This window comes from Plebeiibacterium sediminum, from assembly GCF_026013605.1.
Classification (GTDB): Bacteria; Bacteroidota; Bacteroidia; order Bacteroidales; family Marinilabiliaceae; genus Saccharicrinis; species Saccharicrinis sediminus.
This window is the reverse complement of record NZ_JAPDPJ010000005.1, coordinates 1-115,343: the sequence shown is the minus strand read 5'-3', so window position 1 is coordinate 115,343 and position 115,343 is coordinate 1. Positions and strand designations below refer to the sequence as shown.

Sequence of the window (115,343 nt, the reverse complement as noted above, 5' to 3'; positions counted from 1 at the left end):
ACATTAGTTTCCAATGATTTTAAAGGAATAGAAGATTTTATATCTACTTTACAGATTGAACACTTTTTAGTTCCTAATATACAGATAGATGATAACCGATCTGAATTAGAAAAAGATAATTTACTTAAAAACATGGCTCTTACCAAAGGCATTGTTTTAGCCGGACAAAAAGTAATTTCAAAAGGTGATATCATTGACAATCAAGCAGTAAAAAAACTACTTTCGTACAAAAAGGAATATGAATCAAGAGTTGGAACATTATCTCAATATAATATCATCTTTGCCGGCCATTTATTAATTACATTTTTATTTTTAACAGGATTATACCTGTTCTTATATTTTTACAGAAGAGATGTTTATCAGAACCTGAAGTACATAACATTCTTATTAGTAATATTAACTACTGTTATAGTACTGACTTACATTTCTTATCAGATACCTGATATTCCAATCTGGGTAATTCCTGTAACCATTTTACCGTTGATAGTTAGAACTTTTATTGATTCCAGGTTAGGTTTCTTTATTTATGTTACTGCTATTATATTGGCTTCATTCTTTAGTCATAACAGTTTTGAGTTTATCTTTTTACAAATACCCGCTGGAATTACGGCTATATTTAGCTTATATAAAATGGTAAGAAGAGCTCAAATTGTAAGATCGGCTATATTCATACTACTTACCTATTCGCTATTTTATACCGGATTGACTTTATTGCAGGAAGGTGGAATCGCTGATATTAATTATGAATATTTCTTATATTTTACAATTAATGCATTTTTATTATTTATTGTATACCCATTAATTTACATTTTCGAAAAATTATTTGGTTTCATTTCGGATGTAACATTAGTGGAACTTTCTGATACAAACCATCCGCTTTTAAGAATATTAGCTGAAAATGCTCCAGGAACCTTCCAACATTCTATTCAGGTTGGAAATATTGCACAGGAAGCAGCCTATAAAATTGGCGCAAATCCATTATTAGTAAGGGCCGGAGCCATGTATCATGACATTGGAAAAACAGCAACTCCTTTATATTTTACAGAAAATCAAACTTCAGGAGTAAACCCTCATCACGAAATGGATTTTGAGGACAGTGCAAAACTTGTTATCAGTCATATTGAAGGAGGAATTAAAATTGCCAGAAAATATAACTTACCTGAGAAAATTATAGATTTTATTGCAACACATCAGGGTACTACGAAAGCTAAATATTTTTACAATTCATATATCAATGAGCATCCGGATAAACAACCTAATGAGCAAAACTTCACCTATCCGGGTCCAACACCGTTTACAAAAGAAACTGCTATACTTATGATGGCTGATTCAATTGAAGCAGCATCCAGAAGTTTAAGCGAATATTCTGATAAAACAATAGATAAGTTAGTTGAGAATATTATTAACACCCAAATTAAAGAAGGTCAATTCTATAATGCGCCAATAACATTTAAGGAAATAACTGAAATTAAGGAGGTATTTAAGGCAAAACTTAAAAATATATATCACGCCAGAGTTGCTTATCCTAAAATTAATAAGAACAAGAAATAATTTGATTGTTATTACCTTTTAAATAGCGAGGAAATAAAAAATGGATGAGTTAATTAGCTCATCCATTTTTTTGTTATGTAGTATTTTGATTTTAAACTGACGCTTTAAAAAGTTTCGTAACCATCATCTTTTTCGTTATCCAACCCTAAGTCTATTATTTTATTTTGACTTTTTGTAGATACCTTAGGTGTTACCACCTTAGTTTGCATTGGCTTAGCTGTAGGTTTTGAAGAAACTGTTTTTTTAACTGTTTCCTTCACCATATGATCATCCAGTTTAAAAACTGATATTGAATTATTTAACATCAACGAAAGCTCTTCCAATTCTTTGGATGCAGAATTAATCTGCTCTGAGTTTACTGCATTTCTTTGTGTAATTTGGTTTAATTGCTGAAGAGCATTATTAATTTGCTCTACACCTGCCACCTGCTCCAAAGAAGCTGAAGTAATCTCCTGAACCAAACTAGCTGTCTTTTCAATTTCCGGAGTAATCTCCACTAAGTTTTTCGATGCTTCTCCAGAGCTTGCTATCGTCTGTTGTGAAACCGAATTAATTTCGGTAGCTGCTTGCTGACTGCGTTCTGCTAACTTACGTACCTCAGCTGCAACAACTGCAAAGCCTCTTCCTTCTGAGCCGGCCCTGGCTGCTTCAACAGCAGCATTTAAAGCTAAAATATTGGTTTGAAAAGCAATATCTCCAATAATTGAAATCTTTTCTGTAATATCTTCCAACGACTTTTGAGCCAACTCTGAACTCTGATTACTTATCTTAATACCTTCTGCAGCTTTTTTGGCAATTTTTTCTGTCTCCTTAGAGTTGTCTGTATTTTGTTGAATATTTGCGTACATCTCCTCCATTGACGAAGATACTTCCTCAGCCGAAGATGCTTGTTCACTGGCACCCTCACTCAATTCCATGGATTCCTTATTTAACTTATCACTGGCTGTAACAATTTTCTCAGCACCCATTTTAATCTCATCAACTACAGTTTTAATATTCGCTACCATAGTATCTAAAGCTGCAGAAAGTCGCCCTATCTCATCTTTTCTGTCAATGGCAAATTTTGTTCTTAAATCTCCCTGAGCTACTTTTTCGGCTAACACTGTAGCACTTTCCAATGGACGGCTAATAGAAATTGCCAGGTAATAGGTAAGAATTACACCTAAAATAATTAAGATAAAAATACTAATGATAATCAATTGCTTTTCCTGCGAAACAATGGTTGCACTCTTATCTCCCATCTCCATTAAATAATCTAAACCTAAATCAGAAGATTTTCTGACTTCCCACATCAATTGTTTTCCAACTTCATATCTTTTTAGTTCAGCAAAACGTGCCTTCTTATATATTGGGATGAGCTCTTCTATTGAAGTAGTTAATTCCGATAATGTATTTTTTAGAGCATAAGGATACTGCCCATAAAAAAAGCCAGCATATTCTTCCAATATTTTGCTGACCTTTACACCATCTTTATTATTAACATATTCTGATAATTGGTTATAGATATAATTAGATTGCGCAACCATTTGTTGCACCCCCAAAGAGCCTTTATTTTGTAACCCGATTGCATTAACCTTTTTGAATAAATTATTTATAACGTCTAATTTATTCATTGTTTCTTTCTCTGCATCGATAAACTGAGTACGCTTTGCTTTAAAATCGTTTGTTAAATCTAAAACACCCTGCAAATTTATACCCCTTGAAGATAAATTACTAGTTGAAGAGTCGCCTAACTCTATTAACTTTTCTAAAGCATAAACAAAGCTCTCCACCTGCTTTTCAGCACGGTCATCATAATAAAAATCACTAGACAAATCAACAGCTGTCATCAATCCACTTGTTTCTTCCCAGAATTGATTCATCTTGGAAGATTCGCTAACAGACGGGATATATTTATTTGATAAAAGTTGAATTTCACGCTCCACTCTTAACAAGTTAAAAAGGAACACAAGGGTTGAAACTACGGACAAAAGGATCACAACTCCAAAACCGAAGCCTACCTTATTTCTAATTTTAAGGTCTCTCCACTTCATGGCTTAATTAGTATAAAATAAGTTTAATAATAATATTATGCGTCACTCTAAGGGCTAGTAAAAATATACGTTTTCTGTTAAATTATGTTACACTGATTGTGAAATTAAATTTCAATATTTTATAAAATGTTAAAATCAAGGTTTTTGATGTTCTTTAATTTCTTTTGTTAGATTTGTAGTGTTCAAAAATCCAAAACATATGAAAAAGTATTTACTATTTACTTTATGTATTTCTTTCGTATTTATAACTCTCATTACGACAAGCTGTTCTAAAAAGGAAAAATTAAAAATTGCATTTTTATATCCTTCAAAAACAATTGAACGATTTAAAAAGGAAAGTGATTTTTTTAAAGCCTATGCTGAAAAAAATGGCGTTGAAGTAATTGTTTTAGATTCTGAAGTAGATGAAACGCTTCAAAAAAATCAGGCATCACAAATAATAGAGCAAGGGGTTGATGCAATTGTAATAATTGCCGTTAATGTTAACACCGGAGCTGCAATTGTGCGTGAGGCCAACGACAACAATATACCTGTTTTAGCTTATAACAGAATGATTACCAACTGCGACGTTGACTTCTTTGTTGCTAGTAGTAATGATCAAATTGGTAAAGCAATGGTTGATGCTGTAATTAAAGAAAAACCTCAAGGAAATTTCGTTCTTCTTGGAGGTGATAAATTTGATAAAAACGGACTAGACCTACAAAATTCAATCAATAAATACCTTAAACCACATATTGACAATGGAGATGTAAATGTAGTTTATGAATCATTTATCGAACAATGGAGTGATGTTGTGGCTCATCATGAAATGCAAAAAGTTATTTCTTTGTACGGAACTGATATTGATGCTGTAATATCAGGTTTTGATGGCATGTCTGATGCTGCTATTGATGTTTTGAAAAAATATAATTTAGAAGGAACTGTTGCTGTTACCGGACAAGATGCTGAATTAAGAGGCTGTAGAAATATTGTTGCAGGATACCAAACAATGACACTTTACCACCCATTAAAAGCCCTTGCTGAAAAAGCTGCTGAAATAGCTATCAAATTAGCCCAGGGCAAAAATATTAAAGAATATGTAAACAGCTCTGAATTTAATGGATTTGAAGAAATTCCTACCCATAGGGTAAACTCCATTATTATTACAAAGGATAATATTGATAAGGAGTTGATTGACACGGGTGTTTACACTAAAGATGAAGTATATAACTAATCAATAATAATAAAAAAGGAGTGCAAATGCACTCCTTTTTTTATACTTTTTATTCTTTTCTATTTAACTAAACCACTTCTTTTTAAAAGGGCTTCATTTGTAGGTTCCTGACCTCTAAAAGCCACATATAAATCCATTGGATGTTTTGTTCCTCCTTTGCTTAGAATATTATCTCTGAACGACTTAGCTGTTTCTTTATCAAATATTCCCTTTTCTTTAAATAAGCTAAATGCATCTGCATCCAGTACCTCAGCCCATTTGTATCCATAATATCCTGCTGCATAACCTCCTGCAAAAATATGAGAGAAGGCACTACTAAAACATGAACCTTCTACTGAAGGGAACAGCTCTGTTGGAGCCATTGATTGTTCTTCGAAATCAACAACTGATCCATCAAACTTATCATTTAATGAATGCCATGCCATATCATTCATACCAAAAGATAGCTGACGAACACTTTGGTATCCACTTTGAAAATTAGCTGATGCCATAATTTTATCAACCAATTCATCAGGAATTGTTTCTCCGGTTTTGTAATGTTTACCAACAGACTTTAACCATTCTTTTTCAATTCCCCAATTTTCAAGAATTTGAGAAGGCAACTCTACAAAATCGCGATATACATTTGTTCCGCTTAATGATTTAAATGTTGTTTCGCTTAACATGCCGTGTAACCCATGCCCAAACTCATGCAAAAATGTTCTTACTTCATTATAAGTTAATAAAGATGGTGCATCTTCTGTTGGTCGACTAAAATTACAAACCAACGAAACAAATGGTCTTACATCTACACCTTCTGTTGTTTTATATTGTTCACCATAATTGGTCATCCATGCACCACCTTGCTTACCTGCTCTTGGAAAAAAGTCAACATAAAGGACAGCCAGATATTTATCATTTTCATCAAACACCTCGTAAGCCTTTACTTCAGGATGATAAACCGGAATATCCTTATTCTCCTTAAAAGTAATTCCATATAAAGTGGTTGCCAAATCAAAAACCCCTTTTTCAACTTTCTCTAATTGAAAATAAGGTTTTGTCATTTCTTCAGTAAAAGAAAACTTTTCGGACTTTACCTTCTCTGAATAATATGCAAAATCCCAACGTTGCAGTTCATCTTCTAGTCCATGTGCTAAAGCATAATCCTTCACTTCTTTAACCTCATCTTGGGCAAATGGCAATGAAGCATCTAATAATTCTTGTAAAAAATTATTTACCTTTTCCGGAGTTTGAGCCATTCGCTCTTCAAGAACATATTGGGCATGACTATCAAAACCTAATAACCGGGCTTTTTCCAATCGCAGATTAACAATTGATTTAACGATTTCTTTATTATCGCGCTTATCATTATGATTAGCTCTTGTTGAATGAGCCATAAACATTTCTTTCCTCAACTCACGATTATCAGCATATTTCATAAAAGGAACATAGCTTGGATATTGCAATGTAAATATCCAACCCTCTTTTTCTTCAGCTTTAGCCAATTGGGCAGCGGCATCTTTTATTGCACTTGGTAAACCAGACAAATCTTCCTCATTTGTAACATGAAGTTTAAATGCATTTGTTTCTGCCAATACATTTTCACCAAATTGTAAAGTCAGTTTCGATAACTCAGTGGAAATTACTCTGTATCTTTCTTTCTTTTCTCCAGACAATAGAGCACCTTTTCTTGTAAAAGCTTTATAGGTATCTTCCAACAATTTTGACTGTTCATCGTTTAACGACTCCTCATTTCTATTATTATAAACTGCTTTTACCTTTTCAAACAGAGCTTCACTCAACCATATATCATTAGAGTACTCTGTTAACATAGGAGATACTTCTCTGGCTATGGCCTGAATCTCATCGTTAGTTTCTGCATGATTTATATTAAAAAATATAGAAGATATTGCAGAAAGCTTTTCTCCGGCAAACTCCATTGCCAGTATGGTATTAGCAAAAGTCGCTTTCTCTGAATTATTAATGATTTGTGCAATTTCTTCTTTTGCCTCCTGAAGCGCAGTTTTAAAAGCGGGCATATAATCTTCCACCTTAATATTATTAAATGGTGGAGTATGATGTGGTGTATTAAACGCTGTTAATAATGGATTTTCGTTCATATCTGTATTTTGATTTTTGCAACTTAATATAAATGTTATGCAAAATAAACAACTATAAGCCAGTATTCGTTTCATAATTTATGTTTTTTTTATTTTTTACCCAACAAACAACCTTCCAAAACTACTGATTAGCAAACAATTGATTCATGATAAAAGTTCTGATATAATAGAATAAAATACGTGTTTACTTATACTGAGTTTTCTCATACTAGGGATGGTAATATTGAAACCTTGTTAAGTTATTAAAGTAAAAGGAAGGATAAGTCTGTAAAAACTGGCTTTGACAGATCATCTAGATAATAATATACAATGAAGCTAACATGTCTTTTCATTTAAAATTTCATGGAAGTTTCCGGGGATCAAAGAAAGAAATAACACGCACATGAAAAACTTAAACACCATTAAAACAAGCCTGAGTACGATTTGGATTTTATTTATTGGATTGATTCTTTTTGCTAATCAGCAAACTCATGCACAAAACAATCTGAGTGAGTCAGACCAAAAGAAAGTTGCTGTTGCAGAAAAGAAAATAAATAAAGCTGAGTCCATTGTGAAAAAAGCAGATAAATACACATCTGAAATTGAGGCGCTGAAAAATGATGGTTCTGTTAGAACCAGAAAAATTCAAAAACTAGAAACAAAGGCCAACAAAATCATCATTAAATCTTCATCTTATTATAAAGATGGGTTTGGTAAAAAATATGGAACCTACAGAGGAGCTGTACAGCGAAATATTAAAGAAGGAAACTTAAGTTCTGATTTTGAATCGAGAAAAAATGAAGCTCATAAAACATACAAAGTAGGACGAAAGTGGAGACGAAAATCTGGCAGCCAGGGCAATGTTGATAAAGGTGTTGAGTATTTATTAAAAGCTAATGAGCTTGAAGGTAAAGCTATTGGTTCATTAATTGATATTTTGGCTAATGTCGATAAAAACACTACAATTGAAGAAACCTCTTTAGCTGAAGATACAACCAGCCAGCAACTTGACATTATTGCTACTCCACCTATTGAACCAATCACAGAGGAACCAACTTTAGATTCAGCATTAGTTATGGCTTCAGACTACGAGACCATAACACCAACAGATTCACTACTGCAAGATGTAACATTAGTGCAGGATACATTATCCTCATCTCCTATTATTCAGGATTCTATTCCTAACACAATTACTGAAACAACAGCAGTTTTAGCCGAAGATGTAATTACTGCCATACCCGCTGAACCGGTAATAGAAACCACTGAGGAAGTTGAAGTTACTGAAATACCAAAAGACTTTAACACTTATTTCACCATTCAGTTTTTAGCAGACAAGCAGCCTGTTCCTAAAGAAAAAATAACCTCTATGTATAATGGTCCATTAGAAATTATTAAGCATGAAGCTGATGGATGGTTCAGATATAGTATTGGCAAATTTACTGACATAAGCGAGGCTAAAAAAACACTTCAAACAACAGGTGTTAATGGTTACGTTGTTGCCTACCATAATAATACAAGAATTTCAACCCGTGAAGCCATAGAAATTATGGCTGGAGAATAATGCACTTAAACTCGATAAATAATATAATACACACACAAATGAAAAAAATTGTTATTCTTTTTATTGCAATTATAGCAACGATTAACATGACTGCTCAAATTGATATAGGAAAGATATTTGAAGCAGGTACAGCAGATGCTAAAACGCTAGCACATCCATATCTTCAACCATATGGAGAAATGCTGGGAGTAAACTTAAACTCAGGTTGGTACACTTCGGCTAAAGTTCATAAGGTTTTAGGCTTTGATGTAACACTTACCGGAGCCTATTCAAAAGCACCATCCAGTGCTAAAACTTTTGATGTAAGCAAATTAGACTTACAAAGTTTTGAATTAGCCCCGAACTCAACTTCAGAAGCTCAAACTATTGCAGGTTCTTCTGATAATCTTCCTATTTTAAGACATAAAGATGATCCTATTGGTGTTACAGATTTTGAAATGCCTGATGGTTCCGGAATGGATTATTTAGTTTCTCCAATGGTAACTGTTGGTGTTGGCTTACCGATGGGAATTGAAATTAAAGGTCGTTATTGGCCGGAAACAAAAATTGGAGATGCAGGAAAGGTATCGCTGTGGGGAGCAGGACTACAAAAAGACATAAAAGATTATATCCCTGGAATCAAACATGTTCCGGTATTAAATATGTCTGTGTTAGCTGCATACACAAACTTCTCAGGTTCAGCTTCAATGGAAAATGTTGGAGGATTGATTACTAATGGAGAAGTTAGTATTGATGCAAATGCTTTTACAACAAGGTTATTGATTGGAGCTAATTTACCAGTCATTGCATTTTACACCGGGCTTGGATATGGTCGTTGCTCCAGTGACTTTAACGTAAATGGTGAATTTGGAACAACCTCCACAGGAGAATCTCTTGATCCAATAAATTTAAGTTATAATACTAATGGATTTGACTTTAACGTTGGATTACGCCTAAGACTAGGAGTGATTGGTTTACATGCAGATTACTCTGTTGGTGAATACAGCTCAATTACTGCTGGTTTCGGAATAAATTTCAGATAATACTTAAGTTCAATATTACTCAAAGCCACCACATTCTGGTGGCTTTTTTTATGCTCTTACTTTATCAATATTATAACAAGGTTAACTCTTAAGATAAAATAGGACGCCTAAAAATGGATTTTAACCACTTATTTTACTAATTTTCACATAACTTAATTAATCCGATCAAGTTCAATTTTTAGAGGTAAAACACAACACAAATTATGCTTCATATGAAAGGAGCCTTGAGAAAGTTTTTCTCACCCCCTGTGAATAACTAAATTGGCGATTTCCATATGACCATAGACAAAAAATTACAAACACATGAAATTTTGTAAATGGATAATAACTATAACTGCATTATTATTCTCCTTCAATGCAAAAAGTCAACACATCCCTGATGATATAAAAAACTGGCTTAGTTCCGGTGAATTATCAAAAATCAAAAAGGCTGAAATACGTATTGATCAAGGTGAACAAATTTTATTTGCTCAACAATTAAGAGATGTAGGAGACAGTATTCCTGAAGAAAACAGAAACTATTTGAATCTATCTGAAAATTTATTGATCAACAAAAAAACAAGTAGGTTATTATTGGAAACGAAAGCGTATTTTGAATCCGGATATGAATCAAAACTTGAGATTTATAAAAACTATCTGGATCATTATTTAAAGGTAGATACATTAAATAAATACCCTAAATCGAATTTAATAAACGACTCCATCGATATTTATGTTTCTGATGCCCGATTTTTCAGGGACAAAAGTGAAATAAAAGGCAACCTAATTGCTGCTGCCAATGCCATTCATCAATCAAATAAAAATCTTCAATCGGCAGTTTTATTGTGTGAAAAAGCTCTGGTTTATATTAAAAATGGAGAACAAAATACGGAGTTGTCATTACTGGATCAAGCAGAACCGGAAACAAAACCATTAGTTGTACAAGAAATAACGGTAGTTACTGAAGAGAAAAAGGCGATTCAATCTAAAGAAGAAATTAAACCAGCTATAACACAACAACCGGTACAAAAAGAATCTGCTACAATAATAACTAAGGCTACTGAAGAACCTAAAGAAACAAAACCTTCAACAGCAATAAATAAAGACTCTGATGAAATATATTTTACAGTTCAGATTTTAGCCGATAAAAAACCGGTACCCAATGAGCGTATAAAAAAAGTATATAACGGAAACCTGGAAATCATAGAAAACCAGGGTGATGGTTGGTATCGCTATAGTTTAGGTAAATATAACAACTATACTGCTGCTAAAAAGGCATTGCAAAATGCCAATGTTAAAGGTTATGTTGTTGCATATAAAAACAAAACTCGTATTTCGGTTAGAGAAGCAATAACCTATCTTCAAAAATTAAATCAATAGAAAGATCGCCATGCGCCATAAACTAATACTTACCATATTAATTTCTGTATGCTTTGCACAGATTTATGCTCAAAAAGATGTTGTGGAGTTTCTACAATTTTCTGAACCTGAATACAGAAACCAGCTTATGGAACTTTATCTGGAACCATTAGCTAAAATGCAAAAAGGAAACCTGAATTCCGGATGGTACCACGCTGCAAAAACACATCGCTTTTTAGGCTTTGACTTTTCAATATCCATGGCAATGACTAATATGAGTGAGATTAAAAAAGGGTTTTATATAACAGACTTACCTGATTTTGATAACAATTATACAGTACAGGCCACAAGTACACCTATTACTCCCAATGTATCAGGAGAAACAGATTACTTATCTGTAATAAAAAGTAATTCAACGGGTCAAACAATAACATTACCCAATGGAAGTGGGTTAACAAAAATATCAACTCCAATGCTGTCTGCTGGTATTGGTTTACCATATAATACTGAACTCAGATTAAACTACTTACCTAAATACAAAAACAATGATATTGGAAGTACTACAAAGTATGGAGCCTCAATCAAGCATAGCATTAAAGAATATATCCCCGGGCTAGATGAAATCCCAATACTCTCATTAGCTGTAATGGGCGGATACAGCATCATGCAAAATGATATTGATGTAACTTACCCGGCCAATACTTCAAGTGGTCAACAATTACACGGTAAAGCGTCTGGTTATACAGGACGGATATTGGTTGGAATGGACTTAAGAGTTTTTTCGGCCTATGCCGGAATTGGATATGGAGCCTCAACTGTGGACTATTCCCTGGAGGGAAATTACTATGTTGGCAATACGGCAAATCAAATAGAAGAAACGAATCCCATAACAGTTAGTTATGATTATTCTCAAATAGATATCAACTTTGGTATTAATGCTAAAATAAAGTTTATCGACCTTTTTGCAGATTATTCTTTTGGTGGATACAATACTTTAAATTTTGGTATTGGATATAACTTCAGATAATAAGAATGCAATAAAATGATATAATAAACCTAAAAAGCACCAAATCATGTTGATGCTCTTTAGGTTTTCTTATTTAGGAAGATTACAAACTATTAAAAGTTAATACCTCATCTATATTTTTCCTCACCTTTTCAGGCGCTTTTATTTCCTGTGGATAACCTATCGTTAATAAAGCTATTGGCTCTAATCCTTCTTCATTTTTAATGATTCCATTAATTACTTCAGGATTAAAATGACATACCCAACAAGTTCCTAATCCTAATTCTGTTGCCATTAACGTCATATGATCAATTGCTATGGCTATATCAATATCACAATGGTCCTTTTCATCATACGAACGTTTCCAGGATTCTTCATGATTACCATAAATAATAATTACTCCCGGAATTTTATCAAACCAATCTCTGGAATAGGCTGTTTTTACTTTTTCTAAAACGTCATCCTCATCAACAACTACAAATTTCCATGGCTGACGATTTGCTGCAGAAGGCGCCAAACGACCGGCATTTACAACTTCCTTTAATAATGTTCTGTTAACTTTATTTTCATGATACTTCCTTACCGAGTATCGGCTTCGTATTAGCTCTTTAAAATGCATAATGGATAATTTTGAGTAGGATAAATATATCAAATGTTCTTTGTATTTTTCGCGTCTTAATTGCGTTTTTTAAAATCAAAAAAGAAAAAGCATCATGTTTTTCATTCTTTCTAAGATCCTATCTTTTTTTCTTTCACCTATTTGGTGGATTTCAGTACTCCTCCTCATTTATATTATATTTCCAAAATTTAAAAGACGAAAATGGTTGTTAATATCTTCCTTTTGTATTCTATTGGTCTTTTCAAATCAATATTTGTTTTACCATGTAAGCGGATGGTGGGAAGGAAAACTAAGAAATCCCCAAACTGTTGAACACTATGATGGCATCATACTTTTAGGAGGATTTTCAAATTACCGTACAGATGTGAAAAGAATTCGCTTTACAGAAAGTGCCGACAGAATGTTTCAGGCATTAGAACTGTATAAATTGGGTAAAGCTGACTGGTTTATTTTTACCGGAGGTTCTGCCCGAATTATAGCGAAAGAAAAACACGAAGGAGAGTTTTTAAAAGACTACCTGCAATTAATGGATATCCCTAAAGAACGTTTATTGGTGGAATGGCAATCCAGAAACACTCATGAAAATGCCGTTGAAACATTAAAAATGCTCAAAGAAAAAAACATCGAAGATGGTCATTTTTTATTGGTTACTTCCGGTTTTCATATGAAAAGAGCTTTGGGATGTTTTGCTAAGGAAGGTATACTTGTTGAACCTTATAAAACAGATCCCCTACAAGGAAATTTAAAACCTGATTTGGCAGATGCCATTACACCCTCTGCCGGCGTTTTAGCCATGTGGGAACGCCTGTTCAGAGAATGGATTGGATATGTGGTTTATAAAGCAAAAGGATTTAGTTAATTGCCAATCTTGTGGATGTGTTAATTCGTTGATTTGTCTACACAGATAAGCAAATTAACGAATCAACAATTAAAACCTCTTCATTTTTCTAACCCTTGAAACCATATCGAGCGACTGTAATATTTTAGCTTTAAGATCTTCCGGATAAACAGGATTATCTTTAAAAAAGTAGCCTACAATTTTTAAAGCCTCTGCAGATCCATATCCTCTTAAGGTAACCTGTACCCACGACATTGGGAAAAACAAAGATCCAGTTTCTTTAATTGTTTTAGTTAACTCCAATGCTGCATTTAAATACTTTATGTTATGTTCCTGATGATATGGATGATGAATAAAAGCCATTGCAGTGAGCACCCAGTTCTCTTTTTTACGATTTTCCAGATTACTTAATCCCTCCACAAAAGCATCAATAACAGCATCATCTTTTGAAAATACAGGACTCACAAACTCCATCATGCCTCTCACATCCTCATCTTTTACATCTTCTGCCATTGTTAAAAGAAATGCGTCATCCAATTCTGAATCTTTTAAAGCCAGTTGCATCGCCATAGTACTCAAATCTCTTTCCGACAATTGAACGTCTGCCATTTCCTTTTTTCGAATTACAACCTGACGTAATTTTTTTAAGCCTTGTGGTGTTAAAGCAATATTAGCCCAGGTTTTAATTAACAATCGCCTTATACTTAAATGCTCAACTTTATTCATTTTATTTAATAAAGCCTCCTCCAACTCAGGAGCCATACGTGTTCTTAATTCAGCACCTGAACATCGCCAAAACACAGTAGACAACTGGTCGCAAACCAAACTTAACAGTTGTTCATTGTCAATATCTTCAACCGATTTACAAAGCATGGTTAAGTACTTTTCAGGAGTCACATTTCCATGCAATAAATTTTCATATAAATGCACCAATACACTTCCTGTAATCAGATCATCCTGCCATCGATAAACATTATTTAAAGCATACTCCAGCGATATCGGATCAAATAAAAATAACCCATAGCCACTAGCATCAACAGATGGTAATATAAATTGAGGTTTTTCGTCTGCCACCTTCTGTTTCCTGGTTAATAATTCTAAGTCTTCAGTTTGTAACTGATTATTATTAACTGCCATATACTTTATTCGTTGAGCCCAAACTTTGCTGCTATCAGAATATTCGGGAGTTTGTTTTACAAATAATTGATCATCTTCTTCTACAAATTCAATGATTGGTCTGCCTGGCTCATTCACCCAGTTTTTACTCCATAACTCCAAATCATATTCCGATAATTCTGTGAGTATTTTTATCAAGTCAGCCCATGATGCATTTTTATAACTATAAGTCGCCAGGTATTTTCTTAGGCCTTGCTGCAACATATGATCACCCATCAATTTCTCCAACTGATTCATTACAATAGGTGCTTTATGATATATAATAGTTCCATACATTGAGCTGGCATTTTCTAAATTATCCAGTTTTTGCTCTATTGGATTTGCTGCCTGCGTTCTGTCAACTGAAAACGAGGAAGGAAAATGTGTGGTAAGAAAGGTAAGCTCATGATTTAAGTTCGGGAATTGCTCCTTGACAATCTTATCTGCCATAAAATTGGCAAACACTTCTTTTTGCCATACGCCACTAAACCATTTCATGGTAACCAAATCACCAAACCACATATGCGCTGTTTCGTGGGCAATAAGTTGAGCTCTGTTTAACAGTTCTTCCTGAGTTGGAGTTTCACTTAAAAACAATTTTTCTTGTCGATAATAAACTGCTCCGGGGTGCTCCATACCTGAAAACTGGAAAGATGGAATGCAAACTAAGTCGTACTTATTAAACGGATATTTTATGTGAGTGAAATTTTCGAGCCATTGTAACGAATGAAAAACCTGATCAAAAACCGGAGCTATACTTCGGCTTAATTTAAGCGAATCTTTCTCCTGGTGATACATTGAAATCTCCATACCATTTCTGGTTTCACTAACCTTCTTAAACTCACCAACGGCAAAAGCCCATAAATAGGTACTGATTGGTTTTGACTCGGAATAAGTAATACGTTTGGTTGTTGCTGAAGTTTCTTCCTCTAAATAAGGTTTTCCATTGGTAATGGCTGTCCAGGTCTTAGGCATGTCAATAGCATAAGAAACCTTTGCTTTTAGATCAGGCTGATCAAAACAAGGAATGACAGTGCGAGCTCTGTCAGGAACAAATAACGAATACAAATATTTCTCGTTTCGGTTTAATGCGCCCTCTCCCATCCAAAACTCTATCTCAATATTATTTTCACCTTCCTTTAAATAATTACCCGGAATAACCAGATGCTCGTTTTCTAATGAAAAATAAACTTTCTCGTTGTTTGCTCTTACCATTATAACATGATCCGGATCTGAAACAAAATCAAAAACCAAAGGAGTGGTAATATCTTTTTTAGTGAGATTTACGCTTGCTTTTGCTTTGATTGGGATATTTATAGAATCAGGTATATTCATTTCCAGATGATATGCTATATCTGAAATCTCCTCGAATCTATTTTCAGCTAATTCTTTTGAAACTCCTTTTTCCAATGACTTTTTTTGATCGTGGTTGCAGGATGAAATAAGGAAAGTAATTATTAAAAGTGAAGTGAGTAAGGTCTTCATATTGATTATAAATATTGTGTATGATCTGATGATCAAATATAAACGCTTTGTAATAATTTGACAACAACCAAAGTGTGAAATGTACAAACACTCATATTTTAAGCCCTATAACATTCGGAGTTTAAAATAATATTATCTATCTGATTACTTTTCAATTTTCTCAAAAGAACACTTGTTTTCGTTGGATGCTCAAGATCATAGCCATTTTTATTGTTTATATTCCTTATTTTTGGAGACTTTGAATCTATGTTATGAAATAAAAACAAACTACATATAAAATGAAAACAGAAAAAGAGAAGATGGTTGCAGGAGAACCATATGATGCTTTTTGCAAGGAATTAACGGATATTCGAACACAAGTAAAAAAGACACTTCACAAACTTAATGTTACAGAATATTATACCGACAAATTTCAGGATACGATCAATGAGTTATGTCCTAATTCAGCCAGGAACTTAAATATTGTACCTCCCTTTTATTGCGATTACGGAGAAAATATTCATGCTGAAGATGGCGTATTTATTAATTCTGGTGGTTGTATATTAGACGGCGCCAAGGTATTTATAGGCAAGAAAACATTAATTGCTCCAGGCGTACATATATATACTGCGCAACATCCTGTAAACATAGAAGACAGAAGAACCTGGGAAGACTGCAAAACTGTAACAATTGGGGAAGAATGCTGGATTGGTGGCCACTCTACCATTTGTCCCGGCGTTACCATTGGCGACAGAGCTGTTATTGGTGCCGGATCTGTAGTCACAAAAGATATCCCGGCCGATACATTAGCTGCTGGTAATCCGGCAAAAGTAATCAGAAAAATAAATGAGTAATAACTTTCTTATGGAGCAGGTCATTAAAAAATGACCTGTACATATCAAAATATCAGGGTTCTCCTTAAAATATCAGCAATACACCTTATAAGTTTACCGAAAAAATCTAAATATTGACTTCCTAATAGATAAGATTGGCATTTATATTCAAAATAATAGACTTCACCATAATAAGAATGACACTTTTTATTAAAATATTGGCCTCCACCTTCAATTAAAGCATCCATTCTTTGAAATAATTGCATCACCATTTAAAATTTACCTCTAAACTAAAAAAGTTGATCAGGAGCTTAGCCCAATCCTTTTTTTGAACTTTAATCCATCATTAGAATTATACGGTGAATTGCTGAAAAAAGATGATCTATTAATCAATGGCAAGTTTAATATTAAAACGCAACAGGTATTATGGCATCTAATTTCTCCATTAAGTAAAAAACATTTTCTCCAAGAGCCTCCTTTTGTATTTCTTTTGAAAGTTCTTCTTTATGTGCTGTTCCCCTGGCATTAAAATTAAAATCCCGGTTTTTAACCTGAACCACGCCAAGCGTAAAGCCTAACACAAAAATCAGGATACTAACTGCGCCGAATCTTTTTAACCTTAATTTCCCAAGTAGTAGCAATGCGGTATTAAAAAACACTACTCCACTTACTATCAGAAATACATCATAATTATTCCACCACCAGGTATCACCAAAACCACCAATGTATACTTTTGAAGGCCATAAATAAGCTACTCCTCCCCATCCTCCACCGGGCGTAACCATATCTTCCAGCAGGTGCATATTGTAACCAAAAACAAATGCCAATACAAAAGGAATTGCGGATAATAAAGACGACCTTGATATTTTAAATTTGCTTTTTGCTGCATACAAAATCAATCCCAATAGTAATCCAAAAATTACAGATGCCAATAAAGAGTGAAAAAAGGCATGGTGAGAATACCAAAGCTTAGCCCCAAAGGCTTCATTCCCTGAAATAGATAAATCAAACCACTTTCCAAAAGTTGCGTCAAAACCACTCCATTTTGTAATCACATCTATATCAGGCAAAGCTCCGGCAAAAGCTCCTGTTACCAATAACTTAATTTTATGAGCTAATTTACCATTACTTACATTAGCTACAACTGATGCAGCAGCAACTCCTGATAAAGTATGTGTGAGAATGTCCATAATTTTAAATCTTTATTTTTTCACTAATACTGACTTATAAAAGAATCTTTCTAACAAAAAGCCTATTGCAACACCAATGGTATAACATATCAAATCACTCCATAAAAATCCAAAACCTAATACCAATCCACCTAATCTTGTATTTCTTATTGCATCAATCCAGGTATCATGATAAAGCTGGCTTAATTCAATCCCAAATGAAAATAATATTGCATAAGCAGCAATTGTAACAGATTGCTTTCTCTTAAAAACAACTCCAAACATCCAAAATACCATTAATGCCCACAATACATCTCCCAGATATTCCTTTATCCAGAATGGAAAATAATCAGCAAATTGCCTGGATGCCAATCCTAAGACAATGGTTACTACAGTTATTAAAACATAGTAAATACGATTTCTGTTCATAATGTTATAGATCATCAGATTTTAGACTAAAGATTGATTCCGAAAGAAACATACCTTTTCATTTGATTCTTTTGTTAAAATACTCCTGTAATTCTTTGCCTGTAATTTTATAACTCTCTTTTACTCCTTTTTTAAGAGTTTCAAGGTATTCTGAGCCCGGGGCATTTATTTCTTCTTCTAAAAATCGTTCATTGGTAAAAGTAAATATAGGATATCCACTTTCTTTACCTAAATACATCAATTTTCCATACCAAGCATTATGTAAAAAAACATGACTACCCCGGACTTGAGCTTCATTAAAATCAATCTCAAGATTGCCTTCATAGTCATTCTCCTGTTTCACAACATCAATAAACTGATTATAGCTAATCAGATACATCCGACCAAGAGTAACTTCATTTGCATTTGGTTCATGCTTAATAAAAGCCACACCTCCTTTACCCCAACTGCTATACCCCTTAGCAAAATACAACGCTCTGTTTATGATAATATTTTGTATCGCCCTGGGTGCTGTTTTATCAGAACATCCCGAATGCATTTTCACTGATCCCTTGGGTGTACCACCTTTTATATAACATAAAAACCGATCTTCACATAAATTGGAACCATAGCTGGCATACCACACTAAATCATTGCCTGTATTCTCCATAATTTTAACATCAAAGTACTTTAAGAATATTAACAAATATGCACAAAAGTCCTCATACTTCAGTTCTCAGTCAGCAGTCTTCAGTTAACCCTTGCTCTGGTTCAAGTTTGCAACTTGGACCTTTATAACTAGTATTATAAAATAGACTGGATTTACTGAATTAACAGGATGTTCTTACTATAGCAATAGATCACATGATGCAATCTCACGAAAGATGTGTTCTGGTTCAAGTTTGCAACTTGGACCTTTATAACTGGTATCATAATATAGACAGGATTTACTGAATTAACAGGATATTCTTATTAATGCAATAGGTCACAAGATGCAATCTTACGAAGGATGTACTCTTGTTCAAGTTTGCAACATGGTCCTTTAAAACTAGCATTACAATATAGACAGGATTTACTGAATTAACAGGATGTTCTTACTATAGCAATAGGACACAAGATGCAATTGTATTTAGGTTTCAGTCCTTTATTATTTCCATTTCCAATCTAATTCTTCACGAAAGGGTGCTGATAATTTTACAGTCATCTCTTTTATAAAATTTGAAAAATCAGGGAGATTCATAATTCTATCTTTAGGAATTATCGCATACTGTCCTGAAGAAAATTCTATATAGAAATAATCATTTGTTTCAAATACAGCAGTAACTTCGGATAAGTTTACTTTACTTTCTCCCATAGGACTCTTTTCCATTAAAAAATCTTCCTCAAAACTTAACTCTACAGTTTTATCAAAACGATTAGCCAATGTTTCATCAATATATTTCTCAAAGTGTCTTTTATATCTTCTTCGCATCATAGACGGATGATAAAAATACCAGCCAATGCCAAATAAAATAAACGTCAGGGCAAAAACATCATTTGCATTAATCATTAAGACAATACCTAAAGCCACATAAACAATAGATAATAGCCACCTTGATTTATTACGACTTTTGATTATTCGGGGTGATTTAGAGGCAGCAAACAATTGCATTTGCAAATAATCTTCTCTGGTTAAAGTATATTTAATAGTCATAAAAAAGTTGTTATTTCATTTTTTTTAATATCTGCACACAATTATAACTAATAACCCCTTATCTGTAAAATTTATTATTCTACACATATATAATTTAAGAAAATAAACATTGGCTTTAGAACCCCACTTTACTCTGGTTCAAGTTTGCAACTTGGACCTTTTTATAAAACCTTATGGCTAGTATATAAATTAAAGACAGGATTTACAGAATTAACAGGATGATTTCCTTTAGTAAAACAAAATTTATTAATATAAATCGATCCTGCTAATCTTGTTGATCCTGTCTAAAGCAATAGGTCACAAGATGCAATCTTACGATAGATGTTGACTAAAAACTGAAGACTGTGGACTATACCCTCTCGTATTCTGGTTCAAGTTTGCAACTTGGACCTTTATGCAAAACCTTCTGGCTAGTATATAAATTAAAGACAGGTTTTACTGAATTAACAGGATGGTTTCCTCTAGTAAAACAATATTTATGAATATAAATCGATCCTGTTAATCTCGTTAATCCTGTCTAAAGCAATGGAGTCACAAGATGCAATCTTGAGACAGATGTGGACTGAAAACTGAAGACTGTGGACTGTGGACTGTGGACTATACCATCTCTTATTCTGGTTCAAGTTTGCAACCTGGACCTTTATGTAAAACCTTCTGGCTAGTATATAAATTAAAAACAGGATTTACAGGATGATTTCCTCCAGTAAAACAAGATTTATTAATATAAATCAATCCCGTTAATCTTGTTAATCCTGTCTAAAAATGGAGTCACAAGATGCAATCTTGCGTCAGATGTTGACTAAAAACTGAAGACTGTGGACTATACCCTCTCCCAGTTCTTTGTGAAAATTCTTCGTGTCCGTTGTGGTTACTTTTCAAAGGAAAAAATGCCTTTTTGTCACAAAAACATGACAGCGTATTCATGAAACAAAAGCATCTCGTGTCAATTTTTCACCAATATGCCAATTTTATGGCATGGCACAGCATTTGAAATAAAGGAGAACGTATTCGAAAAAGAAAATATTAAGAACTTAAATAAATTTATAATTAAAATGGGAAAAATAATTGGAATCGACTTAGGTACAACCAACTCCTGTGTTTCAGTAATGGAAGGAAGCGAGCCGGTTGTAATTCCAAATAGCGAAGGTAAAAGAACTACTCCTTCAATTGTTGCGTTTGTTGAAGGTGGCGAAAGAAAAGTAGGTGACCCTGCAAAACGTCAGGCTATCACAAATCCAGCAAAAACGATTTATTCTATCAAACGTTTTATTGGTGATAACTTTGATGAAATTCCAAAAGAAATTTCTCGTGTACCTTACCAAGTAATTAAAGGAGATAACAACACTCCACGTGTAATTATCGACGACAGAAAATATTCTCCACAAGAGATTTCAGCTATGATTCTTCAAAAAATGAAGAAAACAGCTGAAGATTATCTTGGACAAGAAGTAACTGAAGCTGTAATTACAGTGCCTGCTTACTTTAACGACTCTCAGCGTCAGGCTACAAAAGAAGCCGGAGAAATTGCTGGTTTAACAGTTAAACGTATCATCAACGAGCCAACAGCTGCTTCATTAGCTTATGGTTTAGATAAGATGGACAGAGATATGAAAATTGCAGTATTTGACCTTGGTGGTGGTACTTTCGATATTTCTGTACTTGAGCTTGGTGATGGTGTATTTGAAGTAAAATCTACAAATGGTGATACTCACCTTGGTGGAGATGACTTTGATGATGTAATCATTAACTGGTTAGCTGATGAGTTTTTAAAAGACGAAGGTATTGACTTGCGTAAAGATGCGATGGCTCACCAACGTTTGAAAGACGCTGCTGAAAAAGCTAAAATTGAGTTGTCAAGTGGAAATTCTACTGAAATCAACTTACCATATATTATGCCTGTTGATGGTATTCCAAAGCACTTGGTTAAAACTTTAAGCCGTGCTCAGTTTGAGCAATTAGCTGACAGATTAATTCAGGCTACTTTAGAGCCATGTAAAGCAGCTTTAGCTGACGCTGGTATGTCTCCTTCAGATATTGACGAGGTAATTTTAGTAGGTGGATCTACTCGTATTCCTGCTATTCAGGAAATCGTTAAGAAATTCTTCGGAAAAGAGCCTTCTAAAGGAGTTAACCCTGATGAAGTAGTAGCTGTAGGTGCTGCAATTCAAGGTGGTGTATTAACTGGTGAAGTAAAAGATGTATTACTTCTTGATGTAACTCCACTTTCATTAGGTATTGAAACAATGGGTGGTGTAATGACTAAGTTGATTGAATCAAACACAACAATTCCAACTAAAAAGTCAGAAACATTTACAACTGCTGCCGACAATCAACCTTCAGTAGAAATTCATATTCTACAAGGTGAGCGTCCGATGGCAAACCAAAATAAAACAATTGGTCGTTTCCACTTAGATGGAATTCCACCAGCACAACGTGGTGTACCTCAAATTGAAGTATCATTTGATATTGATGCAAACGGTATCCTACACGTAACTGCTAAGGATAAATCTACAGGAAAAGAACAAAGTATCCGTATCGAAGCTTCTTCAGGATTAAGCGATGATGAAATCAAGCGTATGAAAGACGAAGCTGCTGCAAATGCTGAAGCTGACAAGCAAGCTAAAGAGAAAATCGATAAAATGAACGGAGCTGACAGCTTAATTTTCCAAACTGAAAAGCAATTGAAAGAGTTTGGTGATAAATTACCAGCTGACAAAAAGGCACCTATCGAAGCTGCTCTTGAAAAATTAAAAGCTGCTCATAAAGCTGAAGATCTTGCAGGTATTGATGCTGCTACAACTGAGTTAAACACTGTATTCCAGGCTGCATCTCAAGAGATGTATAATGCAAGTCAGGCACAAGGTGGTGCACAACCAGGACCTGATGCTGGTCAACCACAAGGCGAACAAGCAAAAGGTGGTGATGACGAAGTTACAGATGTTGATTTTGAAGAAGTAAAATAATTCAATATATGTAGTTATTATAGAGAGGCTATCCCTGTTGGGATAGCCTTTTCTATTTTATTGTTATATTTAGGCTTCCTTAAAAAATTCACAAAATAAATATAACAATGACTAAAAAGTTACTACAATTAGGTTTCCTGATTTGTATTTCAGGATTACTTCTTACATCAAACATGAGCGCACAACAACAAGAGTTACAACTATGGCCCAAAGGAGCTCCGGGAGCCATAAAAAACAAAGATTACAAAGAATCACCTACTGATGGCAGAGGCAGAGAAAACAGATATATTAAAGTAACCGATCCTACCATAAAAGTTTACCTTCCTGATGCAGATAAAGCTACAGGTGCTGCCATATTAATATGCCCGGGCGGTGGATACACTTGCTTAGCTTATGACCACGAAGGTTTTATATTGGCAGAATGGCTAAAACAACATGGTATTGCAGGTATTCTTTTAAAATATCGTTTGCCAAGTGATCAAATCATGAAACAAAAAGATGTTGGTCCTTTACAAGATGCCCAACAAGCCATGCGAATGATCAGAAACAATGCTAAAGAATGGAACATTGATCCTCATAAAATTGGAGTGATTGGTTTTTCTGCCGGTGGACACTTAGCTTCTACAATCTCTACACAATTTGACCGCGAAGTATATAAAACTAAAGATACTACATCTGCCCGACCTGATTTCTCAGTTCTTGTTTATCCTGTTATCAGTATGAAAGAAGGTGTAACTCATATGGGATCAAGAATTAATTTAATTGGTAAAGCTCCTTCTGAAGAATTGATTAATCAATACTCTAACGAGCAGCAAATTACACCAAACACTCCTATGACTTTTATGATTCACTCTGCTGACGATCATGCTATACCTATTCAAAATAGTTTGGGATATTTTCAGGCTCTGCAAGAAAATAAGGTATCGAGCGAAATTCATATTTTTGAAAAGGGAGGACACGGTTACGGCATGAGGGATGTTAAAGGCACTCAAAAACAATGGCCTTTATTGATGTTGGAATGGCTAAAAATGCATGACATGATATAAGAAGTTGAAAGTATAAAACTGAAAGTAAAAAGATTAACCACCATAAAAACTTCTTTCACATTTGGATATTCCTTCAATTATGCTACCAGGCGTGTCTTCACATTTGGTAATTTGATCTACTCGTAACCCCGTACTAAAATAACATCGTGTATCGGGGTACGAGATACAAGCTGCTTGCAGCAAGGAGGACTTTTTAACACATCCCAGGCATAAATTTCAGACACCTAAATTATTAATTGTAATGAAGATGAATAGTTTAAAAGAAATTATTGTTTTAGTATTGATGATTTTTATGAGTGCATCTTGTTCTAAATCTGACAGTATTGAACATACTGCTCCGGTTTTTAAATCAAGTACACCTGAAAATAATGCTGTAGATGTAAATCCTTCATCTGTAATTGAAATTACTTTTGATGAAGTTATTTCGCTTGCTACCAATCACGGTATTACAATAAATAACGAGGCTGCCTCAGTAGTGGCTGACTTCACAAAATTAATCTTCACTATTGATCTGGAATATGGTACCAATTATTCCATAATTATTCCCAAAGGAGCTGTTATTAATACTTTTAATGTTCCTTTAGAGGAAGCTGTTGAGATATCATTTACAACAGAAGATGCTCCCGTTATTGATGAAAGTGCAATGCTGTTTGTTGCCAATATGGGTGTTGGTTGGAATCTTGGAAACACACTGGATACAAAGAGTGTAGACGAGACAGCCTGGGGGAATCCTAAAGCAACTAAAGAGTTGATTGACGCTGTAAGCAATAAGGGATTTAAAACACTACGTGTTCCTGTTACCTGGCAATACCATATGGGAAGCGCTCCTGATTATACTATAGAGTCAGAATGGCTTGACAGGGTTGAAGAAGTGGTGAATTACGGCTTGGATAATGGAATGTACGTAATTATAAATATTCATCACGATGAAGAGTGGATTGTTCCCACTTATGATCAGGTTGATGTTATAAAAGATCAGCTAAACAAGGTTTGGACTCAAATAGCTACCCGTTTTAAAGATTATGATGAACATCTGATATTTGAGAGTTTAAATGAACCGCGCTTAATAGGCTCTTCTGCAGAATGGACCGGAGGAACAGCAGAAGGCAGAGACTGTATCAATCAATACCACCAGGTTAATGTTGATGCCATTAGGGCAACAGGAGGCAATAATGCTCTACGTTACATTTTAATATCTCCTTATGCGGCATCATCAGCTCAAGTTGCCATAGATGGTTTAGAGTTACCTTCTTCTTCTAATTTGATTGTTTCTGTGCATAATTATTTTCCATATAATTTTGCACTTGCAACCAGCAACTATGTTACTAAATGGGGAACAGAATCTGAAAAACAAGCTATGGATGCGGAACTGGATAGAGTGTACCAAAAGTTTATTACAAACGGAATTGCTGTGGTGATGGGAGAATGGGGTAGTTTGAATCACAATAATACGGAGGATAGAGTACTGCATGCTCAATATTTTGCCAATGGATGTATAAGCAGAGGTATATCTCCGATTTGGTGGGATAATGGTACTGCAGATTATTTTGGTATCATTAGCAGAAATGATTATTCATGGACATTTCCGGAGATAGCAAACACCATAGTTAATGAAACACCAACGGTGGAATAGATGAGAGTTGGCGGGTGTTTTATATACTTCAGAACCTTTTTAGTTTATACTCTGATTCGTTATTACGTAGTGTCTTTTATATAGAAAATGATATATGACAAAAATTAATATGCTGTTTTGCCATTTTATTACTTAACGTCAACATTGGCATAAATAACCGGTTGCTTTAGAAACGCCATTCCTTTCCGCTCATACACAGTTCTTATAAAAAACAAACTTTTCAGGTTACGTTTTACTGCCAACAGAAATTTATTGTGTATTGTAGGTAGTTCTTATTCGTTCAATCTCATTATTAACTTCTTGTTCAGAGATTATAGGTCCCTCTATATTGATTTTTGAAGTAGTCTTTCTCCAATAAGGAAATAACCATGTCATATGTGTCCCAAATATTTCTTTTTCACCATTAGGGAGGATTAAATTGTAATGAACTTTATAAACCATTTGTCCCTTTCTAAAAGTTATTCTCTCTACTCGACATGAAAGTATTTTATAAAACCTCTTTATCATATCTTCTCCACTTTCTGTATATGGTAAGAATTCTACAACACCACCAATTCCTATTCTAGCCTCATTTTCAAATGAAAAATCAATAAATCTTGGTGATTCACCTTTATCTATTTGAAGTATATCATCATCTATTCGAGCAACATTTACGTTATGTTGAACTTTTATTGAATCTGCAATTATGTCTAATAAGTTCTTCATATAAACTTAACTTACGAAAATGTATAAATATCACGATTACTTTTATTTAGGTGTAAACGAATATTATCGTTTGTTTTCCAGGTTATTTATTTTTTTATGTAACATGGTAAATTACCTACAACTTAGAAATATATCCACCCTCAAATATATCCGCCATTAACTCTATTCATAAGGATACTTTAAACATAATCCATAAAGAAACACTTATAACAAAAGCATAAGTTTCTTGTACTTAAATAATTACAATTGCAGCTGCAGTAATCAATCCTGTAATAATTGTGATGCTATACATAAAAAATATGGCAAATAGGCGCCAAAACACAGTAAGCCATTTTTTCTTATACAGCTTATGTGCTCCAATTATTGAGTATATCGGAACTAAAAGAAACAACCATCCATTTATTGCACTTGCTACGCCAGGCAAAAAGTAACTCAATAACATCATTACAATAAATATAATGAACAGAAAAGAGTGCTGATTAATAGCAAAAATCAAATGCCCGAGATAATATTTATAGCTTTTCCTAAAAAACAACCAAAGCATCGCGCCGTATAATGGCATTAATAAAAATAAAAACCAGGATAGGTATTTAAAAAACTGGGGCAAATAATATTCAGGGTGACTATTGATATCTTTAATATGATTCAGTACCTCATTATCTTCTTTATTAGCTTCTTCCATTTCTGGATTTTCAGTTACTAAAGTATCTTCTTGAGCTACGTCAAAATTTTTTGAATTAAATAAGATAAAGTTCTTTTTATTGTTATTTGCCAATTTTACAATTTCACTATCCGACTGTTTATAATTCTTTTCAATAGTTTCCAAGGTAACCGTATTCAGTAGTAAGAAAAAAATAAAACTTATAAACACATACAAACGAAAGGGAGGCATATATCGCACTCGATGTCCTGCGATGAACTCACTGGCCATTTTACCTGGCTTAAATAGCACAGCCAGCAAGGTTTTCCACAAGCGTGTATCAAAGGCAAAAATATTCCCCATTAAATCGTATAAGAGCAAACCAAAAGGTTTTTCGTAATCCTTCACAGATTGGCCACATTGGGGACAAAAATTTCCAACAAAAGTTGTTTCACAGTTTTTACAGTTTATAGTTGAGTCTGGTGCACTAGTATTCATTACCTCATATAATTTGTTAATTTTGCCTGAATATATATAATTTGTTGCATTTTTAAACGATCTGTTCTATAAGATTATGGATTTTAGAGACCGAGTATTTTTAGCTGTTGCAGAAAACTTAAGCTTTTCAAAAGCTGCAGAAGAACTTTTTATTAGTCAGCCTGCCGTTACTAAACACATCAAAGAACTCGAATCTAAATTAAAAAGTACGTTATTTGACAGAAAAGGAAACAGAATATATTTAACAAAAGCCGGAAAGGTAAACTACGAGTATCTTAAAAAGATTAAGCAACAATATGCTGAGCTTGAATTTGAATTGGGCAGATTAAACAACACCTTTAAAGGAAGTTTAAGGATAGGTGCCAGTTCAACCATTTCACAGTATTTGATACCGGAAACACTTGCAGCCTTTTATAAACGATATCCTAAAATTGATTTACACCTGTTAAGTGGCAACTCTCACGAAATTCAACAGAAGCTTTTATCGGAAGAAATTGACATTGCGCTTATTGAAGGATCGTCATCTTTAAAAGAACTTAAATACTCAGAATTTTTAGATGATGAAATTGTTGTGGTTACCGGAAACAACAGCGTATATGCTAAGAAAAGACAAATAGCTATTGCTGATCTGGAGAATATTCCGATGGTATTAAGAGAAAGAGGTTCCGGAACATTAGAAGTAATTAGAAAATCGTTGGGCGAGAATAATATTAATCTGGAGGATTTGAATATTGTGATCCATTTAGGAAGTACCGAAGCCATTAAAAATTTCCTGATCAACTTTGAAGGTGTTGCCTTGGTTTCTGAAAAGTCTATTTCCAAAGAAATTGAACTAAAGCAAATTGTAAAGCTTAGTGTTAATCGGTTAAAGATTGACCGAAAGTTTAGAATTGCATTAAGACAAGGAACTCCAAGTTATACCGCCCAATTATTTATCAACTATCTAAGTAATTATAACTTTTAATTATATATGATAATTTTTTTGTATTTGTTTTAGTTATTGCAACTATATACTTTTGTTCTTGTCATAAAAATGTCACAAGATGCAACTAAGTCAAAAACAAATACAGCTTATATATTTCACAATTATTGGACTATGCTTTACGCCTGTTTTTTCACCGGCTTTGGCATTGGCTTGTGGAATTGTTTTATCCTTAGCCGGAATTAAATATTCAGCTATCAATAAGCAAACATCATTTGTTTTAAAAGCATCCATTGTACTGATGGGTTTTGGCATGAACCTCACTCAGGTAATAGCCACTTCAAAAGAAGGTTTTGTAGAAACGGCAATTTCTGTAATCACAGTAATGACAGCAGGATTTTTGTTAACTAAACTCCTGAAAATAGATTCTAAAATTGGCTTATTAATTTCTGCAGGAACTGCCATTTGCGGAGGAAGCGCAATAGCAGCTATTTCCAATGTATTAAATGCCAAAAGTTATCAGGTATCTTTTTCATTGGTTGTGGTATTTATCCTCAACGCAATTGCACTGGTTATTTTTCCGGTAATTGGTCATTATTTTGATATGAGTCAGGTTACTTTTGGACATTGGGCAGCCATTGCAATACACGACACCAGTTCTGTTGTGGGCGCTGGAGCCAGTTATGGTAAAGAAGCCCTGGAAGTTGCAACAACTGTTAAATTAATCAGAGCCCTTTGGATAATTCCTTTAGCTGTTGTAATTTCATTAACTCAAAAAAACTCAAGTTCAAGAAAAATTAAGATTCCTGTATTTATTGGATTATTTGTGGTAGCCATAGTTGTTGCACATTTTTTACCAGCATGGAACACAACATTTACTCACTTAAACTGGTTAGGTAAAAAAGGAATGATTGCTGCATTATTCCTAATTGGATCAGATATTTCAATAAAAGAAGCCAAAAAGGCAGGAGTAAAAAGTTTTATACATGGTGTTTTACTATGGATGATCATAGGAACCACTTCTTTTCTAACATTAACAATTTTATAATTATGACACTGTTTTGGATAATTTTAATTGTTTCGGTAGCCAGCTTAATTAAAGGTATTTCAGGTTTTGGTTTTGCATTAGTATCATTACCGCCGCTTTTAATTTGGTATTCGCCAGCAGAAATTATCCCGGTGTTAGTCATCTGTAACTTTATTTCATCAACTATAATTATCCTTCAAAAAAAGGATAAAAATTTAGTACCCCCTAAAGTAAAACCTCTGATAGTAACCGGAGCTGTTTTTACTTTATTAGGGGTACTAATTTTAAAAAATGCAAACGAAGAACATCTGATTCATATCATAAGTATGATATTTATAGCACTTACAGGACTTTCCTTCTTTATTTCAAAGTCTCCTGTAAATTATCCGGGGGTTACGTATCCTATTGTTGGTGCGGTTGTTGGTTTACTGACAGGGAGTACATCTGTCAGCGGACCTCCCTTGACTATATTTCTTAACTCAGCAAAAATCAACAATCAGGAGTTTCGCGAAATATTTTCATGGTTTAACATAACAACATCTATTGTTGCCATCATTGGTTATTTCATAGCCGATTTAATTACCATGGAATCACTAAAATTAGTTTTATTGTTTTTCCCTTTAATTTACATTGGCACTTATATTGGTAAAAGGCTTAACAATAAAATACCATCCAATATTTTTAAAAACTCCACACTCGTGTTAACATTAATTTCCTGCGTATTTTTACTATTTAAATAATTAGCTTGTCTTTATTGATTGTTTGTAAGTCTTATTAAATTTGTAGCTGTTAAACTGAATTCGATATAAAAATTCGGATTCTAGTTATTAATCAACAAACAAATTATCAATGAAGATTTCAGCCATTATTATAGGACTCAGTTTAGGTTTAGGAACAATTCATGCCCAGGAAATGGATGTTTTTGGCAATAAAGTTCCATCAAAACAAACAATTACTCCCAACAACGCCACTGATAAAATCAACCAAAAAGATGAACAAGGCAGAAAACAAGGCCACTGGGAGAAAAGGTATAACAATGGAAAACTAGCCTACTCTGTCACTTTTAAAGATGATATTCCTGTTGGGGAAATGAAACGTTTTTACCAAAATGGAAACAAGCAAGTTGTGATTAATTACGACGATAAAGGAGAATACGGTAAAGTTGAAACCTACAATGAAGATGGTAAACTAACTGCAACAGGTACTTATTTCGGAAAGATAAAAGATGGTCTTTGGGAATATTTCTCTAGTGAAGGAAAACTTTTAACTAAAGAAAACTATAACAAAGGCAAAAAAGATGGTATGACCACCTATTTTTTCAGAAATGGAAAAAAAGCTGAGGAAGTTGAATGGAAAGATGATGTTAAAGATGGTATCTGGTATAAATATCACGAATCGGGTAGTATTAAGTTAAAGGCTGCTCATGTAAATGGCCTGATTGAAGGACCGTATATTGTTTATTTTGAGAATGGAAAAATGGAAGTTCAGGGGAAATTTGAGAATGGCAAAGAAGAAGGAACCTGGATCATATTTACTCCTGAAGGAAACATTTCTTATAAAATTAATTATAAGGATGGTAAAACACTTAACGAGGCGGATTTTGACGATAAACAAAAACTTTTATTTCAGGAGTTTGAAAAAAACAAAGGTAAACTTAAAGATCCTGAAGAATTTAAACATGATCCGGACTCATACATAAGAGGTATATAATAGTGCTAATGATACTTAATTGTTGAAACAAAAATATATAAATATCTTATTCTTACTTTGGGCATTCATCATTCCTAATATGAATGCTCAAAAGTATTTTATTGCTTTTACAGACAAAGCAAACAACACCTTTTCCACAAACTCCCCTGAAGCTTTTTTGTCGCAAAGAGCCATGCAAAGGAGAGCAAAGCAAAATATTAATATCACAGAAGAAGACCTTCCTGTTTCCCAATTTTACCTCGACAGTTTAAAGAAGATGAATGTCAATGTTCTTTGGCCATCTAAATGGTTAAACGGAGCCATAATTGAAACTAACAACACAACTTTAATTGATACAATAACCCGGGTTTCATTTATTTCTGACGCCCGTTTAATCTGGAAATCTAACTTAAAAAGCAGTATTTCTAAATTTCAGTCTCAGAATCCGACTGCTTCATTAAAATCTGATGTCACAAATTTGTATGGACAAGCCTACAATCAAACAGTAACTATAAACGGACATCTCTTACATCAGGAGGGATATGAAGGTAAGGGAATGCTCATTGCTGTGATTGATAATGGTTTTGGACATGCAGATGAACTACCTGCCTTTAATCATTTATGGAATAATAATCAGATTAAGGCTTCGGTTGACATTGTTAGTCCCGGAAGTGATGTATTTCATTCAGAATATACACACGGAATGTATGTGCTTTCTGTATTGGGTGGTTATTTAGATGGAGAATTTAAAGGAGCTGCCACGGAGGCCGATTATATTTTGCTAAGAACAGAAGATGACAACAGTGAATATCCGATTGAAGAATATAATTGGGTGATTGCTGCCGAATATGCCGACAGTGCAGGTGTTGATGTAATCAATTCTTCGTTGGGTTATTACGAGTTTAATGATGCTACTTTTAACCACACCTACGAGGATATGGATGGGCAAACAACGATTTGCGTAACCGGGGCAGAAAAAGCATTTTCAAAAGGAATGCTGGTTGTGAACAGTGCCGGAAATGAAGGATCTAACCCATGGAAATATATCATTACGCCTGCTGATGGTAAAAATATTTTATCGGTGGCAGCAATGGTTACTGATAGTACAAAAACTTCTTTTAGCAGTTATGGTCCCTCGTATGATGGAAGAGTTAAACCTGATATTACAGCTTTGGGAGCACAAGCGGCTGTTCAAGGTATCAGTGGGTCCATCATCCATTTAAATGGCACCAGTTTCTCAGCCCCAATTATAGCAGGTTTTGCTACATGTCTTTGGCAAGCCAAACCAAATATCAGTAATAAAGAATTATTGCAAATCATCAAACGCAGCAGTCATCAATATTACACTCCTGATGACAGTTTTGGATATGGTATTGCAAATTTTTACAGAGCACTTGACTTAAGCAGCTCTACAAGTGAATTGCAATCTAAGAACGGATTTAGAGTTACACCCAATCCTTTTTCCAATAAAATCGAGATATCACATCATACTAAAAACTTATTAAACTTAAATATCAGCATCTATGATATAACAGGCAATATCGTTTATCAGGAAAACATTTCTACTACCAATAAACATACAATTAATAATTTGGACAAACTTTGCAGAGGAATGTATGTTTTACAATTAAAAGATGCCAATCAGAAATACAGTTTTAAGATTATAAAAACCAAGTAATGAGCGAAACTTCACTATCCTTATTTGAATTAAACTCCAAAATAAAAAGCACAATCCACGAATCTTTTGCAGATACCTATTGGGTAGTGGCTGAAATTAGTGAAATACGCGAGGTAAGAAATGGACATTGCTATTTAGAGCTGATTGAAAAGGATGAAAAAACAGAACAAATCATAGCCAAATCAAGAGCTAACATCTGGGCCTATACCTATAGAATGCTGAAACCTTATTTTATGCAGGCTACAGGACAACAGCTAACCTCAGGTGTAAAAGTTTTATTAAGAGTAAGTATTGATTTTCAGGAAGTTTACGGATTTAGTCTGAATATTAGAGACATTGATCCCAATTACACTTTGGGAGATATGGCACAAAAAAAACAAGCTATTTTAAACAAGCTTAGTGAAGAAGGTGTCATTGATATGAATAAGGAACTTGAAGTTCCCCTTGTTCCTCAAAAAATTGCCGTAATCTCCTCTCCTACGGCAGCCGGATACGAAGACTTTTGCAACCAACTAAATAATAATCCGCAAGGCTACAAGTTTTACATCAAGTTATTCCCGGCTATCATGCAGGGCGATCAAACAGAAGCCTCTGTAACTGCCGCTTTAGACAGAGTCTATGAATATGAAGATTTATTTGATGTTGTTGTAATTATTCGAGGTGGTGGCTCAACTTCTGATCTGATGTGTTTTGATAATTATTGGATCGCCTATAACATTGCACAGTTTCCAATACCCGTATTTTCAGGAATCGGGCATGAAAGAGATGAAACGGTTGTTGACTTTGTGGCTCATACCCGTTTAAAAACACCAACAGCAGTAGCTGAACATATTCTTGAATTGGTAACTGATTTTGATAACCGATTGGAATTTCTAAAAGACAATGTAGTTTCAAACACCCGTGACATATTGTCTTCATATAAAGCCATGTTCGAGAGATCTTCCATGCGATTTAAACCACTTGTGTCACATTCGCTAACCAAGCAAAAAAGTATGCTGACAAACATGGCGCATCAACTAGAAAACCACTCATCTTCATATATTAATGATAGAATCAATTATCTGAATATTATTTCAGAAAGAGTAAAAACGTCATCATTAAACCGAATCCATAACGAAAAACTTACGGTTGATCAATATCCACAGAAATTAGCATCCGGAGCCAAGTATTTCTTTTCGGACAAAAAAGCACAGTTACAACTATTTGAAAAAACAAACAACCTGTTAAACCCTATCAACATATTAAAAAAAGGTTATTCTATTACCTATTTAAATAATAAGGCTGTAAAGAATTCAACAGCGCTTAAAAAGGGAGACAAAATTACAACTCAATTATTTGATGGCAAGATTGATAGTACAGTTGAATAAGTAAATGGGTGATATTATTTACCTTTATTAACTTTTTCGAAATAATTTTCGACCTTTGCACCAAATTCACAATAAAGAAAATGAGCAAGAATACTCCTAAAAAATTCACTAAGGGGACAAAAAATACAGAACATAAATCATCTGGTAAAGATGTTGTTCCACAAAAAAAAGACGACAACGCTGCCATTAGATTGAATAAATTTATTGCTAATGCAGGTGTTTGTAGTCGTCGTGAAGCTGATAAATTAATTAGCGAGGGACTTATTACTGTAAACGGAGAAGTTGTTTCGGCTGTTGGCACAATGGTAAAAACAACAGACAAAGTTGTTTATGATGGCAAAGATCTGAATCCTGAAAAACTGGTTTATGTATTACTAAATAAACCAAAGGATTGCGTAACTACGTTAAGTGATCCCCATGCTAAAAGAACGGTTATTGATATTGTAAAAAATGCTTGTACGGAAAGAATTTATCCTGTAGGAAGATTGGATAAAATGACAACCGGGGTTCTTCTGTTAACAAATGATGGTGATTTAGCGAAAAAACTAACTCATCCCAGTCATGAGCACAGAAAAATATACCACGCATTTTTAGATAAACCTATTACAAAATCTGATCTGCAAAAGATAGAAACAGGTTTTGAGTTAGAGGATGGTTTTATTAAATCAGATAAATTAAGTTTAGTAAAAGACAATCCTTTGGAAGTGGGTATCGAAATTCATTCCGGGAAAAACAGAATTGTAAGAAGAATCTTCAAGCATCTGGGTTATGAAGTAATTAAACTTGATCGTGTTTATTTTTCAGGTTTAACGAAGAAAGATGTTCCGCGAGGAAAATGGAGATTTTTAACTCAAAAAGAAATCACTTTCCTGAAGGCTGGAATCATGAAATAGATTACAAAACAAAACTTAAACAAAATATTCATATGACATTAATCAAATCCATATCTGGAATCCGTGGAACTATTGGAGGTTTACCAGGAGAAGGCTTAAGTCCTTTGGATGTCGTAAAGTTTACTGCAGCATATGCTGCCTGGGCTAAAGAAAACACAAACAAAGAAAAAATAACTATAGTTGTTGGTCGCGATGCCAGAATCTCCGGACCAATGGTTGATAAAATTGTAGTAGGTACATTAATGGGTTGTGGAGCCAATGTAATCAATTTAGGTTTATCAACTACTCCAACTACAGAGTTGGCTGTTACAATGGAAAATGCTGATGGAGGTATTATTTTAACTGCCAGTCACAATCCTAAACAGTGGAACGCATTAAAACTACTTAATAATAAAGGAGAATTCCTAAGTGGCGATGATGGTAAAAAAATATTAGCTATTGCTGAACAAGAAGCATTTAACTTTGCAGAAGTTGATGCACTTGGTACTGTTGAAGAAAATGATACCTATATCCAAAAACATGTTGACCATGTTTGTAATCTGGAACTAGTAGATGTTGACGCCATCAAAAAAGCCAACTTCAAAGTTGCCATCGACTGTGTGAATTCTGTTGGAGGAACCTACTTGCCTCCTCTTTTAAAGGCGTTGGGTGTTAATAATATTATTGAACTTTATTGCGAACCTAACGGCCAGTTCCCTCACAATCCGGAACCTCTTCCAGAAAACTTAACTGAAATTTCAGCATTGATTAAAGAGCAGAAGGCTGATGTTGGTTTTGTTGTTGACCCTGATGTGGATCGCTTAGCTATTGTTAACGAAGATGGCAGTATGTTTGGTGAAGAGTATACGCTTGTTGCTGTTTCTGATTATATTTTAAGTCAGAAAAAAGGTAATACAGTTTCTAATTTATCATCTACACGTGCATTAAGAGATGTAACTGAAAAATATAATGGCACATACACTGCTGCTGCTGTTGGAGAGGTAAATGTTGTAAACAAAATGAAAGAAACCAATGCTGTTATTGGTGGCGAAGGTAATGGAGGAGTAATCTATCCTGAATCTCACTATGGAAGAGATGCATTGGTTGGTATTGGTTTGTTCTTAACGCACTTAGCTAAATCAGGTAAAACCTGTTCTGAAATGAGAGCCTCATATCCTGAGTATTTCATTTCTAAAAACAAAATTGAATTAACACCTGAATTGGATGTTGATAAAATCCTTGTTGATGTTAAAGAGAAATACAAAAACGAACAAGTGAATGATATTGATGGTGTAAAAATAGATTTTCCGGACAAATGGGTTCACCTAAGAAAATCGAATACAGAACCAATAATCCGCATTTATTCCGAAGCACAAAACGAAGAGAAAGCAGAAGAATTAGCTGAAATGATTATTCAAGACATAAAAACAATAGCAGGTATTTAAGCGATATCCCCATATCAAATTGATATGGGGATTTTTTTTTGACAAAATAATTTACTTAAAACTGCGTTATTCTAGAATAAGGAATCTACGTTTCTATACTCAAAACACTATTTTCCTTATTAACAACCTATTAGTTTTTTAAAATTTTCGAAATAATATTTCGAACCGTATTAATTTAACAACATAGGTTATTATATTTAATGCCGAATTCATTTAGCTAAACTTATACATAATGTTTAAAAGAAAAACCCCAAAAAGGATAGGAATCCTTCTTCTTTTATTTGCTGTTATATTCATTATATACAAAATGGCATTTACAACATCCAATACCGATACCCTAGTTACCACGAATGTTTTACAAGGAGATTTTCAGACCTTAGTATACAGTACCGGACAATTACAAGCCGAAAAATCTGTATCTATTAATGCACCTTCTGAGTTATCTGCACGACTTATTAATATATATGAGATTAAAGTAACTGATCTTATTGAAGAAGGTACCGTTGTTGATTCTGGTGATTATGTTGCCTCTTTAGATCATAGTGCTGTAGAAGAAAAACTAACTGCCGCCCTAAGTGATTTATCAGAAAAACTGGATGCTTATGACGATGCCAGAATAGATACCAACATAAACCTTAGCAACTTAAGAGATGAATTGGTTACTTCACGAATTGATCTGGAAGAAAAACAATTAATATTAAAGCAATCCGTTTACGAATCTCCGGCAGTAATCCGTCAGGCCAACCTTGATGTTGAAAAAGCCCAACGTAAATTAGATCAGGATCTAAGAAATTACGATTTAAAAAAACAACAGAACAATATTACAATGGCCAGAGCCGAAAGTGCTGTAGAAAGAACCCGAACTCAAATTAAAGAAATCAGAGATTTATTTGATGCCATTGATATTAAAGCTCCTGCTCCGGGCATGTTAATCTATGCCTTTGATCGCATGGGTAACAAAATAAAAGTTGGTTCTACAATAACTCGTTGGATGCCCAAAATAGCAGAACTCCCGGATCTTACTTCCATGATATCCAAAACATTTATCAATGAGATTGATATCAGTAAAGTTAAGAAAGGCCAAAAAGTAAAAGTTGGTGTTGATGCTTTCCCTGAAAAAGAATTTGATGGAGAAGTTGTTGAAGTGGCAAACATAGGTCAGGTAATTCCGGGTGGTGACACAAAGGTTTTTGAAGTAACCATTAAAGTTTTTGGTTATGATAAAGATTTGAAACCAGCCATGACAACATCAAATGTTATCAGTTCAACCACCTTAAAAGATGTCATCTATATTCCATTGGAAGCGGTGTTTCATAATGATTCCTTATCTTATATTATAAGAAAAAAAGCACCATCTAAAAGACAAATTATAGAACAGGGTGCAGAAAACGGAAATTATGTTGTAGTTAAACAAGGCCTTTCTGAAGATGAAGAAATTTTAATGCATGAGCCCTACATTGAGGATGAAGATGATATTAAATTTATCGGACTTGACATTTATGAGAGCTTAAAAGACTCCAGCAATATTGCAGAAACCGCAGGTCAACAAGCATCTAACCTAAACTAGGCATGAAAGAACTACAAAGACTTTACAGGCGATATATACATGACGTTATTATCGCAATTGAGGCCATACTTGCTAACACGGTCAAATCACTACTTACCGGTTTAGGAATTATGTTTGGTGTTGCTGCTGTAATTAGTATGCTGGCCATTGGAAAAGGTGCTCAACAGGAGGTTTTAGAGCAAATTAAATTAGTTGGAGTCAACAATATTATCATTACCCCAGTAAAAGATGATGTGGTTTCAGATAGTGAAACATCAGGCGATGAAGATTCGGAAAACAAAGGAAAACGAAAATCCAGAGGATTAACTTTACAGGATGCTCAAGCTATTGCACAAACAATACCTTCAGTAGCTCAGGTTAGTCCTGTTATTTCAATGAACTACTATGCTGTTAATCAAGGTAAGAGTTATCCTATTGTTCTGGAGGGTGTATCTTCTGATTATTTCTCTCTATTAAATGTAACAATTGAAAACGGCAACATTTTTAATCCGGTACAAAATACCAAAGGACTTCCGGTTTGTGTAATTGGACAAAATGTAAAACAGAAATTCTTTAATCAGGAAGACCCGGTTGGGAAATATATCAAAATTGGAGAAAACTGGCTTGAAATAGTTGGAGTTGCTGAAAAAAGAGATTTCACCAGCTCTGCTTCTGATGAGATGGGAATTAGTTCGTCAGACAATAAAGTTTTTATCCCATCAAAAACTCTATTAATGCGATTCAAAGACCGCTCCCGAATTAATCCGGAAGTGCTAGAAAGAATGAGTCGTGGCAGGGGTCGAGGAAATGCAAGTGGTGATCAGGCAGAACAGAAAATTCAAAATCAGCTTGATAAAATTGTGGTTCAGGTTAAAGAAACAGAACAACTCAGTATCACAGCTGATATCATCAAGCGGATGCTTTTAAGAAGGCATTTTGAAATGTACGATTTTCAGGTTACAGTTCCTGAGTTACTGTTAAAGCAACAACAAAAAACAAATGATATTTTCAATATTGTTCTTGGAGCAATTGCAGGCATATCTCTACTTGTTGGTGGTATTGGAATTATGAATATTATGTTGGCATCGGTTTGGGAACGTATTCGTGAAATTGGAACCAGACAAGCTATTGGAGCATCCCGGAAAGATATTATAGTGCAGTTTCTTGCTGAATCAACTTTAATTAGTGTTGTTGGTGGATTAATCGGAATATTTCTGGGGGTTACATTTGCTTACATCATTGAAATAACGGCTGATATCAAAACTATTGTATCGGCATTTTCCGTTATTGTTGCTTTTGGTGTTTCTGCTACTGTTGGTGTCATTTTTGGTTATCTACCTGCAAAAAAAGCCGCAGAACAAGATCCTGTTGAATCATTAAGACACTGATAAAAATACATTTATATAAAAGAATCGAGGTTACAGCTTAGGTCCCTTCTTAAGATCTGAAAACTAAACAAAAAAAGAAATGAAACAATTCATAATACTTACATTTTTATTGTTGAGCATATTTCAAACTCAAGCTCAGGAACAAAAAGATGTACACTTAAAACTAACGCTTGACGAAGCCATTAAAATTGCAGAAACACAATCTATATACCAATTCAGGCAAAAAAACATGTATCTGGCCAAATATTGGAATTACAGAAGTTATAAAGCAGAGAAAAGACCTTCGCTTGTTTTAAATACAAATCCAATTAACTATCAGAGAACCATTACTACCAGATATGAAAATGGAGAAGATGTTCTAACTCCTTATGAAAACTTTACTTCCAGCGGATCTCTTGATCTTACCCAGAACATTACTTTTACCGGAGGATCTATTTCGGCTAGTAGTGACTTTAGACGAATTGAAAATTTGGAAAGTGGTAACCTATCCTACTCTTCTGCTCCCATCTCTATTGGAATAACTCAACCATTAAATGGATACAATGAATTTAAATGGAGATCGCTATCTGCTCCCTTGGAGTTTGAACAAGCTAAAAAAGAATACTTACAAAGTTTGCAAGAACTTTCGCTTAGAACGGTTAATATGTTTTTTGGCTTAGCTGAAGCTGAAATAAATATAAAAATTGCGGAAACAAACCTTTCTAATGCCGATACTTTATATCAAATAGGAAAAGGTCGCTTTGAGATTGGAACTGTAACTCAAGATGAATTGCTCGACCTTGAACTTGGTTATTTAAATGCAAGAATGAGTTTAAGTCAGGCAAAAATTAATCTGGAACAAGCAAAGTCTGCTATCAATTCATTTTTAGGATTAGAAAAAAATATTCATCTGGAATGTATAATACCTTCATCTATTCCATCTTTCAAAGTGGAAGTTGATCAAGCTATTACAAAAGCCTACGATAATAATCCTGACCTTTTGTCGTATGAACAACAACTCATAGAAGCAAACCGTAAAATTGCAGAAGCTCGTGGCAGAAACGGTATTGATGCAAATGTACAGGTAAATCTGGGATACAATAAAAACTCTCAGGAATTTAGTGATGTATATAATGCACCATTTGATAATCAACAGATTGCCCGTCTTTCTTTAAATGTACCGATTATTGACTGGGGATTAAAAAGAGGACAGGTTCAAATGGCCAAATCAGACAAGCAGGTTACCGAAGCTTCTATAAAACAAGCTAAAATCGATTTTGAGCAAAATGTTTTTATGGAGGTAATGAGATTTAATATGCAGGAAGATCAGGTTAAAATAGCTGCAAAAGCTGATACAATTGCACAAAAAGGATATGATGTTACCAAGCAACGTTTTTTAATCGGGAAAGTTGATGTTATCAAACTGAATTCAGCAAGAAACTCGGTTGATGCTGCCAAAAGAAATTATATCCAAAGCATTCAAAATTATTGGCAAAGTTATTATAACATAAGAGAGATTACACTCCACGACTTTAAGGAGAATTCAACACTAATCAAAGAACTGGACTATCTCTTACAGAGATAACTTGCAACTAAATCAAATTTAAATTGAATCTATCATTAAATAATTAGTTTATTTCATACAACACAGTGAACTAATTAGACTTACATGAAAAACACTTAGGTATGAAAAAATTCATCCAGAATAAACCTCTTTTGTATGGTTCCATTATTATTGTTGTTATTGCTCTATCTTGGTTAATTTTTGCCCATGATAACATTGACAATAATGTCATTGCAAAAGTGGAACGAACAAACTTTATACAAGAAGTAATAGCTGAAGGTGAAATTGTTGCCCAGGAATACGAAACGATCAACATTCCTGACATTATGAAAAACAATGAATTAGAAATCTGGTACCTTAAGATTACTGATCTGGTTAGTGAAGGTAAAAAAGTTAAAAAAGGCGATTTCATTGCCAAATTAGATCCTACTGATGTTGAAAGCAGATTAAAAACGGTAAGTGATAATATTGAAGAGTTTTCAAATAATCTTCAAACAGCAAAGCTTGACAGTGCCATTGAATTAAGTCAAAAAAGAGATGCCATTATCAATGCTAAAGACAATTTAGAAGAAAGTAAAATAACCGTTGAACAATCCCAATACGAGTCGAAAGCAACACAGCGCCAGGCTCAAATTAGTTTAAAAAAGGCCAATCTTGACCTTAAAACGGCAGAGAGAAATTACAGTAAAGAGATTCAAAAACACAAAAGTAAAGTAGTTCGTCTTGAGAAAAGACTAGAGCATGAAACAAACATTAAGAATCAACTGGAAGAATTAAAATCTAAATTATATGTAACCTCCCCTTCTGAAGGAATGGTAGTTTATGGGAAAGGCTGGCGTGGACGAAAAATAAAAGTAGATGATGAAGTAGGCAGATGGCAGCCGGTAATTGCTACAATTCCAAATTTAAACACATTAGAATCTCAGGCTGTTGTTAAAGAAATTGATATATCAAAGGTTCAATTAAATCAAGAAGTTAATCTTACAATTGATGCTTTTCCAAAAGAAGTTTTCAAAGGAAAAATTACTAAAATAGCAAATATTGGACAAGCGATTTCCGGCACCCGAATGAATGGTTTCACCATCTTAATTAATATTGAAAATACCAACAAGAAGATCCTTCCTGGAATGACAACCTACAATAAAATAATTGTATCTGACACCGACAGTGCATTAGTTGTTCCCAGAGAAGCTGTATTTGGAAATGATTCTATCAAATACGTTTACAAAAAAAATCTGAACAATATTAAAAAGGTAAATGTTATTATAAGTGGTGAAAATGAAACTCATATGCGAGTTATTGATGGTTTAAAAGAAGGAGATAAAGTATTATTAGAAGAACCTGAAGTTTAAAAAAGGTACGTTTTTACCCCGAAACTATAGTTTTTATAATTAATGTTGTTAAACATCACAGATAATTGAAGAAAAATATCTGTAATTAAAATCAACTTAATATATTTGTGTTTCTTATTTATAAGGATATCACTAAACAAAATATAGAAAAATTTAAAGTAATACAATTATGAAAGTAACTGTAGTAGGAGCAGGAAACGTAGGAGCTACCTGCGCTGACGTTTTAGCTTACCGAGAAGTAGCTAACGAGGTAGTTCTAGTAGACATTAAAGAAGGTGTTGCAGAAGGTAAAGCTTTAGATATTTGGCAAAAAGCACCAATTAACCTTTATGACACTCGCACTATAGGTTCAACAAACGACTATGAAAAAACAGCTGGATCTGACGTAGTTATAATCACTTCAGGTTTACCTCGTAAACCAGGGATGAGCCGTGACGATCTTATTTCAACAAACGCTGGAATTGTAAAAACAGTAACAGAAAGTGTTGTTAAATATTCTCCTGATGCAATCATTGTTATTGTATCAAATCCATTAGACGTAATGACATATCAAGCTCATATCAGTTCTAAATTCCCTCGCTCAAGAGTAATTGGAATGGCTGGTATTCTTGACACTGCTCGTTACAGAGCTTTCTTAGCAGAGGAATTAAATGTTTCTCCAAAAGATATTCAAGCAGTACTTATGGGAGGTCATGGTGATACTATGGTTCCACTTCCTCGTTACACTACTGTTGGAGGTATTCCGGTTACTGAATTAATTGAAGAAGAAAAACTAAACGCTATTATTGAAAGAACTAAATTTGGTGGTGGTGAATTAGTTAAATTAATGGGAACTTCTGCTTGGTATGCTCCAGGGTCAGCTGCTGCTCAAATGGTTGAAGCAATCGTTAAAGATCAAAAAAGAGTATTCCCAGTTTGTATTAAACTAGAAGGAGAATATGGAATTGATGATTGTTATTTAGGCGTTCCTGTTGTTCTTGGTAAAAATGGTGTTGAAAAAGTTATTGAGCTTAAACTTAATGATGAAGAAAAAGCATTATTAGAAACAAGTAGACAACACGTTTTAGAAGTAATGGAAGTACTAAATAAGTAATCTCAATTACTTACAAAATATAGCCCGCTGCGAAAGTAGCGGGTTTTTTTATTTACTTTTTTCCAATTTTTTACGTTATTTTGATAATATATAATCACAACACAACATTTTAAACATGAATACCGTGAAAACAACTATTTTTAGAGCTCTATTTTTAAGTACTATTTTCTTATTCAGCGCAATAACAATTAGTGCACAAAATGAAACCGAAGAAAACAAATCCGGATTGGATGAAGGTACTCTTGAAAGTCAGTTTAATTACATCATTAAAAAGTCTGAATCATACGAGGCTTATCAAGTTGTAAAAAGAACCTGGCTCCATAAAATTAAGGACAATGCGCTTGATTCTGTCAAAGTTCTGAAAGAATCGATTACAAAGCTTGAAACTGAAAGTGAAAATCAAAAAAGCGAAATCAACAGTCTTAAAGCTGACCTAAAAGAAACAAATGAAAAACTGACACTGATTTCAAAACAAAAAGACAGTTTTGCATTCTTAGGTATTTTAATGGGGAAAGGTACTTACAATGTTATTGTTTGGAGTTTGGTTTTTGTTTTTGCTGCAGCATTTGTTATCATGTTTTTGCTGTTTAAACGCAGTCATGCGGTTACTGCAAAAACTAAACAAGATTTAATTGATAAACAGGAAGAGTTTGATGCGCATAGAAAATGGGCGCTGGAAAGAGAACAAACTTTAGCAAGAGATTTAAATAAGTTAAAACAAAAATATAAGGGACTTGATTAAGTCCCTTTTTTATTTCCACTAAACTACCCGTTCATTTTCGAACACTATTTCGTGCTATTTCGTTCATTATAAACTTATCTAAATGCAAGAACCAACAACCTAAAGAACTACATATCTGCTTTTTACAGCTTTCGGCACAGAAAATGAAATCTAGTTATCAGATTAAACAAATAACTGGAGGATAAAGCAATGAAAACACATGTAAATCATCATCACTATTTAAACGTAATTGGAGTATTAATTACTGTCACTGTTCTTTTATTAGCATTTGGAATCTATAAGACCTTACAATTTCAGGAAAAAGAAATGTTTAAGTCTTATGAATATACTTCTGAAGTATCATCTTCAATATATGAAGCAAACAGACACCAATTACCTACATCTGCAGAATTTGCAGAAGATGAAGCTGCCCTTGAAATAGAAGACTGGATGCTAGATTACTCATCCTGGCTAGCAGAACCTGTTACTGCAAATACGACAGTTTCTTACACAGAAGAACCATTAGCTATTGAAGACTGGATGCTTAATACATCTGAATGGTTTACTCCAACAACTACATCAAATATTGTTGCTGCAGAATATGAAGAGGAAGCTCTTGTTATTGAAGATTGGATGCTATCAACAAATGAATGGTTAACTACCAGTACTGCATCCTTATTCTCAGAAGCAGAAACTGAATTAGAATTGCAATCTTGGATGTTATCTGTTGAAAGTTGGGATGTTCCCGTTGTAACTGCTGCACAATGGAACGAACTTAACTCTGTAGTTGAAGAAGAATTACCTATTGAAGACTGGATGGTTCAATGTTGTACCTGGTTAGCACCTGAGCAAATGAACCAGGAGGAACTAAGTAACTTTAGTCAGAATATTATGGAAGAGGAACTAATTATTGAAGCTTGGATGACTGATGTTGACAGTTGGCTTATTGAAGAGAATCCTAATACTACTGAAAAAGAACAGGTTTAAATCTTTATCCATTGCTTATCCAATCTTAATATTTTTAGCATATTAACCTACATAATAATTCCCGCCAAACCATCCAAAGAAGCCATTCTTAAAATTTAGAATGGCTTTTATATTTAATATTAGTCAGAGGAGGTATCTTGCTTATCTCCACTTTTTAATACAAATCGATTATAATACGAAAACAACAATGTAGTTACAGGTAATGCAACAAGCATTCCTAATAAACCTAACAAACTACCCCAGATAGACAGAGATAATAATATAATGGCAGGATGAAGTCCATACACTCGTCCCATAATTTTTGGTACAAGAATCGTTTCCTGAATAATCTGAACAACAGCTAAAACAATTAATGCCATCAAAATCACATGCCAATAACTTTGGTTTGTTTCCATTGCTTTTAACAAGGAGAGCAATGCAACAGGAATTAATCCTGCCACCTGTAAATACGGAACAATATTTAATGCGCCAATAAATAATCCCACAATAATAGCTAATGGTAAACCAATAATCCTAAACCCAATAGCAAGTAAAACACCAACAATTAATGCGATTAATCCTTGTGCTCTGAAATAAATCTGCATACCGGAAGTTAGGTCATTAAACACTTCCATCACTGGCTCTCTAAAGCTTGGAGGAACTAATTTGGGCCAACCTTCTGATATTTGTTTGAAATCAATTAATAAAAAAACTAGATAAACCAATATGATCAACAAACTCATTACGCCAATTAAAAAGCTAACAGAGCCAGAAAAAATATTCCAGGCCTGTCCCAATACTTTCCTCAAGGTAACTGCTACACTCTGCGGACTTAACAAATCTGTAAAATCAGTATGATTAATATAATCATTGGCCCAATCCACTGTTTCTTTTGGAAGAAAACTTGACAATGAAGAGTCCTGTAAATATATTTTCAAAAGTTCCACCATTCTCGACATCTCAGAAATAAACTGAGGAATCAACCAAATGGCGAGAAAATATAAAGTTCCGAAAACAAGTAGTAAACTAACAAAAACAGATAGCCCCCGGCTTTTAAACCTTGCTTTATATTGCAAAAATTCAACTAATGGGTTGATCAGATAAGCAATTAAAACAGCAATTAAAAAAGGAATTAACACACTACTTAATCGCTGTAACAAAAAATAAAACCCAAATAAAAATCCTACGGATAGTAAAATTCTAACAACTCTGTCAAAAGTAAATGGCTTTGATTGAAAATCCATAATTTAAAAATTTGAAGCAAGATAAATAATTAAGCTATTTTTTACTACTGATAAACTATTTTGAAACTTACCTTTGACGATAAATTTCAGATCCTCAAATAACTTTGTGAATCAATGTTAATTTTTGTATTTATTTATAAATATTCTAAGGCTATTTTAGTTGGAAGCTGGAATTTTATTTGTTATTTTACAAGTTGACGGAATACTATTTTATTAGAAAAAACGTTATTGAGCTATAACCATTAACACACAACATTTTAAATGAAGAGAGCACTATTATATCTATTTATAATACTTTTACCTTTATCCTTTTTTTCATGTGAAAGAGAGTTTGAGTATGCTAATGGGCTGCATGGTTTAAGTTTTTCTGTAGATACTTTAATGTTCGATACCATATTTTCTTCTATTGGTTCAGTAACCCGAAATTTTAAAATTTATAATACTTATGATCAGGATTTAATTATTAATTCCATTGAACTAGCCGGAGGTGACATCAGTGAGTTCAGACTAAATATTAACGGATATCCAGAAAACCGAGTTGAAGACATTAAAATAAATGCATTAGACAGTTTATATGTATTTGTAGACATTAATGTACAGCAAAATGAAAATTCTCCATTTGTAGTAAATGACTCAGTAATCATAAATACAGGAGAAAAAACGCAAAGTGTAAAACTTATAGCCTATCCTCAGGATGTTGTTTTATTACAAAAAGAAAAAATCAAAACAACCACCTTTACAGCAGACAAACCATATCTTATATACGATTACTTAGTTGTAGACAGCACCGAAACTCTAACTATAGAACCAGGTGCAAGGCTCCATTTTTACAATGATGCTCAATTAATTGTTTTTGGAAGTATGCAGGTAAATGGAACTATAGAAGAACCTGTAAAGTTTTTGGGCCACCGATTAGAAGATTGGTATGCAGACAAACCTGGTCAATGGGGACAAATTCAGTTTATGCCAGGAAGTTCGGACAATATTATTCGCAATGCTGAAATTAAGAATAGCTCAAACGGCTTATTTGTTGATTCAGTAGGCCTTGGAGGCAAACCTCCTTTAATTATCGAAAACACAACAATTAATCACATCACAAATTTTGGAATCATTGCACAAAATTCAAATATAGTAGTCAGCAATTCTGTTATTGGCGATTGCGGATACCATTCAGTAGCATTGACATTAGGTGGAACTTACAATTTTTATCACTGTACAATTGCAAACTTTTTTAACTGGAGTTACAGAAGTACACCCGCCTTATTTTTAAACAATTATTACACTGATGATAATGGAGAAGAAGTAATTAATCCTTTAATTGAAGCTAACTTTTACAATAGCATCATTTACGGTAGAAATTACACCGAAATTGGTTTTGACTTTATTGAAACAGATGATAGTGATGATCTATTAAACAATGGATTTAATTACTTATTTAAAAATTGCTTGTTGAAATCAGGAGATTTGGATATTAGCGACAACACTAAATTTAAATCAATAACTACTAATGAGGATCCTAATTTTATTGATCCATATGAATTTAATTATCAACTCGATACACTTTCCCCATGTAAAGACATAGGTGCGATTGAAATTGCAAATGATTTCCCTAATGACATTTTAAACAACAGTAGAATTAAAGATTCTGGTCCTGATTTAGGAGCGTACGAAAGAATTGAAAATGAATAAAACCAACCTCTGCCTAATCCTAACACTTATCACCATTTACTCTTCACTTCATAGTCAGCCTAAGTCTGATTCGTCTGCAGAAGAATTGGGTATTTTGTTTTATAATGTTGAAAATTTATTTGACACTTATAACGACACCATTAAACAGGATGAAGAGTTTTTGCCTGATGGACTAAGACACTGGAGCTACGGAAAATACGAAACAAAATTACAACACATATCCCAGGTAATTTACGAATCAGGAAAATTTAATCCTCCCGCTATTATTGGGCTATGTGAAATTGAAAACAATTCTGTTCTTAAAGATTTGATATTTAAAACAGGTTTATCAAACTTATCTTACCACATTATTCATTACGAATCAGATGATCAACGAGGGATTGACTGCGCATTATTATATCGTGCAAATCAATTTATTCCTTTGGAATCAAAAGCGATAAAAATTCATTACGACAAAAACGACAGACCAACAAGAGATATTCTGTATACTTATGGGCTTTACAAAGAAACCATTCCTTTACACTTATTTGTTTGTCACTTCCCTTCTCGCTATGGTGGAATAATGGAAACTAACCTAAAAAGAATACAAGCTGCTCAAACCTTGTCTGATACAATTAATTCCATATTAATTGATGACAAATTGTCAAATATTGTGGTTATGGGAGATTTCAATGACAATCCGATGGATAGTAGCATGAACTATTTAACTGAAACGACAAAACTCATAAACCTGGCCAATTATCCCATATCAATCAATAAATCACAAGGTACATTAAAACATCAGTTTGAATGGAATACTTTTGATCAGTTTTTGATTTCTCCTAATTTAACTGACTCTACCAAACAAATAATTGCTTGTGAGAATCAAAACATTCTTGATTTTGATTTTTTACTGGAAGATGATAAGAAATATACAGGCTCAAAACCATTCAGGACCTATATCGGATATAAATATCATAAAGGATATAGTGACCATTTTCCAATATGGCTTACTTTATATGTAAAAGAATAAAAAAGTTGCTATTTTAAATATTGCTTTACCCATTCATACAACACAACACTACAAGCATGCGAAACATTCATGGATTTTACCTTCCCAATCATTGGTATATGAACAGCCTGATCACATTTCGTAACGACCTCATCTGATAAGCCATAGATTTCATTTCCTAAGATAAAAGCGGTTTTTTCTGGGAAATGAATATCCGTCAGACACTTTGAATTATCAGAGGTCTCAACAGCGATTAATTTATAATCCGAATCAATACATTTCATCCAGGAAGCTTCATCCACAAAACACCAATCTATCTGACCTGTTGCAGCCCCTCCAACTTTTCTGATCTTACTTTCTCTCACCGCTTTTTCATCCCCGACAAAAAGAACTTTTTTGCATCCAAAATTTGAAGCTAACCTTATAATGTGCCCCATATTTTCAGGAGACTTTAATTGATACGCGACTATTATTGGACCTTCACAATGTAGCTGATATTCAGTGGATGTAAATAATGCTCCTGATTTTGTACTTTCATTATTCATGAACCTAATTCTCTGTTCGGATTTTATTTCAAAAAAACTTACTTGTCAGCCTGTAATCCCTTTTCCTTCCCTAGTTTTAGCATTAATTCATAGGCCTGTTCCCTATTATTTTCAATGATTCCATCTAAAATTGCATCCTTTATGGCAGTTTTAATATCTCCAATCTCACGACAAGGTCCGATACCAAATGCTTCCATAATATCTTCTCCTGATACTGGTGGCTGAAAATTTCTAACACGATCCTTTTCTTCTATTTCTTTTAGTTTTGTACGAACAACCCTAAAGTTCTTCATAAAACGTCGTACTTTGTCCTCGTTTTTTGAGGTTATATCTGCCTCACAAAGTGTCATTAATGAATCAATATCATCACCGGCATCAAATAACAACCTTCTTACGGCAGAATCTGACACGATATCTTCAGACAGAACAATAGGTCGCATATGCAGATAAACCATCTTTTGAACGAATTTCATTTTTTCGTTCATCGGAAATTTCATTCGCTTGAAAATACGAGGAATCATTTTTTGACCGATATGATTATGCGCATGAAAAGTCCATCCCAACTTTTCATCGTAGCGTTTGGTTATTGGCTTGGCAATATCATGAAATATTGCGGACCATCTCAACCAAAGGTCATCAGTATTAGGAACAATCCTGTCTAAAACGGCCAAAGTGTGATAGAAATTATCTTTGTGTCTTTTACCACCTTTCTCCTCTACTCCCTTCATATCCTGCAATTCTGGCAGAATAATTTTGAGTAGTCCGGTTATTTCAAGCAACTTAAAACCAATAGAGGGACGCTCTGCCATCATCATTTTATTGAGCTCGTCAACAATCCGCTCACCCGACACAATACTTATTCGATCTTTATTCTTTTTGATGCCTTCAAGTGTTGCATCATCAATTCTGAAGTTAAATCTTGTGGCAAAACGAATTGCTCTCATCATTCTAAGAGGATCATCAGAAAAAGTGATATCCGGATCCAAAGGCGTACGAATAATTCCATTTTTAAGATCTTCCTCACCATTAAAAGGATCAATTAACTGGCCAAATGTTTCTTTATTTAAACTTATCGCAAGCGCATTGATCGTAAAATCTCTTCTATTCTGATCGTCTTCAATAGTACCATCTTCCACAATCGGTTTGCGGGAATCTCGCTGATAAGATTCTTTTCTGGCACCAACAAATTCAACTTCCTCATCGCGAAACTTGAACATGGCTGTACCAAAATTCTTAAATACTGAAACTTTGATATTTCCCAATCTGGCAGCTACTTTTTCTGCTACCTTAATACCACTTCCTCGTACAACAACATCAATATCCTTTGACGGTTCTCCCAATAACAGATCTCTAACAAAGCCTCCTATTACGTATGCTTCTATCCCTTCAAAATCAATTACCTCTCTAATTGCCTTAAAAACAGTTCCGTCGAATATTTTATTTATTTTAATTTCTGCCATATTTATTCTTTAGGCTGACAAAATTACAATATATTTATTGGATTATATAGAAAATATGCCAAATACAAAGTGGCACGACCTTTGATATTGATATATCGACATTTTTACATATATTTGTATATGGATTTAATTTTGAATATTAATTAAAAAATTATAGTCATGTTAGAACACTTAACTAAAGAAACTTTTAAAACAAAAGTATTTGACTTTGAAGCAAACAAAGAATGGAATTTTATTGGTGAGAAACCATGTTTAATTGACTTTTATGCAGACTGGTGTGGACCTTGTAAAGCGGTAGCTCCTGTATTAGAAGAATTATCTAAAGAATACGACGGAAAAATTGATATTTATAAGGTTGATACAGAAGCTGAAAGAGAATTAGCGGGAATGTTTGGCATACAGAGTATTCCTTCGTTATTATTTATCCCAAGCGATGGACAACCACAAATGGCACAAGGTGCATTGCCTAAAGAAACTTTTCACAAGGCATTTAAAGATGTTTTAAAAGTTAGTTTAGACTAAAATATATTTGGTATGAAGAATTTTCTGATTTCAACCGCAATATCATTATTTTTTTTAGCCGGTATTTCCTGTACTAGTGAAGCCAAAGCAAAAGGCAATGATAACGAGAAGAGTGATAGTGGAGTAATTTATTTAAATAAAGATACTTTTAAAGAAAAGGTATTTAATTACGAAACGAATAAGGAATGGAAATATGAAGGCAACGCCCCTGCTATATTAGATTTTTATGCAGATTGGTGTGGACCTTGTAGAATGCTTGCTCCTGTATTAAACGATATACAAAAAGAGTATAATGGCAAAGTACAGATTTTTAAAGTAGATACTGATAAAGAAAAAGAATTAGCAGGAATATTTGGAATCAGAAGTTTACCAACCATTGTTTTCATACCTGTTGATGGTCAGCCTCAAGCTGTAATGGGATTCAGACCTAAAGAAGATATGGAAAAAATTATTCTGGAAGTACTTAAGGTTTCAAAGTAACAATCCAAGACTTATCATATTTATTAAGCTGCATAAAAAGTTTATCTTTATGCAGCTTTTTTTATAATAATGCACTATATCATAATTACACATCCCGTTCCTGTTATAAATGAATCTGAAATTATCAACAATATTTTAGATCATAATTATGCAACCGTTCATATCAGAAAACCTGATTATACAATTGATGAGTTAAGAAATTTCTTAAACACAATTTCTGTTGGTAATCACAGCAAAATAGTTATCCATAACCATTTTGAACTTATTCAGGAGTTTTCTCTTAAAGGAATTCATTTTACCAGGCATAACAAACATCTAATCACAAATTCATATCCTGCGTATATTTTTAAAAGTATTTCAACTCATAGTTTAAATGAAATCAATGATTTACCAAACCTCTTTGATTATTATTTTTTGAGTCCAATTTTTAAAAGTACATCAAAGCCAGGATATGGTGGAGATGCATTTCATTTAAATGACGTAAAATCCTACATTGAAAAACATCCATTAAAGAAGCTTGTTGCCTTAAGTGGCGTGACACAGAATACTATTAAAGATGCAAAAAATACAGGATTTTATGGTGCTGCCATTTTAGGTGACTTTTGGAATTTCTGTAATAAAAACAAGAATTTAGACCTTATTCCTTTATTTTTTCAGCAATTAAATCATGCTATTCAATGAGATTTAATAAACTTGCACAATTTCTCAGCAAAGCTATTATTCATAACAGATAAGAATTATTACATGGAAAAACATATTAGCCGTTTACATTTCGTTACCTACCAAAGCCAAGCTATTAGTATTGAAAAACAAGTAATGGAATATTGCGCAGGTGGTGGAGATTGGGTTCAGCTACGCTTAAAAAACATGGAGAAAGATGAAATCAAATCCATTGCCAGAACTTGTCAATCTATTTGCATTCAACACAATGCAACTTTTATTATTAACGATTATGTTGATATTGCATATGAAATAGGAGCTGATGGTGTTCATTTAGGGCTCAATGATCGATCTATTACTGAGGCCAGAAAAATTCTTGGTCCTGATAAAATAATTGGAGCAACTGCCAATACATTTGAGCACATACAAAAGCACGTATCTGAAGGAGCCGACTATATTGGATTAGGACCTTTGAGATTTACCCAGACAAAAGAAAACCTTAGTCCGGTACTTGGTTTTGAAGGCTATACAACGATTAGTAAAAAATGTAACTCATGTAATATTAATATTCCAATTATTGCAATTGGAGGAATTACACCGGAAGATATTACTCCCTTATTTAACACCGGCATTTATGGATTAGCCCTGTCATCGTATTTAGCTAAAAATGAAAACACGGGACTAGCTACCATTGAGCTTTTAACTAAAATAGGGATGAATCAATCAAAATTATTTGGCAAGAAATAACCTTAATCCTCAATCTCTTTTAAAATATTTTCAACCTCAGTTTCTGTTTTATGCAATTTTTCTTTACACAATTTTAATAGAACAGAAACTCTTTTTACTTTTTCTGAAAGCTCGTCAACATCTAGCTCATCTCCTTCAATCTTTGATAATATTTCTTCAATTTCCTCTATTGCCTCAACGTATCCTATCTTCTTTTTTGTCATCTGACACTTTATATTTTAAAAGTTATAAACTATGTTGGTTTAAATTATTTCACCAAAGGTACTGTAAATTTAAATGTACTCCCTTTCTCCAATCTACTTTCTGCCCATATTGTTCCCCGGTTAATCTCTACAAACTCTTTGCAAAGTACTAAACCTAAACCTGTTCCCTTTTCGTTGAATGTACCTTTTGTAGAAACATTTTTGTCTACATTAAAAATCTTAGCCAGGTTTTCTTTAGTTATACCAACTCCGGTATCAGAAACAGATACTTCAATAAATTGTTTTTTTGTTTTTGCTGTAACTGTAATCACACTACCAACCCTTGAAAATTTTATGGCATTACTTATTAAATTACGAAGTACTGCACTATATAAATCTTTATCTGCCCATCCAACTAAATGGTTATCAATATCAACAGATATAACAATGTCTTTTTCTTCCGCATTAATCTTTAAAATAGAAACGATATTACTTGATACTATTGCTATTTCCAACCGCTCTGGTTTATATTCTGTAGTCCCCAATTGCGTTCTTGACCATTGAAGTAAAGTATCAACCAAAGAAAACAATTTTCGTGTAGAATTATGAATGATACCACTGTATTCCATGATATCTTTATAACTCTTAGATTCGGCATGTAAAGACAACATTTCAGAAAATCCCATTAGCGAATTAAAAGGACTTTTTAAATCATGAGCTATAATTGAAAAGAATTTATCCTTTGTAGCATTCAGCTTTTCTAGTTCACCATTTTTTAATTTTAATTTCTTTTCCACTTTAGCTTTAGCTCTGAACAAGGCAAATAATACAATGGTAAAAACAAGCAACAACACTGTTGTTATTAATAACAAGTATCTTTTATTCTTTTCCTTTAACCAATAATTATTTAAAGAGATATTCTCTTCTTCAAGTTCTTTAATTACTCTTTTATCCTTATCATTCTCTTTTAATCCAGAAAGTTTTCTTAAAGCAAGAAGGGTATCTTCATTTAATATAGAGTCTTTAATATCCACTCCTTTATTCTTATAATAAAATGCGGAGCGATAATCTCCCTGCAATTCATATAATTTTGAAAAAACATGATAACAATCCGCTTTTAATTTCTTTTCATCTAAAGTTGATGCAATTATTAACGCTTTCTGTGCATATGATTTAGCCTGAAATAAATCTCTTGTTTGGATATATACTTGTGACAAAGTCAATAATAAATCTCCTTCTACTGATACATCCGGATGCTTATTTATAAGATCAATAGCCTCATGTAAGGCTATAATTGATTTTGAAAAGTTCTTTTGCTGCGCATAAAACTTACCGAAAGCCCCCTTAGCCATCGCTATTCCTAAAGTATCATTTTTACTTTCAGTAAGAGACTGGTATTTATTTAAATAATCCAAGGCTTCCTCCATCTGAAGCTTTTTCATATAAATCTCACCAATTTTTAAATAGCAATTATCTAAATAAACACACGAATCTGAATAATGACAATTATCTAAAGCCTTAAAGTATAACGTTAGCGCCTGATTAACATCGTTTAATTGATAAAAAATATCTGCAGTATTAACAAGGGAGGCGCAAATACCTTTTTGATCTCCTGCCAGGGCATACTGTTGTTGAGCTAAAATTAGAGACTCTAATGCCTGATCATAATTACCCCTCTTTTTAAGCGTTGTGCCACTATAATAATAAGCATCCGCAATATTAATTGTATCATTATTATCTTTTGCTATTTCCTTAGCTCTTGCGAACAGGTTTAATGCACCTAAATAATTCTTAATATCAACACTCAACAATCCCTGTTCTATAATAAGATCAGATAAATATTTTTTATCCTTTATATTACTAATGTAATCTATACTTTTACTCAAAGATATTTCTGCATCGTTATATTCTCCATTCTTAAATTGAATTTTTGATAATGCATAATACAATTGGCCTTTTTGGGCATCAGTAGTTTTTACCTGATCTAAAATTAAAATGGCTTTATTGATTATACCTGAAGCCATTTTTATATTTCCGGTTTGCCATAATGTTAGTCCTCCTTGAATGTAAACCGAAAATTTTTCCTTTTGACTCCCTTTTAACTCAACTTCTTTCATAAAAGAAAATAAAGATTGCTGGAAGTTCATCTCCTTTGTTAATTCTTGAACTCTGGTTGTTATACTATTTGCTTCTGCAAACGAAAAAGGATTACTTAATGAGATTCTTTTAGCAGTAAGTGTATATGGTAAGCAAATAATAAGTACGAATAAACAAATCAGAGTATAATTATCTCTATTCATTATAGTTTAAATTTTATCTAAGCTGCGTTTAAAGATAAAAAAAGAATAGATATAGAAAATTCTTTCTTGATATGTGATTTGAGTAAACAACAAAATCCTTTGATAAATCACATTTTCCTACCCTTTTGTAATCAGGTAATTCAATACCCTATTTTATTTACCTATATATCAACACCTTAATGTATTTTCTACATCAAATGTAGCAACTAGTCTCTATCCTACATATATGTAGCATATTTATAGCGTGCCAAAACCCTGTGCTAAAAAATAAAAAATTTTATTTCGCTGATATACTGCAACTTAAATACATGACATCCATCATGTTTTTATCCTATATATAATTTTTGGCACATCGTGTGAATTATAGGAAAACAACAAAGACAATTAGTATAACCTATTAAAAAATTTTATTGAGATGAGAAAAGTAGCAATTTACGGAAAAGGTGGTATTGGTAAAAGTACAACTACACAAAACACTGTAGCAGGTTTAGTAGAAATGGGTAAAAACGTAATGGTAGTAGGATGTGACCCTAAAGCGGATTCAACTCGTCTATTATTAGGTGGATTAGCTCAAAAAACAGTTCTTGACACACTTCGTGAAGAAGGTGAAGACGTAGAATTAGATGATGTAGTAAAAAGAGGATACGGTGAAGTTCGTTGTGTTGAGTCAGGTGGTCCAGAGCCAGGTGTTGGATGTGCTGGTCGTGGTATCATTACTTCAATTAACTTACTTGAGCAATTAGGTGCTTGGGATCCAAAATTTGAAACTGACTATACTTTTTACGATGTACTTGGTGATGTTGTATGTGGAGGTTTCGCAATGCCTATTCGTGATGGTAAAGCTGAAGAAATTTACATTGTAGTATCTGGAGAGATGATGGCGATGTATGCTGCAAATAACATCTGTAAAGGTATTCAAAAATATGCTCAATCAGGAACAGTTCGTTTAGGAGGATTAATTTGTAACTCTCGTAAAGTAGAAAACGAGCAAGAAATGATTGAACAATTAGCTGCTAGATTAGGAACTCAAATGATTCACTTTGTACCACGTGACAACATGGTTCAACAAGCTGAGATCAACAGAAAAACTGTTATTGAATTTGCTCCTGAGCATCCTCAAGCTGACGAATATAGAGCATTAGCAAAAGCTATCGATGGAAACGAAATGAAAATTATCCCTAACCCACTTGAAATTGAAGAGTTAGAGAAATTATTAATTGATTTCGGTATCGCAAACTAAGAGAGATCAACTCTTAAAAAATCAAGTTAGAATTCAAAAGACATGATAGCCGAAAGGCTATCATCCTTGCTAATTAAATCTTAAATAATAGGAGACCCAAAAAATGTTAATGATAAAAGCAATCGTTCGTCCAGAAAAATCAAGTGAAGTTCTTAAAGCATTATTCGAAGCAGGTTATGTAGCAGTTACTAAAACTCCAGTTGTTGGTAGAGGTAAGCAAAGGGGTATTAAAATTGGAGATATTACCTACGATGAATTGCCAAAAGAAATGTTAATGATGGTTATTAAGGCTGAAGATAAAGATTTCGCTGTAAACACAATTATGGAAGCAGCTAAAACCGGAAACGGAAACTTCGGTGATGGAAAAATCTTTATTTCTCCAGTAGAAGAGGCTTATACAATCTCTAGAGCAACTAAAGAGCTTTAATAACACATTATTAAGATAAGAGACTTAGATACCAAATTTGCATAATATCATAATAACTGATTCTATATCTAATCTCTCTTATCTAAATCTTAAAATCTGTACGAATATGAAAACAGTATTGGCAATAATAAACATCGATAAGATGAATGAGACCAAGAGAGCCTTACTAGATGCAGGAATTGCTTCAATGACTGCATCAGGAAGAGTTTTCGGAAGAGGAAAAGGTCTTTGGGAAGCAAAAGTTCTTGAAGGTGTAAAAGAAAATTCACCTGAAGCTCTTGAGCTTTTAGGCAAAGAACCTCGTTTACGTCCACAAAGAGTATTAGAAATCGTTGTAAATGATTCATTTGTTCAACCTTGTGTTGACGCAATCATAGATGTAAATCAAGGAGAACCTCACGGATGTGGAAAAATCTTTGTACTACCAATAACTGATGTAATCCAGGTAAGAACTGGTGATTCAGGTAGCAAAGCAGTGGATTAAGATTAAAGGCTTGGTTTAATTTAAAAAAACAAAGACAAATGGTTAAAAAGAAAGATTATACAGCAGGATTACCTGATCCATCAGAGATTATCAGTGAAATCACAAAACAATATCCAGGAAAAATAGCTAAGAAACGTAAAAAGGCAATGGTTTCTAATGTTCCTGAAGAAGATCAAGAGATTCAAGCAAACGTTAGAACTGTACCTGGAATTATTACTCAGCGTGGTTGTACTTACGCTGGATGTAGAGGGGTGGTATTAGGACCTACCCGTGATATCCTACAAATTGTTCACGGACCTATCGGATGTTCATTTTACGCTTGGTTAACTCGTCGTAACCAAACTAAACCAGAAACTGAAACATCTGAAAACTTTATCCCTTATGCATTCTCTACTGATATGCAAGATGAAAACATCGTATTTGGTGGAGAAAAGAAATTAAAGCAAGCAATTAGAGAAGCTTTCGAATTATTTAGTCCAAAAGCTATTGCAGTATTCTCTACTTGTCCTGTAGGTTTGATTGGTGATGATGTTCACGCTGTATCAAGAGAGATGAAAGAAGAACTAGGAATTAACGTTTTCGGTTTCTCTTGTGAAGGATATAGAGGTGTATCTCAATCAGCTGGTCACCACATTGCAAACAACCAAATCTTTAAACACGTGTTAGGAAACACTGACCGTGAAAGAACTGGTAAATTCCAAATTAACTTACTTGGTGAGTATAACATTGGTGGAGATGCTTTCGAATTAGAAAGATTATTTGAAGAAGCTGGTATTGAATTATTATCTACTTTCTCGGGTAACTCTTCTTACGATAGTTTCGAATATGCACACACTGCTGATTTAAACATCGTTATGTGTCACCGTTCTATCAACTACATTGCTGAGATGATGGAATTAAAATATGGTATTCCTTGGATCAAAGGAAACTTTATCGGAGCTGGATCTACAACTAAAACACTTAAGAAAATTGCTGAATTCTTTGATGATGCTGAATTAACTAAGAAAGTTGCAGAAATCTGTGCTCGTGAAGAAGCTAAAGTTGAAGCTGTAAAAGCATCAATTAAACCAAAAGTAGAAGGAAAAACAGCTATGATGTTCGTTGGTGGATCTCGTGCTCACCACTATCAAGATCTTTTTGAAGAGCTTGGAATCAAAGTACTTTCTGCTGGTTACGAGTTTGCTCACCGTGATGATTACGAAGGACGTCACGTAATTCCTAATATCAAAATTGATGCTGATACTCGTAATATTGAAGAATTATCTGTTAGTAAAACAGAAAACGAAGCTCTTTGGAGACAAGATCTTGTTGAGAAAAAAGCTGAGTTAGAGAAAAAAGGATACGAGTTTAGCTCATACGAAGGTATGATGCCTCAAATGGAAAAGAACGCTCTTGTAATTGATGATATTTCTCATTGGGAAACTGAAAAATTAATTGAGTTCTATAAGCCAGATTTATTCTGTGCCGGTATCAAAGAGAAATATGTAGTTCAAAAAGGCGGTGTACCTTTAAAACAGTTACATAGTTATGATTATGGTGGTCCTTATGCAGGATTCGAAGGTGCTATTAACTTCTACAAAGAAATGGAACGTATGTTAGCAACTAATGTTTGGAAATTAGTAGACGCACCATGGAAATCAGAGCCAGAGATTGTAGGTAGCATGACTATTAACGCTTAAATTTAGGAGGATTTTATTATGTTATTACGACATACGACAGAAAAAGAAATAGATAGAAAAGGTTTAACTGTCAACGCAGCAAAAACCTGTCAGCCAGTAGGTGCTATGTACGCTTCATTAGGTATTCACGGATGTTTACCACATAGCCACGGATCACAAGGATGTTGTTCATATCACAGATCAGCATTAACTCGTCACTATAAAGAGCCAGTAATGGCAGCTACATCATCTTTTACTGAAGGTTCTTCTGTATTTGGTGGACAAGCTAACTTACTACAAGCAATTACAACAATCTTTAGTGTTTACGATCCAGAAATTATTGCTGTACACTCAACTTGTTTATCTGAAACAATTGGTGATGACCTTCATCAAATTGTTAAAAAAGCAAGTGATGACGGTAAAGTACCTGAAGGAAAGCACATTATTCAAGCTGCTACTCCATCATACGTAGGTTCTCACGTAACTGGATACAGCAATATGCTTACTGCTATTGTTAAGTATTTCGCAGTAAAAACTGATGAAGTTAAGCGCCAGGTAAATATTCTTTCTGGTTGGGTTGAACCAGCTGACATGCGTGAGTTAAAAAGAATTGCTAAAGTAATGGGAATTAAAACTGTTTTAGCTCCTGATACATCAGATGTTCTTGACACTCCATTAACTGGTAAGTTTGAATTATATCCAAAAGGAGGAACAACTATTCCTGAATTAGTTAGCATGGGCGATAGCATGAAAACTGTTGCTATTGGAGAATGGGCTACTAAAGATGCAGCTGTTGCATTAGATAACCAATGTAAAGTTCCATTTGAATTATGTAACCTTCCAATTGGTCTTAGAGCAACTGACCGTTTTATCTCAGCTCTTGCTAAAGCTGGTGCAGTATCTGTTCCTGCTGAAATCGAAAGAGAAAGAGGTCGTTTAATGGATTTAATTACTGATATGCACCAGTATTTCTATGGAAAAAGAGTTGCATTATATGGTGATCCAGACCAATTATTCCCATTGTGTGAGTTCTTATTAGACATCGATATGGTTCCTGCTTATGTTATTTCTGGTACTCCAGGAAAATCATTCTCTAAGCGTATGGAAGCTATCTTCGGAGATAAGATTGACCAAGTGAAATTTAAAAATGGTGCTCAAGCTGATACATTCCAGTTACACCAATGGATCAAACAAGAAGGTGTTGATTTATTAATTGGTAATACTTACGGAAAATATATCGCTAGAGACGAAAAGATTCCTTTCGTAAGATTCGGTTTCCCAACAATGGACCGTATCGGACACCAATATTTCTCTACAATTGGTTATATGGGAGCAATTAGAATTCTTGAGAAAATACTTGATTCAATCATGCAATATCAAGATGAGACTTCTACTGAAGAGAAATTTGAATTAGTAATGTAATATACTTTAGGATTTTTAGATATGAGATTTTTATTAGGGCATTCATTATATCTCATATCTAAAAACCTACAATGATTTGTGTTTGCCAGAGGTTAAGACTAGCGGGGTGATTTTTCTTCAGAACGCTGAAGAAATTAAATAATAGGTGGTATAAATATTTAAAATTACCCCGCCGGTCTTTGATTAACAAAGATAAGTGATTAAGACAAACAAAACACAAAGTGAAAAAATTAATCACCTTATCTATACTTAAAAGATTTTAGATAAATAAAGAATTCGACAAAGTTTTCTTTTTTATCAATAGGTCTATAGTCTAATGAAATCCAATCTTTCTATTAAAACAGATAATTATGTCAAAATTTATAAAAGATAGAACACCCCAGATTGTTACCATTGGAGAAGACCAACATGAATTAGCCTGCGAAAAAAAATCAGTAGCAGGATCTGTAAGTCAAAGAGCTTGTGTTTTTTGTGGTTCAAGAGTTGTACTCTACCCTATTGCTGATGCATTACACGTTGTTCACGGACCCATTGGCTGTGCCGCCTATACTTGGGATATCAGAGGAGCAATGTCATCAGGCCCACAATTACACCGTTTAAGCTTTTCAACCGACTTACGAGAGAAGGATGTGGTTTTTGGAGGAGAAAAAAAATTATATAGCGCACTAACTGAGCTTATAGAAGCATATAAACCCAAAGCGGTTTTTGTTTTTAGCACATGTATAGTTGGCGTTATTGGTGATGATGTAGAAGCTGTTTGTCGACAGCTGACAAAAGAAACAGGAGTTGAAGTACTTCCTGTAATGAGCGAAGGGTTTAAAGGAACTAAAAAAGATGGCTACAAAGCTGCCTGTGATGCTTTAATGAAATTAGTAGGTACTGACAATGAGTACGTACCACCAAAATACAGCATCAACATATTAGGTGATTTCAACCTGGCAGGAGAACTTTGGATTCTATCTGAATATTATAAAAAAATTGGTGTAGAGATTATTGCATGTTTAACCGGCGATGGACGAGTTCAACAGGTTCGCAGATCTCACAAAGCATCACTTAACGTGGTACAGTGCTCAGGTAGTATGATGCACGTAGCCCGTGAAATGGAAAAAGAATACGGAATACCATATAAAAAAGTATCCTATTTTGGTATTGAGGATATGTCGGATGCACTTTACGAAGTTGCTCAACATTTTAACGATCCTGAGTTAATGGCAAATGCCAGAGCCTTAGTTTCTGAGGAAATCGCAAAACTTATTCCAGCTTTACAGCCTTACCGCGAAAAACTTGAAGGTAAAAAAGCAGCTATCTATGTTGGAGGTGCTTTTAAAGCCATCAGTTTGGTAAAGGCATTAAGATTACTAGGAATGAAAACGGTAGTTGTTGGTTCTCAAACAGGAAATAAAGACGACTACAATTTGTTGAGTAAAATTTGTGACAAAGGTACAGTGATCGTTGATGATTCTAATCCAAACGAATTATCTGACTTTGTTAAAAAAACAGGTGCTGACTTATTTATAGGAGGTGTTAAAGAACGACCTATTGCCTATAAATTAGGTCTTGGATTTTGCGACCACAACCATGAACGCAAAGAGGCTTTAGCAGGATATGTAGGAATGCTAAACTTTGCTAAAGAAGTATATGCTTCTGTTTGCAGTCCGGTGTGGAAGTTTATAAAAAGATAAGTGATTAGAGAAATAAAGATCATAGACAAATACAATTTGTCAATCCTTATTCAAAACAAATCAAAATGTCTCTTATCTATTTTCTAAAAATCTAAAAATCTAAAATAATGGCCGACAAAATACCAGTATTAAAAGAAAGAAAAAACTTTGTTGCAACGAGAAATGCTTGTAAAGTATGTTCCCCGTTGGGCGGAAGTGTAGCATATAAAGGAATTAAAGGTTGTGTACCTGTTATTCACGGAGGACAGGGATGCGCAACTTATATCCGCAGATACTTAATAAGTCACTATAAGGAGCCGGTTGATATTGCCTCTTCAAACTTTAGTGAGGAGTCAACTATTTTTGGAGGAGAAGGCAATCTCAGTCTGGCAATACAAAATGTTATTGCGCAATATAATCCTGAAGTAGTCGGTGTTTGCACCACTTGCTTAAGCGAAACTATTGGCGACGACATAGGGCAAGCTCTAAGAAATTACAAAGCAAAAAATGCTGATGATGCAAGTATTCCAGAGTTTGTTTACTCATCAACTCCTAGTTACCAGGGATCACATGTTGATGGTTTTCATGAAACAGTAGCAGCAATAACTAAAACCTTTGCTACTAAAGTTGAAATGAATGATAAAGTAAACATCTTTCCAGGATTTATCTCAACAGAAGACTTAAGGATGTTAAAAAGCATTCTGGAAGATTTTGGAATCGATTATATCATGGTTCCTGATTATTCAGAAACTTTGGATAACCCTGTATGGGATACTTATCACAGAATACCAGATGGTGGTACATCAGTAGAAGATCTAAAACTAATGGGTGGTGCTAAAGCAAGTATCGAATTTGGCCCTATCCTGAACAGAGGAAATTTAGCTGGAAGAATTAAAAATAACAATTTAGCTGTTACCGGAGCTGAATACCTTGAAAAAGAATTTGGAGTAAAAAAATTCACCATAAATATTCCTGTTGGAATCACTCAATCGGATGAATTATTTCAGCTATTAAGTGACATCAGTGGCAAAGATGTTCCTACTAAGTACAAAATGGAACGTGGCAGATTAATAGATGCTTATGCAGATGGCCACAAATATGTTTTTGGTAAGAAGGCAGTTGTATACGGCGAAGAAGATTTAGTGGTAGCAATGACTGGTTTCCTTGATGAAATAGGAATTGAAGTAATACTAGCTGCATCTGGTGGTAATAGTGGAATACTAAAACAAAAGATTGAAGAATGTGCACCAGTTCATGGTAAAACAATTGAAGTTTTAAGCGATTTGGATTACGAAAAAATCAATGAACTGTGCATCGATATGAAACCTGATATTCTGATTGGAAACAGTAAAGGTTATTATATCGCACGCGAGCTTGGTATTCCATTAGTAAGAGTAGGTTTTCCTATTCACGACAGAATGGGCGGCTCAAGACTAAAACATGTAGCATATACCGGAGCTCAGGAACTATTCGATAAAATCGGAAACGCTTTAATCGAATACAAACAAGAAAAATCTGAAATCGGTTGGAAATACATGTAAGATTTGATCAAAACAAAAATTAGATCAATCGGAATTATTAATTAACAACATTAAAGATAAATGGGCGTCAGGTCTTATGTCTTTATACTATACTAATTACTTAAAAAGAAGAGGTATGATTGACTTTAAAAAACACCCCTGTTTCAACAAAGAAGCAAAAGGACAATATGCCAGAGTGCATTTACCAGTGGCTCCCAAATGTAATATTAGTTGTAACTATTGTAACCGCAAATTTGATTGCGTTAATGAAAGTAGACCTGGTGTTACTTCAAATATTCTTTCTCCGGAACAATCACTTGTGTATTTAAAAGCACTTCGTGAAAAAATGCCTTATCTATCTGTAGTAGGTATTGCCGGACCCGGAGATCCATTTGCAAATCCAAACGAAACAATGGAAACATTACGTTTGGTTAGAGCAAACTACGAAGACATGATACTTTGTGTATCATCAAACGGATTAAATATTGCACCATATGTTGATGAACTTGCTGAATTACAAGTGAGTCACGTAACTATAACAATCAATGCCTTAGATCCTAAAATTCTTGAAAAAGTATATAGTTGGGTACGTTTCGACAAAAAAGGATATTTTGGTTTTGCAGGCGCAGAATTGCTTTTATCAAAACAATTGGAAGCAATTGAAAAACTTAAAGCAGCTGGTATTACTGTAAAAGCAAATGCAATTGTTATTCCAGGTATTAACGACACACATCTTACTGAACTTGCAGAAGGATTAGCTAAAATGGGTGTAGACTTAATGAATACAATTCCTTTAATTCCTGTTGAGGACACTCCTTTTGAAGACTTAGAGGAGCCAACTTCAGCTTATATGAAAGAAATCAGAAAAGGAATTAAAGAATTTCTTCCTCCAATGACACACTGTAGTCGTTGTAGAGCTGATGCTGCTGGTCTTTTAGGAAAAGATAGCACCGAAGCAATGGAATTATTATCTGAAGCTTCTAAAGTTAGAATTGACAATGGAGATGCTGCTGAACGTCCTTATGTAGCTGTTGCCAGTAACGAAGGTATTTTAGTAAATCAACATTTAGGCGAAGCTGACAGACTTTACATATTTAAAGAAACTCCTAACGGATATAAATTAGTAAACCAAAGAGTTACTCCTCCTAAAGGAAGTGGTGACAAGAGATGGGAAGAGCTTGGCGAAACCTTAAGTGACTGTAGAGCTATTTTAGTTGGAGGAATTGGTCCTAAACCATCAAAAATCCTAGGAAAATCAGGAATTCAGGTAATTGAAATGTCTGGTTTAATTGATCAGGGAATGGATGCCGTTTACAAAGGAACCGAATTAAGAACCATCACAAAAGCAGAAAGCTTTAAATGTGGAGCAGGATGTTCAGGAACAGGAACCGGATGTGGTTGATTTTATAAATCAGCCTAAACCCGGCAATAAAAAGAAAACCATTTGTACAAAATAAACATTTTAAATTAACCAATAAATTTACAAGATATGAAGAAGCCTGAATATCATATTTTAGTATGTAACTCATACCGCGTAGCTGGTGATGCTCAAGGATTTTGCAATAAAAACGGAGCATCGGATTTCATTCCATACATCATGGAAGAATGTAATGACAGAGGAATTGATGCTGCTGTATCAAGTACTGCTTGTTTAAATGTATGCAGCCAGGGACCAGTAATGGTAATTCACCCAAACAATTTCTGGTATGGAGAGATTACAGAAGAAAAAATCGACGAAATTTTAGATGCTCTTGAAGAAGGCGAAGCTGTTGAAGAGTATTTAATCACTGATTAAATTTGTCAATTGTCAATAGTCAATAGTTAATGGTATGCCTTTGATACCACTAACTATTGACAATTCATCTCCCAACAAGAGTAAAACTCTTGAATTTGATACGTTATATTCCTGATACTATATACCATTTAATATGAAGCAATATTTAATTGATACCACATTACGTGACGGCGAGCAAGCTGCTGGTGTTGTTTTCTCATTAGAAGAAAAAATAAAGATTGCTCAGATGTTAGAAGAATTAGGAGTTACAGAAGCTGAAATTGGTACTCCTGCTATTTCTCGTGAGGAAGAAAAAGATATAAGAACTATTGTGGAACAAGGTTTTTCTTTTGATACTTTATGTTGGTCGAGAGCTACTGTTTCTGATATCATGGCTGCAAAACGAACTGGAGTTCGCAGAATTAGCGTTTCTTTTCCGGTAAGTGATATTCAATTAGCTGCAATTGGTAAAGATTACAACTGGGTTCTTACACAAATGGAAACGATGCTTGGCTTAGCCTCTAACCATTTTGACTTTGTTGGAATTGGAGCTCAGGATGCTTCTCGTGCTAATCCGGTATTTTTACAAGAATATATTAATAAAGCTACCCTACTAGGTGTTAAACGTGTACGCTTTGCCGATACGGTAGGAATTATGAATCCTCTATCTGTACATGAAATGATTTCAAGTTACAGATCTCTATTTCCTGATGTTGATCTTGAATTTCATGCACACAATGATTTGGGGATGGCAACTGCAAACAGTATTGCAGCCCTACAAGCCGGTTGTAACAGTATCGATGTTACAATTAATGGACTTGGAGAAAGAGCAGGAAATGCACCTTTAGAAGAAGTTGCTGCTGCTGCTAAATTTTCATTAAACCAAAACCTGGGTATAAACCTGAAAAATATTAACAAAACCTGCCAGTTTGTTGAAGAAGTTTCAAACAGAAAGGTAAGTCAAACAAAACCTATAACCGGAGAACTGATTACAAGTCATGAATCAGGCATTCACTGTCGTTCATTACTTAACAACCCAATGAGCTACCATGCTTTTCACCCATCAGAAGTGGGTAAAGAATCTCAATTTGTTATTGGGAAACACTCAGGTGTTGCATCTATTCTGGATGCACTTGCCACCATGGGAATACATATTAGCGCAGAGGAAGGAAAAGAAATTTTACCTAAAGTTAAATTGCTTGCTCAACACAAAAAAGAAAGTGTGAACAAGGATGAATTAAAAGATTTAATTATGAGTTTATAGTTTTTATAAACGAAGAAAAAGTTACAACCTGGACCATTTATTATAGTAACCTTTGGCACCTAAAGAAAGGTTACACGAGAGATAAGTCTTGCTTATCTCGAATTTTGAAAAAGTCTGTATTATTGGTTATTATATTGCTGGGGTGGCAGTTGGTAATCTTAATACAGACTTTTTTATTAAAAACACTTTTCGTAATTGATAATTAATAACTAACTTTTGCATGAAATAAGAATTGAAAAGCTGTTTTGCCTCAATAAGTATATTCAAACCGATCCAAACCTTTTCTCTCAATCCTAAACAAATGAACAATAAAATTACATACACATTAGCATTCTTACTGATATCGTTTCAATACATAAAAGCACAGGAAAACTCTAAATCAAACTTTTCTTATCACTACTCTTTAAAAGAACTGTCTGAATTAACCATTACCACAGGTTCAATTAAACCTGAAAAAAGAAAATCCGCTCCCTCAAATGTTACCATTATTACCCATCAAATGATTGAAGAGCGAGGGTATAAAACATTAGTGGACATCTGTCAGGATATTCCTGGTTTTGATTTTATGATGTTTAACGATGGGGGTGGCGAATATCCCACCTTTAATATGAACAGAGGAATTGGGGATGTCGGCAATCCAGAGATTCTAGTTATGGTTGATGGCATCATTCAAAATAACATAAGCTTTAACTGGTCTCTGTTATGGACCTATGAAAATATGCTGATTGATGTGGAACGAATAGAAATCAGTCAAGGTCCTGGCTCTGTAATGTATGGAGCACAAGCCTTTACCGGAATTATCCATATCATAACAAAGAAAAACATCAATGGAATTGAAGCTAACATATTGAAAGGATCTCACTCAACAGAAAGTGCTGAAGTTTATTTTGGATCAAACATAAATAAAGACACAAAACTTTCAATAGCCTTTCATTATTACAATGCAGAAGGTGATCAAGGAAAAGACCGATACGATCCAGGAAACTATTTTCATAATATTCGAAAACCAAATACCATTATCGCCAATTATGATGATGAAGGCATCTATGAAACCAACTTGCTAAATCCCAATGGAGGAAAATATATTCAGAATGGATTCAATACTCATAATAAAAATTATGCAATCCGAAGCAAACTACATTTTAAGAATAATGAAATTGGTTTCTTTATTTCAGATATGACCAGAGCTTATGGATCTGCTGTTGTGGCTTATGAATATGATTTAACTGATCATGAAAACACAATGCACTATAGGAATTATAATATTTATGCCAATAACCAAACTGAACTGAATGAAAAACTTCACTTAAAATCGGATTTGGTATTTAGAGCTACCAATATAATTCCAGATGGAGGCTTCAATTATTTATATCAATTCCCGGATCTTAGAAAAAACTATGCAGCATACAGCCACCAAACCTATCTTGAAGAAAAGCTTTTGTATGATTTTAATACTAATAATGATCTTTCTTTTGGTTTTAAAACCAGTATAAGTAATCAAAGTGATCGTATTATTTCATTGGGAGAATATCCTGAAAATCATCATTCCACAGAAAGTTCTTGGGATATTGCTTCATCTGGTAATGGCATTAATCAATATAAGAAATATCCAACCTACCTGGTTAAAGAAATTGCTTTGTATTCATTATGGGATCATCAATTCAATAATCTTTTTTCAAGCTCTATTGGATTAAGATATGATTACAACTCTGAATACGGAAGTATACTAAATCCTCGCTTTGCTATAGACTATAATAAAACAGAAGCCTTTGGAGCCAAATTTATTTACGGAAGAGCATTCAGGCAACCAAGTATATTTGAAATGCATAGTGAATTTAGAGGCAACTCAAATCTGGAACCTCAGAACATCATTACTTACGAAACAGAATTATCTAGCCTTCTCTTCAACGAAAGATTATCTACTAAATTGAACATCTATTATTCTGTCATTCATAATTTAATCGGGAAGGTTTCTGATAGCAGTATGCCATCAGGAGAACGATTTGAAAATGTTGGACAAAAAGATATTGGAGGTTTTTCATATAACTTGCTATATCAGTTCAATAAAAACATACGCTTCTTCTGCAATTACAATTTCTTAACCGGATACAACGCCAACTCTAATAAGTTCTACGATATAGATAGAACTGCCAAGCATAAAATTAACGGAGGAGTCAACATTTCCTTCATCGACAAAAAGCTCATATCCGACTTCCGTTTCAACTATGTAGGAAAAAGAAAAGCACCAGAAACAAACACATGGCTGCAAAACCATCATAAAGGATATGCGCCATCATATTTTAAAGCCAATTGGGTAATATCGTATAAGTTAAATGAGAATTTAATGGCTAAAATGATTATTAACAACGTATTTGATAAAGCTTACTATGGTGTTGGAAGAGAATCTGGTTCAGGCAATATTGAAGATTACGATTATATAAATAATGTAAATCCTGCCGGGTTAATTCCGGCATACCATCCACAACCTGGCAGAACCTTTTTCTTAAATCTGATCTATAAATTACACCAATAAAACCACCTGATATGACTCGAATTATTATCCTTTTTATAGCCTTACTTTTTCATTTAACCGGCTGGAGCCAAATAGAAAAAAAAGATGTTCTTGGTGCCTATATCTATAACTTTGCAAAACTTTCAACTGCTCCGCAACAAACAGAATTACCCTTTTATCATATTGTTGTGATAAGCGATGACAAGGCAATTATTTCTGAATTTAAAAGAATGGAAAAAGAAGCTACCATCAGAAATAAGCCTATTAAACTCACTGTTGATCCTTACGCAGTAAATGATTATAACTCTGCCTGCTTGATTTTTGTTAGTGCAGAAAAAGCGAACTTATACCCCGAAGTTTATAGAAAAACAAAAAAGAATCAGACATTACTGGTTACTGAGAATTTCGCCGATAAAACAATGATTATGCTAAACCTTTTTGAATCTGAAAACAAAATAAAGTTTGAGATGAATAAAGGGAATATTTATAGCAGGGGTATTGAAATCGACGACGAGATTTTACTTATGGGAGGCAATATTATTGACCTTGCTGAGATGTATGTAAATTCGCAACAACAATTAAAAACAGTTGACTCTAAGCTGAATATTGTTCAGGATAGCCTGGGAGCGTTAAGTCATGAACTGGATAATAACCAGCGTGAGATTTCGAATCAGCAAGAAAAGTTACAATCGCAAAAGAACATTATAGAAAAACAGAAGAATGAAAGGCATCTACTCACCAATGAAATAACTGATTACAAATCACAAATTAAGAATCATGAACAAGCCTACATACAAATAGAACAAAAGCTTATACAATTTAATGACAGTCTGCAACTGTCGAAAAACATGTTGAGCAGATACAAAGATGAAATTAGCAACAACAAAAAAATATTACAAGAACAGCAAAAACAAATCAAAGCAAATGAACAAATTCTGTATCAGAAGAATGATACAATTAAAACACAGCAAAATATTGTTATTTTTTCTATTGTAGGTATAACTGTTACACTGATTCTCTTTACTCTATTATTGATCAGTTATCGCGATAAGAAAAAGAAAAATGCGCTACTCAAAAAACAAAAATCGGAAATTGAAGAGCAATATGATATTCTTAAAAAGAATAAAAACCTGATAGAGTCGATGATGGATGAGCTGGGTGATAAAAATGAAGAATTAGAAACCACGTTGGAGGAAAACAAACGTATTCAGAACAAATTAGTGCAATCTGAAAAAATGGCCTCTTTAGGTGTACTTTCCGCAGGAATCGCCCACGAGATAAACAATCCGATAAATTTTGTATATGCAGGTATCAATAGTTTATTACGCGATTTTGAGGATATTGAACCAGTAATAAACGAAGTAAGTAAAATTGATATTGAGAAAGATAATCTAAGAGAAAAGATTGAATATATACAAAAACTCAAAGAAGAAAATTATTTTGATGACGCCATGGAAGCCATTCCAGATATTATCGGAGATATAAAACTAGGCGCCGACAGAACTGCAGAAATAGTGAAAGGACTAAGAAACTTTACTCGCATGGATAAAGACACCTATGAAAATCTGGATATTAACAATGGATTGGATACTTCGTTATTACTACTCAAAAACAAATACAAAGACCGCATTGAAATTATTAAAAATTATGATCCTGAGCTTCCTCAATTACTGTGCTATCCTGGAAAGATAAACCAGGCTTTTCTCAACATATTATCCAATGCGGTTGACGCTATAAAGGAAAAAGGGACAATTTGGATTGCCACAAAAGCAACTGAAGAATCAATTGATATTTCAATTAAAGACAGCGGTATTGGGATTCCACGAGATATGCAAACCAGGATTTTTGATCCATTTTTTACCACAAAGGCAGTTGGAGAAGGAACCGGGTTAGGTCTATCTATCACTTTTGGTATTATTGAAGAGCACTTTGGTACAATAGACGTTTCTTCAGCGCCTGATACAGGAAGTGAATTTATTATTAGGTTACCATTGAATTAAACGTTAAATATGAATTAAATACCAAAACAAATTGATAAATTTGATAATCCATTAAGTAAAACCAGACTGAAACTCTTTAAAATAATGAGAAAAAAAGTTTTATACGTTGATGACGAAAAAAGTAACTTAAGAATTTTCAAAGATTCTTTCCGACGAGATTTCGATGTATATCTGGCTGAATCTGGTTACGATGCCCTCAAACTTCTGGAATCAACAATGGTTGATCTTGTAATTACAGACCAACGCATGCCTGAAATGACTGGTGTTGAACTACTCAAAGAAATCACCGAAAAATATGACAGTATTCCTCCAAACAGATTAATACTTTCTGGTTATGCTGATGATGGAGAAATAGAAAAAGCATTTAAAAATTTTCACCTTTCTAAATTTATCAGCAAGCCATGGAATTATAATAAGCTAAAAGAAACTATGATTCAAGCTTTAAGCTGAATACCACTTATCTATTAATATCATTTTATTTTAAAAATGTAAAAACGAAATCAAACCTAAAAGTAAAAAGCAATGCGAAAATTTAATCTTTTATATGTTGATGACGAACAAAGCAACTTAAGAATTTTCAAAGATACCTATAGACGGAACTTTAATATTTTTTTGGCCTCCTCTGCAAAAGAAGGAATAGAGATCATGGAAAACAATCATATTGATTTAATTCTTAGTGATCAAAGAATGCCTGAAATGACAGGGGTTGATTTGTTGAAATATTCTTTCCAAAAATTCCCTAAAGTCAACAGAATATTAATTACCGGATACTCAGATATTGATGCCGTTGAAGATGCCATTAACAAAGCCCGCGTTTTTCAATACGTTCAAAAACCCTGGGATGAAGGTGCTTTATTGGATATTATTAGTGATGCCTTAAGGGTATATGAACTTGAAGAAGAAAACGAAAGACAAAAACATGAACTGGAAATAGCCAAGAAAAAAGCGGAAGAAAGCGATCGGTTAAAAACGGAGTTCATTTATAATATGTCGCATGAAATAAGAACTCCAATGAATGGCATTATAGGATTTTCATCATTACTGGAAAAACCAGAAATATGCGAAAGTGAGAAACAAAAGTTTATTCAAATCATTAAACGGAGTTCAATCAAGCTACTTCAAATCATTGACAATATATTAGCGATATCTGAACTTGTTACAAAACAAGTAAAAGTTGAAAATGATTGTGTTCATCTTAATGAATTATGTTCTGAGTTATTTGCAAAATTTAATCCTGTTGCCCAAAATCAAAATCTTAAGTTTTCGTACAAAAATGAGTTTTCTGATCATCAGGATATCATTATTACAACAGATAAACCAAAGCTTTATACGATACTTAAAAATTTACTGGATAATGCCTTTAAATTCACTACCGAAGGACATATTGAGTTTGGATATAAACAGTTCGACAGCCAGTTAGTGATTTATATTAAAGATACTGGTGTTGGCATCAACAAAGAAAATCTGGAAAACATATTCGAAAGGTTTTCTCAGGAAGAAAAAGAGATTTCAAATAAAGTTGATGGATTAGGACTAGGATTATCTATAGCTCAGGAAAATGCTCTATTAATAAATGCACGAATTTTAGTTGAATCAGAAAAAGGTAAAGGATCAACTTTTAGATTAGTGCTTCCCTATGTGGCTCCTGAAGCATCTGCAGATTGCAACAAAACTACAGACTCAAAAAATAGCATAAATAAATTAAAACCCAAACTAAAGGTTTTGATTACAGAAGATGAAGAAATTAATCTTTTTTACCTCAATACAGTCATTAATAAAATTGCCAAAACTGAGGTGGAAATTCTTCAAGCCAACAATGGCAAGGAAGCTGTTGACTTATGCAATAGTCATCCAGATATTGATGTAGTATTTATGGATATAAAAATGCCTGTTATGGATGGTTATGAAGCCACAAAAATCATAAAAGAAAATCATCCAAACATTGCTATAATTGTACAAACAGCTTATTCTACGGAAGAAGATCGCAAGAGAGCCTTTAATTCCGGTTGCGATGATTTTATTTCAAAACCTATTAAGCTAAATATAATTGACGCTGTTTTAGATAAGTTTTGTTACTCAAAAGAAGCTACTTATAAGGAAATTAAATGTTGATATCTAAAAAATAGGGGTAAATATAACTTTTACCCCTAATCATTTTTAAATGTATTCTTCACTAATCAATTTGCCATGATCAAATTTCTCCTCTTTACATAAAGTACCTAACTCATCATACAATTTTTGCACACCTTCTTTCTCTCCATCAATATATGTAACTGATGAAGAAACCATTCCATTTTCATAGTACCAGGTCCATTCTCCTATTTGTTTTCCGTCTTTCATCTCACCTGAAGTAGCTACCTGACCTGATTGAAAGTAAGTTACCTGAATACCATCCGGTAATCCTCCCTTATATATTACCTTTTGAAAAATTTGTTTCCCATCAGTATAATACTGTAACCACTCTCCTTCTCTAACACCTGCTTTTATCTCTCCCACCTCTGAAATAATATCAGTTCCAGGGAAATGACTCTCAATACTACCTTGTCCATCTTTAACCATATAGGTTCCGTCAACATCGTAGAAGTTTAATATTCGAGTAAGCTTATTTTCAAAAGTATATTCCTGTTTTAGAGTTCCATTTTCATAAAACTGCTTCCATACGCCAATAGGTCTACCATCTTTAACTTCACCTATTTCCATCAAGTTCCCGTTTTCATTAAAGGCTTTGCTAGTTCCATTACCATTAACAACTATTGATTTTCCATCAATATCCCATACATTGTTATAACTTACGGTGCCTGCTGTATCTACAAAAACTTCGGATGATGGTTTTCCATTACTATAGTAATAATTCCAATTCCCTCTAACTTCTCCATCTTTATATTCACCCTTTGCTGCAACATTTCCGTTTACATAATATGAATTCCAAATTCCAACCTGCTTATTACGGATATAGTTGCCTTCCTGCATAAGTTGTCCTTCCGGCGACCATTGTTTATAATAGCCATCTAACCTTGAAGATACATAACCTGCAGAATCAGCCATTGTTCCGGTGGGATAGTAATTGATCCAAACTCCATGTTCCATGCCGTTTTTATAAGTACCTGTTTTTTGTAGTTCTCCATTATCATAATACCATTTCCAACTTCCAACAGCCTTTCCTTTTTCAAAATTTCCTTCAGCTTGCTTTGTCCCATCTTTATAATAATAAGTCCAAAGTCCTTCCTCTTTATTATTTTTGACCTCTCCCTCCGACATCATTTCTCCTGTTTCGTACTTATAAAACTTATGTCCTGAATATCCTGACAAGATAAAATAAGTAAAAACAAGTACTATTACTGTTGACACGGTTGCCAAAGGCATTCTCAGCTTTTGATAAACAGGTGTTCCATCATATTTTCCTTTTACCAATTGATCCAATTGTATTGGTGATAATTGACGGAATGAAAATTTATAACCTTCATAAATGGCAATACCATAAAACAATACATCCATTGGATGAAAAGAACCAAACATCAGTTCTTTAATCAAATCAACATTCAGATACGAAAAAACACTCAGATAGCTCATTGATTCAGCGGTAGCAATAAAACCGATCTGACTAAAAAAGTTTCCCAGAACACATCCAAACAGCGAAAATAAACCTCCTAGCAATCCAAATTTCTTATCCACTCCGGCTCCAAAATAACGAATAGCAAATCCTACAATAATACCAATACCAATAGCCATATAACCAATTTGTGTATTGGTACTAACTGTTATCAAAGCCCATAAAATGGCACCAACAATACTTGCCAGGGCACCACCAACTATGGCATAATAAAAATCCTGATGCTCTTTTAGTTTTACAAGATCTTCATTTTTTATAACCTTGGGAATTTGATGTGGTAATGGAGGAATATCTTCCTTTGGAGTAATTTGAACTGAATGATCAATCTGTAAGTTTTCACATTTTTCTTCAAAGTCAGCAATTTCGCCGGTTAATTTACATACTAAACCTCGTTTAGTATCTAACTTTCGATTTAAGCATCTTCTACAAAATTCAAGATGTTCTTTTCTTGTCATTAGGTTATTTTGTTAGGGTAATTATTTAATTTCCAAATATTAATAATACGTTAATTATTAATATTGGAGTCTGTTAATTTCAATAAGATTTTAGAACTTAAAAATAGCGATTAATTTAAAATACATAAAAAGTTATTGATTATAAATCTGAATAATTAGATTTGTATTGTATTATTCTTAAGCACTTTAATATAAAATCATTCTTTTTTCCTAAAATACAATCTGACTCAAGTACTAAAAATATGAAATATCGCTTAATTATATTCTTTCTTTTACTCTCTACATTATCTTATAGCCAATCACTAAAAACAAAAGAAACCAAGGTTCTCTCCGACCTCATTTTAACCAAAATCAATTTATTAAGAGTGGAGAATAATGCCGGAACTTTAATTATTGACAGTACTTTAAATTTAGCCGCAGAACTTCAATCTAATTATATGGGCAGAGCGAACAGGCTTACTCACAGACAGCGTTTAAAAAAATACCGGACTCCATTTTTAAGAGTTGCTAAATTTTCGAAGGATTTTAAACTTGTTGGTGAAAACATATTGGTTACGCCAAGTAAAAAAAAGTCTCTTAAACAAAAAGATCTTGAAGTTATTGCTGAAGAAATGTTTCAAGGATGGAAGAATTCACCTGAACATTTTAAGAATATGATACATCCGGATTATGTATTAACAGGCTTTAGTTTTTCAAGTAGTCAGGATAAAAAAATATATGCCACTAATGTTTTTGGAACAAAGGGTATACGAATAAAAAATCAACTTTCGGAAAATGCCTTTGGTATTAAATCCAATAAAAGCGGATGTGATGAATATTTAGCAGATAAAAGAAACATTATTACTCATTTGGGTAATTCTTTTCAAATTTACGACAATGAAATAAGAATGTATTTTCATAATAAAGACCTGTTAAAAAAGATCATTAAAAATGAAAAGGATGGAATTGCCATTGATGTAGTAACCCGATCTCAATTTATTTGCGATGGGGCAAATATTCTTGACATGTCTGATATTTATGATGGTATTATGCTTAAACCAAAATACACCAATGACATATTTAGTAATAATGAGGCTCAAAACATTCACCGATTAATTACAACCCTGGGAAAAGTACCTTCCAGCTTTCAGGGTGAAAACATTAAACCCAGTTTAATATACATTAAAGACGGAAAAGTATGTGACTACGCTGTTCCTGCATTAGTTCCTTCTGCAAGTTATTCTTTAATAGACGTTCCTTTAAAAATTAAGGAAATGAAGAATAATCCTTTTTACAAAAAAGGAATTGTTTATAGTAAAACCTATTTTTTTGATTTTGAAAGAGATGAATGCATTCCTGTAACACCAATAAAACTTGACGATACAAAAGGTAAGCTTAAGAGCATTACCATAAACAGTTATAGTTCTATAGAAGGAGATTCATTAAGAAATATCACTTTGCAAAATAAAAGAGCTGCTATTATTAAATCTTCCATTGCAAAAAAACTTAAGCAGGGCATAAATATTCCGGCAACGATCCATTCCAACGAAAATTGGGATGAAATGTATTTTCAATTGAAATTATTAGGCTTAGATTCTATTGCTAAACTAGAAAGAAATTTGATTCGGGATTTTGTTGTTGCCGACACCATCCACAACTGGGATTCGTTACTTTATATTCAGCGACGTTCTCATGCCACTATTGAATACGAAGGACTTTTAAATTTAAAAGACAGTAGCTATTACGAACAAAATCTTTATACTGCCATAAATGCTAAAAACTGGAATATTGCGAGCAATGCAATGGCTAAAATGTATGAAGAAGACCTATCCGGATTACCTTTGTTCACACCTTATATTTTCAATGAAATATTAATTCATAAAGAGTTAGTCCAAAATTCAAGTGCATTACTCTGTAATTGCTTCTTTTTTAATACAGAAAAGAGTGTTCGTTTTCTGCAACACTGGCTAACGCAAGCAGAAACACTTGACGCAGAAACAAAATATAATTTAAGCGTATTGTACTGCAACGTGATATCAAATATACTCGATGAATGGGATTTAAGTACTGATGTGTTTTTGAAGATTATACCACCTAACATTGTAAACGAAATCATTAAGAGTTTTGAAGGAGATAACAACTACAATCAATTGATTTTAAATTATCATTTAACTGCTATGGATTATTATGGTCAGATTAATGATCAATATGGAATGATGAAGTCATTTAACTATATTGAATCGTACTTTAATAATATAGAGCTTAATATTGAGGATGATGTTGCTCTATGCTTATTTTTCAACAGGTGGAGTCGTTTTGATTTAACAATAGAACATCTTTTTAAACGAATGTATCAAAAGGATTTTACGGAAGATGCGGCATTCTTATTGGCACAAACATGTATGGCCTACCCTCACAAATTAAGCGAGAGTGATAACATTAAAACGACCCAACGAGCATATTCATTTAATAAAAAAAGATGGTGCTCGTGGATCAATTATGATTTTCAAAATTTAAGATTTGATGACATCAAAGAAATCTATTGCAAAGAGTGTCAAACTGAAGAATAAGTTCTTATTTTAATTGAATTACCAATGCTGATTTAGCTTTGATATTAATTAGATTAAGGTTGCTAATTGCTCTTCCTGTTATAACATTAGTCCCTTCTGAATATTCTTGTAATTTTTCAGAGAAGCGCGATGTATCCAATTTTTTAGCACTGTTGTTATTATTTAAAATAACCATTACACATTCATTATCTGTATAACGGAAATACACATAAATACCACCTTCAGGGATAAAATGCAATGTTTGTCCAAATTTTAAAGCTTCTGATTGTTTTCGGAAGTTTAACAACTTTTTAATATAGTTGAATACTTGATTTTGCTCAGCTGTTCGTCCCTCTTTTACAAAGGCATTGATGCTATCTTTAGGCCAACCTCCTGGAAAATCTTTTCTAATATTAGCATGTCCTTTTAAACCATCACCATTCATTAACAATTCTGTACCATAATATATCTGCAGAATTCCTCTTGTTGTGGCAGAATAAGCTAAAGCCATTTTCAGTTTTTCAACATCGTTATTTAAACTGTGTAATATCCTACCCTCATCGTGATTATCCGGGAATACAACCATATTTAATGGGTTTGGATATAAATGATCATCGGCAAGTGTATTGTACAATCGTTCCATTCCTTTTCCCCAACTATCTTCCTCGTTAAACGCATTTTTAATGGCATCCTGCATAGGAAAATCCATTAAACTTGGCAAGTAAGAATTATAGCCATCTCTGTTTGGGAAATCTTTTTGCCAGTAACATAACTTTGAGGCTTCTGTGATCCATGACTCTCCCACAATATTAAAATCAGGATATTCATTTAAAATACGTTGGGTCCATTGAGCCATTCCATTTTTATCAGGATAAGGATAAGTGTCCATTCTTATGCCTCCCAAGCCAGCATATTCTATCCACCAAATGCTGTTTTGAATCATGTAGGTAAGCATAAACTTATTCTCCAAATTCAAATCTGGCATAGTAGTATCAAACCATCCTTTTACAGAAAGGTCTTTATCATATTTTGAAACATATGGATCAGAAATGGTTGATAAGCGGTAATTGGAACGTGTAAATTCATCCCATTGATTAATCCAGTCATGCATAGGTAAATCTTCCATCCACCAGTGTGCACTTCCACAATGGTTAAATACCATATCCATAATCATTTTTATCCCTCGCTTCTGACAGTCTTGAGTCAGCGCTTTAAATTCTTCATTAGAACCCAAACGTGCATCTATCTGATAGAAATCGGTGATGGCATAACCATGATAAGATGATCTTGGCTGGTTGTTTTCTAAAACAGGATTTAACCAGATGGCAGTATATCCCATTTCCTGAATATAATCCAAATGATCTGATATACCTTTTAAGTCACCACCATGCCTGCCATAATCCTTTTTGCGGTTCGCTTTTTCTGTCATTTCAGGAAGCGAATCATTGTCTGGATTTCCATTGGCAAAACGATCAGGCATAATCAGATACATAGCATCCTCAGAATTAAAGCCTTTTCTGTTTGCTGAACCCTCATCTCTTTCATTTAAAACATAGTCAATTGATTCAATGACTTTATTTCCTGATTTCAGTTGAATTTGAAAAGTTCCAGCTTTGGCCTCATCTGAGATTAATAAATCAATAAATTGATAATTGGGATTTTCAACTTTATGTACCTGTTGTATAGAAACACCTTTATAATCAATGGAAACATCATATTTTGAAAGATCATTTCCATAGATCATAAGTTGTAAGTGAGGATCTTTCATCCCAACCCACCAACTCGATGGCTCCAGTTTTTTAATTACACTCTTATTTTTTGCATCTATATTTGTCATGTGCGACATTAGAATTAATACTATTGTAAATACAAACCAGTGTTTATTTTGATTCATTATATATTCATTGAAATTAAAAAATTCTTGATCAATTCTATAATTCAAACTACTAACATTATATCCTATTCAATCTCCTTCTAATAACCATCTATGTTATTAAAATACACTTCGAAGTCTTTGGAAATACATTCTATTTTCTTCCATACCTCTTCGAATCGTTAATAATGCTATTCTATCTCTTTCGGGTATTCACCTATCTCTTTCAATTGGTCTTCTATGTCCTTCAATTTGCCTTCGTAGTTCTTCAAATTGGCTTCGTAGTTCTTCAGATAGGTTTCTATGTCTTTAATATTTGTTTCGAAGTGTTGATAATGCTGCTCAACATTTATTATTAGACAAAAAAGAGAGCATGTCGTTTTTTCAACACGCTCTCTTTTAAAATGTACCTACTTTTTGAGCAACTTAAACACTCTATATCCATCATTATCTCCAATTAAATGGATCAGATAGATGCCTTTGGGAAATGGACTTATATCAATTTGAGGATTGGATGCATCAACTCTTGTTTCAAACATTAATGCTCCGGTTATTGATGTTACTTTGATTCTTCGTAATGGTTTTGAGCCAGTTAATATATTTACCTTATCCGATGCAGGATTTGGAGCAATATTAGCATCTTTAAAATAAGTTGGATCCCCAATGGATGTATGAGGTATAAAGCCATTCAATTTCTTCTTACTAAATAGAATAAATTGTCCCGGATCTAAAGTATAAGGCATATCCATATTACTAACATTCACACTATCTCCATCGAAATAGCTGTACCAGTAACCTGTTGAATTAAAATTTGGCTTAATCGATTGTGATACCACATCAAAATTACCTATCAACCTTACATCTGAGTCCGTTAAGTTTAGCGCAATAAGCTTAGTTTTGGAAGCTACACTCATTGAAAAATCAGTTGATGAAAATACCGGTTCTGTCTTTTTTAAGTTGATCATCCGGCTATAAATATCAAATAAATCTTTACGGTTCTCATCTTCGTAATATTCCCATTTTATAGGCTTTCTACTTAAGCGACAATCATTACTTACAGATAAATCTTCACAGGTATTAATGCTATAATCATACCCTAACTCACCAAACTGCCAGATCATTTTAGGTCCTGGAATTGATATTAAAAAGGCAGCTGCCGCCTCAGTTCTATCCAAAGCTGTTGCAATATCTGTAACGTAATAATCTCCTGATGAATTTCCGTATTGCTCATTTTTGTACATGATACGTTCCTCATCATGACTCTCCATATAGTTAATGATATGAGGATCATTCCAACCACGTTCTTTATATGAAGCCCATACAAAATCAGAATCATCAAAGCCCATAGTTGCCTGATTAAAATTATGGTTATGATTACCCCAAAGCAGAATACCATGATTGGCTAAAATCCTTTCTTCTGAATTATCTGAAAGATGTTCAAAAGCCACTATTGCATCAGATTTTACAGACCATATTTCATCTGCCATTCGTGTTAAAATATCTATTCTGCTTTGATCAAAATTACTGGCCCAGGAATCTGCAGGATATGACGTATTGGTAAACCCTTTAGTGAAATCGAATCTAAATCCATCCAAATTAAATTCACTCAACCAAAATGAGCAAATACTATCTACCAATTCCTGAGTATCTGCACTTTCGTGATTAAAATCATATCCCCATTGTGCATCCGGATTTAGCATGTTATGATCCCGATTATACCAAGGATTATTTGCTGCCGGTTTTCCTCCATCTAAGTACATACGAGCAAATGGTGACTGACCAAATGAGTGATTTAACACCATATCCATTAATACAGCAATACCATTTTGATGGCAGGCATCTATAAATTCTTTGTAATCATTTTCTGTTCCGTATGCTTTATCCGTTGCAAAATAAAACGATGGATTATATCCCCAACTATCGTTTCCTTCAAACTCGTTAAAAGGCATTAACTCAATGGCATTTACACCTAACTCTTTAAAATACTCAATAGAATCAGTTACTGTTTTGATATCTCCATTAGCCGTAAAATCTCTGATATGTAATTCATAAACAACCATTTTTGTTACTTCAGGACTGGAAAAATCAGATACTTGCCAGTTATATTCTTCTTTATTTATAATAAAAGTAGAGGCTATTTCTGAAGTCATGTCATAAGGATAAGCCATTAATCCCGGATAGATATCTTCAGTAATATATTGATCCAAAGGATCTAATGTTTTATTGGTATATGGATCTGCGATACGAACATTTCCATCAATAAAAAACTGAAAAGCATATTCCGTATTGGCATCAAGAGAATTAAGCGTCAACCAAAAATAATCGCCATCTTTCTTCATCTGATAATCATTGGAAATTTGCCAATTGTTAAAGCTACCTACTAAATGTACAAACTCTTTATCCGGCGCAAACAAAACAAATGTTACACTTTGATCCTCATTTACATTTACTCCTCTTTTTAAATTCGCAGGCATTGTTTCCTCTACAACATCCCCCCTAACAAAAAATGTTATTTCATCAGAAACGGTAGCACTACCATCTGTGGCTTCTGCTTTGATCGTATAACTACCAGAAGTTCCTGCTGTAATTGTACTTGATAAAGAACTGGCACTCACAGATTCTGTTTCAACATCATTTACATAAATCGTAATTCCAGTAGCATTTGTAGCACTTACTTCAATAGGTACAGAAGCACCTTCTGCATAAATAGAATTTTCACCTGGTGCATTAATTGTTACGGTAAGATCATTCGTGCTCACATCCACAAAAATATCTCCTCCTGCACTCGTTTTTCCCTCCAAACTACTATCCGAAGATCGAAAAACAAAAGCCAGCTTCTCAATTTTTTCACCTGCCGGAACTCCGTAAAATTCTCTTATCGAAGGTGATAATTCAAGTGTAAAAACATCATTTCCTAAGCTGGTTAATTTACAGGCCTCAATATTAACACCCCAGTCTGATTTTACATATTTCCAATCAGAGGTTGATGTACTTTGATCAGTGATAACTCCGGTATGTGCATAAACATCTCCAGTGTAACCCATTAACCCCTGACTTCCTTCTGCAGCATTAAATGTAATGGTGACAGATTGATCATCGTATGGAGGACTTGGATTAGTAGTTACCTGAGCAGTAACAAACATAACCGAAAAGCAAAACATTATTAGTAAATACAATCTATTCCTGTTCATATCTTAATCTTTATATTCTTTTTAATATTTTACCTGATATAGCATTCAATAATATATTACTGGAGCTTATTTCTTCATTTGTAAGTAGATCCATATATTTTTCACCTGATGGTAATTCATATTCATAAGGATGATCTCCTGCATTTAACACCACTAATATTTCCTCATCTTGAAAAGACCTTGTATATGCCAGTATTTTGCCATTAGCTGTCACAAAATCTATATTTCCTGAAGACAAAACATCTAAGTTGTTGTTTCTAATGGCACATAATTGTTTATAGTATTTATTCAGATCTTTATTAAACCCTACTTCTACAAACTCTTGAGGTTTATCTAGTGTGCTATTAACATTTTCTGGTTCAAAGTCAAATTCAGGCCACCAAAGAGGTTTACGACAATCCGGATCGTCTCCACCCCACATTCCCATTTCATCTCCATTCCAGATATGAGGTGCTCCAACATTTGTAAACTGATGCATTAAATAAAGCTTTAAGCGCTCATAGGTTTCAGCATCAGGCTTACTGGTAATATATGTAGAGTCTGCTCTTGAATTGGCATTATACTTATACTTGTTTTTGTTGGCAAATGATGTAAGTAGCCGCGGTGAATCATGCGTTGCTGCCACATCCATCATTGCTTGAGCTGTTTCATCACTAAGTCTGTTCCATTGAAATTTTAAACTATCCACAAACTGTGCGGCATCAATTTCAAAATCGGTCTTTGCAAAAAAGTATCTTGCCGGACGGTATATCTGATAAAACATAACTGCATCAAATACATCTCCACTTACATAAGGAACCGGATTCATAAATGTATCAGGCCATTCTTCCCACCAGATTTCACCTACCAAATAAGCTTCGGGATTAACTGACTTAACAAAATTGCGATAGTCTCTCCAAAATCCCATTGGTATATGATCAGCAACATCTAAACGATATCCATCCAGTCCTTTTGAAGTATCTCCATCAGGTGATAACCACCTTTTTGTAACTGCAAAAATATGTTTCTTTACATCTGGATGCAGATCGCCTTCGTAAGGGTGACCCGGTTGATGATCTTTAGGTGCATTTATCTTTTTTAGTGCAGGTAAACTTTGAATATTCAACCAGCCTTCGTATTTAAATTCGTTTTCAGGAGTATTGGGATCATCAAAAGAGTTAATGATATACCAATCCTTATAAGGTGATTTATCCTGATTTTTTACAATATCCTGCCAAGCCCAAAACTCTACACCCGTATGATTCCAGGAATAATCCAGTACCACTTTAATATTTCTTTGATGTGCTTCTTCAATTACTTTTAGAAACATTTTATCTGCTGCAGTCCATTTCCAGGTTGAAGGATCCACTGGATTTTCACTTTTTATAATTTCTATATCCCCTGTTGGATCTGGTCCAAAATTGACATCGATATGTCTGTAGTTTCTGGCATCATATTTATGTAATGATGGCGCATCATTTAGGGGATTAAAATAAATGGCAGTTATGCCTAAATCTTTTAGATAGTCAAGTTTGTTTAATACGCCTTGCAAATCGCCCCCATAACGACGAAGTTGAAGGTTACTGTAAAAATCCTGAGCTGTTTGGTCAGTCCAGGTTTCCTCTTTATACCATTGTTGCGTCCATGGTGTAACACTCCAGTTTTCTGGGGTCTTTATAAAATTAGATGAGCTATAAATTGTTTCTGGGGTAGGATCATTTAGGGTATCTCCGTTACTAAATCTTTCTACAAAAATTTGATACCAAATGACATTTTTAGCCCAGGTTGGAGGGGTAGTAATTTGATTAGATTTTGTGCTGGCTTTTTGCGAAGTAGGGTTACAAGCACTTGTTATAAGAACAATTATCAAAAATAAGTAGATAGATTTCATGAGTATTGTTTTTACAAATTAAAAAGCCGCCACTAAGGGCGGCTTCATATAAAAAATTGTTTTATTGGTTATTCGAATACTCCTGTCTCAGTACTAAAGTTCAATTTAACTTGTTGGCCCGTCAAAATAGGAGCTGCAGCCTGATCATTACCTGTACCTCTGTATTCAATACCTCCAGGATAAACATTAAACTCAGCCTGCCACCAATCTACAACATTGCCATCTGCATTAGTTAACGTTGTTGCTGTAACATACATCCTTGCATTATCATCAGCTACTGCTGCCGGAGAAACAAGTATCTTAGCATCTGCTGGATCAGGAGAGAAAGTGAATACTCCTGTAGTCCAGTCTCCAAAGGCAGTACCCATACCATAAACTGCAGGATCTGTAATTTGAATAGTATTTGTTAACAAATTCACAACTACCATTTTATATCCTTCAGTTGCTATTGGAATATTATCACCTCCTCGACTCCATACTCCTTCAGCGTCACCATTATCTCCTGTTTTTCCAAACTCACCACCATCCCAGGCTTTTGCTGAATTAAATTTCAATTCTGAACCTGCATCAAACCATACAATTTTCCAGAAAAGGTGAGGGTTACTGTGAACAGGAATCATTTCAACAGCATTATCCCAGCTCCAGCCAACAAAACTACCGATCATGTACATTGCTGTTGGGAATACAGGAACAGCCTCAATGGTGTATATTCCTTTGTTAAGATCTAATGTTATAGTATACTCAGCATCTGCTCCATCAAATTTAATATCGTTATTCTTACCTTTTGGAGCTAGTATTCCAGAGTTTCCTTCAGAATCCGCATCTGCCCAATCCAAGCCGTCCCAATTTTGCTGATTTATAAATTTAAATGCAGCTCCATCTTTAAGAGGCACTTCAATTGAATAAACACCTTCTGATTTACGAGTCATTTCTGGTGCTGTTCCAGGACTCCAAGCAGGATCAACAGCATTATAATCACCAACAAGGTAAATATTTGGATAGTCACTAACATAACTATCATAAGCTTCAATAGTTAAATTACTATTAACAAAATCAGCAGTAACAACATACCAACCTGTTTCTCCCGTGAATTTGAAGTTGCCAGCTTCATCTCCGGCAGCAACAATATTATCTGAAAGTGTAGCAAATTTACCAACGTTATAATCAAAACCACTGCTTTCTTTTACATCAGAAAATTGGAATACACCATCTTTTGTGAGTTTTAAATACTTTGTAAATACATCATCTGCACCATACGCTGCTAGACCATCTGTTACTTCTGCTGAAGCGGTTGCAGATCCATATATATACAATTCGGTTGGAACTGCCACATCCAAGTAAGGAGTTACTGTAATTGTAACCGATCCTGAATAAAGATCATCAAGATCCTCGTTTGAAGAAGCTTTGATTCGTAAATCAAGTTCAACCGGCACTGCAGGGGCATATCTATCTGCAATTAATGTATTTAATTCACCTACTTTAATTGATTTTGTAGTGGCTGAAACTCTATCGAACTCCAAGGCATTTGCAAATCCATTACCTGCTGCATCAACCTGTACATAGTATCTTACTCCAATAGGATCAGCATAGGTTGCTGCAGACCAACTTAAATCAACAACAGTTTCATTCTCATTCTTTTTAGCAAGAGCAACATCTATTTCTGCTGATAATTCTTCAAGAACTGGTGCAGTTCCTTGAACTGGCTCAGTTATACTTGGCTTCTCAAAATCGTCTTCACAAGCGATAAAAAGAACAGCCAACAGTGATATAAATAAATATTTTAGATTCTTCATTTCTATTTGATTTTACCAGTTTGATTAATAAAGTCAAGTTCTATAGTCTGTGTACCACCATTAATACTAAACCTTTCCTGATCATCTCCAGCCTCTCTGTATTCAATTTTGCCATCAAGGAAAATAAACTCAGCATGCCACCAGTCTGCTGCAGAAATATATGGGTGAGTGACATGAAGTCTTAGTTCACCACCTAATAAACTCTTAGTTAAATACATCGTCTTATTCTCTGCATCAAGCTGAAATTTATTCTCGTCAATATCAGAATCTGTTGGCCAGGCACCAACGTTATCTCCACATATATAAACGTTAGCAGGTTCTATCAATAACTTATTATTTGCTAAATCAACACCCACAGTGTAATATCCGGCAGTTCCAGGAACAGGAATATCTTCGCCACCGTTGTCAGCTGTAGCAATAGAATACTCACCTCCAGCAGGATCTCCAACTTTTCCCATAACGCCTTTAAAATCAACATCAGAACAAATCTTAAATGTTCCTGTAGCTTCCATCCAAACAATTATCCAATTATCATCTGGTTCACTATGAACTTTGTTAAGTCTAAGCTTATTATTCTGAGCAATTCGACCAACACCATCTCCAAATAAATAAAGCGTATTTGGCGCAAATAAAATATCTAAATAAGGAGTAGTTTTGAAGTTTACAACTGAAGAATATAATGTTTCAACTCCATCTAAAGAATTAGTAACCACTCTTGCATATACATCAGCTTCCTCATCAACAGGTAAAAGCAGTGATTCTGTTAATAATTCATTAAGGGCTCCAACAGAAAATGTAAAAGCATTATTAGCAGCATCAACATCAAAAGTAACTGGACTTGAAAAATCAGATGTTGCTGAAAATTGAAGTGTATTTGTTACAACCAGATCCACTCCGTATGAAGCAGGAGTATACGTTATTTGAATTTCTTCAGCTTTTGTAGCTTTTGATATGGCTAAAGTTGATCCAAACCCATTTATATTAGTAGCTGGTGTATACTTTGAGTCATTCAACTTCAAAATATCATCATCTTCGCACGAAAAAATACTTACAGCGAAGAGTAATATTAATATATATTTTATGTTTTTCATATTACATCTTTTTTTAATCTATTAATAACCTGTGATATTTGATAGATTTGGATTAGCATTAATATCCGACGAAGGAATAGGGAATACATTGTATTTTGCTCCTGTTGATTGACCATCTACAACAGCACCTTTCCAAGGCCATACATAATCACCTCCTGTTAATTTTCCGAAACGAACTAAATCAGTTCTTCTATGACATTCCCAATAAAGTTCACGTCCTCTTTCGTCAAGGATAAAATCAAGAGTTAAATCAGCTTCATCAATATTTCCTGAATCATCTCCGTATGCTCTTTCTCGTAATTCATTTATGTATCCAACTGCTGTAGAAACATCACCACCAGTTCCACCTCTTAATACTGCTTCTGCATACATTAAATAGAAATCAGCTAAGCGGAAAAGAGGGAAATCAGTATCAGGAAATGAAAGGTTTGAACCAACTTCACCTGTAGAAGTAATATTTTTGAACTTACGAAGCGCATATCCATGTCTAAAATTGAAGATATCTCCAATTTCGTACTCCTGACCTTCTGTGAAAAACATTCCTCGCATATCAGTTCCTGTAACATCAGGGAAAAGATTTACAAATGCTTTTGTGGTTCTGTTACCACCCCATCCACCATCAATTCCGGACTCACTTGCTGGCATATCTCCTCCTACTGTTGAATGGATGATGAATGTCATTCCACCCCAGGTTTGAGTACTGTTTCCATCCGATGTGATAGGAAAAATAATCTCATTAGTTCTAAGGTGATTATCTGCAAGGAACAAGTCTTCATAATTTGCTTCAAGAGAGTATCCACCATCAATAATTTTGTTACAATAAGTAATTGCTTCAGTATATTTTGAAGTTCCAATATAAACTTCAGCATTTAAATATAGTTTTGCAAGTATAGCCCAGGCTAAACCTTTGTCTGCTCTACCATATTCATTTGTACCCGGATCTGCTAATTCTGATTCAATATCAGTAAGTTCAGATTCGATATAGTTAAATAATTGTTGTTGTGTAGCCATTTCAGGAAAGAAAAATGAACCTATTTCATCATCTTCGGTAACAAATGGACCACGGCCAAACATATCTAGCAAATGGTAATAACTTAAAGCTCTTAAAGCTCTGGCCTCATCACTAAAAGCCTTATACTCTGATTGACCAGCAGTTAGTTTAATCAGGTTATTACAATATGCTATTTGAAGCGTAATACGATAATACATTGCTGTAACAAACTCATTTGAACTATTCCAGTCCTGATCGTGTAAATCTCTTAAGTTACCATCATTCCATGCACAAATAGCTTCATCGGTTGGAAGTTCCTGGTGGTTCCAAAGTAATCTTAAGTAAGACGAAAATCCACCATTAATACTGCTGATATCAGGATCACCATCCACACCGGTTTGACCTCCTAAAACTAAACCTGCATAACATTTAGCAAGAAGCTGCTTATAAGAGTTGGCATCTGTTAATACATTCTCTCCGGTTTTAATATCCTCATCCAGAGGTAGGGTATCCAAATCATCGGTACATGATACAAATGCAAATAATAATGCAAATGCAATCATGATATAATTTGTTTTAAAATATTTCTTATTCATAATTAAAAACATTTATCAATTAAAAATTTACATTTAATCCAAACAAGAATGTTCTTGGTCTTGGATACACATCATTGTCAATTCCGCCATTAACTTCCGGATCTAATCCACTATAATCAGTTACTACCAATGCATTTTGAACAGTTGTATATGCTCTTACATTTAAATTAAACCCTAAAAGTGGTTTTAACATTTTAGTGAAATTATACCCCAATGTGATGTTATCAACTCTAAAGAATGAAGCATCTTCAAGGAAATAATCAGAATACTGTTGAGCTGTTTCAAATTTAGATTTATTGATTTCTGAAGGCATATTAGTTAAATACTCATTCACAGTCATTTCCTGGTAACGACCACCTACAATAACATTGTTGTAAATTTGTCCACCAATACCAATTCTACCATTAAAGCCAAAATCAAAATCTTTGTATTTCAAATTAGATGAAAATCCCATATTGTAATCCTGTGCAGGATCTTCAGCATAATACTTATCTGCGGTTGTAATCTGGCCATCTTTATTTCTATCTACATAAAGACCTTCAATAGGTTTACCGTTAGCGTTATAAACTTGCTCATACACATAGAAAGTATTCAAAGGATGCCCAACAGCGTTGATTTGAATAGTATTACCTACACCAACACCACTAATATCTCCGGTTTCAACTCCTCTGTAATCAGGATCATCATAATTTGTTAAACGGGTAATTTCATTGTTGTTATAAGCCAGGTTAAACCCAACTTCCCAGAACAAATCTTTCTTTTCTAAAACAACGGCATTGATTGAGAACTCAAATCCATTATTTTCCAAATCACCTACATTTGTTAACAGTCTGTCGGTAAAGTTTGTACCTGCTGGTACCGGAATCGTATTTAACAGATCTTCTGTTTTACGCTTATAAACATCAACTGTACCATAAATTCGGTTATTAAAGAATCCGTAATCCAAACCAACATTGTATGTAGTTGTTTTTTCCCATTGTAAACCAGCATCATATCCATCAGGTCTTATCAAAGTATAAAACTGATTTCCAAATTGATATTGTGTTCTTGAATCACTTAATCGATATGTTCCCATGTATGGATAGTCACCATTATTAAGTTCTTGCTGACCAGTAATACCATAACTTAAACGAACTTTAGCATTACTTACTACATCGATATTTTTAAGGAATGATTCTTCACTAACTCTCCAGGCTAATGCTGCAGAAGGGAATGTTCCCCATCTGTTATCTTTGTGAAATCTTGATGAACCATCCTGACGTAAAGTTGCAGTTAAAATATACTTATCTTTAAAGGTATAATTAGCTCTACCAAAAAATGAAACCAAGTAATTCTCTGTCTCATTTTTCGAATCCTCTATAGTTGTATTAAATCTATCAACCTCAAAAGCTGACGATTTTGACCAGAAATGTTGCCACTCATAACCTCCCATTACATTAATCTTACTATCTAATGTTGGAAGATCTTTGTTATAAGTAAGGTAGAAATCAAATAATTCATTCTTTTTCTCCTGAGTATAATCTCTTTTTACTCCTGATGAAGCTGTTTGTACCCATGCTGCATCCAAATCTGTAATTACATCACCATCACTATCAGAATAATCATAACCTAATTTCATACTAACTTTTAAGTCTGGTAAGAAATGTAATTTATAATCTGCCTGGAAGTCTGCAATAATTCTGGAAACATCAGAAAGATCTTCTTTTTGTTGTAATTGTGCAACCGGGTTACGTGTTCCATTCACGTTTCTTGAACCATCGCTCATTAACCAGGTTGTGTATCCTCCATAAATTCCGGTATTGTTAAAAACAGATTGAGTAGGATCATAACGAAGTGCGCTTCCTATAGCTCCTTTATCTGCAAATCTATTATCAATTGCCATATACTTGGCTCCCAAATTGATTGTTAGATGATCATCAAAAAGACTTGGGTTAATATTTAAAGTTCCTGTAGTTCTTTGCATTTCTGAAGTTTGCAAAATTCCATTTTGATCAGTGTAACCAGCAGAAACTCTAAATGGAATATTTTTAAATGAACCACCAATTCCAATATTATGCTCATGTCCTGTAGCATCTCTGTAAATTTCATCTTGCCAGTCTGTTGAAGCACTACCTAACAAATCAGGATTTACAGAAGAATTATTAACGGCTCTTTCATTTACTAAAGCTCTATATTGATCTGCACTCAAAACATCTATAGTCTCTTTAATTTTACCAATTGAAAACTTAGAGTCGTAAGTAACTTTTATTTTTTGTCCGGCTTTACCTTTTTTTGTTGTAATAAGAATTACACCGTTAGAAGCACGAGATCCGTAAATTGCAGTTGCTGATGCATCTTTTAATACGGTAAATGTTTCAATATCATTAGGGTTTAATGAGCTCAACACATTACTCATACCGTCAATACCTCTGTTATCCAATGGCATTCCATCAATTACAATCAGTGGATCATTACTTGCCGACATAGATGAGCCTCCACGAATTCTGATAGTAGAAGCAGAACCTGGAGCACCACCATCACTTACAATCTGTACTCCGGCAATCTTACCCACGATAAGATCTTGCGGTGATGTAGTTGAACCCTGGTTAAAGTCATCTGATTTTACAGTAAAAACAGATCCGGTGGCATCTTCTTTTCTTACTTGTCCATAACCAACAACAACAACCTCATCCATACCGATTACATCTGGTTGCAAAGCAACATCTAATTTTTCTTGTGCTGTAATTACTATTTCTTGAGTGGTGTACCCTATGAAAGAAAAAATAAGCGCATCGCCTGATTTAGCAGTTAATGTATAATTACCATCGGGAGTGGTAATAGTACCTGATGTAGTATTTTTTATGGCTACTGTTACTCCTGGTAAAACATCTCCAGTACTAGCGTCGGTAACAACACCAGTAATTGTCATTTCCTGAGCCGAAAGGCTGCTTGTTATTAACAACAAACCAGCCAGCAAGAGAAAGACTTTGTTTAAACTAAATGATTGAATCATAAAACTAAAGATTTAACAGTTATAAAACTTGTTTAATTTTCTTAAATTAATTTTTTGGGATTTTATTAAGATTTTCATTTTAAATAACAACTCACACCTTACTGTGCAGTCATTTTACTTTTTAATGGACATTACAAATCTATATAAAAAACCTACATGATTTATACATTTCTTAACACTAACAAATCAAATGTTGACATTTTTTAACGCAAACGTTTGCGGAGACGTTTGCGAGGTCGTTTGCAATAATTACATATGTTGTAAAACATATTTCTAAATTCGTTTTATAGAATATTTTACCTGCAAATCCATTTATTTCACGACTAAAAAACGTCATTTTTATAAAGATTTTACAGATATTGTGCATTTTTTAAGGTGGTTGTAGTATCTTTAAACTTCAACCTATTACACACGACAAAGTACTTTTTAATCATATGGCTCAGCACCAAATTACTATCAAGGATATTGCAAAAATGCTTGGCATTTCAGCCTCTACTGTTTCAAGAGCCCTTAAGGATCATCCGGATATTAGTCCAAAAACAAAAAGGATGGTTCAGGCATTTGCCAGTAAGGTTAATTATCGCCCCAATGCTTTAGCATTAAATCTTAGGCGAAGTAAAACAAACACAATAGGGGTTATTATCCCGGAATTGGTACACCATTTCTTTTCCTCCGTTATTTCTGGTATTGAAAAGGTAGCTTATGCTGCCGGTTATAATGTTATGATTTGCCAGTCAAATGAGGATTACAACAGAGAAGTTATTGATGCGCAGGCTTTATTAGACAATAGAGTGGATGGAATTTTAATGTCGCTTAGTAAAACAACGTTACAATTTGATCACATACAGAACTTGATTGATCATGGCGTTCCAGTTGTTTTTTTCGATAGAGCACCTGAGGAAATAGATGCAGATAAAGTTTTTATCGATGATTTTATGGGTGCTAAAATTGCAACCCATCATTTAATTGCAACAGGTTGCAGAAACATACTTCACTTATCTGCTCCAACACATTTATTAATTGGGCAACGTAGAAGAGACGGTTACATCAAGGCTCTTGAAGAAAATGGAATTCCATACAATCCTGATTTTGTAATTAAATGTGATACCAGAGATGATGTATTTGCCAACGCAGGCAAAATTTTACAAATGGCCAATCAAATAGATGGAATATTTGCAGTAAATGATTCAACGGCAATTGCAGCCATGCAAGTATTAATGAAAAATGACATTCGTATCCCGGAACATATTTCGGTGATTGGTTTTGGTGATGGACCAAATGCAACCATTGCATATCCGCCATTATCAACGGTAGAACAAAAAGGAACTGAAATTGGTAAAGAAGCCATCCAATTGTTACTCAATCAAATTGAAAATAAAGACGAGAGCTACAATACCACCACTAAAATTATCACTCCGGTTTTACGTATCAGAGAATCGACTATGATGTAATATATATTACATCATAGAAGTTTTCATCTCACAAAATTTCCTGCTACTAACAAAGAGAGTTCATTTATTTGAACAAACATCCTGTGTTTTTGCAAACGGTTGCAGAAAACCTCACCAAATTATTTTTTACTTTTTTTATTTTTATTCAATAATTATCGCAAACGGTTGCAAAAAGGAAAAAACACTCAAATCTTCATGACGACAAGGTTTTAACTGATTCGTCAATTTGTTTTATGCATATATAATATTGTATCTTTGTTTTCGGATTTTATAAGGACAACATTTTATTTAATACTCCCCTAAAGAAATTCTCTTTTTTGAGAATGCATTTCACGCTACTTATTTTGGACAAATGAGTATTTGGGTTTTATATATTTATTCAACCCATGTATTCAAAAAAAATAAACATTAGATTGTATTTAATTGTATTAGAGTTAAGCAATTAAATAATTATATCAATAATATTTATTTTATGAAACAGGCCATAATTAATTACTATCAAACAAGAAAATAATTATTCTGGCAAGTAGCATATGACAAATAAAAAACAAATTACAGTATATGAAAAAGATGCCTCATCTTTCCTTTTGGCAAATCTGGAATGTTAGTTTTGGATTTCTGGGAATTCAAATGGGTTTTGCCTTGCAAAGTGCAAATGTCAGTAGGATCTTATCAAATTTAGGAGCCGACTTACATGCTTTACCATTATTTTGGATTGCTGCTCCATTAATGGGATTAATTGTTCAGCCCATTGTTGGATCTGCCAGTGATAGAACATGGAACAGACTCGGAAGACGCAGTCCTTATATATTAGGTGGTGCTATAATAGCTGCTCTGGCAATGTTTTTAATGCCCAATGCATCAATTGTAGTTTCATTTATGCCAGTATTACTATTTGGCTTATTGATGTTTGCATTAATGGATGGATCGTTTAACATCACCATGCAACCATTTAGGGCATTAGTTGCAGATATGACACCTGCAGAACAACGAAACATTGGCTACTCTACACAAAGTTTTTTAATTAATGCTGGTGCTGTTCTTGGCTCTATACTTCCATTTGTATTAACAAATCTACTTAATATTTCAAATACAGCACCAGAAGGTCAAGTTCCTCCTTCTGTAATTTGGTCTTTTTATATAGGAGGAAGTGCGCTATTACTTTCAGTAATCTGGACTGTTTTTAAAACAAAAGAATATCCTCCGGAAGAATATGCTGAATACAAAGGCATTGATACAAAAGCTGAAGTGGATCCAAAATACAAAGGATTTGTCGGATTTTTCAGACTATTAAAAATCACTCCTAAAACCATGTTACAACTAGCTATTGTACAATTTTTTAGCTGGTTTGCAATGTACATCATGTGGGTTTATACAACTCCTGCAGTTTCTCAACATGTTTGGGGTTGCGAAATTGGAGATAGTTCGTCTCAGGCTGCACAAGATGCTGGTGATTGGATTGGTATTTTATTTGCCGGATATTCCTTATTTGCTGCTTTATTTTCAGTGATTATGAGTCGGTTAGCGAATAAAATCGGAAGAAAAACTGTTTATGGTTTCGCTTTATTCATTGGTGGTATTGCATACACTTCGATGTACTTATTTAAAGGTGGAGATATGATGCATGTTAACCTGTTGTTCACTCAGGTTGATGTCCCATCCAGTGCTTTATTATGGATGCTTCCTATGATTGGAGTGGGTATTGCCTGGGCAGCTATTCTGGCCATGCCTTATGCCATCTTATCAGAATCTATTCCTGCTGACAAAATGGGTGTTTTTATGGGAATCTTCAATTTTACAATTGCAGGTCCTCAAATCATAAGTGGGTTGGTTGCTGGTTCTTTATTGAAATACTTCTATGACGGTCAGGCCATTTATATGCTCGTTCTCGCTGGAATAAGTATGATTCTTGGAGCTTTATCAGTAACACTTGTTAAACCCCAAAAATCTAATCCTTAAAAATATCAATAGAAAATGATCTTTTGGATTTTAAATGATCAATATAAAATAACAACTAATTAAAACTAAAATGGGTAAAATAAAAGCATGTCTTTTTGATTTAGATGGAGTTATTGTTGATACAGCCAAGTATCATTATATAGCATGGAAAGAGCTGGCCAACCAAATGGGATTTGATTTTACGCTGGAAGATAATGAAAGACTAAAAGGTGTAAGTAGAATGACTTCTTTAGATATTCTATTATCCATTGGTAATGTGGAAAAAAGTGAAGAAGAAAAGCTTGAGTTAGCCACAAAAAAGAACGAAAACTATCTATCATATATACTAAAAATGGGACCTGAAGAAATTCTCCCGGGTACAAAAGAATTTTTAGAATCATTAAACAAAGAAGGAATTAAAATTGCCTTAGGATCTGCAAGTAAAAATGCGATGACAATTCTTGACCGTTTAGAGTTGACATCATACTTTGAAGCTATTATTGACGGAACAAAAGTGTCAAAGGCAAAACCAGATCCCGAAGTATTTTTAAAAGGAGCTGAAGCTTTAAATGTTTCACCAGATGAATGTGTTGTTTTTGAAGATGCAGAAGCAGGTATTGAAGCAGCAATTGCTGGTGGTATGAAATGTGTTGGTATTGGTAGTCCTGATATTTTAAAGAAAGCAAATTTTGTTGTTGACGGATTACACAAAATGAATATCACCATGCTTAAAAGTCTTAGTAGCTAAAACTTAAACAACGACATTATGAAGAAATATCTTAAATATGATGAATGGTGCATCATTGAAGAAGGCTTTAATCCGGCTAATCATCAAGCATCAGAGAGTATTTTCAGTATTGGAAATGGTAAAATGGGTCAACGAGCCAACTTTGAAGAAAAATATTCCGGAGAAAGCTTGCAAGGCAGCTATGTTGCAGGTGTTTATTACCCGGACAAAACTCGTGTTGGATGGTGGAAGAATGGATATCCTGAATATTTTGCAAAAGTTTTAAACTCTCCAAACTGGATTGGAATCAATGTAACCATCGATGGTTTTGAACTTGACTTATATAAGTGTAAAGTAGATAACTTTACGCGTACCTTAAATATGAAAGAAGGTTTCTTGTTAAGAGAATTTGAAGCCACTTTAGAAAATGATAAAAAGATTTCTGTAAAGGCTAAACGTTTTGTTTCAATGGCTGATACAGAAAACGGAGCAATAAGATATAGTATTACTCCAATCAACTTTAGCGGAAAAATTAGTTTCACACCTTATATAGATGGTGACATTGAGAATGAAGATTCCAACTATGATGAAAAATTCTGGAATATTCTTGATGTACAAGCTGAAGATGGTTCTGCATACCTGGAATCTCAAACAAAAAAATCAGATTTCAGATGTGGTTTTGCAATGAAGTATATTGTAAAACTAAATGAAAAAGTAGTTAAACCTAATGCCGAGGTAATACAACTTAACAAGTGGGTTGGTAATCAGATTGAAATTGAAGTAAAAGAAGGTGAAACAGCTTGCATTGAAAAATTTGCAGGAGTTACCTCATCGTTGAACTATGCCACTGACGCATTAAAAAGTCAGGCTGAAGAATTGGCTTCATTTGCATGCCATAAAGGTTTTGATAAATTATTTGAAGATCATAAACAAAAATGGTCTGAAAAATGGATTCATAGTGATATTAAAATCAAAGGAGATATTGCGGCTCAACAAGCCATACGTTTTAATATATTCCATTTAAATCAAACCTATACAGGTGAAGATGAAAGACTAAATGTTGGTCCTAAAGGTTTTACCGGCGAAAAATATGGCGGCACAACATATTGGGATACAGAGGCATATTGTATACCCTTCTTTTTAATGACATCACCATCACAAGTAACCCGACAACTGTTAATCTACAGATATAAGCACTTACCAAGAGCCATTGAAAATGCAGAAAAACTTGGATTTAAAAATGGTGCAGCGCTATATCCAATGGTTACTGCCAATGGAGAGGAATGTCACAATGAATGGGAAATTACCTTTGAAGAAATTCACAGAAACGGAGCTATTGCTTTTGCCATTCACAATTACATCCGACACACAGGAGACAAGAAATATCTTGAAGAGTATGGTTTAGAAGTATTAGTTGGAATATCCAGATTCTGGAGCCAGAGAGTAACATTTTCTGAAGCCAGAAAAAAATATGTAATGCTTGGTGTTACCGGTCCTAATGAATACGAAAACAACATTAACAACAACTGGTATACTAATAAAATGGCAACCTGGTGTTTAAAATATACCAAGGAGTCTATAGATTACGTTAAAGCCGAAAATCCTGAAAGATATGAGGAATTAAAAGCTATTATGAATTTCAACGAAGAAGAAACTGTTCGTTGGATGGATATAGTAGACAACATGCATTTTCCATATAACGAGGAGCTAAAAGTGTTTATGCAGCAAGATGGCTTTATGGATAAGGAGCAAATGATGGCTGATGATCTTGATCCTGCAGAGCGTCCTATTAATCAGCATTGGTCATGGGACAGAATTCTTCGCTCAAACTTCATCAAACAAGCAGACACATTGCAAGGCATGTATGTTTTAGAAGAACAATTTACAGAAGAAGAAATTCGTAGAAACTTTGATTTTTACGAACCCAGAACTGTTCATGAATCATCACTTTCTCCATGTGTGCACTCTGTTCTTGCTTCAAAAATTGGAAAAATTGAAAAAGCATATGAAATGTATCTTCGTACTTCAAGATTAGATCTTGATGATTACAATGCTGAAGTTCACGAAGGACTTCACATTACAAGTATGGCAGGTACATGGATGGCTATTGTTGAAGGTTTTGGCGGTAAACGTGCGTACGACGAAAAGCTTTATTTAAATCCTGTTATCCCGGAACAATGGGAAGAATATGCATTCAGGATTAGATTTAAAGGAAAAGACCTTGAGGTTAGAGTAAATGAAAACGAAATTGAAATTATTTCTCACGCCTCTTTACCTGTTGAGTTATTTGTTTACGATAAACCGGTTACAGTAGAAGAAAATAAGTCTATTACTATTTCCCGATAATATAAAACCCCTGTTTAAATTATTAAGCAGGGGTTTTTATTATATTTCTTTTTTTCTTTTAATTGATATATTTGGAACTCACCGAAAAAACAATCATCCTCGTTTGTGCTAACTCTTTATCATGGCTCGTTTCATATCTATATTATTCATAACTCAAGAATAATCAGAGACATAAAAAAATCTAATGATTCATATTGTTAGTGTCTTTTACTTCCCATCTCCTTTAAATATGGAGCGAAAAGTATATAGTAATATTTTTAAATCCACCACAAGGGTTCTGTTTTCAAGATAAATAATATCATATTGTAGTCGTTGAATCATTTCCTCAACATTTTCAGCATAACCGAACTTAACCATACCCCAGGAAGTTATTCCTGGTTTTACACTAAACACCTGGTCATAATGCGGTGCCTGGGTTAAAATTTGATCAATAAAAAAACGTCTTTCCGGTCGAGGACCAACTAACGACATATCTCCCATAATCACATTAAAAAACTGAGGTAGTTCATCCAAATGCCACTTTCTTAAATACTTTCCCAAAGAAGTAATTCTGGGGTCATTTTTTGATGACAATGCAGGTCCGTCTTTTTCTGCATCAACATACATCGACCTATATTTATAAAGCATAAATGGTTTCTTATTCTTGCCAATTCTAATCTGTCTGTAAAATATAGCACCTGGAGAAGAGAACTTAACCAAAACTGCCAAAAGAATAAAGAGCGGAGAGAATAAAATAATTACCAATAGAGAAAAACTTACATCAATAACTCTTTTTAAAACAACTTGCCAAATTGGTAATCTGTTATTAACAATGGTGATATATGGTAAAAACTCCAAATTTGTAGTACTTATTTTACGCTCTATAACTTCGTTTAAATTGGCCGACAAACGAATAAAACAGTCCTTAACCTTTAATGTATTAATTACTCGGTTAATTGTTCTTGCATGATTATTCTTTAAAACAATTAATGCATCATCAAATGAAACTGCTTTTATAATTTTAGGCAGCTGAGAAAGCGTTCCAAGGTGAGGCATGTACATTGATAAATCTTCTCCATCATTACCTTCTGATATATAACCAACATATCTAAACCCACTTTTTGATAAAGATGAATAGTATTCCTTGGCTAATTCCAAAGCTTTTGCACTATTCCCTATTAATATTCCATAGTAACCAACCTGTCCATTTTGCATTTGAAATTGAAAATACCTTATCAACACCATTCTAAATACAAATACAAATCCCCAAACAATAAAAAAGTACTGAATCGACATTTGCAGATAAACATCCTGAATATTAAAGCAATTCTCACCAATTAAAAAGTAAAAAACAAGTAAGGTAACTATAAAAGAAGTGAATAGCGTTGGCCCTATAATCTGCATTCCTGAACGACGAGCTAAATTATGGTAATTCCCGGCTAAATAGAATGCAAATAACCAAAACAAAACAATCCCACTCAAAAATATTACCGGGGATAAATTAATCAGAAACGGATCACTAAACAGTTTTTCCACTTCAGTTTTTATATATGTATACTTCCCAATAAAAATCAGATGACTTAAAATAAGAGCCAATATATCCGACAATAGATGTCGCATCACAATTCGTCTTCCGCTTATTCTTTTAGGAGTTTTATCAACAACCTTATTTCCCATACCATAATCTCTAGTTTATTCAAAAACGAACAACTACTCCTTTTATTATAAGATAAGATATTTTTTTATAAAAAAATACGACCTAATGATTCATTAACACTATTTTTATGACCACATTAAAACTAAGTATGGATACATTAAGACACAAAGGTCTTCGAAATAGATTAGTGCAGGAGATAGCTGGTAAAGGGATTTCAAACCCTAAAGTATTGCAAGCCATAGGAAATGTTCCCAGACATATGTTCTTTGAAAGCAGTTTTATCAAATTTGCCTATCAGGACAAAGCCTTTCCAATAGGAGCTGGTCAAACAATTTCTCAACCATTTACAGTTGCTTTTCAAACTCAGTTACTTAATATTAAAAAGGGTGATAAAATTCTGGAAGTAGGAACCGGATCAGGGTATCAGGCTGCTGTATTGGTAGAAATGGGAGCAAAAGTTTTTTCAATAGAACGTCAGCGAGAACTATATATTAAAAGCAGCCATTTATTGCCACAAATGGGTTACCAGCTAAGTTTCTTTTTGGGCGATGGCTACAAAGGCTTACCTCAATTTCAACCTTTTGATGGAATTATTATTACAGCAGGTGCTCCTTCAATTCCAGAGGAGTTATTAACACAGTTGGCAATTGGTGGCGTAATGGTTATTCCTGTTGGTAGAAAAGTACAAACCATGATTCGTGTAACCAGAGAATCTGAAACAGAATTTAGTCAGGAAGAATTTGGACGATTTGAATTTGTTCCTATGCTGAAAGGTGTTGTGAAATAGATACACTTTTTTATTACACTTAATTACATAAATATTTGTTCAACAATTTTATACGGCTTAGTTTTTCATAGTCCTAAAATAATTTTACTTTTAAACACCTCATCTTAAATTAACGATGAGAAAACATTGACACCCAATAAATACAAGAAATATGCTTAAAGTACACACCTTAATTTATAGTCCCTGGCAAGAGAATACATATGTTGTGTCTGCAGAAAACGGAGATTGTATTATTATTGATCCCGGCTGCCTAACGGCTGAAGAACAGCAGCATTTAGTTAACTTTATTTCAAGTAACAATCTAAATCCCACTAAATTATTAAATACCCACTTGCATTTAGATCATGTGTTCGGAAACCGATTTGTTTGCGAAAGGTACAACCTGGGAGCTGAAGCTCATAAAGACGATGAATTCTGGATTGAGCAGACAGTACCTTATGCAGCTCAAATGGGTATGCAACTTGAACAAAATCCTCCGGCACTAAAAGGTTATCTGGAACATAATCAGGAAATTGAATTTGGAGGTTCTGTTATTAAAGTACTCCACATTCCCGGACATTCACCTGGTGGCATTGCTCTTTACTGTGAAAAAGAAGGCTTTGTAATTGCGGGTGATGTACTTTTTAGAGAAAGCGTTGGAAGAGCTGATTTACCGGGAGGTGATTTTGACACACTAATCAATGGTATTAAAACTCATTTATTAACGCTACCTAAAGAAACCATAGTGTATTCGGGACATGGACCCACTACTACTATTGAACATGAAAGTAAGCACAATATGTTCTTCTAAAAAACAAAAGGAAATCTCAGCACATCAGAGATTTCCTTTTTTTCTATATTAGATCTTTTGTTATTCCCTATCAGAGACCCCGGCATCTTCAAAACTACTCATCTCATTGAAAAAATTTACCGCACTTTGTATTATTGGAAAAGCGACTGCACTTCCTGTACCTTCCCCTAACCTCATTTGAATATCTAATATTGGTTCTGCGCCAATACAATCAAGCATTAACTGATGTCCTTTTTCCTGTGATTTATGAGAGAATATACAATAATCTAAAACTCTATTATCGATATAATAAGCTGCAAGAAGCGCTGATGTCACAATAAAACCATCAACCATAATTACCATTTTAAGTTCTGCTGCTTTTAGCATTGCACCAACTATGGATGCAATCTCAAATCCCCCAAAGGTTTCTAATATTTCATATGGAGCGTTGATTGGGCCGTGTAATTTAATGGCCTCATCAATTACTTTCGCTTTTTTTAATATACCATCTTCATCCAAACCAGTTCCTGCTCCGGCAGCTTCAATACCTGTGGTTCCGGTATAAGCACATAATAATGCTGCTGCAGAAGTTGTATTTCCAATACCCATTTCACCAAATCCAATTATATTGGTTCCTGAAGCATTCAAATCACTAACTATATTAGCACCATTTGCCAGAGCTTGTTCACATTGAACTGGTGTCATCGCTTTTTCTTTGGCAAAGTTACAAGTCCCTTTTGCTATTTTTATATCGATTAAACTTGTATTCTTTTCAAAGTCAAAATCAACACCGGTATCAGCCAATAAGAGTTTTATATTATTTTGTTTTGTAAAAACATTAATGGCAGCTCCTTGTCCCAGGAAATTCATAACCATTTGATAGGTCACTTCTTTGGGGAATGGACTAATCCCTTCTTCTGTAACACCATGATCCCCTGCACATACTATGATTGCCGGATTTGATAATTCCGGATGTAAAGTATTCTGAATCTCTGCTATTTGCCGGGCTATTTTCTCCAATTTCCCAAGAGATCCAACAGGTTTTGTTTTTGTATTTATTTTACGAACTATTTGTTCGGTTAAATCAGTTTGTACCGATTGAATATTAAATTGCATATATTGTATTATTAGCATTAAAAAAAGGCGCAATGAATAATCATTACGCCTTAAAAATTATTTGTATTTTCTTATTTTATCTCATATCGATAACATCAACATCCGGATTTGCTTCCTTATCAAAAACAAACATTGAATCATTCATCGGTGTATTAATCTGCATATTTTTTACTTTAATGGTATAGTTATTACCATCCTTACCAACTTGCTTGATTGTTGCTATTTTCAGATTATCTTTTACAATCTCCAGACTAATTTTTGAATAAGGTTTATCCCTGTTTATCGGAAATAAATCAATACCGTAAACAACTACCCCATCAACAGTTTTTTCACCCAAATAAGCATATTTAAACCCTGTTTGATAGATAGTAAAAATAGATGCCGGATTTAAAGTTTCTTCATCTTCAGGATCAGGCTCATCAACATTTACTTCTTCTTCATCAATCATATGAGTCCAAAGTGTTTTCCCATCAAAATAAGTATCTACATGCATTAAATTTGCCTTATACTTATCTCCTTTTATAGAAATGGTTCCTTCATATACCTCGTTAATTTCTTCCTGCAAATTTTCCATAGCAAACGAAAAGTCTGCTTTAATGGTATTATAAGTCTTGGTTTTAGCTGTAACCTTATCTAAAATTTCAACTGCCTTTTCATTTGTTTGCGCAATAAGAAATCCGGGAATTAGTGCTATTAACAATAAAATCTTCTTCATATTTCTGTTCTTAATATTCTGAGTTTGCGTTATTATACCTAAGTTATCTGTTCAAGTTTCAAAAACAATACCAAAATTATAGTCCCCTTAAAATATGCTCTAAAGAGGCCTCATCCGGAACCAATACCTGACGGGCTTTACTACCTTCAAATGGACCTACAATCCCAGCTGCTTCAAGCTGATCAATAATTCTACCGGCTCTGTTGTAACCAATTGAAAATCTACGCTGAATTAACGATGTGGATCCGGACTGATTAGCCACCACAACTTTTGCAGCTTCCTCAAAAATCGAATCTTTATTACTCATATCCACTTCACCGGGTTCACTTCCTGAAGATTCGCCAACATATTCAGGTAACAACATGGCACTTGGATACCCTTTTTGAGAACCAATAAAATCATTAATTCTTTCAACTTCCGGAGTATCAACAAAAGCACATTGAACCCTTACCAGGTCACTACCCTGAGATATTAGCATATCACCTCTACCAATCAACTGGTTGGCTCCCGGAGAATCCAGAATAGTTCGGGAGTCAATCATCGATGCCACTTTAAACGCCACCCTGGTTGGGAAGTTTGCTTTAATAACACCTGTAATAATATTGGTTGAAGGTCGCTGAGTTGCTACAATCATATGAATACCAACGGCCCTTGCCAACTGAGCTATACGAGCAATTGGCATTTCAACCTCTTTACCTGCAGTCATAATTAAATCGGCAAACTCATCAATTACAACAACAATATAAGGTAAGAAACGATGACCATTTTCAGGATTCAGTGATCGCTTTACAAACTTATGATTGTACTCTTTGATATTACGTGCATGCGCTTTTTTCAGTAAATCATACCTCGAATCCATTTCTATAGTTAATGAATTGAGTGTATTCACCACCTTTTGAACATCAGTAATAATAGCCTCATCATCATCATCCGGTAACTTAGCCAGGAAGTGGCGCTCAATTTTGCTATAAATATTTAATTCAACCTTTTTAGGATCGACCAAAACAAATTTTAATTGCGATGGATGCTTTTTATATAACAGTGAGGTAATGATAGCATTTAATCCTACTGATTTACCCTGACCTGTTGCTCCTGCAACCAACATATGCGGAGCCTTAGCCAAATCAATAACAAAGGTTTCGTTTGATATGGTTTTTCCAAGGGCAATTGGTAATTCAAATTTAGTAGTCTGAAATTTCTTGGCTGAAATAATTGTTTTCATCGAAACAACCTCAGGTTCACTGTTCGGAACTTCAATACCAATGGTTCCTTTTCCCGGAATAGGTGCAATAATTCTGATACCCAAAGCAGCTAACGACAAAGCAATATCATCTTCCAGATTTTTAATTTTTGAAATACGAACTCCTGGTGCCGGTACAATTTCATATAATGTTACAGTGGGTCCTACTGTTGCCTTAATACTCTTAATTTCAATTTTATAATCAATAAGCGTATTAACAATTTTATCCTTATTAGAATTCAGCTCAGCATCGGTAACAGGTTCATTACCCGCATGATGGGCCTCTAACAAATCTATTGTTGGCAACTGATAACTTGATAAATCCAGCGTTGGATCATAATCGCCTAAAGGAACATTGTCATTCACAACAAAGTTTTCTTCTTCCTGTACCTTTTCTATGGTAAATCCATCTTCCTCAGTTTTAATATCAGAACCGGCATTATCTGTAATATCTAACTCTACTCCTATTTTATTTTCAACATCTAACTTTGGAGTCTCAATTTGTTTTACAATAAACTGCTCCTCCTCTTCCTCAATCTGTTCCCTGACTTCTATTACAGGTTCTTCCTGAGGTGCTTGTTCTTCTATCTTTTCTTCAATATAGTCCTCCTTAACAAGTAATGACTGATCATGATACTGCTCAGTTTCCTCTTTTTTAGGTTCCGTATCGTTTGAAACTTTACCAACAAAAGCTTTCCGAACAAAAGGAATAAACTGATCAAAAGTAAAAGTAAGGTATGAGATCAGTGAAAAGATAAGTATTAATATCAACCCAACATTTCCAATGGCAGACAAGAGCCATTTACTTAAAAAGTACCCCATATCACCACCAGGTAAAAGGTATTGTGAATTTATGGCACTTTTAAATATATATCCCAATAAAACAGAGAAATAAACACCTATACAAAACGAGTGTATTATTGTTTTACGAAATGATAACAGCTTGATATTTATTAATCTGCATGCGCCAATAAAAATGGCAAAAACAATAACAAAAGCAGAAAGCCCGATTCCGGAATTAATAAATAAATCTGCAAAATAAGCACCTATTTTACCTGTCCAGTTTGCAACATTAATATCCGAATTTGTAATAAATTCAAAAAAGTTAATATTGAATTTACTATGATCTATTCCTCCTGTAAAAATAAAGGATATAAAGGCTATAAATAAAAATATGGCATATACGATCAGAAACAAACCACTAAAGATCCTGACCCGAAAGTCGCTTAGTCTTTTAATTAGGTCTGATATGATATTTGTACTATTCTTTGATTTAGATTTTTTTGTTTTTCCTGCCATTGTAAATATTTTGTTAATCACTCGCAATTGCACAGGCAAAAGTAATAAATGCTCTACCCATTTCTATACAAATTGATAATTCTTTTGAAATGAAAACGAGATATACGTAAGAATATTATTGAAAGGTATTTATTAAAGTATTTACCATAGCTACTACCTCATCACGATTACTTAAAACCGCATTTTTAGGTATCTTAAAGTTATTCAATGCTGGTTTTTCATCTAAAAAATCCTTTGCTTTCAAATGTAGTTTTAAGCCATTGTATTCTACTGTAAATTCCATTAAAACACCAGGAATCACTTTTAAAGGAGTATGTCGGTTAGGTTCTAGGATATGAATTTCATCGGTATAATAAACATCAAATGGTTCATGACCTTCAAACTTAATGTTTGCCTTTGAACATTTAAAACCTGCAATATCTTTAGTTACATCAGGTTCGTATGTTACTATCACCTTGGCATCATTATCATATAAAAAGAAATGATCATTTATAGCAATAGGATAATACATGTTTTTATCCATAAAACTGAATAAAACATCACACGAATCAGTTGGACTTTCTGAAACAAAACTTAAGGAAAAAACATTAAAACTAGCCTTTAGCTCATGCTTTATTCTATTTTTATTAAATGAATACAACCACTTATCAGGCATCATATTAGATACAGAAGAGGTTTTCATTTCATTGAGATAATCAATATGAAACACAATGGTTCCATGATCAACTACCCCTCCGTTTTTCCTCTTAATCCCACAGCCATTAAACAATATTGTTATCAGAAAAATAGCTGTAAAATATATTACTGATGCAGTCCTCAATTGTAAGAATATCTAATTATTTAAATATCCTCAAAAATAGAAATTAATATCCTATCCAACCTTATTGTTGGTTTAGTTAAAATTAAGTTTGGTCAAAAATATGGCATTGGCATATGCTTACCAATGAAGAAATCAAAGTAATACTATGCAGGTTGAAGAAAAATCTCAGAAATCATGCATCGTGCACTTCCTCCTCCTATTTTCTCAATAGTATCAACCTGAACTGGTAATGTATTACAGTAATGCTCAATGGATTCCTTTTGATCATCTGTCAGCACATTATATGCGCTCTGCGACATCACCAAAAATTCTTGTCCTTGCTCATTTTTAACAGACAGCATATTTCCGGCAAATTGATAAACCTGATCAAAGGTAATATCAACAATTTCATGACCTGTTTCTTCTAAATGCTGAATCACTAATTCTCTTTCTTCTTCATTTGGAATGCTTTCCAAACAAACTACAGCAAACTGTTCACTGACACACATCATCACATTTGTGTGATATATTTCTTTCCCATCTTTATCTGTTGAAATAAAATATACAGGTTTATACTCCAATATTTCACAGATTTCTTTAAATACGTCCAAATCTGTACGTGGAGAAAGACATGCATAGGCAATTTTATGCGTATGATCAAAAATAATACTTCCTGTACCTTCACAAAATTTGCCTTCCTGCTCATATTTAGATAAGTCAACAACCTTATTTACTTTATAGTTGGTCTTAAAAAAATCGATCACATCAGCTCTTTTCTCCAATCTTCTATTTGGTGCCGCCATTGGGTACAGTATTATTGTTCCATCTGCATGAAACGAACCCCAGTTATTTGGGAATATAGCATCTGGCTTAACAGGAGAAGCAGTGTCTTCAATAACTGTAACATTTACACCCACACCTTGTAATTTAGCCACATAGGCATCAAATTCGGAAAGAACTTTTTCCTTAATCTCCTTTTGATTCAGGTCTATATTATTTTGAAATGCATTTGAAGTTGCAGTTTCTGTATTGAAACCAAAATTTTCTGGTCGTACTAAAAATATATGATCTGTTGACTGTTTCATGCGTTTATGCTTTATTTTTTATCTCATGAACTTGCAAAAAAATTGCGTTCTTTTGTTTGTAGAACATTTTAATTACTTAGTTCACAACTCTTTTATTAATTGGATTGAAGCTGCAAAAATAAAGTTATAATCCACTAAAAAATCTGATCTTTGTTATGTTACCCAATTACAACCAAATTTTATTATAACGAGATTAATCATCACCAACCAGATGAAGAAAACAAGATGTTTATTTTTTTAATCTCAGGGAGTACTTTAAATTTCTCCAGGTAATATATATCACAATTGCCAACCATAGTATGGACCAAAAGTATTGTGGTAAAACAGGTATAATTTTAGAGAACTTAGCAATATCAGATGATGGCCCAACATTATAATCATTAATAATAAAAATAATAGAAGCCGTTCCTGTAACAATTAAAAAATTAGCTATGGTAGCTTTTGACTTTTTACTTACCCAAATTGCTACTGCTGAAAATAATATTAAAAGTAAAGAAGTAAATATTGAACTATACCAAATAACAGCACTTGCAACAAATACACAAACCATAACATACATGGCTACTACAGCAGATTTAGGTTTCTTTAATCCGATATGCAACAATAGATTTCCGAACAATGCGCTACCTATATAACCACCCATTAAAACTAACGGAGCATAACCACCGGCTGTAACAGCATAGCCTGCACCATTAGGTTGAATCCTTACTTCATAAACACTACCTCCGGTTAATACAGCAAAGATAGAATGACCCAACTCATGTAAAAAAGTAACAAATAAATTAACAGGTAAAGCAATGTACATTCCATATGGAACATAATTTACAAGTACCCAGTACAACAGAGCGGTTATTAGGATTAAAAATAATTTTTTACGCATTATAAATTATTGATTTGATTAACGCTAATTACTATACTTCAACACCTTTTCTCTTGATGCCTACACATTAAAAAATAACATATTCAATAAGTTACCAATCAAAAACTAACCTTACCATTAGTTTTGATCTGCCCAAAATATAGCCATACAATATAAGAAAAATATTTATGGCAGTATTCTATAATTTTTTCGTAAACTTTGTGTGATTCTATTAATACAAATGCAATGGCTATAAAAACAAGTACGATTCATCAAATAAAAAAAGAACTGGAAATACTTCCAAGAGAGTTATTAATTGATCACTGTTTACGCATAGCCAAATACAAAATAGAAAATAAAGAGCTGCTTCATTATCTTCTATTCGAATCTATTGATGAAGAAAATTACGTTAGTGAAGTAAAAGCCGAAATCAAAGAAGGTTTTAAAGGAATAAATAAGTCTAAATTTATCTATGTTAAAAAAGGTATTCGAAAAATTCTGAAGTTAACAACTAAATATATTAAGCATTCAGGAAAAAAAGAGACTGAAATAGAACTACTGATTTCCTTTTGCAAAGAAATGCAAAATCTTAAAGTTCCACTTAGACGAAGTACAGTTATGAAAAACCTCTACGAAAGACAACTTCTGAACATAGAAAAAGCATTAACAAAACTTCATGATGATATTCGTATTGATTATGAAGATGATATTGAAATCATCAAAAAAGGATTATAAAAATCCACAACTTTAGTATGACTAATTCACTTGTTCCACATTCAAATTTCCTCCTATATTTCTTGAATTAATCTTTGTTTAGATGTAAATTGTATATACTATACTTTACACCTTATGCTCAGGTCATTCTTAATATATATTATCATTAGCTCTTATTTTTTGCTACTCGTAGCATCATGTAAAAATGCATCTGATGATGTACTATCCGAAACAAATGAATTTGGTTTACCTTATAAGCCTTATATATACAAACCTACAACATACCCATTAGGCCATTTTAAAAAGGCTCCTGTTATAGATGGCATAAACACACAAAACGAATGGGATCATACACCATGGAGTTCAATGTTTGTTTCATCAATTAGCGGAAAACCAGAAAATAAAAGTCATGAAACCGCCTTTAAAATGGGCATTTATAATGATACAATATATTTACTGGCTAAAATAAACGAAGATCAGATATGGGCACTAGATTCTAAACGCAATGATGAATATTTTAAGGATAACTTTTTTGAGATATTGATTGATTGTGATAATGATGAGTATGACTACTTAAATATAAAAACCAATGCCCTTGGTATTATAAAAGGCGAATTAAATCAATACGAACAAAATTCCATAAGCAATAAGAACATACCAATTAATCAATTAAAAATCAAATGTGCAACTTACATTCAGGGTACGGTTAACAAACCAAATGATACGGATCAATATTGGCAATTAGAAATTGGTATTCCTGTAAATTTAAAAACTGATGATACGGACAATATTGATAAAAATGGACATTGGAAAATGAACTTCGTTCGGTCGCATTGGCCGTATGTAGTTATTGATGGCGCATACAAAAAAATAATTAACTCAGATACTGGTAAACTTTATAATGGCGAACAATTTATATGGGCGTATATGTTTGATAATCCAATTACAAAACTTGAATTATGGGGCGAGGTATATGTAAACAACACGAACTATAACAACAACATATTAACCAAAGAACAAAGAATTAAATGGGAGTTAAGAAATATATTTTATGCTCAAAAATTACATTTTGAAAAACACAATCGTTTTGCCAATAAAATTGCAGGTTTAAAAGATATTGGATTTAATCGTTCGGCATTGCAATACAAAGCCAATATAAAAGCAACAAAAAAACATTTTATTATTAGTATTAAAGATGATCATAAAAAAGAGAGCTGGCACATCGATGATCTGGGCTCAATTAGTCATGAAATTTTAAAGTAAGAACCTCTATTTTGAACAACAAACATTCCTCTATACAGATGTTTTAGATCATCTGTTCATATTTCTGCATCAAATAAATTAATTATATTTTTGCACCATCTGGTGTTTCTTAATTCAATTGAATTAAGAAATGAAAAGGGAATGCTGTGTAAATCAGCAACAGTACCCGCTGCTGTGAATTCCAATGATTAGGTTTTGATATTTAAACACCACTGTTTTTTCTAAAAATGGGAAGGCATCAAAATCAGGAATAAGTCAGAAGACCTGCCAGTGATTGTTAAAATCAATGCTTTCGGGAATAAAAGCAAAGTTATCTTGATTTAAGAAACTTAATCTTTTATTGGTATTGGTGAGTTTACTCAATTACGGGTAAGTTTGTATGATTCAAAACCATTTCAAAATGATTAAAAAATGCGGAAGATGTAATCAGGAGTTCAATTGCAGACATGATGACATCTTTGAGTGCCATTGCATTCATGTACCTATCTCGCAAAAAGCTCAGAAGTATTTAAAAGAAAATTACAAAGATTGCCTTTGTAATAAATGCATGAAGGAGATTGCCCAACAATTTTCAGAAAACAATCCACAAGCATCAACATCATAGCTTATAGAAAATCTACAACCCACTATGCCTAACCTATTATTTATTAATAGTATTCAATCAACAATTTAAATTATACATGCGTCAGCTTAGACTTTTTTTTACAGCCTTGATGTTTTTAACCAGAATACCAGCGCCTAAATGGGTGGGATATTCAAGTGATAACATAAACAAATGTAATCGATATTTCCCATTAGTTGGATTAATTATTGGTGGCATTGGAGCTTTAACTTATTACATAGCGTCCTTTGTTTTTCCAATCTATATCGCTGTTTTACTTTCTATGGTTGCAACAATCATACTTACAGGAGCATTTCATGAAGATGGTTTTGCGGATACCTGCGATGGTTTTGGTGGCGGCTGGACCACAGAAAAGATATTAATAATAATGAAGGACTCCAGAGTTGGTGCTTATGGAATGATTGGAACCATATTAATCTTATTGATGAAATTTGCATCGATCTCATCAATACCCAATGCACTGATAATTCCTGCAATCATTTGTGGACATTCTGTAAGTAGAATGTTTGCGGTTACAACAATGTTTACATTACCCTATGTTAGAGAAGATGAAACAAGTAAATCAAAACCGGTAACAAAAAATCTCCATGTATTAGATTTGTGGATTGCCATAATTATTGGATTAGCATCCTTACTTCTTTTTCAAAGCTGGATTATTTATACGTCAATAATACCTTTACTTATCACTAAAATTTGGCTCGATAAGTATTTTAAAAAATGGATTGGAGGTTATGTAGGTGACTGCCTGGGAGCTGTGCAGCAGGTTACAGAAGTTGTTTTTTATTTAAGCATCATAGCAATGAGCAAAATAATTACTTTAATTTAGAATATTTTATTTACCACCAAGACTCTAAGACTCTAAGTAATTTACATCCTATAAAAATCTATAACTATGAGTAACTTTAATAATCATATTGAAATACCTGATGAAATTAACACAATTGGCAAGAGAATTGTCAACTGTGCATATAAAGTACACTCAAAACTTGGTCCAGGCCTACTTGAAGTTGTATATGAGAAATGTCTTTATCATGAATTAAAGAAAAACGGTTTAAGTATTAATCAACAAGTTAATATTCCAATTATATATGATGATTTAATTATCAAAGATGCATTAAGAATTGACTTATTAGTTGAAAATTGTATAATTATTGAACTCAAAGCAGTTGAAACAGTTTTACCTGTTCATGAAGCTCAAATTATAAGTTATTTAAAATTAACAGAAAACAGACTTGGATATTTGATTAATTTTAATGTTCTTCTAATTAAAAATGGAATTAAACGCTTTATAAATTGATTTTTAATTATTCACCGCTGACAATCTAATCTTATGATTTAAGCATCAATTAAAAACCTTGGAGTCTTGGAGCCTTAGTGGTTAAAATTCCCAATTATTTATAGTGGTAAAATAATGAAACAATTTTATATAATACGGCATACAACACCTAATATTGATCAGGGAATTTGCTATGGAATTTCAGATCTGGATATTAACAAGAACTTTGAAAATGAAGCAACAGATATAAAAACGGCGCTAAATAATATTAATCCCGATTTTGTTTTATCAAGTCCTCTGCAACGCTGCAATAAACTAGCTCAGTTTCTATTTCCGGAAAAGACTATCAAATACAATGACAATCTCAAAGAATTAGATTTTGGTAATTGGGAGATGAAAAAATGGGCAGATATTGATCCCAATGAGATGCATGTTTGGTCTGAAGACATATTAAATCAATCTCCTCACAAGGGTGAATCTTTTGGTCAGTTCTACAACAGAACCATTGAATATTTTAACCAACTTGAAAATAACACTCCTGATAATACAACAACAGCAATTGTTTCTCACTCCGGAGTGATCAGATGTTTATTAATGAAGTTTCTTGAGATCCCTTACCATAAAATATTCTCATGGCAACTGGATTACGGAGCTGTGGTTAAAATAAGTGTTTACAACCACGATTATTCACAAGTAAAAATCCTTAAAGGATAATTTTAGCAACAAATTTTACAATCATTTATTAATGACTAAAATAACTTTTATTACAGGCGGGCAACGATCAGGTAAAAGCTCTTTTGCTCAGGATATGGCTTTAGAAAACAGTTCAAAACCAGTATACCTGGCCACTTCACGCATATGGGACGAAGAACACAAAAAGCGAATTGAAAGACACAAAGCTGATCGCGATGAAAGATGGGAAAATATAGAAGAAGAAAAATTCATTTCACAACATAACTTCAGTAATAAAGTGGTGTTAATGGACTGCGTTACACTCTGGCTTACCAACTTTTATTTTGACAATAACAGTGATATTGAAAAATCATTAATTGAAGCTAAGAATGAATTTGAAGCCTTAATTAAACAGGATGCACATTATATCATTGTTACTAATGAAATAGGCCTGGGAGGTATGCCGGAGAACGAAATTCAACGAAAATTTACGGACCTTCAAGGTTGGATGAACCAACACATAGCCAGTCTGGCGGATGAAGTCTATTTTATGGTTAGTGGTATTCCTATGAAGGTAAAATAGGAGTAGTAAAGTACATTTTATAAAAAAGTTTACTTGTTGTTTTCTGCAACTATATCTACAACAAATAAGCAAATAAAAAATAACAGTATTTTTACAGTTATTTTTCACCTTCACAACACTCTACTATTCAATAATATAGAAAATTAGCAATATTTTTACTTGAATGAAATACAGTAAAAAACACCCAATTATTCTGAAAAATGCCAAAATCAAGGATAATTATTCCAGAAAAGGCTAAAATGGACAATAATTATTCAAAAAAAGGACATTTCAGAGTCATTTAGGATACGGGTTCGGGGCGCGTTCGGGTAGCGTTCGGGTGGCATAGGGTTCTGCTCGGATTGGGTTCGGGTTGGCATAGGTATATAGTACCCGAACAAAAGCCTAATACAAGCCAAGCACAATCCTCATCTTTCACAATACTGAAACAAAGCTGAACTAAAACTAATTTACAAACACTGTTCTTACACGACTTATTCTATTCATAAAAAAGAAAGGGCAGACCCAAACGGATCTGCCCCACTCACACAACTAAACCTTTAATCTATGTGTCCCACCACGGAGTAGTTGTTATAATTATTAATATTCATCTTCAGGAA

90 protein-coding genes and 1 riboswitch (1 of these 91 running past the window's edge) are annotated in these 115,343 nt (G+C 33.7%); of the genes, 60 read left to right on the top strand and 30 right to left on the bottom strand.

Going from position 1 to position 115,343, the window contains the following annotated elements:
- Nucleotides 1–1,551 carry the 3' portion of an HD family phosphohydrolase gene (locus tag OM075_RS04410; RefSeq protein ID WP_301189265.1) on the top strand. The gene continues 582 nt to the left of window position 1, outside the view, so only the last 1,551 of its 2,133 coding nucleotides appear in the window; its start codon lies beyond the left edge, outside the window; its stop codon occupies nt 1,549–1,551.
- Nucleotides 1,552–1,655: 104 nt separating this feature from the next.
- Here the strand turns inward: OM075_RS04410 and OM075_RS04405 are convergent, their stop codons facing one another.
- Nucleotides 1,656–3,584 (bottom strand): methyl-accepting chemotaxis protein, encoded by a 1,929-nt coding sequence (locus OM075_RS04405; RefSeq protein ID WP_301189264.1) that lies wholly within the window; start codon nt 3,582–3,584, stop codon nt 1,656–1,658.
- 199 nt (nt 3,585–3,783) lie between these two features.
- On the opposite strand from OM075_RS04405, the gene OM075_RS04400 reads away from it, so the two are divergent.
- Nucleotides 3,784–4,797, top strand: coding sequence for a substrate-binding domain-containing protein (locus tag OM075_RS04400; protein WP_301189263.1), 1,014 nt, complete (start codon nt 3,784–3,786; stop codon nt 4,795–4,797).
- Nucleotides 4,798–4,856: 59 nt separating this feature from the next.
- Here the strand turns inward: OM075_RS04400 and OM075_RS04395 are convergent, their stop codons facing one another.
- On the bottom strand, nt 4,857–6,971 hold the full coding sequence (locus OM075_RS04395; protein WP_301189262.1) for a M3 family metallopeptidase: 2,115 nt from the start codon (nt 6,969–6,971) through the stop codon (nt 4,857–4,859).
- Between the two features lie 307 nt (nt 6,972–7,278).
- Here OM075_RS04395 and OM075_RS04390 point away from each other — a divergent pair, with 307 nt between their 5' ends.
- From OM075_RS04390 to OM075_RS04375, 4 genes are all read left to right on the top strand, one after another.
- Nucleotides 7,279–8,436: a hypothetical protein gene (locus OM075_RS04390; protein ID WP_301189261.1), complete on the top strand. Its 1,158-nt coding sequence runs from the start codon at nt 7,279–7,281 to the stop codon at nt 8,434–8,436.
- Between the two features lie 38 nt (nt 8,437–8,474).
- On the top strand, nt 8,475–9,458 hold the full coding sequence (locus OM075_RS04385; protein ID WP_301189260.1) for a DUF6588 family protein: 984 nt from the start codon (nt 8,475–8,477) through the stop codon (nt 9,456–9,458).
- A gap of 303 nt (nt 9,459–9,761) precedes the next feature.
- Nucleotides 9,762–10,817 carry a hypothetical protein gene (locus OM075_RS04380; RefSeq protein ID WP_301189259.1) on the top strand — a complete coding sequence of 352 codons (1,056 nt, stop codon included), beginning with the start codon at nt 9,762–9,764 and terminating at the stop codon, nt 10,815–10,817.
- 10 nt (nt 10,818–10,827) lie between these two features.
- Complete coding sequence (locus OM075_RS04375) at nt 10,828–11,823, top strand: DUF6588 family protein (RefSeq protein ID WP_301189258.1); 996 nt, start codon at nt 10,828–10,830, stop codon at nt 11,821–11,823.
- An 82-nt stretch (nt 11,824–11,905) separates the two neighbouring features.
- On the opposite strand, the gene OM075_RS04370 is transcribed toward OM075_RS04375, so the two are convergent.
- Nucleotides 11,906–12,421 carry a nitroreductase family protein gene (locus OM075_RS04370; protein WP_301189257.1) on the bottom strand — a complete coding sequence of 172 codons (516 nt, stop codon included), beginning with the start codon at nt 12,419–12,421 and terminating at the stop codon, nt 11,906–11,908.
- A gap of 253 nt (nt 12,422–12,674) precedes the next feature.
- Here OM075_RS04370 and OM075_RS04365 point away from each other — a divergent pair, with 253 nt between their 5' ends.
- Nucleotides 12,675–13,280 carry a YdcF family protein gene (locus OM075_RS04365; RefSeq protein ID WP_301189256.1) on the top strand — a complete coding sequence of 202 codons (606 nt, stop codon included), beginning with the start codon at nt 12,675–12,677 and terminating at the stop codon, nt 13,278–13,280.
- Nucleotides 13,281–13,349: 69 nt separating this feature from the next.
- Here OM075_RS04365 and OM075_RS04360 read toward each other — a convergent pair whose 3' ends face one another.
- Nucleotides 13,350–15,899 carry a M1 family metallopeptidase gene (locus tag OM075_RS04360; protein WP_301189255.1) on the bottom strand — a complete coding sequence of 850 codons (2,550 nt, stop codon included), beginning with the start codon at nt 15,897–15,899 and terminating at the stop codon, nt 13,350–13,352.
- Nucleotides 15,900–16,177: 278 nt separating this feature from the next.
- On the opposite strand from OM075_RS04360, the gene OM075_RS04355 reads away from it, so the two are divergent.
- Entirely contained in the window at nt 16,178–16,732 is a 555-nt protein-coding gene (locus OM075_RS04355; RefSeq protein ID WP_301189254.1) for a sugar O-acetyltransferase, read from the top strand.
- A gap of 386 nt (nt 16,733–17,118) precedes the next feature.
- On the opposite strand, the gene OM075_RS04350 is transcribed toward OM075_RS04355, so the two are convergent.
- From OM075_RS04350 to OM075_RS04335, 4 genes are all read right to left on the bottom strand, one after another.
- Nucleotides 17,119–17,901 carry a metal-dependent hydrolase gene (locus OM075_RS04350; RefSeq protein ID WP_301189253.1) on the bottom strand — a complete coding sequence of 261 codons (783 nt, stop codon included), beginning with the start codon at nt 17,899–17,901 and terminating at the stop codon, nt 17,119–17,121.
- Between the two features lie 12 nt (nt 17,902–17,913).
- A complete protein-coding gene (locus tag OM075_RS04345; protein WP_301189252.1) occupies nt 17,914–18,309 on the bottom strand; it encodes a ribosomal maturation YjgA family protein in 396 nt (131 codons plus the stop codon).
- Between the two features lie 58 nt (nt 18,310–18,367).
- Entirely contained in the window at nt 18,368–18,958 is a 591-nt protein-coding gene (locus tag OM075_RS04340; protein WP_301189251.1) for a hypothetical protein, read from the bottom strand.
- Between the two features lie 477 nt (nt 18,959–19,435).
- On the bottom strand, nt 19,436–19,981 hold the full coding sequence (locus tag OM075_RS04335) for a YcxB family protein (protein WP_301189250.1): 546 nt from the start codon (nt 19,979–19,981) through the stop codon (nt 19,436–19,438).
- 1,052 nt (nt 19,982–21,033) lie between these two features.
- Here OM075_RS04335 and dnaK point away from each other — a divergent pair.
- From dnaK to OM075_RS04320, 3 genes are all read left to right on the top strand, one after another.
- Nucleotides 21,034–22,944 carry a molecular chaperone DnaK gene (gene dnaK / locus OM075_RS04330; protein WP_301189249.1) on the top strand — a complete coding sequence of 637 codons (1,911 nt, stop codon included), beginning with the start codon at nt 21,034–21,036 and terminating at the stop codon, nt 22,942–22,944.
- Between the two features lie 107 nt (nt 22,945–23,051).
- Nucleotides 23,052–23,990 (top strand): alpha/beta hydrolase, encoded by a 939-nt coding sequence (locus OM075_RS04325; protein WP_301189248.1) that lies wholly within the window; start codon nt 23,052–23,054, stop codon nt 23,988–23,990.
- A 247-nt stretch (nt 23,991–24,237) separates the two neighbouring features.
- Nucleotides 24,238–25,623, top strand: coding sequence for a cellulase family glycosylhydrolase (locus OM075_RS04320; RefSeq protein ID WP_301189247.1), 1,386 nt, complete (start codon nt 24,238–24,240; stop codon nt 25,621–25,623).
- A gap of 249 nt (nt 25,624–25,872) precedes the next feature.
- Here OM075_RS04320 and OM075_RS04315 read toward each other — a convergent pair whose 3' ends face one another.
- Complete coding sequence (locus OM075_RS04315; RefSeq protein ID WP_301189246.1) at nt 25,873–26,328, bottom strand: hypothetical protein; 456 nt, start codon at nt 26,326–26,328, stop codon at nt 25,873–25,875.
- A 232-nt stretch (nt 26,329–26,560) separates the two neighbouring features.
- The gene (locus tag OM075_RS04310; RefSeq protein ID WP_301189245.1) at nt 26,561–27,466 is read right to left on the bottom strand and encodes a DUF3667 domain-containing protein; all 906 of its coding nucleotides are present in this window, start codon (nt 27,464–27,466) and stop codon (nt 26,561–26,563) included.
- Nucleotides 27,467–27,542: 76 nt separating this feature from the next.
- On the opposite strand from OM075_RS04310, the gene OM075_RS04305 reads away from it, so the two are divergent.
- From OM075_RS04305 to OM075_RS04235, 15 genes are all read left to right on the top strand, one after another.
- Nucleotides 27,543–28,430, top strand: coding sequence for a LysR family transcriptional regulator (locus OM075_RS04305; RefSeq protein ID WP_301189244.1), 888 nt, complete (start codon nt 27,543–27,545; stop codon nt 28,428–28,430).
- A gap of 79 nt (nt 28,431–28,509) precedes the next feature.
- On the top strand, nt 28,510–29,436 hold the full coding sequence (locus tag OM075_RS04300) for a YeiH family protein (protein ID WP_301189243.1): 927 nt from the start codon (nt 28,510–28,512) through the stop codon (nt 29,434–29,436).
- A 2-nt stretch (nt 29,437–29,438) separates the two neighbouring features.
- Complete coding sequence (locus OM075_RS04295; RefSeq protein WP_301189242.1) at nt 29,439–30,155, top strand: sulfite exporter TauE/SafE family protein; 717 nt, start codon at nt 29,439–29,441, stop codon at nt 30,153–30,155.
- Between the two features lie 109 nt (nt 30,156–30,264).
- On the top strand, nt 30,265–31,125 hold the full coding sequence (locus OM075_RS04290; protein ID WP_301189241.1) for a toxin-antitoxin system YwqK family antitoxin: 861 nt from the start codon (nt 30,265–30,267) through the stop codon (nt 31,123–31,125).
- Nucleotides 31,126–31,204: 79 nt separating this feature from the next.
- Nucleotides 31,205–32,782 carry a S8 family peptidase gene (locus OM075_RS04285; protein WP_301189240.1) on the top strand — a complete coding sequence of 526 codons (1,578 nt, stop codon included), beginning with the start codon at nt 31,205–31,207 and terminating at the stop codon, nt 32,780–32,782.
- The gene (gene xseA, locus OM075_RS04280) at nt 32,782–34,149 is read left to right on the top strand and encodes an exodeoxyribonuclease VII large subunit (RefSeq protein WP_301189239.1); all 1,368 of its coding nucleotides are present in this window, start codon (nt 32,782–32,784) and stop codon (nt 34,147–34,149) included. The genes OM075_RS04285 and xseA overlap by 1 nt, the downstream gene beginning before the upstream one ends.
- 80 nt (nt 34,150–34,229) lie before the next feature.
- Nucleotides 34,230–35,042, top strand: a complete 813-nt coding sequence (locus OM075_RS04275) for a pseudouridine synthase (protein ID WP_301189238.1) — start codon at nt 34,230–34,232, stop codon at nt 35,040–35,042.
- A 32-nt stretch (nt 35,043–35,074) separates the two neighbouring features.
- Nucleotides 35,075–36,466, top strand: coding sequence for a phosphoglucosamine mutase (gene glmM, locus OM075_RS04270; RefSeq protein WP_301189237.1), 1,392 nt, complete (start codon nt 35,075–35,077; stop codon nt 36,464–36,466).
- A 232-nt stretch (nt 36,467–36,698) separates the two neighbouring features.
- Nucleotides 36,699–38,033 (top strand): efflux RND transporter periplasmic adaptor subunit, encoded by a 1,335-nt coding sequence (locus tag OM075_RS04265; protein WP_301189236.1) that lies wholly within the window; start codon nt 36,699–36,701, stop codon nt 38,031–38,033.
- A gap of 2 nt (nt 38,034–38,035) precedes the next feature.
- Nucleotides 38,036–39,400: an ABC transporter permease gene (locus OM075_RS04260; protein ID WP_301189235.1), complete on the top strand. Its 1,365-nt coding sequence runs from the start codon at nt 38,036–38,038 to the stop codon at nt 39,398–39,400.
- A 79-nt stretch (nt 39,401–39,479) separates the two neighbouring features.
- A complete protein-coding gene (locus tag OM075_RS04255) occupies nt 39,480–40,964 on the top strand; it encodes a TolC family protein (protein WP_301189234.1) in 1,485 nt (494 codons plus the stop codon).
- 101 nt (nt 40,965–41,065) lie between these two features.
- Nucleotides 41,066–42,295: an efflux RND transporter periplasmic adaptor subunit gene (locus OM075_RS04250; RefSeq protein WP_301189233.1), complete on the top strand. Its 1,230-nt coding sequence runs from the start codon at nt 41,066–41,068 to the stop codon at nt 42,293–42,295.
- A 169-nt stretch (nt 42,296–42,464) separates the two neighbouring features.
- A complete protein-coding gene (mdh, locus tag OM075_RS04245; protein WP_301189232.1) occupies nt 42,465–43,388 on the top strand; it encodes a malate dehydrogenase in 924 nt (307 codons plus the stop codon).
- A gap of 124 nt (nt 43,389–43,512) precedes the next feature.
- Nucleotides 43,513–44,130 (top strand): tRNA (guanine-N1)-methyltransferase, encoded by a 618-nt coding sequence (locus OM075_RS04240; protein ID WP_301189231.1) that lies wholly within the window; start codon nt 43,513–43,515, stop codon nt 44,128–44,130.
- 189 nt (nt 44,131–44,319) lie between these two features.
- Entirely contained in the window at nt 44,320–45,096 is a 777-nt protein-coding gene (locus OM075_RS04235; RefSeq protein WP_301189230.1) for a hypothetical protein, read from the top strand.
- A gap of 119 nt (nt 45,097–45,215) precedes the next feature.
- Here OM075_RS04235 and OM075_RS04230 read toward each other — a convergent pair whose 3' ends face one another.
- Entirely contained in the window at nt 45,216–46,319 is a 1,104-nt protein-coding gene (locus OM075_RS04230; protein ID WP_301189229.1) for an AI-2E family transporter, read from the bottom strand.
- Nucleotides 46,320–46,580: 261 nt separating this feature from the next.
- Between OM075_RS04230 and OM075_RS04225 the strand changes: the two genes are divergently transcribed.
- Entirely contained in the window at nt 46,581–48,008 is a 1,428-nt protein-coding gene (locus OM075_RS04225; RefSeq protein WP_301189228.1) for a hypothetical protein, read from the top strand.
- Entirely contained in the window at nt 48,001–49,020 is a 1,020-nt protein-coding gene (locus OM075_RS04220) for an endonuclease/exonuclease/phosphatase family protein (RefSeq protein ID WP_301189227.1), read from the top strand. The genes OM075_RS04225 and OM075_RS04220 overlap by 8 nt, the downstream gene beginning before the upstream one ends.
- A gap of 8 nt (nt 49,021–49,028) precedes the next feature.
- Here the strand turns inward: OM075_RS04220 and OM075_RS04215 are convergent, their stop codons facing one another.
- Entirely contained in the window at nt 49,029–49,544 is a 516-nt protein-coding gene (locus OM075_RS04215) for a TrmH family RNA methyltransferase (RefSeq protein WP_301189226.1), read from the bottom strand.
- A gap of 38 nt (nt 49,545–49,582) precedes the next feature.
- Nucleotides 49,583–51,004 (bottom strand): CCA tRNA nucleotidyltransferase, encoded by a 1,422-nt coding sequence (locus tag OM075_RS04210; RefSeq protein ID WP_301189225.1) that lies wholly within the window; start codon nt 51,002–51,004, stop codon nt 49,583–49,585.
- Between the two features lie 159 nt (nt 51,005–51,163).
- Between OM075_RS04210 and trxA (OM075_RS04205) the strand changes: the two genes are divergently transcribed.
- From trxA (OM075_RS04205) to OM075_RS04190, 4 genes are all read left to right on the top strand, one after another.
- Nucleotides 51,164–51,526, top strand: a complete 363-nt coding sequence (gene trxA / locus OM075_RS04205) for a thioredoxin (RefSeq protein ID WP_301189224.1) — start codon at nt 51,164–51,166, stop codon at nt 51,524–51,526.
- Between the two features lie 12 nt (nt 51,527–51,538).
- Nucleotides 51,539–52,006: a thioredoxin gene (gene trxA, locus OM075_RS04200; RefSeq protein ID WP_301189223.1), complete on the top strand. Its 468-nt coding sequence runs from the start codon at nt 51,539–51,541 to the stop codon at nt 52,004–52,006.
- Nucleotides 52,007–52,075: 69 nt separating this feature from the next.
- Nucleotides 52,076–52,687, top strand: a complete 612-nt coding sequence (locus OM075_RS04195) for a thiamine phosphate synthase (protein WP_301189222.1) — start codon at nt 52,076–52,078, stop codon at nt 52,685–52,687.
- Between the two features lie 63 nt (nt 52,688–52,750).
- The gene (locus tag OM075_RS04190; RefSeq protein ID WP_301189221.1) at nt 52,751–53,413 is read left to right on the top strand and encodes a thiamine phosphate synthase; all 663 of its coding nucleotides are present in this window, start codon (nt 52,751–52,753) and stop codon (nt 53,411–53,413) included.
- 2 nt (nt 53,414–53,415) lie between these two features.
- Here the strand turns inward: OM075_RS04190 and xseB are convergent, their stop codons facing one another.
- Together xseB and OM075_RS04180 are read right to left on the bottom strand one after the other, a co-directional pair.
- A complete protein-coding gene (gene xseB / locus OM075_RS04185; RefSeq protein ID WP_301189220.1) occupies nt 53,416–53,616 on the bottom strand; it encodes an exodeoxyribonuclease VII small subunit in 201 nt (66 codons plus the stop codon).
- Between the two features lie 44 nt (nt 53,617–53,660).
- The gene (locus OM075_RS04180; protein WP_301189219.1) at nt 53,661–55,895 is read right to left on the bottom strand and encodes an ATP-binding protein; all 2,235 of its coding nucleotides are present in this window, start codon (nt 55,893–55,895) and stop codon (nt 53,661–53,663) included.
- Between the two features lie 415 nt (nt 55,896–56,310).
- On the opposite strand from OM075_RS04180, the gene nifH reads away from it, so the two are divergent.
- From nifH to OM075_RS04110, 14 genes are all read left to right on the top strand, one after another.
- Nucleotides 56,311–57,135, top strand: a complete 825-nt coding sequence (gene nifH / locus OM075_RS04175; RefSeq protein ID WP_301189218.1) for a nitrogenase iron protein — start codon at nt 56,311–56,313, stop codon at nt 57,133–57,135.
- 109 nt (nt 57,136–57,244) lie between these two features.
- The gene (locus tag OM075_RS04170) at nt 57,245–57,562 is read left to right on the top strand and encodes a P-II family nitrogen regulator (protein ID WP_301189217.1); all 318 of its coding nucleotides are present in this window, start codon (nt 57,245–57,247) and stop codon (nt 57,560–57,562) included.
- Between the two features lie 106 nt (nt 57,563–57,668).
- Nucleotides 57,669–58,046, top strand: coding sequence for a P-II family nitrogen regulator (locus tag OM075_RS04165; RefSeq protein ID WP_301189216.1), 378 nt, complete (start codon nt 57,669–57,671; stop codon nt 58,044–58,046).
- Nucleotides 58,047–58,084: 38 nt separating this feature from the next.
- Nucleotides 58,085–59,725 carry a nitrogenase molybdenum-iron protein alpha chain gene (gene nifD / locus OM075_RS04160; protein ID WP_301189215.1) on the top strand — a complete coding sequence of 547 codons (1,641 nt, stop codon included), beginning with the start codon at nt 58,085–58,087 and terminating at the stop codon, nt 59,723–59,725.
- 18 nt (nt 59,726–59,743) lie between these two features.
- Nucleotides 59,744–61,126, top strand: a complete 1,383-nt coding sequence (locus OM075_RS04155; protein WP_301189214.1) for a nitrogenase component 1 — start codon at nt 59,744–59,746, stop codon at nt 61,124–61,126.
- A gap of 350 nt (nt 61,127–61,476) precedes the next feature.
- Nucleotides 61,477–62,808 (top strand): nitrogenase iron-molybdenum cofactor biosynthesis protein NifE, encoded by a 1,332-nt coding sequence (nifE, locus tag OM075_RS04150; RefSeq protein ID WP_301189213.1) that lies wholly within the window; start codon nt 61,477–61,479, stop codon nt 62,806–62,808.
- 107 nt (nt 62,809–62,915) lie between these two features.
- A complete protein-coding gene (locus OM075_RS04145) occupies nt 62,916–64,328 on the top strand; it encodes a nitrogenase component 1 (protein WP_301189212.1) in 1,413 nt (470 codons plus the stop codon).
- 115 nt (nt 64,329–64,443) lie between these two features.
- Nucleotides 64,444–65,709, top strand: coding sequence for a radical SAM protein (locus tag OM075_RS04140; RefSeq protein WP_301189211.1), 1,266 nt, complete (start codon nt 64,444–64,446; stop codon nt 65,707–65,709).
- An 87-nt stretch (nt 65,710–65,796) separates the two neighbouring features.
- Nucleotides 65,797–66,102, top strand: a complete 306-nt coding sequence (locus tag OM075_RS04135; protein WP_301189210.1) for a (2Fe-2S) ferredoxin domain-containing protein — start codon at nt 65,797–65,799, stop codon at nt 66,100–66,102.
- Nucleotides 66,103–66,235: 133 nt separating this feature from the next.
- Nucleotides 66,236–67,345 carry a hydroxymethylglutaryl-CoA lyase-like TIM-barrel protein gene (locus tag OM075_RS04130; RefSeq protein ID WP_301189209.1) on the top strand — a complete coding sequence of 370 codons (1,110 nt, stop codon included), beginning with the start codon at nt 66,236–66,238 and terminating at the stop codon, nt 67,343–67,345.
- Nucleotides 67,346–67,646: 301 nt separating this feature from the next.
- Entirely contained in the window at nt 67,647–69,878 is a 2,232-nt protein-coding gene (locus OM075_RS04125) for a TonB-dependent receptor plug domain-containing protein (RefSeq protein WP_301189208.1), read from the top strand.
- A gap of 11 nt (nt 69,879–69,889) precedes the next feature.
- Complete coding sequence (locus tag OM075_RS04120; protein ID WP_301189207.1) at nt 69,890–71,857, top strand: YfiR/HmsC family protein; 1,968 nt, start codon at nt 69,890–69,892, stop codon at nt 71,855–71,857.
- 84 nt (nt 71,858–71,941) lie between these two features.
- Nucleotides 71,942–72,307 carry a response regulator gene (locus tag OM075_RS04115; RefSeq protein ID WP_301189206.1) on the top strand — a complete coding sequence of 122 codons (366 nt, stop codon included), beginning with the start codon at nt 71,942–71,944 and terminating at the stop codon, nt 72,305–72,307.
- Between the two features lie 72 nt (nt 72,308–72,379).
- Entirely contained in the window at nt 72,380–73,969 is a 1,590-nt protein-coding gene (locus tag OM075_RS04110) for a response regulator (RefSeq protein ID WP_301189205.1), read from the top strand.
- Between the two features lie 45 nt (nt 73,970–74,014).
- Here the strand turns inward: OM075_RS04110 and OM075_RS04105 are convergent, their stop codons facing one another.
- On the bottom strand, nt 74,015–75,922 hold the full coding sequence (locus tag OM075_RS04105; RefSeq protein ID WP_301189204.1) for a toxin-antitoxin system YwqK family antitoxin: 1,908 nt from the start codon (nt 75,920–75,922) through the stop codon (nt 74,015–74,017).
- Nucleotides 75,923–76,164: 242 nt separating this feature from the next.
- Here OM075_RS04105 and OM075_RS04100 point away from each other — a divergent pair, with 242 nt between their 5' ends.
- Nucleotides 76,165–78,471, top strand: a complete 2,307-nt coding sequence (locus OM075_RS04100) for a CAP domain-containing protein (RefSeq protein WP_301189203.1) — start codon at nt 76,165–76,167, stop codon at nt 78,469–78,471.
- A gap of 4 nt (nt 78,472–78,475) precedes the next feature.
- Here the strand turns inward: OM075_RS04100 and OM075_RS04095 are convergent, their stop codons facing one another.
- From OM075_RS04095 to OM075_RS04065, 7 genes are all read right to left on the bottom strand, one after another.
- Nucleotides 78,476–80,344 carry a glycoside hydrolase family 13 protein gene (locus OM075_RS04095; RefSeq protein ID WP_301189202.1) on the bottom strand — a complete coding sequence of 623 codons (1,869 nt, stop codon included), beginning with the start codon at nt 80,342–80,344 and terminating at the stop codon, nt 78,476–78,478.
- Between the two features lie 389 nt (nt 80,345–80,733).
- On the bottom strand, nt 80,734–83,514 hold the full coding sequence (locus OM075_RS04090) for an alpha-amylase family glycosyl hydrolase (RefSeq protein ID WP_301189201.1): 2,781 nt from the start codon (nt 83,512–83,514) through the stop codon (nt 80,734–80,736).
- Between the two features lie 10 nt (nt 83,515–83,524).
- Entirely contained in the window at nt 83,525–85,384 is a 1,860-nt protein-coding gene (locus OM075_RS04085; RefSeq protein WP_301189200.1) for an alpha-amylase family glycosyl hydrolase, read from the bottom strand.
- A gap of 68 nt (nt 85,385–85,452) precedes the next feature.
- Nucleotides 85,453–87,177, bottom strand: coding sequence for a SusF/SusE family carbohydrate-binding protein (locus OM075_RS04080; protein WP_301189199.1), 1,725 nt, complete (start codon nt 87,175–87,177; stop codon nt 85,453–85,455).
- A 2-nt stretch (nt 87,178–87,179) separates the two neighbouring features.
- A complete protein-coding gene (locus tag OM075_RS04075) occupies nt 87,180–88,268 on the bottom strand; it encodes a SusF/SusE family carbohydrate-binding protein (protein WP_301189198.1) in 1,089 nt (362 codons plus the stop codon).
- Nucleotides 88,269–88,289: 21 nt separating this feature from the next.
- Nucleotides 88,290–89,855, bottom strand: coding sequence for a RagB/SusD family nutrient uptake outer membrane protein (locus tag OM075_RS04070; RefSeq protein ID WP_301189197.1), 1,566 nt, complete (start codon nt 89,853–89,855; stop codon nt 88,290–88,292).
- Nucleotides 89,856–89,874: 19 nt separating this feature from the next.
- Nucleotides 89,875–92,847 carry a SusC/RagA family TonB-linked outer membrane protein gene (locus OM075_RS04065; RefSeq protein ID WP_301189196.1) on the bottom strand — a complete coding sequence of 991 codons (2,973 nt, stop codon included), beginning with the start codon at nt 92,845–92,847 and terminating at the stop codon, nt 89,875–89,877.
- Between the two features lie 434 nt (nt 92,848–93,281).
- Here OM075_RS04065 and OM075_RS04060 point away from each other — a divergent pair, with 434 nt between their 5' ends.
- From OM075_RS04060 to OM075_RS04045, 4 genes are all read left to right on the top strand, one after another.
- Nucleotides 93,282–94,298, top strand: coding sequence for a LacI family DNA-binding transcriptional regulator (locus tag OM075_RS04060; protein ID WP_301189195.1), 1,017 nt, complete (start codon nt 93,282–93,284; stop codon nt 94,296–94,298).
- Between the two features lie 561 nt (nt 94,299–94,859).
- Nucleotides 94,860–96,257 (top strand): MFS transporter, encoded by a 1,398-nt coding sequence (locus OM075_RS04055; protein ID WP_301189194.1) that lies wholly within the window; start codon nt 94,860–94,862, stop codon nt 96,255–96,257.
- 70 nt (nt 96,258–96,327) lie between these two features.
- Nucleotides 96,328–96,984 (top strand): beta-phosphoglucomutase, encoded by a 657-nt coding sequence (gene pgmB, locus OM075_RS04050; protein WP_301189193.1) that lies wholly within the window; start codon nt 96,328–96,330, stop codon nt 96,982–96,984.
- A gap of 18 nt (nt 96,985–97,002) precedes the next feature.
- Nucleotides 97,003–99,309, top strand: coding sequence for a family 65 glycosyl hydrolase domain-containing protein (locus OM075_RS04045; RefSeq protein ID WP_301189192.1), 2,307 nt, complete (start codon nt 97,003–97,005; stop codon nt 99,307–99,309).
- Between the two features lie 207 nt (nt 99,310–99,516).
- On the opposite strand, the gene OM075_RS04040 is transcribed toward OM075_RS04045, so the two are convergent.
- On the bottom strand, nt 99,517–100,965 hold the full coding sequence (locus OM075_RS04040; RefSeq protein ID WP_301189191.1) for a sugar transferase: 1,449 nt from the start codon (nt 100,963–100,965) through the stop codon (nt 99,517–99,519).
- Nucleotides 100,966–101,072: 107 nt separating this feature from the next.
- Between OM075_RS04040 and OM075_RS04035 the strand changes: the two genes are divergently transcribed.
- A complete protein-coding gene (locus tag OM075_RS04035) occupies nt 101,073–101,732 on the top strand; it encodes a protein-L-isoaspartate(D-aspartate) O-methyltransferase (RefSeq protein WP_301189190.1) in 660 nt (219 codons plus the stop codon).
- A 151-nt stretch (nt 101,733–101,883) separates the two neighbouring features.
- The gene (locus OM075_RS04030) at nt 101,884–102,522 is read left to right on the top strand and encodes an MBL fold metallo-hydrolase (protein WP_301189189.1); all 639 of its coding nucleotides are present in this window, start codon (nt 101,884–101,886) and stop codon (nt 102,520–102,522) included.
- 60 nt (nt 102,523–102,582) lie between these two features.
- On the opposite strand, the gene cobT is transcribed toward OM075_RS04030, so the two are convergent.
- From cobT to OM075_RS04000, 6 genes are all read right to left on the bottom strand, one after another.
- A complete protein-coding gene (cobT, locus tag OM075_RS04025) occupies nt 102,583–103,617 on the bottom strand; it encodes a nicotinate-nucleotide--dimethylbenzimidazole phosphoribosyltransferase (protein WP_301189188.1) in 1,035 nt (344 codons plus the stop codon).
- A gap of 76 nt (nt 103,618–103,693) precedes the next feature.
- On the bottom strand, nt 103,694–104,332 hold the full coding sequence (gene lolA1 / locus OM075_RS04020; RefSeq protein WP_301189187.1) for an outer membrane lipoprotein periplasmic chaperone LolA1: 639 nt from the start codon (nt 104,330–104,332) through the stop codon (nt 103,694–103,696).
- Between the two features lie 76 nt (nt 104,333–104,408).
- The gene (locus OM075_RS04015) at nt 104,409–106,871 is read right to left on the bottom strand and encodes an FtsK/SpoIIIE family DNA translocase (RefSeq protein WP_301189186.1); all 2,463 of its coding nucleotides are present in this window, start codon (nt 106,869–106,871) and stop codon (nt 104,409–104,411) included.
- 115 nt (nt 106,872–106,986) lie between these two features.
- Nucleotides 106,987–107,691, bottom strand: a complete 705-nt coding sequence (locus OM075_RS04010; RefSeq protein WP_301189185.1) for a hypothetical protein — start codon at nt 107,689–107,691, stop codon at nt 106,987–106,989.
- A gap of 143 nt (nt 107,692–107,834) precedes the next feature.
- Complete coding sequence (gene ctlX / locus OM075_RS04005; protein ID WP_301189184.1) at nt 107,835–108,755, bottom strand: citrulline utilization hydrolase CtlX; 921 nt, start codon at nt 108,753–108,755, stop codon at nt 107,835–107,837.
- 229 nt (nt 108,756–108,984) lie between these two features.
- Complete coding sequence (locus OM075_RS04000) at nt 108,985–109,635, bottom strand: M50 family metallopeptidase (RefSeq protein ID WP_301189183.1); 651 nt, start codon at nt 109,633–109,635, stop codon at nt 108,985–108,987.
- A gap of 225 nt (nt 109,636–109,860) precedes the next feature.
- Here OM075_RS04000 and OM075_RS03995 point away from each other — a divergent pair, with 225 nt between their 5' ends.
- The 7 genes from OM075_RS03995 (at nt 109,861) to cobU (ending at nt 114,744) form a co-directional block, all read left to right on the top strand.
- Nucleotides 109,861–110,349 carry a hypothetical protein gene (locus OM075_RS03995; RefSeq protein ID WP_301189182.1) on the top strand — a complete coding sequence of 163 codons (489 nt, stop codon included), beginning with the start codon at nt 109,861–109,863 and terminating at the stop codon, nt 110,347–110,349.
- A 159-nt stretch (nt 110,350–110,508) separates the two neighbouring features.
- The gene (locus OM075_RS03990) at nt 110,509–111,591 is read left to right on the top strand and encodes a carbohydrate-binding family 9-like protein (RefSeq protein ID WP_301189181.1); all 1,083 of its coding nucleotides are present in this window, start codon (nt 110,509–110,511) and stop codon (nt 111,589–111,591) included.
- 83 nt (nt 111,592–111,674) lie between these two features.
- Nucleotides 111,675–111,877, top strand: a riboswitch (cobalamin riboswitch).
- A gap of 114 nt (nt 111,878–111,991) precedes the next feature.
- A complete protein-coding gene (locus OM075_RS03985; RefSeq protein ID WP_301189180.1) occupies nt 111,992–112,195 on the top strand; it encodes a cysteine-rich CWC family protein in 204 nt (67 codons plus the stop codon).
- A gap of 76 nt (nt 112,196–112,271) precedes the next feature.
- Nucleotides 112,272–113,039 carry an adenosylcobinamide-GDP ribazoletransferase gene (locus OM075_RS03980; protein WP_301189179.1) on the top strand — a complete coding sequence of 256 codons (768 nt, stop codon included), beginning with the start codon at nt 112,272–112,274 and terminating at the stop codon, nt 113,037–113,039.
- 66 nt (nt 113,040–113,105) lie between these two features.
- Complete coding sequence (locus tag OM075_RS03975) at nt 113,106–113,510, top strand: GxxExxY protein (protein WP_301189178.1); 405 nt, start codon at nt 113,106–113,108, stop codon at nt 113,508–113,510.
- A gap of 114 nt (nt 113,511–113,624) precedes the next feature.
- Nucleotides 113,625–114,203 carry an alpha-ribazole phosphatase gene (gene cobC, locus OM075_RS03970; protein ID WP_301189177.1) on the top strand — a complete coding sequence of 193 codons (579 nt, stop codon included), beginning with the start codon at nt 113,625–113,627 and terminating at the stop codon, nt 114,201–114,203.
- Nucleotides 114,204–114,234: 31 nt separating this feature from the next.
- The gene (gene cobU / locus OM075_RS03965; protein WP_301189176.1) at nt 114,235–114,744 is read left to right on the top strand and encodes a bifunctional adenosylcobinamide kinase/adenosylcobinamide-phosphate guanylyltransferase; all 510 of its coding nucleotides are present in this window, start codon (nt 114,235–114,237) and stop codon (nt 114,742–114,744) included.
- Nucleotides 114,745–115,343 lie beyond the last annotated feature (599 nt).

Bases quoted from the DNA above. Each gene is read 5' to 3' on its own strand.
- xseA (WP_301189239.1), top strand. From the start codon at position 32,782: ATGAGCGAAACTTCACTATCCTTATTTGAATTAAACTCCAAAATAAAA.
- OM075_RS04210 (WP_301189225.1), bottom strand. From the start codon at position 51,004: ATGGCAGAAATTAAAATAAATAAAATATTCGACGGAACTGTTTTTAAG.
- OM075_RS04345 (WP_301189252.1), bottom strand. From the start codon at position 18,309: ATGAACAGAAATCGTATTTACTATGTTTTAATAACTGTAGTAACCATT.
- OM075_RS04055 (WP_301189194.1), top strand. From the start codon at position 94,860: ATGAAAAAGATGCCTCATCTTTCCTTTTGGCAAATCTGGAATGTTAGT.
- OM075_RS04265 (WP_301189236.1), top strand. From the start codon at position 36,699: ATGTTTAAAAGAAAAACCCCAAAAAGGATAGGAATCCTTCTTCTTTTA.
- ctlX (WP_301189184.1), bottom strand. From the start codon at position 108,755: ATGAAACAGTCAACAGATCATATATTTTTAGTACGACCAGAAAATTTT.
- OM075_RS04015 (WP_301189186.1), bottom strand. From the start codon at position 106,871: ATGGCAGGAAAAACAAAAAAATCTAAATCAAAGAATAGTACAAATATC.
- dnaK (WP_301189249.1), top strand. From the start codon at position 21,034: ATGGGAAAAATAATTGGAATCGACTTAGGTACAACCAACTCCTGTGTT.
- OM075_RS04000 (WP_301189183.1), bottom strand. From the start codon at position 109,635: ATGCGTAAAAAATTATTTTTAATCCTAATAACCGCTCTGTTGTACTGG.
- OM075_RS03995 (WP_301189182.1), top strand. From the start codon at position 109,861: ATGGCTATAAAAACAAGTACGATTCATCAAATAAAAAAAGAACTGGAA.
- OM075_RS04100 (WP_301189203.1), top strand. From the start codon at position 76,165: ATGAAATATCGCTTAATTATATTCTTTCTTTTACTCTCTACATTATCT.
- cobU (WP_301189176.1), top strand. From the start codon at position 114,235: ATGACTAAAATAACTTTTATTACAGGCGGGCAACGATCAGGTAAAAGC.
- OM075_RS04315 (WP_301189246.1), bottom strand. From the start codon at position 26,328: ATGAAGAACTTATTAGACATAATTGCAGATTCAATAAAAGTTCAACAT.
- OM075_RS04295 (WP_301189242.1), top strand. From the start codon at position 29,439: ATGACACTGTTTTGGATAATTTTAATTGTTTCGGTAGCCAGCTTAATT.
- OM075_RS04220 (WP_301189227.1), top strand. From the start codon at position 48,001: ATGAATAAAACCAACCTCTGCCTAATCCTAACACTTATCACCATTTAC.
- OM075_RS04075 (WP_301189198.1), bottom strand. From the start codon at position 88,268: ATGAAAAACATAAAATATATATTAATATTACTCTTCGCTGTAAGTATT.
- OM075_RS04340 (WP_301189251.1), bottom strand. From the start codon at position 18,958: ATGGAGAATACAGGCAATGATTTAGTGTGGTATGCCAGCTATGGTTCC.
- OM075_RS04285 (WP_301189240.1), top strand. From the start codon at position 31,205: ATGAATGCTCAAAAGTATTTTATTGCTTTTACAGACAAAGCAAACAAC.
- OM075_RS04180 (WP_301189219.1), bottom strand. From the start codon at position 55,895: ATGAATAGAGATAATTATACTCTGATTTGTTTATTCGTACTTATTATT.
- lolA1 (WP_301189187.1), bottom strand. From the start codon at position 104,332: ATGAAGAAGATTTTATTGTTAATAGCACTAATTCCCGGATTTCTTATT.
- mdh (WP_301189232.1), top strand. From the start codon at position 42,465: ATGAAAGTAACTGTAGTAGGAGCAGGAAACGTAGGAGCTACCTGCGCT.
- OM075_RS04170 (WP_301189217.1), top strand. From the start codon at position 57,245: ATGATAAAAGCAATCGTTCGTCCAGAAAAATCAAGTGAAGTTCTTAAA.
- nifE (WP_301189213.1), top strand. From the start codon at position 61,477: ATGTCAAAATTTATAAAAGATAGAACACCCCAGATTGTTACCATTGGA.
- glmM (WP_301189237.1), top strand. From the start codon at position 35,075: ATGACATTAATCAAATCCATATCTGGAATCCGTGGAACTATTGGAGGT.
- OM075_RS04405 (WP_301189264.1), bottom strand. From the start codon at position 3,584: ATGAAGTGGAGAGACCTTAAAATTAGAAATAAGGTAGGCTTCGGTTTT.
- OM075_RS04155 (WP_301189214.1), top strand. From the start codon at position 59,744: ATGTTATTACGACATACGACAGAAAAAGAAATAGATAGAAAAGGTTTA.
- OM075_RS04080 (WP_301189199.1), bottom strand. From the start codon at position 87,177: ATGAAGAATCTAAAATATTTATTTATATCACTGTTGGCTGTTCTTTTT.
- OM075_RS04195 (WP_301189222.1), top strand. From the start codon at position 52,076: ATGCACTATATCATAATTACACATCCCGTTCCTGTTATAAATGAATCT.
- nifH (WP_301189218.1), top strand. From the start codon at position 56,311: ATGAGAAAAGTAGCAATTTACGGAAAAGGTGGTATTGGTAAAAGTACA.
- OM075_RS04070 (WP_301189197.1), bottom strand. From the start codon at position 89,855: ATGAATAAGAAATATTTTAAAACAAATTATATCATGATTGCATTTGCA.
- OM075_RS04110 (WP_301189205.1), top strand. From the start codon at position 72,380: ATGCGAAAATTTAATCTTTTATATGTTGATGACGAACAAAGCAACTTA.
- OM075_RS04375 (WP_301189258.1), top strand. From the start codon at position 10,828: ATGCGCCATAAACTAATACTTACCATATTAATTTCTGTATGCTTTGCA.
- OM075_RS04140 (WP_301189211.1), top strand. From the start codon at position 64,444: ATGATTGACTTTAAAAAACACCCCTGTTTCAACAAAGAAGCAAAAGGA.
- OM075_RS04130 (WP_301189209.1), top strand. From the start codon at position 66,236: ATGAAGCAATATTTAATTGATACCACATTACGTGACGGCGAGCAAGCT.
- OM075_RS04040 (WP_301189191.1), bottom strand. From the start codon at position 100,965: ATGGGAAATAAGGTTGTTGATAAAACTCCTAAAAGAATAAGCGGAAGA.
- OM075_RS03985 (WP_301189180.1), top strand. From the start codon at position 111,992: ATGATTAAAAAATGCGGAAGATGTAATCAGGAGTTCAATTGCAGACAT.
- trxA (WP_301189223.1), top strand. From the start codon at position 51,539: ATGAAGAATTTTCTGATTTCAACCGCAATATCATTATTTTTTTTAGCC.
- OM075_RS04030 (WP_301189189.1), top strand. From the start codon at position 101,884: ATGCTTAAAGTACACACCTTAATTTATAGTCCCTGGCAAGAGAATACA.
- OM075_RS04380 (WP_301189259.1), top strand. From the start codon at position 9,762: ATGAAATTTTGTAAATGGATAATAACTATAACTGCATTATTATTCTCC.
- OM075_RS04290 (WP_301189241.1), top strand. From the start codon at position 30,265: ATGAAGATTTCAGCCATTATTATAGGACTCAGTTTAGGTTTAGGAACA.
- OM075_RS04400 (WP_301189263.1), top strand. From the start codon at position 3,784: ATGAAAAAGTATTTACTATTTACTTTATGTATTTCTTTCGTATTTATA.
- OM075_RS04305 (WP_301189244.1), top strand. From the start codon at position 27,543: ATGGATTTTAGAGACCGAGTATTTTTAGCTGTTGCAGAAAACTTAAGC.
- OM075_RS03975 (WP_301189178.1), top strand. From the start codon at position 113,106: ATGAGTAACTTTAATAATCATATTGAAATACCTGATGAAATTAACACA.
- OM075_RS04065 (WP_301189196.1), bottom strand. From the start codon at position 92,847: ATGATTCAATCATTTAGTTTAAACAAAGTCTTTCTCTTGCTGGCTGGT.
- OM075_RS04275 (WP_301189238.1), top strand. From the start codon at position 34,230: ATGAGCAAGAATACTCCTAAAAAATTCACTAAGGGGACAAAAAATACA.
- OM075_RS04045 (WP_301189192.1), top strand. From the start codon at position 97,003: ATGAAGAAATATCTTAAATATGATGAATGGTGCATCATTGAAGAAGGC.
- xseB (WP_301189220.1), bottom strand. From the start codon at position 53,616: ATGACAAAAAAGAAGATAGGATACGTTGAGGCAATAGAGGAAATTGAA.
- OM075_RS04215 (WP_301189226.1), bottom strand. From the start codon at position 49,544: ATGAATAATGAAAGTACAAAATCAGGAGCATTATTTACATCCACTGAA.
- cobT (WP_301189188.1), bottom strand. From the start codon at position 103,617: ATGCAATTTAATATTCAATCGGTACAAACTGATTTAACCGAACAAATA.
- OM075_RS04260 (WP_301189235.1), top strand. From the start codon at position 38,036: ATGAAAGAACTACAAAGACTTTACAGGCGATATATACATGACGTTATT.
- OM075_RS04395 (WP_301189262.1), bottom strand. From the start codon at position 6,971: ATGAAACGAATACTGGCTTATAGTTGTTTATTTTGCATAACATTTATA.
- OM075_RS04085 (WP_301189200.1), bottom strand. From the start codon at position 85,384: ATGAAATCTATCTACTTATTTTTGATAATTGTTCTTATAACAAGTGCT.
- OM075_RS04310 (WP_301189245.1), bottom strand. From the start codon at position 27,466: ATGAATACTAGTGCACCAGACTCAACTATAAACTGTAAAAACTGTGAA.
- OM075_RS04125 (WP_301189208.1), top strand. From the start codon at position 67,647: ATGAACAATAAAATTACATACACATTAGCATTCTTACTGATATCGTTT.
- cobC (WP_301189177.1), top strand. From the start codon at position 113,625: ATGAAACAATTTTATATAATACGGCATACAACACCTAATATTGATCAG.
- OM075_RS04300 (WP_301189243.1), top strand. From the start codon at position 28,510: ATGCAACTAAGTCAAAAACAAATACAGCTTATATATTTCACAATTATT.
- OM075_RS04135 (WP_301189210.1), top strand. From the start codon at position 65,797: ATGAAGAAGCCTGAATATCATATTTTAGTATGTAACTCATACCGCGTA.
- OM075_RS04145 (WP_301189212.1), top strand. From the start codon at position 62,916: ATGGCCGACAAAATACCAGTATTAAAAGAAAGAAAAAACTTTGTTGCA.
- OM075_RS04230 (WP_301189229.1), bottom strand. From the start codon at position 46,319: ATGGATTTTCAATCAAAGCCATTTACTTTTGACAGAGTTGTTAGAATT.
- OM075_RS04390 (WP_301189261.1), top strand. From the start codon at position 7,279: ATGAAAAACTTAAACACCATTAAAACAAGCCTGAGTACGATTTGGATT.
- OM075_RS04120 (WP_301189207.1), top strand. From the start codon at position 69,890: ATGACTCGAATTATTATCCTTTTTATAGCCTTACTTTTTCATTTAACC.
- OM075_RS04035 (WP_301189190.1), top strand. From the start codon at position 101,073: ATGACCACATTAAAACTAAGTATGGATACATTAAGACACAAAGGTCTT.
- OM075_RS04095 (WP_301189202.1), bottom strand. From the start codon at position 80,344: ATGAATCAAAATAAACACTGGTTTGTATTTACAATAGTATTAATTCTA.
- pgmB (WP_301189193.1), top strand. From the start codon at position 96,328: ATGGGTAAAATAAAAGCATGTCTTTTTGATTTAGATGGAGTTATTGTT.
- OM075_RS04320 (WP_301189247.1), top strand. From the start codon at position 24,238: ATGAATAGTTTAAAAGAAATTATTGTTTTAGTATTGATGATTTTTATG.
- OM075_RS04090 (WP_301189201.1), bottom strand. From the start codon at position 83,514: ATGAACAGGAATAGATTGTATTTACTAATAATGTTTTGCTTTTCGGTT.
- OM075_RS04105 (WP_301189204.1), bottom strand. From the start codon at position 75,922: ATGACAAGAAAAGAACATCTTGAATTTTGTAGAAGATGCTTAAATCGA.
- OM075_RS04235 (WP_301189230.1), top strand. From the start codon at position 44,320: ATGAAAACACATGTAAATCATCATCACTATTTAAACGTAATTGGAGTA.
- OM075_RS04325 (WP_301189248.1), top strand. From the start codon at position 23,052: ATGACTAAAAAGTTACTACAATTAGGTTTCCTGATTTGTATTTCAGGA.
- trxA (WP_301189224.1), top strand. From the start codon at position 51,164: ATGTTAGAACACTTAACTAAAGAAACTTTTAAAACAAAAGTATTTGAC.
- OM075_RS04355 (WP_301189254.1), top strand. From the start codon at position 16,178: ATGAAAACAGAAAAAGAGAAGATGGTTGCAGGAGAACCATATGATGCT.
- OM075_RS04190 (WP_301189221.1), top strand. From the start codon at position 52,751: ATGGAAAAACATATTAGCCGTTTACATTTCGTTACCTACCAAAGCCAA.
- OM075_RS04350 (WP_301189253.1), bottom strand. From the start codon at position 17,901: ATGGACATTCTCACACATACTTTATCAGGAGTTGCTGCTGCATCAGTT.
- OM075_RS04385 (WP_301189260.1), top strand. From the start codon at position 8,475: ATGAAAAAAATTGTTATTCTTTTTATTGCAATTATAGCAACGATTAAC.
- OM075_RS04250 (WP_301189233.1), top strand. From the start codon at position 41,066: ATGAAAAAATTCATCCAGAATAAACCTCTTTTGTATGGTTCCATTATT.
- OM075_RS04225 (WP_301189228.1), top strand. From the start codon at position 46,581: ATGAAGAGAGCACTATTATATCTATTTATAATACTTTTACCTTTATCC.
- OM075_RS04335 (WP_301189250.1), bottom strand. From the start codon at position 19,981: ATGACTATTAAATATACTTTAACCAGAGAAGATTATTTGCAAATGCAA.
- OM075_RS04255 (WP_301189234.1), top strand. From the start codon at position 39,480: ATGAAACAATTCATAATACTTACATTTTTATTGTTGAGCATATTTCAA.
- OM075_RS04165 (WP_301189216.1), top strand. From the start codon at position 57,669: ATGAAAACAGTATTGGCAATAATAAACATCGATAAGATGAATGAGACC.
- OM075_RS04060 (WP_301189195.1), top strand. From the start codon at position 93,282: ATGGCTCAGCACCAAATTACTATCAAGGATATTGCAAAAATGCTTGGC.
- OM075_RS03980 (WP_301189179.1), top strand. From the start codon at position 112,272: ATGCGTCAGCTTAGACTTTTTTTTACAGCCTTGATGTTTTTAACCAGA.
- nifD (WP_301189215.1), top strand. From the start codon at position 58,085: ATGGTTAAAAAGAAAGATTATACAGCAGGATTACCTGATCCATCAGAG.
- OM075_RS04370 (WP_301189257.1), bottom strand. From the start codon at position 12,421: ATGCATTTTAAAGAGCTAATACGAAGCCGATACTCGGTAAGGAAGTAT.
- OM075_RS04115 (WP_301189206.1), top strand. From the start codon at position 71,942: ATGAGAAAAAAAGTTTTATACGTTGATGACGAAAAAAGTAACTTAAGA.
- OM075_RS04360 (WP_301189255.1), bottom strand. From the start codon at position 15,899: ATGAAGACCTTACTCACTTCACTTTTAATAATTACTTTCCTTATTTCA.